This window comes from Rhizobacter koreensis, assembly GCF_013366375.1.
GTDB lineage: Bacteria > Pseudomonadota > Gammaproteobacteria > Burkholderiales > Burkholderiaceae_C > Schlegelella_A > Schlegelella_A koreensis.
The window spans coordinates 113,984-218,534 of sequence record NZ_JABWMJ010000010.1 but is presented as its reverse complement, the minus strand read 5'-3'; the positions used below and the strand labels follow the sequence as shown (position 1 = coordinate 218,534).

At 69.8% G+C, this 104,551-nt stretch carries 90 protein-coding genes and 1 tRNA gene (1 of these 91 only partly in view); 44 read left to right on the top strand and 47 right to left on the bottom strand.

Annotated elements, in window-relative coordinates; all coding sequences use genetic code 11:
- Window positions 1-530: 530 nt before the first annotated feature.
- Window positions 531-3,515 carry a KAP family P-loop NTPase fold protein gene (locus HQN59_RS20095; RefSeq protein WP_246295045.1) on the top strand — a complete coding sequence of 995 codons (2,985 nt, stop codon included), beginning with the start codon at window positions 531-533 and terminating at the stop codon, window positions 3,513-3,515.
- Between the two features lie 377 nt (window positions 3,516-3,892).
- Here HQN59_RS20095 and HQN59_RS20090 read toward each other — a convergent pair whose 3' ends face one another.
- Window positions 3,893-5,095, bottom strand: a complete 1,203-nt coding sequence (locus HQN59_RS20090; RefSeq protein ID WP_176070905.1) for a tyrosine-type recombinase/integrase — start codon at window positions 5,093-5,095, stop codon at window positions 3,893-3,895.
- 165 nt (window positions 5,096-5,260) lie between these two features.
- A tRNA-Ser gene (locus tag HQN59_RS20085) sits at window positions 5,261-5,351 on the bottom strand.
- 133 nt (window positions 5,352-5,484) lie between these two features.
- On the opposite strand from HQN59_RS20085, the gene HQN59_RS20080 reads away from it, so the two are divergent.
- Window positions 5,485-6,828 carry an EAL and HDOD domain-containing protein gene (locus HQN59_RS20080; RefSeq protein WP_176070904.1) on the top strand — a complete coding sequence of 448 codons (1,344 nt, stop codon included), beginning with the start codon at window positions 5,485-5,487 and terminating at the stop codon, window positions 6,826-6,828.
- Between the two features lie 108 nt (window positions 6,829-6,936).
- The gene (locus tag HQN59_RS20075) at window positions 6,937-9,462 is read left to right on the top strand and encodes an arginine/lysine/ornithine decarboxylase (RefSeq protein WP_246295044.1); all 2,526 of its coding nucleotides are present in this window, start codon (window positions 6,937-6,939) and stop codon (window positions 9,460-9,462) included.
- Window positions 9,463-9,659: 197 nt separating this feature from the next.
- On the opposite strand, the gene fabI is transcribed toward HQN59_RS20075, so the two are convergent.
- Window positions 9,660-10,445: an enoyl-ACP reductase FabI gene (fabI, locus tag HQN59_RS20070; RefSeq protein WP_176070903.1), complete on the bottom strand. Its 786-nt coding sequence runs from the start codon at window positions 10,443-10,445 to the stop codon at window positions 9,660-9,662.
- 358 nt (window positions 10,446-10,803) lie between these two features.
- Here fabI and rimP point away from each other — a divergent pair, with 358 nt between their 5' ends.
- From rimP to typA, 6 genes are all read left to right on the top strand, one after another.
- Complete coding sequence (rimP, locus tag HQN59_RS20065; protein ID WP_342451260.1) at window positions 10,804-11,388, top strand: ribosome maturation factor RimP; 585 nt, start codon at window positions 10,804-10,806, stop codon at window positions 11,386-11,388.
- On the top strand, window positions 11,385-12,944 hold the full coding sequence (nusA, locus tag HQN59_RS20060) for a transcription termination factor NusA (protein WP_176070902.1): 1,560 nt from the start codon (window positions 11,385-11,387) through the stop codon (window positions 12,942-12,944). The genes rimP and nusA overlap by 4 nt, the downstream gene beginning before the upstream one ends.
- 8 nt (window positions 12,945-12,952) lie before the next feature.
- Window positions 12,953-15,826 (top strand): translation initiation factor IF-2, encoded by a 2,874-nt coding sequence (gene infB / locus HQN59_RS20055; protein WP_176070901.1) that lies wholly within the window; start codon window positions 12,953-12,955, stop codon window positions 15,824-15,826.
- A gap of 72 nt (window positions 15,827-15,898) precedes the next feature.
- Window positions 15,899-16,264, top strand: a complete 366-nt coding sequence (gene rbfA, locus HQN59_RS20050) for a 30S ribosome-binding factor RbfA (protein ID WP_176070900.1) — start codon at window positions 15,899-15,901, stop codon at window positions 16,262-16,264.
- Between the two features lie 82 nt (window positions 16,265-16,346).
- Window positions 16,347-17,303 (top strand): tRNA pseudouridine(55) synthase TruB, encoded by a 957-nt coding sequence (gene truB / locus HQN59_RS20045; RefSeq protein ID WP_176070899.1) that lies wholly within the window; start codon window positions 16,347-16,349, stop codon window positions 17,301-17,303.
- Window positions 17,304-17,315: 12 nt separating this feature from the next.
- Entirely contained in the window at window positions 17,316-19,142 is a 1,827-nt protein-coding gene (typA, locus tag HQN59_RS20040) for a translational GTPase TypA (protein WP_176070898.1), read from the top strand.
- Between the two features lie 176 nt (window positions 19,143-19,318).
- Here typA and HQN59_RS20035 read toward each other — a convergent pair whose 3' ends face one another.
- The 4 genes from HQN59_RS20035 to HQN59_RS20020 all read right to left on the bottom strand — a co-directional run bounded on the left by HQN59_RS20035 (window position 19,319) and on the right by HQN59_RS20020 (window position 23,228).
- Entirely contained in the window at window positions 19,319-19,768 is a 450-nt protein-coding gene (locus HQN59_RS20035; RefSeq protein WP_176070897.1) for a hypothetical protein, read from the bottom strand.
- 172 nt (window positions 19,769-19,940) lie between these two features.
- The gene (locus HQN59_RS20030; RefSeq protein ID WP_176070896.1) at window positions 19,941-20,963 is read right to left on the bottom strand and encodes a ThuA domain-containing protein; all 1,023 of its coding nucleotides are present in this window, start codon (window positions 20,961-20,963) and stop codon (window positions 19,941-19,943) included.
- A 236-nt stretch (window positions 20,964-21,199) separates the two neighbouring features.
- Entirely contained in the window at window positions 21,200-21,949 is a 750-nt protein-coding gene (locus HQN59_RS26880; protein WP_176070895.1) for a PEP-CTERM sorting domain-containing protein, read from the bottom strand.
- 478 nt (window positions 21,950-22,427) lie between these two features.
- Window positions 22,428-23,228, bottom strand: coding sequence for an IclR family transcriptional regulator (locus HQN59_RS20020; RefSeq protein WP_176070894.1), 801 nt, complete (start codon window positions 23,226-23,228; stop codon window positions 22,428-22,430).
- 184 nt (window positions 23,229-23,412) lie between these two features.
- Here HQN59_RS20020 and HQN59_RS20015 point away from each other — a divergent pair, with 184 nt between their 5' ends.
- From HQN59_RS20015 to HQN59_RS20000, 4 genes are all read left to right on the top strand, one after another.
- Entirely contained in the window at window positions 23,413-24,903 is a 1,491-nt protein-coding gene (locus HQN59_RS20015) for an aldehyde dehydrogenase (RefSeq protein ID WP_176070893.1), read from the top strand.
- Window positions 24,904-24,930: 27 nt separating this feature from the next.
- Entirely contained in the window at window positions 24,931-26,133 is a 1,203-nt protein-coding gene (locus tag HQN59_RS20010) for a CaiB/BaiF CoA transferase family protein (protein WP_176070892.1), read from the top strand.
- On the top strand, window positions 26,130-27,017 hold the full coding sequence (locus HQN59_RS20005; protein ID WP_176070891.1) for a citryl-CoA lyase: 888 nt from the start codon (window positions 26,130-26,132) through the stop codon (window positions 27,015-27,017). The genes HQN59_RS20010 and HQN59_RS20005 overlap by 4 nt, the downstream gene beginning before the upstream one ends.
- A 75-nt stretch (window positions 27,018-27,092) precedes the next feature.
- Window positions 27,093-28,853, top strand: a complete 1,761-nt coding sequence (locus tag HQN59_RS20000; protein WP_176070890.1) for a thiamine pyrophosphate-dependent enzyme — start codon at window positions 27,093-27,095, stop codon at window positions 28,851-28,853.
- 213 nt (window positions 28,854-29,066) lie between these two features.
- Here the strand turns inward: HQN59_RS20000 and HQN59_RS19995 are convergent, their stop codons facing one another.
- The 4 genes from HQN59_RS19995 to HQN59_RS19980 form a co-directional block, all read right to left on the bottom strand.
- The gene (locus HQN59_RS19995) at window positions 29,067-29,522 is read right to left on the bottom strand and encodes a type II 3-dehydroquinate dehydratase (RefSeq protein WP_176070889.1); all 456 of its coding nucleotides are present in this window, start codon (window positions 29,520-29,522) and stop codon (window positions 29,067-29,069) included.
- Window positions 29,523-29,534: 12 nt separating this feature from the next.
- On the bottom strand, window positions 29,535-30,815 hold the full coding sequence (locus HQN59_RS19990; protein ID WP_176070888.1) for a TRAP transporter large permease: 1,281 nt from the start codon (window positions 30,813-30,815) through the stop codon (window positions 29,535-29,537).
- A gap of 47 nt (window positions 30,816-30,862) precedes the next feature.
- The gene (locus HQN59_RS19985) at window positions 30,863-31,417 is read right to left on the bottom strand and encodes a TRAP transporter small permease subunit (protein ID WP_176070887.1); all 555 of its coding nucleotides are present in this window, start codon (window positions 31,415-31,417) and stop codon (window positions 30,863-30,865) included.
- Between the two features lie 131 nt (window positions 31,418-31,548).
- Window positions 31,549-32,565 carry a TRAP transporter substrate-binding protein gene (locus HQN59_RS19980; RefSeq protein WP_176070886.1) on the bottom strand — a complete coding sequence of 339 codons (1,017 nt, stop codon included), beginning with the start codon at window positions 32,563-32,565 and terminating at the stop codon, window positions 31,549-31,551.
- 466 nt (window positions 32,566-33,031) lie between these two features.
- On the opposite strand from HQN59_RS19980, the gene HQN59_RS19975 reads away from it, so the two are divergent.
- Window positions 33,032-35,140 (top strand): TonB-dependent receptor family protein, encoded by a 2,109-nt coding sequence (locus HQN59_RS19975; protein ID WP_425342754.1) that lies wholly within the window; start codon window positions 33,032-33,034, stop codon window positions 35,138-35,140.
- A 138-nt stretch (window positions 35,141-35,278) separates the two neighbouring features.
- Here HQN59_RS19975 and HQN59_RS19970 read toward each other — a convergent pair whose 3' ends face one another.
- Entirely contained in the window at window positions 35,279-36,388 is a 1,110-nt protein-coding gene (locus tag HQN59_RS19970) for a CaiB/BaiF CoA transferase family protein (protein ID WP_176070884.1), read from the bottom strand.
- A gap of 89 nt (window positions 36,389-36,477) precedes the next feature.
- A complete protein-coding gene (locus tag HQN59_RS19965) occupies window positions 36,478-36,684 on the bottom strand; it encodes a dodecin (RefSeq protein WP_176070883.1) in 207 nt (68 codons plus the stop codon).
- Between the two features lie 199 nt (window positions 36,685-36,883).
- Here HQN59_RS19965 and HQN59_RS19960 point away from each other — a divergent pair, with 199 nt between their 5' ends.
- Entirely contained in the window at window positions 36,884-37,990 is a 1,107-nt protein-coding gene (locus tag HQN59_RS19960) for an alkene reductase (protein WP_176070882.1), read from the top strand.
- Between the two features lie 157 nt (window positions 37,991-38,147).
- Window positions 38,148-39,770, top strand: a complete 1,623-nt coding sequence (locus HQN59_RS19955; protein WP_176070881.1) for an MFS transporter — start codon at window positions 38,148-38,150, stop codon at window positions 39,768-39,770.
- A gap of 124 nt (window positions 39,771-39,894) precedes the next feature.
- Here HQN59_RS19955 and HQN59_RS19950 read toward each other — a convergent pair whose 3' ends face one another.
- Window positions 39,895-42,684, bottom strand: a complete 2,790-nt coding sequence (locus tag HQN59_RS19950) for a M16 family metallopeptidase (RefSeq protein WP_176070880.1) — start codon at window positions 42,682-42,684, stop codon at window positions 39,895-39,897.
- Window positions 42,685-42,944: 260 nt separating this feature from the next.
- On the bottom strand, window positions 42,945-43,355 hold the full coding sequence (locus tag HQN59_RS19945) for a heme-binding protein (RefSeq protein ID WP_176070879.1): 411 nt from the start codon (window positions 43,353-43,355) through the stop codon (window positions 42,945-42,947).
- A gap of 179 nt (window positions 43,356-43,534) precedes the next feature.
- Here HQN59_RS19945 and HQN59_RS19940 point away from each other — a divergent pair, with 179 nt between their 5' ends.
- The 3 genes from HQN59_RS19940 to HQN59_RS19930 all read left to right on the top strand — a co-directional run bounded on the left by HQN59_RS19940 (window position 43,535) and on the right by HQN59_RS19930 (window position 47,224).
- Complete coding sequence (locus HQN59_RS19940) at window positions 43,535-44,623, top strand: NUDIX domain-containing protein (protein ID WP_176070878.1); 1,089 nt, start codon at window positions 43,535-43,537, stop codon at window positions 44,621-44,623.
- Between the two features lie 172 nt (window positions 44,624-44,795).
- On the top strand, window positions 44,796-46,040 hold the full coding sequence (locus HQN59_RS19935; protein WP_176070877.1) for a hypothetical protein: 1,245 nt from the start codon (window positions 44,796-44,798) through the stop codon (window positions 46,038-46,040).
- A 284-nt stretch (window positions 46,041-46,324) separates the two neighbouring features.
- The gene (locus HQN59_RS19930; RefSeq protein ID WP_176070876.1) at window positions 46,325-47,224 is read left to right on the top strand and encodes a LysR substrate-binding domain-containing protein; all 900 of its coding nucleotides are present in this window, start codon (window positions 46,325-46,327) and stop codon (window positions 47,222-47,224) included.
- Window positions 47,225-47,624: 400 nt separating this feature from the next.
- On the opposite strand, the gene HQN59_RS19925 is transcribed toward HQN59_RS19930, so the two are convergent.
- From HQN59_RS19925 to mltG, 6 genes are all read right to left on the bottom strand, one after another.
- Window positions 47,625-47,828, bottom strand: coding sequence for a hypothetical protein (locus tag HQN59_RS19925; protein WP_176070875.1), 204 nt, complete (start codon window positions 47,826-47,828; stop codon window positions 47,625-47,627).
- Between the two features lie 585 nt (window positions 47,829-48,413).
- A complete protein-coding gene (locus tag HQN59_RS19920; RefSeq protein WP_176070874.1) occupies window positions 48,414-49,205 on the bottom strand; it encodes a TatD family hydrolase in 792 nt (263 codons plus the stop codon).
- 39 nt (window positions 49,206-49,244) lie between these two features.
- The gene (locus tag HQN59_RS19915) at window positions 49,245-49,640 is read right to left on the bottom strand and encodes a PilZ domain-containing protein (RefSeq protein ID WP_176070873.1); all 396 of its coding nucleotides are present in this window, start codon (window positions 49,638-49,640) and stop codon (window positions 49,245-49,247) included.
- Entirely contained in the window at window positions 49,637-50,701 is a 1,065-nt protein-coding gene (gene holB / locus HQN59_RS19910; protein ID WP_342451259.1) for a DNA polymerase III subunit delta', read from the bottom strand. Before holB ends, HQN59_RS19915 begins: the two co-directional genes overlap by 4 nt.
- Window positions 50,698-51,309, bottom strand: a complete 612-nt coding sequence (tmk, locus tag HQN59_RS19905; protein WP_176070871.1) for a dTMP kinase — start codon at window positions 51,307-51,309, stop codon at window positions 50,698-50,700. The genes holB and tmk overlap by 4 nt, the downstream gene beginning before the upstream one ends.
- Window positions 51,306-52,319, bottom strand: a complete 1,014-nt coding sequence (mltG, locus tag HQN59_RS19900) for an endolytic transglycosylase MltG (RefSeq protein WP_176070870.1) — start codon at window positions 52,317-52,319, stop codon at window positions 51,306-51,308. Before mltG ends, tmk begins: the two co-directional genes overlap by 4 nt.
- 71 nt (window positions 52,320-52,390) lie before the next feature.
- On the opposite strand from mltG, the gene ygfZ reads away from it, so the two are divergent.
- A complete protein-coding gene (ygfZ, locus tag HQN59_RS19895; protein ID WP_176070869.1) occupies window positions 52,391-53,317 on the top strand; it encodes a CAF17-like 4Fe-4S cluster assembly/insertion protein YgfZ in 927 nt (308 codons plus the stop codon).
- 4 nt (window positions 53,318-53,321) lie between these two features.
- On the top strand, window positions 53,322-53,648 hold the full coding sequence (locus HQN59_RS19890; protein ID WP_176070868.1) for a DUF4936 family protein: 327 nt from the start codon (window positions 53,322-53,324) through the stop codon (window positions 53,646-53,648).
- A 103-nt stretch (window positions 53,649-53,751) separates the two neighbouring features.
- On the opposite strand, the gene HQN59_RS19885 is transcribed toward HQN59_RS19890, so the two are convergent.
- Window positions 53,752-54,609, bottom strand: coding sequence for a YbgC/FadM family acyl-CoA thioesterase (locus HQN59_RS19885; RefSeq protein WP_176070867.1), 858 nt, complete (start codon window positions 54,607-54,609; stop codon window positions 53,752-53,754).
- Window positions 54,610-54,681: 72 nt separating this feature from the next.
- Between HQN59_RS19885 and HQN59_RS19880 the strand changes: the two genes are divergently transcribed.
- Window positions 54,682-55,830, top strand: coding sequence for an iron-containing alcohol dehydrogenase (locus tag HQN59_RS19880; RefSeq protein WP_176070866.1), 1,149 nt, complete (start codon window positions 54,682-54,684; stop codon window positions 55,828-55,830).
- Between the two features lie 22 nt (window positions 55,831-55,852).
- Here HQN59_RS19880 and HQN59_RS19875 read toward each other — a convergent pair whose 3' ends face one another.
- The 4 genes from HQN59_RS19875 to surE are packed head-to-tail and all read right to left on the bottom strand — an operon-like array spanning window position 55,853 to window position 59,312.
- Window positions 55,853-56,653: a 3'-5' exonuclease gene (locus HQN59_RS19875; RefSeq protein WP_176070865.1), complete on the bottom strand. Its 801-nt coding sequence runs from the start codon at window positions 56,651-56,653 to the stop codon at window positions 55,853-55,855.
- Between the two features lie 25 nt (window positions 56,654-56,678).
- Window positions 56,679-57,644 (bottom strand): peptidoglycan DD-metalloendopeptidase family protein, encoded by a 966-nt coding sequence (locus tag HQN59_RS19870; protein ID WP_176070864.1) that lies wholly within the window; start codon window positions 57,642-57,644, stop codon window positions 56,679-56,681.
- Between the two features lie 58 nt (window positions 57,645-57,702).
- Complete coding sequence (locus HQN59_RS19865) at window positions 57,703-58,560, bottom strand: protein-L-isoaspartate(D-aspartate) O-methyltransferase (RefSeq protein WP_425342750.1); 858 nt, start codon at window positions 58,558-58,560, stop codon at window positions 57,703-57,705.
- Entirely contained in the window at window positions 58,557-59,312 is a 756-nt protein-coding gene (surE, locus tag HQN59_RS19860) for a 5'/3'-nucleotidase SurE (protein WP_176070863.1), read from the bottom strand. The genes HQN59_RS19865 and surE overlap by 4 nt, the downstream gene beginning before the upstream one ends.
- 89 nt (window positions 59,313-59,401) lie before the next feature.
- Here surE and HQN59_RS19855 point away from each other — a divergent pair, with 89 nt between their 5' ends.
- Window positions 59,402-60,376 carry an NADPH:quinone oxidoreductase family protein gene (locus HQN59_RS19855; RefSeq protein ID WP_176070862.1) on the top strand — a complete coding sequence of 325 codons (975 nt, stop codon included), beginning with the start codon at window positions 59,402-59,404 and terminating at the stop codon, window positions 60,374-60,376.
- Between the two features lie 121 nt (window positions 60,377-60,497).
- Here the strand turns inward: HQN59_RS19855 and HQN59_RS19850 are convergent, their stop codons facing one another.
- A complete protein-coding gene (locus HQN59_RS19850; protein WP_259372754.1) occupies window positions 60,498-61,538 on the bottom strand; it encodes a MerR family transcriptional regulator in 1,041 nt (346 codons plus the stop codon).
- 164 nt (window positions 61,539-61,702) lie between these two features.
- On the opposite strand from HQN59_RS19850, the gene HQN59_RS19845 reads away from it, so the two are divergent.
- The 5 genes from HQN59_RS19845 (at window position 61,703) to HQN59_RS19825 (ending at window position 65,529) form a co-directional block, all read left to right on the top strand.
- A complete protein-coding gene (locus tag HQN59_RS19845) occupies window positions 61,703-61,963 on the top strand; it encodes a DUF378 domain-containing protein (RefSeq protein ID WP_176070860.1) in 261 nt (86 codons plus the stop codon).
- Window positions 61,964-62,057: 94 nt separating this feature from the next.
- A complete protein-coding gene (locus tag HQN59_RS19840) occupies window positions 62,058-62,387 on the top strand; it encodes a hypothetical protein (RefSeq protein WP_176070859.1) in 330 nt (109 codons plus the stop codon).
- Between the two features lie 70 nt (window positions 62,388-62,457).
- Window positions 62,458-62,994 (top strand): pyridoxamine 5'-phosphate oxidase family protein, encoded by a 537-nt coding sequence (locus tag HQN59_RS19835; RefSeq protein ID WP_176070858.1) that lies wholly within the window; start codon window positions 62,458-62,460, stop codon window positions 62,992-62,994.
- 167 nt (window positions 62,995-63,161) lie between these two features.
- Entirely contained in the window at window positions 63,162-64,925 is a 1,764-nt protein-coding gene (locus tag HQN59_RS19830) for a tannase/feruloyl esterase family alpha/beta hydrolase (RefSeq protein WP_176070857.1), read from the top strand.
- A 133-nt stretch (window positions 64,926-65,058) separates the two neighbouring features.
- Entirely contained in the window at window positions 65,059-65,529 is a 471-nt protein-coding gene (locus tag HQN59_RS19825) for an AAC(3)-I family aminoglycoside N-acetyltransferase (protein WP_176070856.1), read from the top strand.
- Between the two features lie 237 nt (window positions 65,530-65,766).
- Here HQN59_RS19825 and HQN59_RS19820 read toward each other — a convergent pair whose 3' ends face one another.
- The gene (locus HQN59_RS19820) at window positions 65,767-66,789 is read right to left on the bottom strand and encodes a LysR family transcriptional regulator (RefSeq protein ID WP_176070855.1); all 1,023 of its coding nucleotides are present in this window, start codon (window positions 66,787-66,789) and stop codon (window positions 65,767-65,769) included.
- 33 nt (window positions 66,790-66,822) lie between these two features.
- On the opposite strand from HQN59_RS19820, the gene HQN59_RS19815 reads away from it, so the two are divergent.
- From HQN59_RS19815 to HQN59_RS19805, 3 genes are read left to right on the top strand one after another with little or no spacing between them, the layout of a single operon-like run.
- Window positions 66,823-67,890 carry a tripartite tricarboxylate transporter substrate-binding protein gene (locus tag HQN59_RS19815; RefSeq protein ID WP_246295042.1) on the top strand — a complete coding sequence of 356 codons (1,068 nt, stop codon included), beginning with the start codon at window positions 66,823-66,825 and terminating at the stop codon, window positions 67,888-67,890.
- A 22-nt stretch (window positions 67,891-67,912) separates the two neighbouring features.
- A complete protein-coding gene (locus HQN59_RS19810; protein WP_176070854.1) occupies window positions 67,913-68,446 on the top strand; it encodes a 4-hydroxylaminobenzoate lyase in 534 nt (177 codons plus the stop codon).
- A 9-nt stretch (window positions 68,447-68,455) separates the two neighbouring features.
- Window positions 68,456-69,136, top strand: coding sequence for a nitroreductase (locus HQN59_RS19805; RefSeq protein WP_176070853.1), 681 nt, complete (start codon window positions 68,456-68,458; stop codon window positions 69,134-69,136).
- A 147-nt stretch (window positions 69,137-69,283) separates the two neighbouring features.
- Here HQN59_RS19805 and HQN59_RS19800 read toward each other — a convergent pair whose 3' ends face one another.
- Window positions 69,284-70,246, bottom strand: a complete 963-nt coding sequence (locus HQN59_RS19800; RefSeq protein ID WP_176070852.1) for a LysR family transcriptional regulator — start codon at window positions 70,244-70,246, stop codon at window positions 69,284-69,286.
- A 94-nt stretch (window positions 70,247-70,340) separates the two neighbouring features.
- On the opposite strand from HQN59_RS19800, the gene HQN59_RS19795 reads away from it, so the two are divergent.
- The 6 genes from HQN59_RS19795 (at window position 70,341) to HQN59_RS19770 (ending at window position 76,335) form a co-directional block, all read left to right on the top strand.
- A complete protein-coding gene (locus HQN59_RS19795) occupies window positions 70,341-71,561 on the top strand; it encodes a CaiB/BaiF CoA transferase family protein (protein WP_176070851.1) in 1,221 nt (406 codons plus the stop codon).
- A gap of 5 nt (window positions 71,562-71,566) precedes the next feature.
- Window positions 71,567-72,847 carry a DUF1254 domain-containing protein gene (locus HQN59_RS19790; RefSeq protein WP_176070850.1) on the top strand — a complete coding sequence of 427 codons (1,281 nt, stop codon included), beginning with the start codon at window positions 71,567-71,569 and terminating at the stop codon, window positions 72,845-72,847.
- A 32-nt stretch (window positions 72,848-72,879) separates the two neighbouring features.
- A complete protein-coding gene (locus HQN59_RS19785; protein WP_176070849.1) occupies window positions 72,880-73,854 on the top strand; it encodes a Bug family tripartite tricarboxylate transporter substrate binding protein in 975 nt (324 codons plus the stop codon).
- Between the two features lie 134 nt (window positions 73,855-73,988).
- Window positions 73,989-74,399: a hypothetical protein gene (locus HQN59_RS19780; protein WP_176070748.1), complete on the top strand. Its 411-nt coding sequence runs from the start codon at window positions 73,989-73,991 to the stop codon at window positions 74,397-74,399.
- A complete protein-coding gene (locus HQN59_RS19775; protein WP_176070848.1) occupies window positions 74,396-75,193 on the top strand; it encodes a hydroxypyruvate isomerase family protein in 798 nt (265 codons plus the stop codon). Before HQN59_RS19780 ends, HQN59_RS19775 begins: the two co-directional genes overlap by 4 nt.
- A 152-nt stretch (window positions 75,194-75,345) precedes the next feature.
- On the top strand, window positions 75,346-76,335 hold the full coding sequence (locus HQN59_RS19770) for a Bug family tripartite tricarboxylate transporter substrate binding protein (protein ID WP_176070847.1): 990 nt from the start codon (window positions 75,346-75,348) through the stop codon (window positions 76,333-76,335).
- Between the two features lie 131 nt (window positions 76,336-76,466).
- Here the strand turns inward: HQN59_RS19770 and HQN59_RS19765 are convergent, their stop codons facing one another.
- Window positions 76,467-77,261, bottom strand: coding sequence for a cyclic nucleotide-binding domain-containing protein (locus HQN59_RS19765; protein ID WP_176070846.1), 795 nt, complete (start codon window positions 77,259-77,261; stop codon window positions 76,467-76,469).
- A gap of 119 nt (window positions 77,262-77,380) precedes the next feature.
- On the opposite strand from HQN59_RS19765, the gene HQN59_RS19760 reads away from it, so the two are divergent.
- From HQN59_RS19760 to HQN59_RS19735, 6 genes are read left to right on the top strand one after another with little or no spacing between them, the layout of a single operon-like run.
- The gene (locus HQN59_RS19760; RefSeq protein ID WP_176070845.1) at window positions 77,381-78,193 is read left to right on the top strand and encodes an SDR family NAD(P)-dependent oxidoreductase; all 813 of its coding nucleotides are present in this window, start codon (window positions 77,381-77,383) and stop codon (window positions 78,191-78,193) included.
- Window positions 78,194-78,240: 47 nt separating this feature from the next.
- Window positions 78,241-78,873 (top strand): RraA family protein, encoded by a 633-nt coding sequence (locus tag HQN59_RS19755; RefSeq protein ID WP_176070844.1) that lies wholly within the window; start codon window positions 78,241-78,243, stop codon window positions 78,871-78,873.
- A 57-nt stretch (window positions 78,874-78,930) separates the two neighbouring features.
- Window positions 78,931-79,914, top strand: a complete 984-nt coding sequence (locus HQN59_RS19750; RefSeq protein WP_176070843.1) for a tripartite tricarboxylate transporter substrate-binding protein — start codon at window positions 78,931-78,933, stop codon at window positions 79,912-79,914.
- Window positions 79,915-79,916: 2 nt separating this feature from the next.
- The gene (locus HQN59_RS19745; protein WP_425342747.1) at window positions 79,917-81,950 is read left to right on the top strand and encodes an acetoacetate--CoA ligase; all 2,034 of its coding nucleotides are present in this window, start codon (window positions 79,917-79,919) and stop codon (window positions 81,948-81,950) included.
- A gap of 1 nt (window position 81,951) precedes the next feature.
- Window positions 81,952-82,770 carry an SDR family NAD(P)-dependent oxidoreductase gene (locus HQN59_RS19740; protein WP_176070841.1) on the top strand — a complete coding sequence of 273 codons (819 nt, stop codon included), beginning with the start codon at window positions 81,952-81,954 and terminating at the stop codon, window positions 82,768-82,770.
- A gap of 26 nt (window positions 82,771-82,796) precedes the next feature.
- Window positions 82,797-83,234, top strand: coding sequence for a cupin domain-containing protein (locus tag HQN59_RS19735; RefSeq protein WP_176070840.1), 438 nt, complete (start codon window positions 82,797-82,799; stop codon window positions 83,232-83,234).
- Here HQN59_RS19735 and HQN59_RS19730 read toward each other — a convergent pair.
- From HQN59_RS19730 to HQN59_RS19695, 8 genes are all read right to left on the bottom strand, one after another.
- Window positions 83,210-84,166, bottom strand: a complete 957-nt coding sequence (locus HQN59_RS19730; protein WP_176070839.1) for an ABC transporter substrate-binding protein — start codon at window positions 84,164-84,166, stop codon at window positions 83,210-83,212. The genes HQN59_RS19735 and HQN59_RS19730 overlap by 25 nt on opposite strands.
- Window positions 84,167-84,258: 92 nt before the next feature.
- The gene (locus HQN59_RS19725; protein ID WP_176070838.1) at window positions 84,259-85,308 is read right to left on the bottom strand and encodes an ABC transporter permease; all 1,050 of its coding nucleotides are present in this window, start codon (window positions 85,306-85,308) and stop codon (window positions 84,259-84,261) included.
- On the bottom strand, window positions 85,289-86,773 hold the full coding sequence (locus HQN59_RS19720; protein WP_176070837.1) for a sugar ABC transporter ATP-binding protein: 1,485 nt from the start codon (window positions 86,771-86,773) through the stop codon (window positions 85,289-85,291). Before HQN59_RS19720 ends, HQN59_RS19725 begins: the two co-directional genes overlap by 20 nt.
- Window positions 86,770-87,939, bottom strand: coding sequence for a Gfo/Idh/MocA family protein (locus tag HQN59_RS19715; RefSeq protein WP_176070836.1), 1,170 nt, complete (start codon window positions 87,937-87,939; stop codon window positions 86,770-86,772). Before HQN59_RS19715 ends, HQN59_RS19720 begins: the two co-directional genes overlap by 4 nt.
- Complete coding sequence (locus HQN59_RS19710; protein ID WP_176070835.1) at window positions 87,936-89,006, bottom strand: sugar phosphate isomerase/epimerase family protein; 1,071 nt, start codon at window positions 89,004-89,006, stop codon at window positions 87,936-87,938. The genes HQN59_RS19715 and HQN59_RS19710 overlap by 4 nt, the downstream gene beginning before the upstream one ends.
- A gap of 31 nt (window positions 89,007-89,037) precedes the next feature.
- Window positions 89,038-90,390: a xylose isomerase gene (xylA, locus tag HQN59_RS19705; RefSeq protein ID WP_176070834.1), complete on the bottom strand. Its 1,353-nt coding sequence runs from the start codon at window positions 90,388-90,390 to the stop codon at window positions 89,038-89,040.
- Complete coding sequence (xylB, locus tag HQN59_RS19700; protein WP_342451258.1) at window positions 90,387-91,889, bottom strand: xylulokinase; 1,503 nt, start codon at window positions 91,887-91,889, stop codon at window positions 90,387-90,389. The genes xylA and xylB overlap by 4 nt, the downstream gene beginning before the upstream one ends.
- A complete protein-coding gene (locus HQN59_RS19695; RefSeq protein WP_176070833.1) occupies window positions 91,886-92,920 on the bottom strand; it encodes a LacI family DNA-binding transcriptional regulator in 1,035 nt (344 codons plus the stop codon). The genes xylB and HQN59_RS19695 overlap by 4 nt, the downstream gene beginning before the upstream one ends.
- Before the next feature lie 234 nt (window positions 92,921-93,154).
- Here HQN59_RS19695 and HQN59_RS19690 point away from each other — a divergent pair, with 234 nt between their 5' ends.
- Window positions 93,155-94,357, top strand: a complete 1,203-nt coding sequence (locus HQN59_RS19690) for a cytochrome P450 (protein ID WP_176070911.1) — start codon at window positions 93,155-93,157, stop codon at window positions 94,355-94,357.
- A 135-nt stretch (window positions 94,358-94,492) separates the two neighbouring features.
- On the opposite strand, the gene HQN59_RS19685 is transcribed toward HQN59_RS19690, so the two are convergent.
- The 9 genes from HQN59_RS19685 to HQN59_RS19645 all read right to left on the bottom strand — a co-directional run.
- Window positions 94,493-96,718, bottom strand: coding sequence for an alpha/beta hydrolase family protein (locus HQN59_RS19685; protein ID WP_176070832.1), 2,226 nt, complete (start codon window positions 96,716-96,718; stop codon window positions 94,493-94,495).
- Between the two features lie 407 nt (window positions 96,719-97,125).
- Window positions 97,126-98,193, bottom strand: a complete 1,068-nt coding sequence (locus tag HQN59_RS19680; protein ID WP_176070831.1) for a maleylacetate reductase — start codon at window positions 98,191-98,193, stop codon at window positions 97,126-97,128.
- Window positions 98,194-98,251: 58 nt separating this feature from the next.
- The gene (locus HQN59_RS19675) at window positions 98,252-98,548 is read right to left on the bottom strand and encodes a YciI family protein (protein WP_176070830.1); all 297 of its coding nucleotides are present in this window, start codon (window positions 98,546-98,548) and stop codon (window positions 98,252-98,254) included.
- 10 nt (window positions 98,549-98,558) lie between these two features.
- Window positions 98,559-99,587 carry a uroporphyrinogen decarboxylase family protein gene (locus HQN59_RS19670; RefSeq protein ID WP_176070829.1) on the bottom strand — a complete coding sequence of 343 codons (1,029 nt, stop codon included), beginning with the start codon at window positions 99,585-99,587 and terminating at the stop codon, window positions 98,559-98,561.
- A gap of 57 nt (window positions 99,588-99,644) precedes the next feature.
- On the bottom strand, window positions 99,645-100,349 hold the full coding sequence (locus HQN59_RS19665; protein WP_176070828.1) for an ABC transporter ATP-binding protein: 705 nt from the start codon (window positions 100,347-100,349) through the stop codon (window positions 99,645-99,647).
- On the bottom strand, window positions 100,342-102,294 hold the full coding sequence (locus HQN59_RS19660) for a branched-chain amino acid ABC transporter ATP-binding protein/permease (protein ID WP_176070827.1): 1,953 nt from the start codon (window positions 102,292-102,294) through the stop codon (window positions 100,342-100,344). Before HQN59_RS19660 ends, HQN59_RS19665 begins: the two co-directional genes overlap by 8 nt.
- Window positions 102,295-102,346: 52 nt before the next feature.
- A complete protein-coding gene (locus HQN59_RS19655) occupies window positions 102,347-103,213 on the bottom strand; it encodes a branched-chain amino acid ABC transporter permease (protein WP_176070826.1) in 867 nt (288 codons plus the stop codon).
- A gap of 6 nt (window positions 103,214-103,219) precedes the next feature.
- Window positions 103,220-104,425 (bottom strand): amino acid ABC transporter substrate-binding protein, encoded by a 1,206-nt coding sequence (locus HQN59_RS19650; RefSeq protein WP_176070825.1) that lies wholly within the window; start codon window positions 104,423-104,425, stop codon window positions 103,220-103,222.
- 79 nt (window positions 104,426-104,504) lie between these two features.
- Window positions 104,505-104,551, bottom strand: the 3' portion of a protein-coding gene (locus tag HQN59_RS19645) for a Bug family tripartite tricarboxylate transporter substrate binding protein (RefSeq protein ID WP_176070824.1). It continues 916 nt past the right edge of the window; the window shows 47 of its 963 coding nt (coding positions 917-963); the start codon falls outside the window, past its right edge; its stop codon occupies window positions 104,505-104,507.

Genomic DNA, 104,551 nt, shown 5'->3' with positions numbered 1-104,551 from the left:
AGCCTGCTTGAGGAACCCGATGATCTGTTCCTCGCTGTACTTGCTCTTCCTCATGCCCGCCATTCTCCTGATGAGCGGACTTCCCTTCTATTACCTTGGTACGGCTGGAGGGGGGCAGGTCAGCCCGTGCTTGCTACTGGCTCGTCCTACGATGCGCATCGTCAGGAGATGCAGATGGCACCTAAGCGAGACACCCGGAACCACGGGCTAGAAGCGAAGTGGATCGGGGTCGGGCTACTGCTCGGCGTGTTCCCGCTCTTCCTCAAGTCGAACCCTGTCACGGCGAGCTCGCGGGCACTTGCCTCATTGGGATGGCTGCTCTTTGTAAGCGGCGATGCGCTGCTCTGGTGGAGGACGCGTCGTCAAGCTAATGCAGGAGGTGGTAAAGCTCGCCAAAGTAACTGCCCTCGCCAGTCGCGGGAGCGCGCCTGCTCGCAGCGTGTCGGCGCGCCAAGCCTGAGGCGCGAGATAGTGCGACGCTCGCTGAGTACCTGCTAGCCTCGATCCTCTTGCGAACAAGCCTCCGATCCATGCAGCCGAGCGAGAACAAAAAGGTCGCCGCACCGATGCCGATGCCGGAGCTGCTCGTCTACGGGCGAGCGGCGTTGCTGGGCTTCACCATCGCCGAAGTGTTCCGCCTCGCCTTCTATCTCGGAGAGCGTGTCTCTCCCGCGGTAGAGGCAATGGGAGCGCAGCTCATCGGTCCCGTGGTGATCGCCTCTCTCGCGCTCGTCTTGCTGTACGGATGGAAGCGGGGCGCCTTCAGGTCGACTCGCTTCATCGCTCGAAGCCTGAGAGCCGACCTGCTCGCCGTCCTGACGCTTGGAGGGGTGGCGAATATCGCGGCGGCCCCGGCCGCCGGCCGGCTGCATGCGGCCTTCCAGCGCGCGGACCCGCTGTGGGCCCCGGCCATTTTGGCTGCACTGCTGGCCGTTATGGCCGCGTCGCTCGTCAGGGACCGCCGCGCCCGCGCGACTTCGCCGCACGCTGAGCTGCCGCTCATCGCGGATGACGAGATCGAGGCGGAGGGTGAGGATACGCTGGGCGTGGCTGATCGCGCGCGCGTTTTCGCCGAGAGCGTCGTGGCGTGCTCCGCTATCCCAGGGATGGTCTTCGGCGTTGACGGCCCTTGGGGAGCTGGCAAGACAAGCTTTATGAACCTCGCTCAGCGGCACTGGAACGACACCGACCCCGGCTCGATCATCACGCACCGCTTCGACCCTCTGCGAGTCGCGGGCGACCCGGATCTCGCCGGACGCCTCATCTCGGAGCTGGCGACCACGATACGGCGCGAGGTCTTCGCCCCGGAGTTCCGCCCGGCGGCGTCGCGCTACTCGCGCATGCTCAAAGGGCGGGCTGAGCTCTCGTTCCTTGGTTTCAAGCTCACGCTGGATCCGGCAAGCGAGACGCTCGACGAGTCGCTCGATGCGATCGACGCGATCTTGGCCGTTCTCGACAAGCGGGTGATCATCGTCATCGACGATCTCGATCGGCTCGAGCCGTCGGCCGTCAACAGCGTTCTCTTTGCCGTGCGGCGCACGCTGCGGCTGTCGCGGGCGACCTATGTGCTCTGCTATGACACCGAGGTTCTCGCGCGGTCGGAGTCCGGATCCGAGCTCTCGCGACAGTTTCTTGAAAAGTTCGTTACCACGAAGGTGAACCTGCTGGTCGAGAGCGCTGCGCTCGTGGCGTTCCTGCGAGGAGGCTGGAAGCAAAGCGACGCCCGCCTCGTCTCGGTCCCATCGGGCGCGATGCTCAGGCTCTCCGGCATCCTCGACGAACTCGCCAACATTCTCGATGCCGAGGACGCGGCGCCCTACCTGCCTGTGATCGGGAACATGCGCCAGGTCAAGCGCTTTATCAACGAGTTGCTGATGGCGCGCTTCGACAAGGCGGACGTCGCGCGCACGGACTTCTATCGGCGCGACCTCGTGAACCTGATGCTGATCCACCAGAACTATCCGGGGCTCTTCCGGCGCATTCACGGGCACGAGTCGGGCAAGCGCTCCGGCGACTATTCGGTCAAGCCCGATGAGGGCGGAGCGGGATTCATAAACGCGGACAAGTTCGCGGAGGCGGTCGGTGGATTCGGGAGGACGGCGGAGCATCTGGCTCGACAGCTCTTCGATGTTGCCGCGCTCGCGCTGGGCGACCGGCGGGAGGTTGAGCAGGCGATGTTCCGTTCCCGGGCCTGCTTCAACCAGCCGGGCGCGAGAAACCTCGAGACGTATCTCACCTTTATCACGCGATTCGTCGCGCCCGAGCCCACGGAGACCTTCGCGCTGTACCAAGGCGCCGTGAGTCGCGTGCGAGGCGGCGCCGCGGTCTCAGAGGTGCTCGCAGAGCCGGATTTCGACTTGGCGCGCAGCGAGCGCCCGCACAACGAGTTCTGGCGCTTGCTCGTGAACGGCTCGCACGACTTTACGCGCGACGTCGCTGAGGGCGCCATCGACGCGCTCGTCTCCTGGATGCCCCGCTACTCCACCGTCGAGACGGAGGAGATTGGGCTGCGGCAGACCTGCGTTTATTCGCTCGCGCGCTTGCTGGACAGCGCCGGGTGGGGCCGCACGACGGGGCGCCGTCTGCCCAATAGCGGGCAGAACGTCGTCGAGATCGCGGAGCGCATCTTCGGCTCGGGGCGCCACAAGGGCAAGAGCCTCATCGATCAGCTTGCCGCGCCTGACCGCGGGGTCTTGGGCTGGCACGACTTGGCACTGTTCCGGCTCACCTGCTCCGCCGATCGGCAGGGGCAACTGCACAACCTCACCTCTGCGCTGCTGCTGCATGAAGACCCGGAGGCGCAGACGGCAGGGCTGCTCAACGAGCTCGCGCGCAACGGCATGCGCCGGCTCTCCCAAGAAGTGTTCCGACGCTTCGATGCCGCTTGGATCGCGCCCCGGCGCAACTTCCTGGCCGAGGTCGACCGCGCGGATGACCGAGCTTTCTTGGGTGAAGTCGGACTGTCGCTGCTTGGATCGGAGCCGAGCGGCAGCGCGGCGCGCCCCCTCGCCGATCTGCTACCCGCCGCACGCTCAAGCGTCAAGAGCTTCTTCCTCTATCAGCTCTGCAACGCCCGCCCGGCGACCGGCGTCGGCGTCGGCTGCGGGTACTACGACGAGTCCGGTTCTGAAGACCGTGGAGGGATCGCCGAGCGCATGAACGCCTACGCCTTCGGGGTCTGCTTCAACGCGGAGCTCGAACCGTCCAACCGTCTACTCTTCGCCGACTACTGTCTGTGCCAGCTGAGCCGAGGGTCGTGGCCCACGGACCCAGACACGGAGTTCGCGCCCTCGCCTGAGGCGCTGCGGGCGGGCTTCGATCCTGTCGCGCTGCGCGAGTACTGGAAGGAGAACCGCGAACGCTACCGAGATCTGCCTGCGCTGGATCGCCGCGTGGTGACGCACAACTATGTGGCGTGCTATCGGGAGGATCTGCCTCGCGTCTTCGAAGTCTTGGACGCGATGGTTTCGGACCGCTATACGGATCCCGAAGCCCTGCCGGCGGGTTCCGCCTGAGCGGGCCGGACCATAGAGTCCCACCCAGCGGCCTGCGCGGAGGCATGCGTGGCGACCGCCGGGCAAGCGAAGATCAAGCGCATGAAGATGTCGAAGCGGGCGCGCATTAGATGGATCTGCACTTCCGCGGCCTCCAGCTCGCTGGCTACGGCGGCGAAAGATCTACGAGGGCTATACGACACTCCTGCGCACCCTGCCGATCGATCGTCACCCTAGTGTGGCGGTCGAACGTCTGCATCACCCGGCAAAGCCGCCGTCGAGCTAACTTGAGCCAAGGACCGCAACCGCTGCTTCAGCGACGCTCAGCAACGCGAGGGTACGACAGGGGACAAGAGCGGCCTTGTTTATCCCACCGCGTCTTAGCCGCCCAGAATTGATCAACCGGAAAGGACCTCAGCACCTAATCTGAGCTCGTCTAGATAGTCCGCCCATGCCTGCATCATCTTCGTTCGTTGCGCAATATAGGTCGCATGGTTGTAAGCGGCGCTGACAGCGTTTCGCTCTTGATGGGCGAGCTGAAGCTCGATCAAGTGATGTTCGTGACCGTGCTCGTGCAGCACTGTGGAGGCGATGCCGCGGAACCCGTGTCCTGTCATACGAGAGTGATAGCCCATTCGGTAGAGCGCAAACAGGATCGTGTTATTGCTCATCGGCTTCTCGTGGTCGCGCTCTCCAGGAAAGACAAGGGGACAGGCCGTTCGGAAGCCCTTTAGCTCTGCGAGCACCTCAAGCGCCTGGCGGGACAGCGGCACGATATGCGGCGTCTGCATCTTCATGCGCGTAGCTGGAATGCGCCACTGCGCGACGCTGAGGTCGAACTCTTCCCAACGAGAGGCAATGAGCTCCGACGTGCGTACGAACGTCAAAGTCATCAGCTTCAGCGCGGAGCGGGTATAGGGGGAGCCATCGTAGCTGTCGATCTTTCGAAGCAACTCAGGCAGCTCCTTCGCGTCCAACCGAGCGTAGTTCCCCTTCCGAGTCGGCTTCAACGCGTCGCTCGGCCGTACATCCGCGGCTGGGTTTCGCTGCAGGATTCCGTGGGCGACAGCAAAGCGACAGATCTGACCGGCCGTTTGATAGGCGCGTTTCGCGAGATCGTGGGCGCCGCGCCTTTCGATCTTCAGAGACACCGCCAGCAACTGGGCGGCAGTTATAGAGGAGATCGGGAGCGGTCCCAGGTCCGGGAACGTGTCGCGTTCCAAACGTCTAAGAACTTCGTCTTGGTGCTTGGCGCTCTTCGTCGCCTTCCACTGATTCCACCAAGCGCGGGCAACTGTCTCGAAGGAGTTCTCAGCCGCAGCTCGCTGGGTCAGCTTTTCGACCTTGCGTAGGAGAGACGGGTCTTGCCCGTTGCGAAGCTGCTCGCGCGCCTCGTCCCGCTTCTGGCGCGCTTCGCGCAACGTCACATCGCCATACGAGCCGAGCGCGAGCAGCCTCTCCTTGCCTGCAAACCTGTACTTCAGCCTCCACAGTTTGCCGCCGGTAGGCTGCACGAGAAGGTACAGCCCCTGGCCGTCAAAAAGCTTGACCGGCTTGGGTCCAGGCTTCGCGCTCCGGACCGATGCGTCGGTAAGCGCCATGGGGGTACGCGGTCTCGAGATAGGGGGTATAGCTACCGAAATCTACCCCCACTCACGCGTAGCTGTCAACGGACGGCTTTGGACCGCCTCACAACAAGTTCTCCTCCGAGGAGACTGCTGCAGGGCGCTTCTGAAGACGTCTCTGGACGCCAATGGATCCAGTACTGGCGGAGAGGGCGGGATTCGAACCCGCGGAGGGCTGTTAACCCTCACACGCTTTCCAGGCGTGCGACTTAAACCGCTCATCCACCTCTCCGGTGGGCCGCGATCTTAGCCGACGCGAAGGCGGCATCACCGGGGGCACACGGGCTGCGGAGAGGCCGAAACCCTACACTAGCGGCGGCGCCGGTACGGTCCAACTCCTCGACACCTGCCCAGTCGTTCACCGCATGCTCCGCGCGCTCCTGCAATGGCTCAAGAACCGGCGCCAGCCGGCGGGTGCCCCCGCCGTGCCGGCGGCCGGGCGGGCGCCTGCGCCGGCCGTCGCGGCGCCCCAGCCGCGGCCCGCGGCGGCGGCGGTGACGGAGCCGGACGCGATCACCGCCATCGGTGCGCGACGGCCGCTGGTCGACGTCGGCGGCCGGGTCGCCGGCTTCGAGTTCCGCATGCCCGAGTCGACACTGCGCCGTCTGCGCAGCCGCGACAACGCGGTGGCCGCCGCCGCGCACACGCGCGCGCTGTTCGCGACGATGCGGCTCACCACCGACGCCGGGCGCATCGCCTACACCGAGCTGCCGCCCGGCTGGCTGCAGCGGCCGCAGCTCGCCGCCGAGGTGACGCGCGGCTGCATGATCGCGGTCCCGCTGGTCGAGGCGGCCGACGCTTTCGGAACCGAAGCCTGCACCGCCATCCGTGCCTTGCGCGCGGCCGGTGCGCGCGTCGGCTGGGCCGGCCCCCGGGTGCAGCCGGTGACGCCCGACTTCGTGGTCGTCCGGCCCGGTCTCGACGACGTCGCGAGCGCGCGCCAGCGTGGCGTGCCGCTGCTCGCGAGCGACGTCGAGACGCTCGAGCAGCTCGAAGCGATGCTGCAGGCGGGCGTGCGCTACGCCTGCTGCTCGATCGCCAGCCGCACCGAGCCGAAGGAGGCGCAGCCGCTCGCGCCGCAGGTGCAGCGCGTCTGTCTGCTGCTCAATCGCCTGGTGCAGGACGCCGACACGCGCTCGATCGTCAGCGACATCAAGGAGGACGTGGCGCTCGCCTACCGGCTGCTGCACCACATCAACATGGCGGGCGTCGGCCAAGCGCACGAGGTCGACTCGATCGAGCAGGCGGTGCTGATGCTCGGCCGCAACGAGCTCTACCGCTGGCTCTCGATGCTGCTCGTCACCTTCTCGGCGGGAAGGCCCGCCTCGGGCGCGCTGCAGGAAATCGCGCTCGCGCGGGCGCGTCTCTTCGAACTGCTCGCCATCGATCGCGCGGAGCCCGAGCCCGGGTCGCTGTTCACGCTCGGGCTCGCGTCGATGCTGGGGCTGCTGCTGCAGGTCAAGCTCGCCGACGCGATCGAGCCGCTGAATCTGCACGAGTTCGCGCGGCGCGCGCTGCTCGAGGCGAGCGGCCCCTGGTATGCGTACCTCGCGGTCGCCGCCGAGCTCGAGAACCCGAAATCGACGCAGCTCGAGACGCTCGCCGAGCCGTTCGGCGGCGCCGCGAGGGTCGCCGCGCGCGCGGCCGAAGCGTGGCAGTGGGCTGCCAAGGCCGGCAGCGGCGCTCCGGCGACTGCCGGCACATCCTGACCCGCCTGCCTCGGGCAGCCCGCTTGCCATGCGGGTGAACCCACGCCGACAGGCCACTGGCACCAGCGCCTAAACTCCGCGCTCCCTTTTCTGCCCCCGAGATCCGCGATGCTTCGCTTCCAGTTCCCGATCGTCATCATCGACGAGGATTTCCGCTCGGAGAACGCCTCGGGCATCGGCATCCGCGCGCTCGCCGCGGCGATCGAGAAGGAAGGCTTCGAGGTGCTGGGCGCCACCAGCTACGGCGACCTCAGCCTGTTCGCACAGCAGCAGAGCCGCGCCAGCGCGTTCATCCTGTCGATCGACGACGAGGAGTTCACCACCACCGGCCCGGAGCTCGACCCGGCGGTGCTGAACCTGCGCAAGTTCATCGAGGAGATCCGCTTCAAGAACTCGGAGATCCCGATCTACCTGTACGGCGAGACACGCACGTCGCAGCACCTGCCGAACGACATCCTGCGCGAGCTGCACGGCTTCATCCACATGTTCGAGGACACGCCCGAGTTCGTGGCGCGTCACATCATCCGCGAGGCAAAGGCCTACCTCGACGGCGTCGCGCCGCCGTTCTTCAAGGCGCTGGTCGACTATGCGCAGGACGGCTCGTACTCGTGGCACTGCCCGGGGCACTCGGGGGGCGTCGCGTTCCTCAAGAGCCCGGTCGGCCGCATGTTCCACCAGTTCTTCGGCGAGAACATGCTGCGCGCCGACATCTGCAACTCGGTCGACGAGCTCGGCCAGCTGCTCGATCACACCGGTCCGGTGGCGCAGAGCGAGCGCAACGCGGCGCGCATCTTCAACGCGGACCACTGCTTCTTCGTCACCAACGGCACCTCGACCTCGAACAAGATGGTCTGGCACCACACGGTGGCGTCCGGCGACGTGGTGGTGGTCGACCGCAACTGCCACAAGTCGATCCTGCACGCGATCATCATGACCGGCGCGGTGCCGGTGTTCCTGCGGCCGACGCGCAACCACTTCGGGATCATCGGGCCGATCCCGCAGTCGGAGTTCGAGATCGGGTCGATCCAGCGCAAGATCGCCGCCAACCCGCTGATCAAGGACATCGACGCGAAGGCGGTCAAGCCGCGCATCCTGACGCTCACGCAGAGCACCTACGACGGCGTGCTCTACAACACCGAGACGATCAAGCACGCGCTCGACGGCTACATCGACACCCTGCATTTCGACGAGGCCTGGCTGCCGCACGCGGCGTTCCACAAGTTCTACGGCGTGTTCCATGCAATGGGCAAGAACCGCCAGCGGCCCCAGAGCCAGCTCGTGTTCGCGACGCAGTCGACGCACAAGCTGCTCGCCGGCATCAGCCAGGCGTCGCAGGTGCTGGTGCAGGACTCGCAGACGCGCAAGCTCGACCGCCACCTCTTCAACGAGGCCTACCTGATGCACAGCTCGACGAGCCCGCAGTACGCGATCATCGCGTCGTGCGACGTCTCGGCGGCCATGATGGAGGCGCCGGGCGGACGCGCCCTGGTCGAGGAGAGCATCGCCGAGTCGCTCGACTTCCGGCGCGCGATGCGCAAGGTCGACGCCGAGTATGGCAAGGACTGGTGGTTCAAGGTCTGGGGCCCCGACAAGCTCGCACCCGAGGGGATCGGCAGCAGCGCCGACTGGACGCTCAAGGCCAACGCCAAGTGGCACGGCTTCGGCAAGCTCGCCGACGGCTTCAACCTGCTCGACCCGATCAAGTGCACGATCATCACGCCGGGTCTCGACGTGTCGGGCGAGTTCGCGGCGACCGGCATTCCGGCGGCAGTGGTCACCAAGTTCCTGGTCGAGCACGGCGTGGTGGTCGAGAAGACCGGGCTCTACTCGTTCTTCATCATGTTCACCATCGGCATCACGAAGGGCCGCTGGAACACGCTGCTCACCGCGCTGCAGCAGTTCAAGGACGACTTCGACAAGAACCAGCCGATGTGGCGGATCCTGCCGGAGTTCTGCGCGCAGCACCCGCGCTACGAGCGCATGGGCCTCAAGGACCTGTCGCACCGCATGCACGCGATGTACGCCAAGCACGACATCGCGCGCCTCACGACCGACATGTACCTGTCCGACATCCAGCCGGCGATGAAGCCGAGCGACGCCTTCGCGTGCATCGCGCACGGCAAGACCGAACGCGTCGAGATCGACCAGCTCGAGGGCCGCGTCGCGACCTCGCTGCTGACGCCGTACCCGCCGGGCATTCCGCTGCTGATTCCGGGCGAGCGCTTCAACCGCAAGATCGTCGACTACCTGAAGTTCACCCGCGCGTTCAACGCCGCGTTCCCGGGCTTCGACACCGACGTGCACGGTCTCGTCGCCGTGGGCGAGAGCGTCGACGGCGTGGTCTACGAGGACGGGCGCTACTTCGTCGACTGCGTCGCCTCGCAAAGCGTTGCCGACGCACTGCCGCGGCCGACCGACACCACGCTCGGCGGCGTCAAGGTGACGACGCCGTCGCGCCGGCGCCGGGCTCCTGACGCCGGCGATGTGGCACCGCGCGCGAACGGCCAGAACGCCGGCGGCGTCGCCAGCGGCACCGGGCCGAGCCTCGAGGACGCGGTCCCGGCCGACGCCGACCCGCCGCGCAACATGCAGGGAGGCACCGGCGGCAACCGGCGCCCGCGCAGCGGCGCCTGAGCGGTGCGCGCGGCGGAGCAGCCGCGCTTGGTTCCGCAGCGACGCCGGCGGCGTTGGCCGGTGAACGGGTCAGCCGGTCACCCGCCGGCTGGCAGGTTCGACCACTGGCCCGGTTGCTCGATGAGCCAACGCGGCGACCGGTGGCAGCCGGCCCGGCTCGGCCGATCGGCGCTCGGCGCCCGCCGCCGGGGTCAGCCTCAGAGCGCGGCCGCGCCGCCCATCGCGTGACTGAAGCCGCCGTCGACGTAGACGATCTCCGACGTCACGCCTGCGGCCAGGTCCGACAGCAGGAACGCGGCGACGTTGCCCACGTCCTCGATCGTGACGTTGCGGCGCAGCGGCGCGTTCTGCTCGACGACGTCGAGGATCTTGCCGAAGCCCTTGATGCCCGATGCCGCGAGCGTCTTGATCGGCCCGGCCGAGATGCCGTTGACGCGGACGCCCGCGGGGCCGAGGCTGCCGGCGAGGTAGCGCACACCGGCCTCGAGCGATGCCTTGGCAAGGCCCATGGTGTTGTAGTTGGGCACGTTGCGCACCGCGCCGAGGTACGACAGGGTGAGCAGCGCGCTGCCGGGGCGCAGGTTCGCCGCCGCGGCCTTGGCCATCGCCGGGAAGCTGTAGCTCGAGATGTCGTGGGCGATCCGGAACGCCTCGCGCGACATGCCCTCCAGGAAGTCGCCCGCGATCGCCTCCTTGGGCGCGAAGCCGATCGAGTGCACGAAGCCGTCGAACTGGGGCCAGGCTTCGGCCAGGCCGGCGAACAGCGCGTCGATCTGGGCGTCGTCGGCGACGTCGCAGTCGAACACGAGGTCGGAGCCGAATTCGGCGGCGAACTCGCCGACCCGGCTCTTGAAGCGCTCGCCCTGGTAGCTGAACGCGAGCTCGGCGCCTTCACGGTGGCACGCGCGCGCGATGCCGTAGGCGATCGAGCGGTTGGACAGCACACCGGTGATCAACAAGCGCTTGCCGGTCAGAAACCCCATGGGTGGCTCCTTGGTTGGAAGGGCGCAGATTCTGGCACGCGAGGCTTGGCAGGCCCGGCTTGACACCTCTCAACCTTGCAGGTAACCAACCCCCGCAGTACAATCCTTGATTCTCTGGAAAGCCTGAAGCAGCGGGCGAAGTCCCGCCACGCGGAGCCTTCGGCCGAGGTTTTCGGGTTAGCTCGAAAGCTCACAGTCATCTGATGGGGCGGGTTTTCCGGCCCATTTTTTTTTGGGCGCTCGATTCGCGCGGTTCCCCGCGTGGCAGTCGGGGCGCCGGGGCCGGTGGTTCGGCTCCGTAGGTGGCGGCAGGCAGGGGCTCCGGAGGCGAGGAACGAGAGCAGGAACAAGAATCAGCGTGGAGCGAGAAGGTCAGAACTTGCCGGCCCGGCCGAACGTCATCGAGAGCACGGTGACGATGCTCGGCTACGACCTCGTCGATGTCGAGAAAAGCGCCGGCGGTCTGCTGCGCGTCTACATCGATCACCCGGCGCCGGGCGAGGGCGGCGAGGAGAAGTTCATCACCGTCGACGACTGCGAGCGCGTCACGCGCCAGCTCCAGCACGTGCTCGAGGTCGAGGGCGTGCCCTACGAGCGCCTCGAGGTGTCGTCGCCGGGGCTCGACCGGCTGCTGAAGAAGGCGGCCGATTTCGCCCGCTTCGTCGGTCAGCAGGTCGAGCTCACGCTGAAGGCGCCGCTCGCTGGTCGCAAGCGCTTTCGCGGCGAGCTGCGCGCCGAAGGCGACGGCTGGCGCCTGGTGCTGTCGCCCGACCACGGCGGCAGCCCGGAAGGCGATCGCGTGCTCGACTTCGCGATCGACGAAGTCCGCGAGGCACGCCTCGTTCCGACCATCGATTTCAAGGGACGCCGCAGCGCGCCGGCGCCTGCCGCACAAGAAGAAGGGGGCGCCCCGGGCGCCGCCCATGGAGGTCAACGCACATGAATCGCGAACTGTTGATGCTGGTGGACGCGATCGCGCGTGAGAAGAGTGTCGACCTCGAAGTGGTGTTCGGGGCCGTCGAGGCCGCGCTCGCCTCGGCGTCGAAGAAGCTGCATGGTGGCGAGGTCGACATGCGGGTCTCGATCGACCGCGAGACCGGCGAATACGAGACGTTCCGGCGCTGGCACGTGGTGCCCAACGACGCCGGTCTGCAGAACCCCGATTCCGAGATCCTCCATTTCGAGGCGGTCGAGCAGATCCCCGATATCGAGGTCGACGACTACATCGAGGAGCAGGTCGAGTCGGTCTCGATCGGCCGCATCGGCGCGCAGGCCGCCAAGCAGGTCATCCTGCAGAAGATCCGCGATGCCGAGCGCGAGCAGCTGCTCAACGACTTCCTGGCGCGCGGCGAGAAGATCTTCGTCGGCACCGTCAAGCGCCTCGACAAGGGCGACGTGATCGTCGAGTCGGGCCGCATCGAGGGGCGCCTGCGCCGCTCGGAAATGATCCCGAAGGAGAACCTGCGCACCGGCGACCGGGTCCGCGCCTACATCGCCGAGGTCGACCCGACCCTGCGCGGCCCGCAGATCCTGCTCTCGCGCAGTTCGCCGCAGTTCATGATGGAGCTGTTCGCGCAGGAAGTGCCCGAGATCGAGCAGGGTCTCCTCGAGATCAAGTCGTGCGCCCGCGACCCGGGCTCGCGCGCCAAGATCGCCGTTAAGTCGAACGACAAGCGCGTCGACCCGATCGGCACCTGCGTCGGCGTGCGCGGCTCGCGCGTCAACGCGGTGACCAACGAGCTCGCCGGCGAGCGCGTCGACATCGTCTTGTGGTCCGAGGATCCGGCCCAATTTGTGATCGGTGCCCTGGCGCCGGCGAACGTGCAGTCGATCGTCGTCGACGAGGAGCGTCACGCGATGGACGTCGTCGTCGACGAGGAGAACCTCGCGATCGCGATCGGCCGGGGCGGTCAGAACGTGCGCCTCGCCTCCGAGATGACCGGCTGGCGCATCAACATCATGACCGCCGAGGAGTCGAGCGCGAAGCAGGCCGAGGAGAGCGACAGCATCCGCAAGCTCTTCGTCGAGAAGCTCGACGTCGACTCCGAGGTCGCCGACATCCTGATCGCCGAGGGCTTCTCGAGCCTCGAGGAAGTTGCCTACGTTCCGATGCAGGAGATGCTCGAGATCGAGAGCTTCGACGAGGACACGGTGACCGAGCTTCGTCAGCGCGCCAAGGATGCGCTGCTGACGATGGAGATCGCGAAGGAAGAGAACGCGGGCGCCGTGTCGCAGGACCTGCGCGATCTCGAGGGGCTCACGCCCGAGCTCATCGGCAAGCTCGCCGAGGGTGGGGTGCACAGCCGCGACGATCTCGGCGACCTCGCGGTCGACGAGCTTGTCGAGATGACCGGCCTCGACGACGACACGGCCCGGGGATTGATCATGAAGGCGCGCGAGCATTGGTTCGACACCGGTAGCGATACCGATGGCGACGCCGCTCCGCTGCCCGACCATGCCGACGCTGCCATCTCGGCTGCGCCAGGCCAGACCAGCTAAGGATATACATGGCATCGACCACGGTCGCCCAACTCGCCGCCGAGCTGAACCGCTCGGCCGCGGTATTGCTCGAGCAGCTGCAGTCGGCTGGCGTCAGCAAGTCGTCGACCAACGATTCGGTCACCGAAGGCGACAAGGCACGCCTGCTCGACCATCTTCGCTCCGCGCACGGCACGGCCGCGAGCGGTGAACGCAAGAAGATCACCCTGACGCGCAAGTCGACCAGCGAGATCAAGCAGGCCGACTCGAGCGGCAAGGCGCGCACGATCCAGGTCGAGGTGCGCAAGAAGCGCACCTTCGTCAAGCGGGACGACGTCGCCCCGGCGGTCGACGAGGCCGCGCTGGCCGCTGCCCAGGAGGCCGAGCTCAAGCGCCGCGAGGAAGAGGCGCATGCGCAGGCCGAGGCCCTGCGTCGCCAGGAAGAGGAGCTCGCCGCTCAGCGTCAGCGTCGCGAGGAGCAGGAGCGCCGCGAGCAGGCCGAGCGCGAAGCCGCCGAGGCGCGCGCGCGCGAGGCCGCTGCGGCGGCTGCCGCTGCGCAGGCCGCCGCCGCTGCGGAAGCTGCCAAGGCATCGGCCGCGAAGCCCGCGCCGGCCGCATCGACGCCGGCTGCGGCTGCACCGGCACCGGCGGCCGAGGCGCCGCGCGCGCCGGAAGCGGTCAAGCCCGCGATCCGCATGATCAAGGCCGCCGTCGTCGCCGACGAGGAGAAGCAGCGCGCCGCCGACCTGGCCAAGCGCCGCAAGGCCGCGGAGGACGAAGCGGCCGCCATCCGCATGATGATGAACGCACCGAAGAAGGTGCTCGTCGCCAAGAAGCCGGAAGAGGTCAAGCCGCCGGCAGCGCCCGAAGCCGCCAAGGAAGCGATCAAGGGCACGATCCACAAGAAGGCCGGCACCGCGGCACCGGCCGCTCCCGGCGTGGCCAAGCCGGGCGACAAGAAGTCGATCAAGTCGGAGAAGCTCTCGTCGAGCTGGGCCGACGATGCGGCCAAGCGCGCCGCCAAGCCGGGCCTGCGCGGGCCCGCGGGCGGTGGCGCTCGTCCGGGCTGGCGCGCGCCGCGTGCCGGCCGTCGCGGTGACCGCAACGACTCCGCGCCGTCGTCCTTCGTCGCGCCGGCCGAGCAGCAGGTGCAGGAAGTGCACGTGCCCGAGACGATCAGCGTGGCCGATCTGGCGCACAAGATGTCCGTCAAGGCGTCCGAAGTCATCAAGCAGCTGATGAAGCTCGGTCAGATGGTCACCATCAACCAGCAGCTCGACCAGGAGACGGCGATGATCGTCGTCGAGGAGATGGGCCACACCGCGCTGCCGGCCAAGCTCGACGATCCGGACGCGTTCCTGCAGGAGGAAGCCGAGGCCGACGCGGGCGACGCGGTGCCGCGTGCGCCGGTGGTCACCGTGATGGGTCACGTCGACCACGGCAAGACCTCGCTGCTCGACAGCATCCGCCGCTCGCGCGTGGCGGCTGGCGAAGCCGGCGGCATCACCCAGCACATCGGCGCCTATCACGTCGACACGCCGGGCGGGATGATCACCTTCCTCGACACTCCGGGCCACGCCGCGTTCACGGCGATGCGGGCGCGCGGTGCGCAGGCGACCGACATCGTGATCCTGGTCGTCGCGGCCGACGACGGCGTGATGCCGCAGACCAAGGAAGCCATCTCGCACGCGAAGGCGGCCGGGGTGCCGATCGTGGTCGCGATGAACAAGATCGACAAGCCGGAAGCCAACACCGAGCGCCTGAAGTCGGAGCTCGTCGCCGAGCAGGTCGTGCCGGAAGAGTTCGGCGGCGATTCGCCGTTCGTGCCGGTCTCGGCGCGCACCGGGCAGGGCATCGACACGCTGCTCGAGCAGGTGCTGCTGCAGGCCGAGGTGCTCGAGCTGAAGGCGCCGGTCGCGTCGATGGCCAAGGGCCTGGTCATCGAAGCGCAGCTCGACAAGGGCCGCGGCCCGGTCGCGACCGTGCTGGTGCAGAGCGGTACCTTGAAGCGCGGCGACGTCGTGCTGGCGGGTTCGAGCTACGGCCGGGTGCGCGCGATGCTCGACGAGGACGGCAAGCCGATCAACGAAGCGGGCCCGTCGATCCCGGTCGAGATCCAGGGCCTGACCGAGGTGCCGCAAGCCGGCGACGAGTTCATGGTGCTTGGCGACGAGCGTCGTGCTCGCGAGATCGCGACCTTCCGCCAGGGCAAGTACCGCGACGTGAAGCTGGCCAAGCGCCAGGCTGCGAACCTCGAAAGCATGATGGACCAGATGGGTCAGGGCGCGAAGCAGACGCTCGCACTGATCGTCAAGGCCGACGTGCAGGGTTCGCAGGAAGCGCTCGCGCAGTCGCTGCTCAAGCTGTCGACGGACGAGGTGAAGGTGCAGATCGTCCACGCGGCGGTCGGCGGCATCACCGAGAGCGACATCAACCTCGCGATCGCGTCCAAGGCGGTGATCGTCGGCTTCAACGTGCGCGCCGACGCGGGCGCCCGCAAGCTGGCCGAGGGCAACGGCGTCGACCTGCGCTACTACAACATCATCTACGACGCGGTCGACGACGTGAAGGCGGCGATGACCGGGATGCTCGCCCCCGAGCAGCGCGAGGAAGTCATCGGCAACGCCGAGATCCGGCAGGTGTTCGTCGCCTCGAAGATCGGCACGGTCGCGGGTTCGATGGTCACGGCGGGCGTGGTGCGGCGCGGTGCGCGGTTCCGCCTGCTGCGCGAGAACGTGGTGGTCTACACCGGCGAGGTCGAGTCGGTGCGCCGCATCAAGGACGACGTCCGCGAAGTCGCTGCCGGGTTCGAGTGCGGTATCAAGCTCAAGAACTACAACGACATCAAGGAAGGCGACCAGCTCGAGTTCTTCGAAGTCCGCGAAGTGGCGCGAACGCTCTGACGCGGAACGGGTCTCACCCAAAGCCCGCCCTCGTCAACCAGGGCGGGCTTTGTTTTTGAGAAAGGCATGACGATGCGACACAAACGATCGATACCGAACCGGAGCTTCCGCGTCGCCGACCAGATCCAGCGCGACGTGGCGGAGCTGATCCGCGACCTCAAGGATCCGCGCATCGGCATGGTCACGATCCACGCGGTCGAGGTCACGCCCGACTACGCGCATGCGACGGTGTTCTTCTCGGTGCTGGTCGGCGACGCCGAGCAGTGCGAGCAGGCGCTCAACGAGGCCGCCGGCTTCATCCGCAACGGCCTTTTCAAGCGGCTGCAGATCCACACCGTGCCGACGCTGCACTTCAAGTTCGACCGCACCACCGAGCGTGCGGCCGACCTGAGCGCGCTGATCGCGCAGGCCAACGCCACGCGCGCGAAGGACGACTGACGATGCTGGTCGCGTGGGCTGTCGGTGGGGGTGCGTGCGCGCGTCGCGCGTGCGCTGGCGTGCGTGCCGCGGGAGGTGCGCGATGAGCGCAGCGCCGCGCGTGCGCGTGCCGCGCCGACCGGTGCACGGCGTGCTGCTGCTCGACAAGCCGCTGGGGCTGACGAGCAACGACGCGCTGCAGAAGGTCAAGCGCCTCTACCGCGCCGAAAAGGCCGGGCACACCGGCACGCTCGACCCGCTCGCGACCGGCCTGCTGCCGCTCTGCTTCGGCGCCGCCACCAAGTTCGCGCAGGTCTGCCTCGACGCCGACAAGCGCTATCGCGCGACGCTCGCGCTCGGTACGACCACGTCGACCGGCGACGCCGAAGGGACGGTGCTGCGCGAGCGCCCGGTGGACGTCGACGACGCGCGTGTCGCGGCCGCGTGCGCCGCCTTCGTCGGAACGATCGAGCAGGTGCCGCCGATGCACTCGGCGCTCAAGCACGAAGGGCGGCCGCTCTACGACTACGCGCGCGCCGGCGTCGACGTCGCGCGCGAGGCGCGCCGCGTGACCATCCACTCGATCGACGTCGTCGCGCGCGCCGACCGGACGGTCACCCTCGACGTCGCCTGCAGCAAGGGGACCTACATCCGCACGCTGGCCGAAGAGATCGGCGAGCGCCTCGGCTGTGGCGCGCACCTGGCGGCGCTGCGCCGCACCACGAGCGGGCCGCTCTCGCTGGAGCACGCCGTCACGCTCGAGCAGCTCGAGCGCATGGACGAAGCCGAGCGCGACGCCTGCCTGCTGAGCCCCGACGCGCCGGTCGCGCACTGGCCTGCGGTGCGCCTCGCCGACGCCGACGCCGGCCGATTCCTCTCGGGCGTGCGGCGGCGCCTCGCCCACCCCGACGCGCCCAACGTGCGCGTGTACGGCCCCGACCCGAATGCCTTTCTCGGCGGCGGTCGCATCGTCGCCGGCGAACTGATTTCAACCCGATTGCTGAGCCCGCTGGAAGTGGCGGCACTGCCGAGTGCCACGTCCGCGGCATCGATTCGATAGACCGGTAACACCATGACCCGACAGATCAGAAACATCGCCATCATCGCCCACGTCGACCACGGCAAGACCACCATGGTCGATCAGCTGCTGCGGCAGAGCGGCACTTTCGCCGACCACGAGAAGGTGATCGACACGGTGATGGACAACAACGCCATCGAACGCGAACGCGGCATCACCATCCTGGCGAAGAACTGCGCGGTCAGCTGGAACGACACGCACATCAACATCGTCGACACGCCCGGCCACGCCGACTTCGGCGGCGAGGTCGAGCGGGCGCTCTCGATGGTCGACGGCGTGGTGCTGCTGATCGACGCCCAGGAAGGCCCGATGCCGCAGACCCGCTTCGTCACCAAGAAGGCGCTCGCGCTCGGCCTCAAGCCCATCGTCGTCGTCAACAAGGTCGACAAGCCCGGGGCGAACCCGAGCATGGTGGTCAATGCCGCGTTCGACCTGTTCGACAAGCTCGGCGCGAGCGACGAGCAGCTCGACTTCCCGGTCGTCTACGCGTCGGGCATCAACGGCTGGACCTCGCTCACCGAAGGTGCTCCGGGCGAGCAGTGGGGCCCCGACATGTCGGCGCTGTTCGACACCATCCTGCGTTACGTCCCGCCGAACAGTGGCGACCCGGCCGCCTCGCTGCAGCTGCAAATTTCGGCGCTCGACTTCTCGACCTTCGTCGGCCGCATCGGCATCGGCCGCATCAGCCAGGGCACGCTCAAGCCCGGCATGGACGTGCTCGTGATGGAAGGGCCGGACGGCAAGTCGACCAAGGGCCGCGTCAACCAGGTGCTGACGTTCCAGGGGCTCAACCGCGTGCAGGTCACCGAGGCGCTGCCGGGTGACATCGTGCTGATCAACGGCCTCGACGACATCGGCATCGGCGTCACCATCACCAGCCCGATCGATCCGGCGCCGCTGCCGATGCTCAAGGTGGACGAGCCGACGCTGACGATGAACTTCTGCGTCAACACGAGCCCGCTCGCCGGCCGTGAGGGCAAGTACGTCACCAGCCGCCAGATCTGGGATCGACTGCAGCGCGAGCTGCAGAGCAACGTCGCGCTGCGCGTCTCGGAGACCGACGAGGACGGCGTCTTCGAGGTGATGGGGCGCGGCGAACTGCACCTGACCATCCTCCTCGAGAACATGCGCCGCGAGGGCTACGAGCTCGCGGTCAGCAAGCCTCGGGTGGTGTTCCACGACGTGAACGGCGAGCGCCACGAGCCGATCGAGCTCGTCACCGTCGACATCGAGGAAGGCCACCAGGGCGGGGTGATGCAGGCGCTCGGCGAGCGAAAGGGTGAACTCGTCAACATGGAGCCGGACGGCCGCGGGCGCGTGCGCCTCGAGTACCGGATCCCGGCGCGCGGCCTGATCGGCTTTACCAACGAGTTCATGAACCTGACGCGCGGGTCGGGCCTCATCAGCAACATCTTCGACGGCTACGAGCCGCACCGCGGCGAGATTCCGGGACGCAAGAACGGCGTGCTGATCTCGATGGACGATGGCGAGATCTTCACCTACGCGCTCGGCAAGCTCGACGAGCGCGGCCGCATGTTCGTCAAGCCGAACGATCCGGTGTACGAGGGCATGATCGTCGGCATCCACAGCCGCGACAACGACCTGGTGGTGAACGCCACCCGCACCAAGCAGCTGACCAACTTCCGCGTCAGCGGGAAGGAAGACGCGATCAAGATCACGCCGCCGATCGACCTCACGCTCGAATACGGCGTCGAGTTCATCGACGACGACGAGCTGGTCGAGATCACGCCGAAGTCGATCCGGGTCCGCAAGCGCCACCTCAAGGAGCACGAGCGCAAGAGGGCGTCGCGCGAGGCCTGATCGCAGCCGCGCTCGTCAGGCGCGGGCACCGGCGCCCATGATGAAAGCCCCGCATGCGGGGCTTTCGTTCGTCGGCGCTGGCATCCTCGATGCGCCTCGATGCGCCTCGATGACGCGACAAAGCCGCTTCGCGCGGGCAGTCGGGGCTGGCGACCCGCCAGGGCGGCGGGTACCGTTCAACGCTTGCGGGAAGCCTGCGCCACTCGCACGAGTCGTATCTTCTTCTCGCCTTCGGTAAGGGAGCTCTCGACAGTTCCCTCGAGCGTGTTCTCGCCGGTTCGGTTCAGCGAGACCGTCAAGTTGGGGCATTGCGGCGCAACCGACACACCGAAGACGGTGAAGCCGAACTGCTCCTTCTGGCTCATCTGTATCGTCACCGGCATCGGCTTTCCGCCGCAGGCGGTGCCTTTGAGACGATTGGCCGCACCGACATCGGACCAGGTGCCCGCGAAGTCTTTAAGCACGAGCTTGGCAGTGCCCGTGGCACCCAGACCCGGCTCGAACGTCGCGGTCCAGGTTCCGTCGTAGGTCTCGGTTACGACGTCGCTGAACTCGTGTCGGTGAGAGTCGGCGGCGCCGGCGGCGCCGCACAGGACGAAGCCAAGGCAGGCGACCAGTGCAGGCACGCTGGCGCGTCGACGTGTTCTGCGCAAGGCGGCACCCGGGTGCGATGAAGCGATCGATTGAAGAGTCATGGTCCAGCGTCGGCAAAGCGCGAAACGGTAACGCCAAAGAAAAAGCCCCCTGGCCACCGTAGCGACTCAGGGGACTTGCGAGAGGACTAAGTCGCGGAGCGAATCAGTTGCAGAACGGCGTCAGGCCCATCGCCGACTTGATGCCCTGCACGACGAGTCGCTTGAATTCCTGCTGGCCGGGGAAGCCCGAACCATCCTGGAACGCCTTCGAATCGTGGCCCATGGTCGTGACCCAAGAGCGGCCGCCGTCGTAGTACTGGCACCACGCATTGGGGTGGAAGTTGCCGTGGCCCGGGTGCGTGGTGCGACGCACCGCCAGCGTGTTCTCGTCGACGCGCGTCAGGAACTTGACCTTGGTCGGATACGGCATCAGGTTGTAGAACTCGTCCTGATGCGGCCACGTCGCCGGCAGGCCTTGCGTCGACGGATCGTTCTGGACCGTCACGACCGTGCCGGGCTGGTTGGCACCGTGGTCGTAGAAGTTCGCGTTGCCGAGCAGACCTTCGTACCACGGCCAGTTGTATTCGGTGCCGAACGCGTTGTGGATGCCCACGAAGCCGCCGCCCGAGCGGATGTACTGGCGCAGGTTGGTCTTCGGCGCGTCGATCGACGCGTTGACCGACGTGTTGACCGTGATCGTCGACTGCTTGCCATGCAGCGTCATCGTGTCGCGCGTCGGGCTCATGAAGATCACGGCCTTGTAATTGCTGCCGAGGCCCGGCATCTGGCTCGCGTCTTCGGTGATGTCGGCCTGGATGCCTTCGGCAGCCAGCCATTCCCGCAGCGCCAGCTGCGCGACGTTGGCGGCGGTCAGCTGCGGGCCGGCGGTGGGGTTCGAAGCTCGGTTGATGCCGGCGGCCAGCGCGGGGCCGAGGTTGGCGTGGCGGGGACCAGCGGTGCGGCTATAGATCAGCACCGTGTTCCCGGTGCGCTGGATCATGTCGTTGTAGCACTGCGGATAGACGCCGCGGCAGACGTTGTACGTCGTGTCGAAGGCGGCCGCCGGCGCGCCATTGGGCAGATTGCTGTTGATCGGGCCCTGCGTGCCGGCTGCCTGCGCGAAAGCGCCACCTGCGAGTGCGGCGAGCGCGCCCGCGGCGAGCGTCTTGACGGTTGTCGTTGTCATCTCGTTGCTCCTGCTGTTGTCGTGAAAAGAACCGAATCGATCGGCTGAAAAGCTGCGTTGCTCACAGGGGGCTGGGAGGCGTTGCAGACGGGCTAACTGTCTGTTCTGTTTGATAGAACCGCGTTTCGTTAGACGGTCGCGGCAGTATAGGAAGCGACCCTCGGGTGTCAATCGGAACTATCGATGTCGAGGGTTTCCACTGCGGAGCGGCTTCGTGAGCCGCTCCGCAGCGCAGCTCAGACGCCGGCTTGATCGCGGCGGCGGCGGGCGAAGGCAAGGCCGAAGAGGCCGACGCCGACGAGGGCCAGAGCGCCCGGCTCGGGGATCAGCGAGATCCCGATGGCGCTGGCCGTCATGCTCAGGAAGCCGAAGTCGTTGGCTCCCAGATCCATGTGGTACGTGAACGTGCCGCTGCGCTGACCCGATGCCAGGAGCTGCTCGAACAGGGTGCCGGGCAGGGCCACATCGAACGGGTTGTCGATGGTCAGGAGCACCATCGCTTCGGGGCTGTCGCCGAGCTTGGTCGGACCGGTGGTCGCCTGGAGCGACCAGTTGAAGCTGAAGTCGACGCTGCCGGCCACCGGGGTCAGCGCGCCGTTCAGGATGAAGTCAGCCTCGTCCACGAGGTTGAACAGCTGGACTTCCTTGAAGGCAGTCGCCGATGCCCGGTTGACCGGGCCGAAGCCGGCTTGCGGGGTCGTCGAGGTGTTGACCTGCGCCGACACGCCGGTCGAGTCCAGCGGCAGCGTCGGGTCCGAAAAGCCCCCGACGCCGTTCAGGTTGCCCGCCGACGCGCTGTTGTTGCCGCCGGCCTGCGACGTCATCGAGAAGCTGTTCCAGTCAAAAGAGAACTGCGACTGCGATTGGGTCGTGACGCCGTTGCTGGCGCTGGTGTCGTACGCCTGGAAGGTGTCGACGAAGTTCAGGATCGCGCCGCTGCTCGTCACGGCCGAAGCCTTGCCGTTGCCACCGACCGAGGAGACCACGACCGCAGCCGAGCTCGCGTGGCTCGCGCAGGCCAGCGCAAGTGCAACACCGGCTGCCTTCAGGGAAGGCAGGACAGTTCCAGACGTTCTTTCAGTTTTCATTGATTCCCCCACTGTTGCGTTCACGCAGCGGCTTTGTCGCACCGCTCCCCGCGCCAGCCGTTCTGCTGTACGAAATGGCGTTGCGAAATGCTACGCCGCGTCCGACGCGTCAACACTAGGGTGATCACTCATACGACGCCGCCGGAGGCGCGTAACAAGCCGTTCATCCGCACTTTCCGACGAACGGCAACGCATCCGTGGGGCGCGTCCGGCGCGCTGCATCGGCCGTCGCGGCAGGAGCGACCGCTGGCTCAAGGCTGCGGCGTTCGTGCGGCGTGGGGGAAAACCGCTCCGCCCGCCAGGGCCGAATTGTCGGAGCGCAACGGCGCCCGACGAGCCTGATGCCGCCCGGCGTCCGACGAGCGGCCGGCGACGGTCAGCGAATCTCGCCGTCGAGCAGGGCGCGCGACGCGCTGCGGGCCGGACCGCGTGCCGCTCCGGCTGAACTGCTGCGCGGTGCGTCCTTGAGGTTCCAGCCCATGAGCGTGGTGTCGTCGACATTGCCGCCGAACATGCGGGTGAGTTCCTTGGCGTACTTGAAGAGCACCGGAACGATCGCCGCCTCGCCGGCGGCCTCGAGCCGGTAGCGCGGGCCGGAGACGCTGAGCGCGCCGACCAGCACGTTGCCCGACCCGAACACCGGCGCCGCGAACGCCGCGGTCTCGGAATCGCGCTCGCCGAACGAGGCGACGAACATGTTGCGGCGGATCGAGTCGTACTGCTCGCCGCGCGCACCGCTGAACGCGCGCAACAGGTGGCCGGCGGCGCCGACCGTGAGCGGCAGGTGGTCGCCGACCTGGATCGAGTCGCGCACGGCGCGCGTCGTCTCGACCCGGTGCAGGCAGACGCGCGAGTCGCCTTCGGCGACGTAGAACGAGGCGCCCTCGTGCAGTTCGGCGGCCATCTTCTGCAGCACCGGCGGCACGATGTCCGAGGTCTTGAAGTGGCGCTGGTAGAGCGAGCCGAGCAGCAGCACGCGCGAGCCGAGGCGATACATGCCGTCCGCGCTGCGAACCACGTAGCCGAAGCGCTCGAGCGACTTCAGGAGGCGCAGCACGGTGCTCTTGTAGAGACCGGTGCGCTTGGACAGCTCGGCGAGCGCCACCTTGTCCTCGGTGAGCGCATCCAGGATCGACAGCGCGCGCTCGACGGCAGCGACGCCACCTTCTTCAGTCATGTTGGCACCAGACGGGAATTTTGCATACAAAGCGAGGTTATCCGAATTGCGAGCCATTCCAGCGCGGAACGGCATGCAACTGGGGCGTCTACCTAGATGTGGCGAACACGCCTAAAGTAGAATCATGTTTTGCTGAACGGAACGCTCGACGCGTCCGGAACAGCGTTCCTGCCCCGTGACGGCCATGACGAGCTCCCAAGAACTTCCCCGCTACGCCCACTACATCGACGGCAAGGAGGTACCGCCGTCGTCCGGCGAATACCTGCCGACCGAAGACCCCTTCACCGGCGCCGCCTGGGCGCAGGTGCCGCGCGGCAACCGCGCGGACGCCGAGGCCGCCGTCGAGGCCGCCCAGCGTGCGTTTGCCGCCGGCGCGTGGCCCGAGATGACGCCGTCCGAGCGCGGCCGCCTGCTCTGGCGCCTCGGCGACCTCATCGTCGAGAACGCCGCGCGCCTGGCGGAGATCGAGCGGCGCGACAACGGCAAGCTCGCGGTCGAGGTGGTCGCGCAGGTGCGTTACATGGGCGACTACTTCCGCTATTACGCGGGGCTGGCCGACAAGGTGCAGAGCTCGGTCATCCCGACCGACAAGAAGGGCGTGTTCGCCTACACGCGCTACGAGGCCAAGGGCGTGATCGCGATCATCACCCCGTGGAACTCGCCGCTCACGCTGACGAGCTGGAAGCTGGCGCCGGCGCTCGCCGCGGGCTGCACCGCCGTCATCAAGCCGAGCGAGTTCACGTCGGCCTCGATGCTCGAGCTGGCCCGGCTGTTCGACCAGGCGGGCTTCCCGAGGGGCGTCGTCAACGTCGTCACCGGCCTCGGGCCGGAAGTCGGCGAAGCGCTCGTCACGCACCCGCACGTGGCGCACATCGGCTTCACCGGCGGCTCGCTCGCCGGCCGCAAGATCTACGAGCTCGCCGCTCGCAACTTCAAGACGGTGACGCTCGAGCTCGGCGGCAAGTCGCCGAACATCGTGTTCGACGACGCCGACCTCGAGCAGGCGGTCAAGGGCGCGGTGTCGGGCATCTTCGCCGCCGCCGGCCAGAGCTGCCAGGCCGGCTCGCGCCTGCTCCTGCAGCGCTCGATCCACGACCGCTTCGTCGGCATGCTGGTCGACTTCATGAAGGACGTGCGACTCGGCGACCCCGCCGACAGCGCGACCCAGATCGGCCCGATCGCGACCCGCCCGCAGTTCGAGAAGGTGCTGTCGTACATCGACATCGCCAAAAGAGAAGGCGCGACCTGCGTGCTCGGCGGCAGGGCGCGCCCCGATCTCGGATCGGGCATGTTCGTCGAGCCGACCATCTTCACCGGCGTGCGCAACGACATGCGGATCGCGCAGGAAGAAGTGTTCGGACCGGTGCTCTCGGTGATCGCGTTCGACGACGAAGCCGAGGCGATCCGCATCGGCAACGACGTGGCGTACGGCCTGGCGGCGGCGGTCTGGACGCGTGACTTGCGTCGCGCGATGCTCATGACCGAGAAGTTGCAGGCGGGAACGGTCTGGGTCAACAATTACCGCGCAACCAGCTTCACCTCGCCGTTCGGCGGGTACAAGGAATCCGGCATCGGCAGGGAGTCCGGCGTCGAGGCGATCAAGGAATACCTGCACACCAAGTGCGTCTGGATCTCGTCCGACCTGGAGGTGCCCAACCCGTTCGTGCGCCGCTGAGCCACGCCGCCCAAAGAAAGACTTGCCATGAGCAACGCCTTGGACGGTATCCGCGTCCTCGACCTCACGAACGTCCTCGCGGGGCCGTTCTGCGCCTATCAGCTGGCGCTCCTCGGTGCCGACGTCATCAAGATCGAGGTGCCCGACGGCGGTGACCTCGCCCGTCAGCTCGGCGCCGACGCCGAACTGAACGCGCGCCACATGGGCGCATCGTTCCTGGCCCAGAACGCCGGCAAGAAGTCCGTCACGCTGAACCTCAAGACGTCCGAGTCGCGTGACGTGTTCCGGCGGCTGGTGAAATCGGCCGATGTGCTGGTCGAGAACTTCCGGCCTGGCGTGCTGGCGCGCCTGGGCTTCTCGTACGCCGAGCTTGCCGACATCAACCCGCGCCTCGTGTACTGCGCGATCTCCGGGTTCGGGCAGGAAGGCCCGATGAAGGCGGCGCCCGCCTACGACCAGATCATCCAGGGCCTGTCGGGGATCATGAGCATCACCGGGTCGCCCGAGTGCGCGCCGCTGCGCGTGGGCTATCCGGTTGCCGACACGCTCGCCGGCATGACCGCGGCATTCGCGATCAGCAGCGCGCTGGTGCGTCGCCATGCGACGGGCGAGGGCGCCTGCATCGATGTCTCGATGCTCGACACCGCGCTCACCGCGATGGGCTGGGTGGTGTCGAACTACCTCACGGCCGGCGTCGAACCGAGCCCGCAGGGCAACGACAACTTCACCGCAGCGCCCTCGGGCGCGTTCAAGGCCAAGGACGGCCTGCTCAACATCGCGGCCAACAAGCAGGAGCAGTTCGTGGCGCTCGTGGGCGCGATGGGACGCGAGGACCTGGCCACCGACCCGCGCTTCGCCAAGCGCGAGGACCGCAAGCGCAACCGCGCGGCGCTCACGGCCGAGCTCGAGGAGACCCTCCGCACGCGGCCCTGCGCCGAGTGGGAGCGCATCTTCAACCGCATCGGCGTTCCCGCCGGCGCGGTGCTCACGGTGCCGCAGGCACTGGCACTGCCGCAGATCGCGCACCGCCAGCTGCTCAAGACCTTCGACGACCCCGAGACGATCGGTCGTCCGCTCACGGTCACGCGCGCCGGGTTCAAGCTGTCGGGTGGCGAGCCTGACGTCGAGGCGCCGCCGCCGCGGCTCGGGCAGCACACCGACGCGATCCTCACGGAGCTCGGCTACACGCCCGACGAGATCGAGCGCCTGCGCGCCGCGGGGGCCCTATGAACGACCGGGCGATCGACAAGACCGGCGACAAGCGGCCCGTCAAGACCGCCGAGCAGCGCGTGCAGGAGGCCACCGACTGGTGGTCGACCTCGATCATCGACATCAAGCCGGGCCGCATCGGCATCCGCGGCTACCCGATCGAGGAGCTGATCGGCACCTTGAGCTTTCCGCAGATGGTCTGGCTGATGCTGCGCGGCGACCTGCCGAGCGCCGAGCAGGGCGCACTGCTCGAGGCCGCCATGGTCGCCGGCGTCGACCACGGTCCCCACGCGCCGTCGATCGCGATCGCGCGCATGGGCGTCACCTGCGGGCTGCCGCTCAACGGCGCCATGGCGTCGGCGATCAACGTGCTCGACGACGTGCACGGCGGCGCTGGCCAGCAGTGCATGGAACTGCTGCAGGCGATCAGCGATGCGTCGCCCGATGCGGAGCCGGGCCCCGACGTGATCGCGGCGGTCGTCGACGACTTCATCGCGAAGAACGGCAAGATCATCCCGGGCTTCGGCCATCGCTGGCACAAAGTCGACCCGCGTTCGGGGCGACTCCTGCAGATGGTGCGCGACGCCGAGGCCGCCGGCATCGTCGACGGGCGCTTCGGGCGCATCGCGCTCGGCATCGAGGCCTTGCTCGAAAGCCGCAAGGGTGCGCCGATCCCGATGAACATCGACGGCGCCACCGCGGTGATCTACCTGGCGCTCGGTTTCGCGCCGCCGCTCGGCCGCGGCATCTTTATCCTCTCGCGCTCGGTCGGCATCCTCGCGCACGCCTGGGAACAGACGCAGCAGGGCGGCCGCATCAAGGGCCCGATGGCGCCGAGCATTCCCTACCGCTACACCGGACCGGCGGCGCGCTCGCTCGCTCCCGATCCCGCGACCTCGGCCTGAGCCGAAGGTCCCCAACCACGACCGCCACGGGGCGGTCGTGGCGCTTTCTTCCCTGCATCGAAAGTGAGTTCCACCGTGAAGCAATCCATCTCCAAGCAGCTCGTCAAGTACCTCGAGGACCGCGGCGTCGAATACCTGTTCGGCCTCTGCGGGCACACCAACATCGCGGTGCTGGCCGCGCTCGAGGGCTCGAAGGTGACGTTCGTCAACACGCGCCACGAGCAGATCGCCGCCCACATGGCCGACGGCTACGCGCGCGCCAAGAAGAAGACCGCGGTGCTGCTGTCACACCTCGGCCCCGGGCTCACGAACGCGTCGACGGGGGTTGCCAACGCGGCGCTCGACTCGATCCCGATGGTCGTGATCGCCGGCGACATTCCGAGCCACTACTACGGCAAGCATCCGCACCAGGAAGTCAACCTCCACTACGACGCGTCGCAGTCGGAGATCTACCGTCCGTTCGTCAAGCGCGTCTGGCGCGTCGAACGGCCCGACCTTTTCCCCGAGATCCTCGAGAAGGCGTTCCAGCTCGCCGAGAGCGGCCGTCCGGGCCCGGTGCTGGTGTCGGTGCCGATGGACATCTTCTCGATGGAGGTCGACACCAAGTTGTTCGAGCGCCTGGCGCTGCACACCAAGACGCTGCAGAAGCCCTCGATGGACGACGTGACGGCCGAGCGCATCGTGCGCACGCTCGTCGAGGCCAGGAACCCGCTCATCTATGCGGGCGGCGGCGTGCTGCTGGCCGACGCGGCCGACGAGCTGCGCGAGTTCGCGACGCATCTCTCGATCCCGGTCGCGCACACGCTGATGGGCAAGGGCGCACTGCCCGACGACCATCCGCTGACGCTCGGCATGACGGGCTTTTGGGGCACCAAGTTCGTCAACGACAAGTGCCTCGGAGCCGACTGGGTGATCGGCCTCGGCACCAGCTTCAAGGAAGCCGACTGCAGCTCGTGGGAGCCCGAGTACACGTTCAGCTTCCCGCCGTCGAAGCTGATCCACATCGACATCGACTCGAACGAGATCGGTCGCAACTTCCCGGTCGAGATCGGCGTGGTCACCGATCTGAAGGAAGCGCTCAAGGTGCTGAACCGCGTCGCGCGCCGCCTGCTGCCGGAAGGCCGCAAGAACGAAGCGCTGCTGAACGCGATCCAGGACTACCGCGCCGAGTTCATCGCCGGCAACCGGGAGCACGTCAAGAACGCGGCCTACCCGATGCGCCCCGAGCGCATCCTCTCGGTGGTTCGCGAGGTGCTGCCGCGCGACGGCATCGTCACCACCGACGTGGGCTGGAACAAGAACGGCGTCGGCCAGCAGTTCCCGATCTACACGCCGGGCAGCATCCTCACGCCGGGCGGCTACGCGACCATGGGCTTCGGCGCCCCGGCCGCGCTCGGCGCCAAGCTGGCGTGCCCCGACCGCCTCGTCGTCGCGCTGGTCGGCGACGGCGGCTTCGGCCAGAACCCGTCGGTGCTCGCGACCGCCGTCGAGATGAACATTCCGGTGGTCTGGGTCGTGATGAACAACTACGCCTACGGCACGATCGCCGGCCTGCAGAAGGCGCACTACGGCACGACGATGGGCACCTTGTTCCGCAAGGACGGCGAGCCGTACTCGCCCGACTTCGGCGCGGTCGCACGTGCCTACGGCGCCGAGGGCGTGCGCATCGAATCGGCCGAGCAGTTCAAGACGGTGCTCGCCCAAGCGGTGGCATCCGGGAAGCCCTTCGTCATCGATGTGTCGATGCTGAACGAGCCGGTGCCGACTGCCGGCCACTGGAACATCAACCACATCTACTCGCCGGGCCTCGCGGTCTCGCACGTCGCGATCCCCTGACCGAGCGCCGCCTTCGGGCGGCAGGGCTCGGCAAGAGCCCGCCCGCAGCAACCACGCCGGCACCCGCCGGCGTCGTCGTCTGGGCAGACCGTCGATCGATCCGTCGACGGGACTTGCGACCTCGCAGCACCGGCGTCGGCGAGGCGCGGCACCATGCAGAAGCGAAAACGCCGGCTCGCGGCCGGCGTTCCCATGCGAGGCGAGGGCCCCGGGTCAGGCCGGCGCGGGCTCGTCGAGGATCTCGGCGATGTGCCGGAGCGCGAGCAGGTAGCCCGAAGCGCCGAGGCCGGCGATCACGCCGGTCGCGATCAGCGACACGAGCGAGTGCTGGTACTGCTCGCCGCGCGCGTGGATGTTGGTGATGTGCACCTCCACGAGCGGCGGCCGGATCAGCTTGAGCGCGTCGAGGATCGGAATGCAGTCGAACGAGAAGCCGGCCGGATTGATGATCACGGCGGCGTCGCGCTCGAACGCCTCCTGGATCCAGTCGATCATCACCCCTTCGTGGTTGGTCTGGCGAAACTCGAGCGTGATGCCGAGCTCGCTCGCCAACGCCTCGACACGGTCCTTGATCTGCGCCAGCGTGGTGCCGCCATACAGGTGCGGCTCGCGCCGCCCCAGCATGTTGAGGTTGGTCCCGTTGAGGACGTAGACAGGGCGGCGGACCATCGCGCGTCGCGATCAGCCGTGGAGCAGGCGCGCCGGACCCGTCACCAGCCAGGGGAAGAGCACCATCGCGAACATGATGGCGAACTGCGACACCATGAACGGCATCACGCCCCTCGTGACGCTGTCCATCGACATTCGCCCGACGCCCGCCACGACGTTGAGGACGACGCCCACCGGTGGCGTGATCAGCCCGATCGCGTTGTTCATGATGAACAGCACGCCGAAGTAGACCGGGTCGATGCCGGCCGCCTTGATCACCGGCATCAGCACCGGCGTCAGGATCAGGATGGTCGGCGTCATGTCCATCGCCGTGCCGACGATCATCACGAGGATCATGATCGCGAACATCAGCAGCGTGGGGCTGCCGAGCATCGGCTCGAGCAGGCCGACGACCTTGCCGGGCAGGTCGGCGACCGTGATCAGCCACGACGACACCATGGCGGCCGCGATCAGGAACATCACGATCGAGGTGGTGCGCGCCGCGATGTTGAAGATGCCCCAGAGCTGCGACAGGCGCAGTTCGCGATAGACCACGGCCGAGACGAACAACGCGTACACCGCCGCGATCACGCCGGCCTCGGTCGGCGTGAAGACGCCCATTCGCAGGCCGACCAGGATGATCACCGGCAGGATCAGCGCCCACACGCAGCGACGGAACGTGCCCCAGAGCTCGCCGAGCGACTTGCGCGGCGGCGGCACGATGTTCTCGTGGCGGGCGACGATGGCCCAGGTGATCCACAGGGCCAGGCCCACCAGCAGGCCGGGAAAGATGCCGGCGAGGAAGAGCTTGGAAATCGACACGTTGGCCGTCACGCCGAAGATGATCAGGCCGATCGACGGCGGCAGCACCGGCGCGATCACGCTCGACGCCGAGATGAGGCCGGCGGCGCGCTCGGGCTTGTGGCCGGCCGCGATCATCATCGGCAGCAGGATCGCAGACAGCGCGGCGGCGTCCGCGACCGCGCTGCCGGACAGCGCACCGAGCAGCACCGAGGCGACGATCGCCACGTAGCCGAGGCCACCGCGAATGTGACCGACCAGCGCCATCGCGAACTCGACGATCCGCTTCGACAGGCCACCGACGTTCATGATCTCGCCGGCAAGCAGGAAGAACGGGATGGCCAGCAGCGGGTAGTTGTCGGCGCCGCCGACCACGTTCTGCGCCAGGATCTGTGCGTCGAAGATGTCGAGGTGCGCCATCAGCGCGACGCCGCTGACGAGAAGGGCGAATGCGATCGGGATGCCGATCGCCATGGCCAGCAGCAGGGAGCCGATAAAGATCGCGATGGTCATGGGAAGGATTCGCTAGAAAGGTGGGCGGTGCGGTCGACGAGCGGCAATCAGTGCGACTTCGCGTGGGCGTCGCCGCCGGCCGGCGCGACGGGCACGTTGTCCTCGGACTCCTTGATCATCACCAGGTCCTCGTCGGCGACCCGACCGCTCAGGACGAGCCAGAGGTCCAGGAGGAGCAGGGGAGCGGCCGACACCGCGAACACGATCCCCGAGGCGTAGACGATCGCGACCGGCAGCTGGGTCGACGGCGCGAGAGACTGCATGTTGATCTTGGTCTGCTCGAGGCTGCCCTGGAACAGCAGCCAGCACACCCACAGCATCAACCCGTGCCCGAGAACGAGACAGACCTTCTTGCCCAGCGGCGGCAGGCGGCCCACCAGGAAGTCGGTGCCCAGGTGAGCGTGGTTGCGGATCGCGACCACCGCGCCGAGGAACGTGATCCACACGAATATCCAGCGCGAGAGCTCCTCGGACACCGTGATGCCCGAGTTGAAGAGGTAGCGCAGCACGGCGTTGCCGAACACCAGCGCGACCATGATCATCAGCCCGACCGCGATGAGCGCGCCCAGAAACTTGCAGTAGAGGTCGGCGATACGTTCCACGAGCGTCCTTCACGATCAGGACCGGAAGCTGGCTCGAGCACTCCCGGCAACAAATTGGCCGCCGCCCGGGTCGCGAGAACGACCCGGGCGCGGCCCGGCAAGACAAAGCGGGCCCCAACGGGCCCGCGCGATCACTGCAGCTTCTGCACGCGTTCGAGTTCGCTGCGGAAGGTCGAAACGACGGCCGGGTCGTACTCGGCCGAGAACTTGTCGTAAATCGGGCGCACGGCCGCGCGCATGCGGCCGAGCTCGGCGGGCGAGAGCTCGTTGATCTGCATGCCCTTGGTCTTGAGCTCGTTGAGCGCCTTCGCACCGGCTTCGCGGCTCACGGTGCGCTGGTAGTCACGCGACTCGTTGGCGGCTTCCTGGAGGATGCGCTGCTCGGTCGGCGAGAGGCGGTCCCAGAAGCGCTTGCTGATCAGGACGATGTTCGCGGCGTAGACGTGGTTGGTCTGGCTGAGGTACTTGTTGACCTCGTAGAACTTGTTCGAAAGGATCACCGAGAACGGGTTCTCCTGACCGTCCACCGCGCGGCTCTCGAGCGCGTTGTAGAGCTCCGCGAACGGCAGCGGCACCGGGTTGGCCTTGAACGCGCGGAAGGTGTCGAGGAACACCGGGTTCGGGATCACGCGCAGCTTGATGCCTTCGAGGTCCTCGCCCTTGGTGATCGGGCGCTTGCTGTTGGTGACGTTGCGGAAACCCAGGTCCCAGAACGTGAGCGCCACGAGGCCCCGCTCAGGTAGGCGCGCCGTGAGCTGGCGGCCGAGCGGACCATCGAGCAGCGCATCGGCCTGACGGAAGTTCGAGACGATGAACGGGAAGTCGACGAGGCCGAACTCCTTGACGATGCCGACCAGCGACGTCGTCGCCGGCGCGGTCATCTCCTGCACGCCGCCCTGCAGCGCCGATTGCTGCTGCATCTCGTTGCCGAGCTGGTTCGACGGGAACTCCTTGACCGTGATCTTGCCGCCGCTCTTCTTGGCGACCAGTTCGGTGAAGCGCTTGACGCCCATGCTCACCGGGTGATCGGTGTTGTTGAGGTGGCCGAAGCGGATCGTGCGCTCCTGGATGTCCTGTGCCTGCGCGCCGAAGGTCGCCGCAAGGCCCGTGACGAGCACGGCCGCCAACTTCGTGAATGGGAACTTCATCATCTCTCCTGGGTTTGAACCTGTGCCAGCGCATGCCCGTGGCGGCGGGCTGGAAACACGGCGCTCGCAGGCTGGATCGCCTGCCACACCGTTCTATGCAGTAGAACTAAGTTTCAAATTTTAGATGCGCCAAGGCACAGGTGAACCCAGGGTTGCCCCTGATGGACGAAAAAGGCCCGGGCCGTTTCATTAGCGGCCCTTTGCTGGTTGTCCGTTTCGTCGCGAGGCGGATGTTGCCATCGAAGGTCCCAAGCGGTTCGAGCTTTCGGCTTTGGTGTGCGGGCCGTAGGCTCGGCTGTCGTGCCGGCGAGGGCCCGCTGCCGGTTTCCCCATTCAACTCCCCGTTCCCATGAGCCATTTCCGAAGCGCCACGCCGGCGTTCCTCGCCGCCGCAGCGAGGCGCCCGTCCGCGAGCGCACGCCACTTCCGCCTTGCACCGCTCGCCCTCGCGGCGAGCGCCTGCGCGATCGGCAGCCTCGCCCATGCGCAGACGCCCGCCGGCCCGACCGGCGGGGCGCCGGCGAGCCCCACGACCCAGCTCGCGCCGGTCGTCGTCACCGCCACGCGCACCGAAGTCGCGCCGTTCGACGTGCCGGCATCGATCGACCTCATCTCGGGCGAGCTCATCCGCGACGCGCGCCCGCAGGTCAACATCTCCGAGACGCTCGGCAGCGTGCCGGGCCTCCTGGCACGCGACCGCCAGAACTACGCGCAGGACGTGCAGATCTCGGTACGCGGCTTCGGCGCACGCTCGACGTTCGGCATCCGCGGCGTGCGCGTGTACGTCGACGGCGTGCCGGCGACGCTGCCCGACGGCCAGGGCCAGCTTTCTCACATCGACCTCGGCTCGGCGGACCGCATCGAGGTGCTGCGGGGCCCGTTCTCGTCCCTCTACGGCAACTCGTCGGGCGGCGTGATCCAGGTCTTCACGGAAGAGGGCGAGGGCGCGCCGACGGTCAGCACCAGCGTCGCCGCAGGCAGCGACTCGACCTACCGCGTGGGCCTCAAGGCGAGCGGGTCGAACGGCCCGTTCGGCTACGTGGTGAGCGCGAGCGAGTTCTCGACCGACGGCTACCGCGACCACAGCAAGTCCGAGCGCCGTCTCGTCAACGCCAAGCTGACGCTGAAGCCGACCGATGACGGCAAGTTCACGCTGGTCGCCAACCACTTCGCGCTGCCCAAGGCGCAGGACCCGCTCGGCCTCACGCGCGCGCAGTTCGAGGCCGACCCGCGCGGCGTCGACCCGTCGGCACTGAGCTTCGACACCCGCAAGACGGTCGAGCAGACGCAGCTCGGGGCGACCTACGAGCACCGCATCGACGCCAACCACTCGCTGCGCGCGCTGGTCTACGCCGGCACGCGCGCGACCGAGCAGTTCCAGGCGATCCCGACCGGCCCGCAGGCGAGCCCGCTACACCCCGGTGGCGTGATCGACCTCGACCGCAACTACAGCGGCACCGACCTGCGCTGGACCGGCCGCTGGCGGCTCGGGGGCGCGCCGCTTTCGGTGGTCGCAGGGATCGCCTACGACCTGCTCCGTGAGCATCGGCGCGGCTACCAGAACTTCGTCGGCACCGAGACCGGCGTGCTGGGCGCGCTGCGCCGCGACGAGAACAACCGGGTCTCGAACTTCGACCAGTACCTGCAGGGCTCGTTCGAGTTCGCGCCGCGCTGGACGCTCAACGCGGGCCTGCGCCACAGCAAGGTGCGCTTCTCCTCGCGCGACCACTACGTCGCCGGCACCAACCCCGACGACAGCGGCGGCGTCAACTACTCCGCGACCTTGCCGGTGCTCGGCCTGATGTTCAAGGCCACCGACAACGTGCACCTCTACGCGACCGCCGGGCGCGGCTTCGAGACGCCGACGCTCAACGAGCTGGCGTACCGCGCGAATGGTCAGACCGGGCTCAACCTCGACCTCGACCCGGCACGCAGCAACAACCTCGAAGTGGGCGTGAAGACGCGCGCCGCGGCGTGGGGCCAGTTCGGCCTGGCGCTGTTCCAGACCCGCACCAAGGACGAGATCGTCACGCTGAGCAATGTCGGCGGCCGCTCGACGTTCCAGAACGCGGGGTCGACGCGACGCCGCGGCATCGAGGCCGCCTGGAGCCAGGACTTCGCGAACGACCTGCGTGCGCAGGTCGCCTACACCTGGCTCGACGCGCGCTACCGTGACGCGTTTGCGACCTGCACCGGAAGCCCGTGCAACACGCCGAACCTCACCATTCCCTCGGGCAACCGGATCCCGGGCGTGGCGCGGCAGTCGCTCTATGCCGCGCTCGGCTGGGCGCCGGTGCAGGGCTGGCGCGCCGGCATCGAGGCGCGCGCGCTCGGCGGCGTGTTCGTCAACGACGCCAACAGCGACGCCGCGCGGCGCTACGTCACCGCGAACGTGAACGTCGGCTACGTCGCCAAGCTCGGACCCTGGGATCTCGCCGCGTTCGGCCGCGTCGACAACGTGTTCGACAAGCGCTACATCGGCTCGGTGATCGTGAACGAGGGCAACGCGCGCTACTTCGAGCCGGCGCCGGGCCGCATCTGGACCGCCGGGCTGACCGGGTCGCTGCGCTTCTGACGCCGGCGCCGGCAGCGGGGCGCGCTTGCGGCGCTGCGTCTGCCTGGTGCCACGTGTCGCCCGAAGCGTCGCAAACGGTATTGCGCCGACGCTGGCAGCGGCGTGACCATGCACCACGCGGCGCCGGCGCCGCGCCGCTCATCGAAGCGGCCAGCTCGCCATCAGCTCGTCGACGTTCGACGCTTCCTCGGGTGGCGCACCCTGGATGCGCGAGGGCGTTCGCGAGAAGCGGGGTGCCGGCGCCGGATGACGGACGCCGTCGACGTCGACGAAGGCCTCGCGCGCCGCGTTGTGCGGGTGCGCCGGGGCTTCGCTCAGCGCGAGCACCGGCGCCACGCAGGCATCGGTGGACCCGAGCAGATGCACCCATTCGTCACGGGTCCGGCTGCGGAAGATGCGTGCGAGCTCGGCGCGCAGCTCGGGCCAGCGCGCGCGTTCGTTCTGCAACGCGCGCCACGAATCGGCCAGGCCGATGCGCTCGCACAGCTCGGCAAAGAACGGCGGCTCGATCGGTCCGACCGCAAGGTGCTTCGCGTCGGCGGTCTCGTAGACGCTGTAGAACGGCGCGCCGCCGTCGAGCAGATTGCTGCCGCGCTCCTCGCGCAACACGCCGCGCAGGCGCTGCGAGATCGCGTAGCTCATCAGCGAGATCACGCCGTCGCTGATCGCGGCGTCGACCACCTGCCCCTGGCCCGAGGTGCGCGCCTCGAGCAGGGCGGCGAGGATGCCGGTAACCAGATAAAGGCTGCCGCCGCCGTAGTCGCCGAGCAGGTTGAGCGGCGGCACCGGCGCGCCGCCCGCGGGGCCGATCGCATGGAGCGCGCCGGTGATCGCGATGTAGTCGATGTCGTGGCCCGCCGCATGCGCGAGCGGGCCGTGCTGGCCCCAACCCGTCATGCGGCCGTAGACCAGGCGCGGGTTGCGCGCGCGCACCGCGTCGGGTCCGAGTCCGAGGCGCTCCATCACGCCGGGGCGGAAGCCCTCGACCAGCACGTCGGCGCGCTCGAGCAAGGCGAGCACGGCCTCGCGGTCGCGCGGGCTCTTGAGATCGGCGCGCAGCACGCGGCGCCCGCGTCCGGCGATGTGGGTGCGGTCGCCCACGTGCGCGTTCGGGCGCTCGATCGTCACCACGTCGGCGCCCATGTCGGACAGCAACATGCAGGCGAACGGGCCCGGGCCGATGCCGGCGAACTCGACGACGCGCACACCGACCAGCGGTCCGCTCGGCGATGGGTGGGGAGCAGGCATCGGCAGCGTCCTCTCGGGCTCGGTTTCGCGCCGCCCGTGCGCCACGGGCGGTCGCGGCGCAGTCTACCGATGACCCGCGGACGGGCGCGCTATTCGAGCGTGAAGCCGACCTTGATCGTGACCTGCCAGTGCTCGACCCTGCCTTCGACGACGTGGCCGCGCGTCTCGCAGACCTTGAACCAGCGGATGTTGCGCACGGTCTCGTGTGCTTTCGAGATCGCGGTCTGCACCGCGTCCTCGATGCTGGTGTTCGACGATCCGGTCAGCTCGAGCATCTTGTAGACGTGGTCGGTCATCGTGGGCTCCTGAGGTGGAAAGACGCCCGAGCATGCGGGCTGATCGCGCGACGCGCAACCGGGGCGGCTCGGCACGTGCCGCGAGCTCACCGACGCCGCGGCGGGCACGTCATCTGCCGTCGCCCGGGGTCGCGCGCCGGGCCGCCACCCATGGCCCCCGGGCGCTGCATCCCGATCCTCCAGAAACTCTCACGCATCCATGCCGACTCTCTTCGACCCCATCCGGGTTGGCGACATCGAAGCCGCCAACCGCATCGCCATGGCCCCGCTGACGCGCGACCGCGCCGGTCCGCGCCAGACCCCGACCGAGCTGATGGCGACCTACTACGCCCAGCGCGCGAGCGCCGGGCTCATCATTGCCGAGGCCACCCAGATCTCGCCGACCGGACAGGGCTATCTCGACACGCCGGGCATTCATTCGGCCGAGCAGGTCGCCGGCTGGCGCCGCGTCACCGACGCGGTGCACGCCGCCGGGGGGCGCATCGCGCTGCAGCTGTGGCACGTCGGCCGCATCTCGCACACCTCGCTGCTGCCCGACAGCGAGGTGCCGGTGTCGAGCACGAGCCGGCGCGCGGCCGCCAAGACCTTCACCGCCAAGGGTTTCGAGGAAGTGTCGGCGCCGCGCGCGCTGCGTACCGACGAGCTGCCCGGCATCGTCGACGACTACCGGCGGGCGGCGCGCAACGCCATCGACGCCGGCTTCGACGGTGTCGAGGTGCACGGCGCCAACGGCTACCTGCTCGAACAGTTCCTGCGCGACAGCATCAACGACCGGACCGACGACTACGGCGGCTCGCGTGCCAACCGCATGCGCCTGCTGCTCGAGGTGATGCGCGCCGTGGTCGGCGAGATCGGCGCCGGCCGCACCGGGCTCCGGCTGTCGCCGGTGACGCCCGCCAACGACGCCGGCCTCGACAGCGACTCGCAAGGGCTCTTCAACGAGGTGGTCGAGCAGCTCGCGCCGCTGCGCCTCGCGTTCATTCACGTCATCGAAGGGGCGACCGGCGGCCCGCGCGACGTCGCGCCGTTCGACTTCGGCGCGCTGCGCGAGCGCTACAAGGCCGGCCACCCGAACGGTGCCTGGATCGCCAACAACGGCTACACCCGCGCGATGGCGATCGACGCGGTCGCGAGCGGGCGTGCCGACCTGGTGGCGTTCGGTCGCCCGTTCATCGCCAACCCTGACCTGGTCGAGCGCCTGCGTCGCGACGCGCCGCTCGCCCAGCCGGTGCGCGAGACGCTGTACGGGCGCGGTGCGGAGGGCTACACCGACTACCCGGCGCTGGAGGAGGCGACGGCGGGCTGAGTTCGACGAGCCGCGAGGCGCGGCGACACGCCAGTTGCGGGGAGAGCGTTCGCCGGCGCCGCCTGGTGCCGCAGCTCGCCCACCTGCGTCTTCGCCGACAGCGATGCCGCACCGCGGTGCCCGCCGGCACGCGCGCGCGACGGGTTAACGTTGCGTCATGAGCCAGCCGTCCATCACCGACCTCTCACCGGTGACGCCGCCGCCTGCCGGGCCCTGGGCGCCGCTGCGCCAGCCGGTGTTCCGCATGCTGTGGGGCGTCTGGGCGACCGCCAACGCCTGCATGTGGATGAACGACGTCGCGGCGGCGTGGCTGATGACGTCGCTGACCTCGTCGCCGGTGATGGTGGCACTGGTGCAGTCGGCGTCGACCTTGCCGGTGTTCCTGCTCGGCCTGCCGAGCGGCGCGCTCGCCGACATCCTCGACCGCCGGCGCTATTTCATGGTCACGCAGATCTGGGTCGCGGTGGTCGCCCTGCTGGTCTGCTTCGTGGTCAGCATCGGCGCGATGAGCGCCCCGGTGCTGCTGGCTCTGACGTTCGCCAACGGCGTGGGCCTCGCGATGCGCTGGCCGGTGTTCGCGGCGATCATCCCCGAGCTGGTGCCGCGCCATCAGCTCTCGTCGGCGCTCGCGCTCAACGGCGTCGCCATGAACGCGTCGCGCATCGTCGGGCCGATCCTCGCCGGCGCGATCATCGCGAGCCTGGGCAGTGCCTACGTGTTCGCGCTCAACGCCACGCTCTCGGTGCTCGCCGCGTTCGTGATCAGCCGCTGGCGACGCGAGCAGAAGGTGAGCGCGCTGCCCGGCGAGCGCTTCGTCGGCGCCATGCGGGTCGGCGCGCAGTACGTCTGGCAGTCGCGGCCGATGCATTCGATCATCATTCGCGTCGCGCTGTTCTTCCTGCAATCGACGGCGCTGCTCGGTCTCCTGCCGCTGGTCGCGCGGGGCCTGCGCGGCGGCGACGCCGGCACGTTCACGCTGCTGCTGGCATCGATGGGGTTCGGCGCGATCACCGCGGCGCTGTTCCTGCCGCGCCTGCGACGCCGACTCGATTCGGACCGGCTGGTCGCCTACGGCACCGGGGTGCACGCGCTGGCGACACTGGTCGTGAGCGTCGCGCCGAACATCGTCGTCGCGACGCCGTCGATGATGGTCGCCGGGGCGGCCTGGATCACCGTCGCCAACTCACTGACGGTGTCGGCGCAGATGTCGCTGCCCGACTGGGTGCGGGCGCGCGGCATGTCGATCTTCCAGATGGCGCTGATGGGGTCGAGCGCGGCCGGCGCGGCGCTCTGGGGCCAGATCGCGACCTGGACCGACGTGCGCACCAGCCTGGTCGCCGCGGCGCTCTGCGCGATCACCGCGGCGGTGCTGACCAAGCGGCTGCTGCCCCCCACCGGCACCGAGGAGGACCTCACGCCGACCGAATTCGCGCGTCCCGCCGGCACCGAGATCGACCTCGACCTGCGCGAAGGTCCGGTGCTGGTGACCATCGAGTACGTGATCGACCCGGCGCGGACCGACGAATTCCTGCAGGTGATGCAGGACAGCCGACGCAACCGCCTGCGCCACGGAATGCTGTCGTGGAGCCTGTTCCGCGATGCCGCGCAGCCGAACCGCTTCGTCGAGCACTTCGTCGACGAGTCGTGGGTCGAGCACCTGCGCCACTTCGAGCGCATGACGGCATTCGACATCGCACTGCGCGAACGCCGCTTCTCGTTCCACGTCGGCGGCGCGACCCCGCGCGTCACGCGCTACATCGCGCAGTCGGTACGGCAGTAGGGCGGCTCGCGCCTTGAAGGCGCTCGCCCCGCGACGAGGCTCGCAAGCTTCGCCGCCCCTTCGGTGCCCAGACGCGGACGGACGTCCCGCGCGCCATGCGGGGGCACCGAAGCCGCCGCGCCGCTCAGCGCGCGGCCGCCGCCTTGGTCGCGGCCGTCGCGCCGGCAAAGTCGCCGGCGACGCCGAACACCATCTTCTCGGGGACCATGTACTTGCGGAATGCCGCGTTCACCTCGTCGAGCGTGATCGAGGCGCGCAGGGCGTCGATCTCGGCGAAGTAGCGCGGCGTCTTGTCTCGCTCGACGAACGACACGAAGGTGCGCGCGAGCGTCGCGTCCTGCGCGCGCGCGAGCCGGCTCGCCGAGGCGATCGCTTCCTTGGCGCGCGTGAGCTCGTTCTCGGTGAAGCCTTCGCGGCGCGCGCGCAGTGCCTCCTCGTCGAACGCGGCGTGCACCCGGTCGGCGTTCTGCGGCGCGGTGATGGCATAGAAACCCCAGTCGGCGTTCGGCTCGAAGAGTCCGCCTGCGATGTAGGCGCCGACGCCGTACGAGAGCCCGTCCTTCTCGCGCACGCGGTCCCAGAGCCGCCCGCTCGCGCCGCCGAAGATGTGCGTGGCGAGGCGCAGCGCCTGGAACTCGCGGTCCGACTCGCGCAGCGCGAACTGCAGGCGACCGGCGGCCTCGGCGTTCTGCTTGTCCTTGACCTCGATGCGGAACTGCAGCGGCGGAATGTCGTAGGCGGGCTGCGCGACACGCGTGTACGCGGTGCGGCTGGTCCAGCCGCCGATTTCGCGCGTGAGCTGCGCGCCGAGCGCGCCGGGGTCGAAGTCCCCGACCGCGCTCACGATCGCTCGCGAGGCACCGTAGAACTCGCGGTGGAACGCGCGCACGTCGTCGAGCTTGAGCGCAGCGATTGCCTTCAGCGTCTCGTCGAACGTCATCGCGTAGCGCACGTCGCCCTTCGGGTACGGGTTGCCGTGCCGGTCGAGGCGCTCGCGCAGCAGCGCGCGCGGCTCGGAGCGCGACTCCTCGATGCTGCTCACCCAGCCCGCCTTCATCTGCTCGAACTCGCCCGCGTCGAAGCGCGGCGTCTTCAGCACCTCGCTCGCGAGAGCCACCGATGCCGCAAGGTTCTGCTTCGTGGTCTCGAGCCGGATCGACGCACCGGTCGGGCCGCCGCCGACGTCCCACGAGGTGCGCAGCTTCTCGAACTCGGCCGCGAGCTGTTCACGGCTGAGCCGCTCGGTGCCGCGCGCGAGCATGCTCGCGGTCGCGCTGCCGATCACGTCCTTGCCGAACAGCGTCTTCTCGTCACCCAGGCGCAGCGTGACGATCGCGACCACCTTGGCGCCGCGCGTCGCCTTCGGCAGGAACGCGGTGCGAACGCCGGCCGGGCCGTGGAGGGTGCCGAACGTGGTGCGCTTGTCGATGTTCTCGGGCGAGACGTCGAAGCTCTCGCCGCGCGCGACCGCCTCGCCGCCCTTGAAGTCCTTCATCACCGCGGCCACGTCGACCTTCTGCGGCGCCGGCGCGCGCACCGGCGCGGCGCTCGGGATGAAGGTGCCGAGCGTGCGGTTGCTGGTCACGAAGTAGGCCGCCGCGACGCGGTTCACGTCCTCGAGGGTCACCGCCTTGATGCGGTCGCGGCGGTCGAAGCCGAGCCGCCAGTCGCCGAGCGCGACGTATTCGGAAAGCGCGATGCCGACCCGCTGCGGGTCGTCGAGAGTCTGCGCGAAGCCGCGCAGCCAGATGTTCTTGGCGCGCTCGAGTTCGGCCGGGGTGAACGGCGTGCGGGCGCTCCCTTCGACCGCTGCAAGCAGCGCGTCGCGCGCCGCATCGACGGGCTGATCCGACTTCAGCTGCGCGCCGAAGTAGGCGTAGCCGGGCTCGGCCATCGGGCGCGCGCTGCCGAACGCCGACGCGGCGAGGTTCTTCTCGACGAGCGCCTTGTGCAGGCGGAACTCGGGGCCGCCGAGCATCACGCTCGCGAGCAGCGCGGCCGGGAAGTCCGGCGACGCGCCGGCCGGCACGTGGTACATCGCCAGCACGATCGGGGTGTCGCCGACGCGGCGCAGCATCACGCTGCGTTCGCCGTCCTGCGCCGGGTCGAGCGTGTAGGTCGGCTCGAGCACGCGCGTCGGCTTGGGGATCCGCCCGAAACTCGACGCAACCGTCGCGAGCGTGCGCGCCTCGTCGAACTTGCCGGCGACGATCAGCACCGCGTTGTCGGGCTGGTAGTACTTCCGGTAGAAGGCCTGCAGCCGCGCGACGTCGACGTTCTCGACATCGGCGCGCGCGCCGATCGTGCTCTTGCCGTAGTTGTGCCAGCGGAACGCGCTCGAGCGCACGTTCTGGAACAGCACGTTGCCGGGATCGTTCTCGCCCGACTCCATCTCGTTGCGGACCACGGTCATCTCGGAGTCGAGATCCTTCTTCGCGATGAACGACTGGGTCAGCGCCTCGCCGAGCCAGCCGAGATAGAAGTCGAGGTTGGCCGGGTTCTCGGCCATGCTCGCGAAGTAGTTGGTGCGGTCGTCCGACGTGGTGCCGTTCCACGAGAGGCCCCGGTCGCTCATCTCCCGCTTGGGGTCCGGGTGGCGGGGCGTGCCCTTGAACAGCAGGTGTTCCAGCAGGTGCGCCATGCCGGTCTCGCCGTAGTTCTCCATCCGCGAGCCGACGCGCAGCGTCAGGTTGACGGTCGTCACCGGCTTGGACGGATCGGGAAGCAGAAGGACGTGCAGGCCGTTCGCGAGCGCGTACTCGGTGATCCCTTCGACCTCGGTGACGCGGGTGACGCCCGCGGGCAGCGGCGGCTGCGCCTGCGCGAACGCGGCACTGCCGAAGGTGGCGAGTACGAGCCAGCAGAGCAGCGCGGACACGCTGCCGAACATCCGAACGGGCCGTGAACGGCGCATCGACAAACTCCTTCCGGGATGGGATGCCGCCTGCCCGCGTCACGCGGTGGCGGCCAACGAATTCGTGCGGCCGGCTCTGCCGGCGCGCGCGGATTGTCGGGCAGGGTGCACTGGCGGGCGCGCAGCGGGGGCTTGCGGGCCGCTCGGGAAGGAGAGGGCGGCGCGGGTCCCAGTCTCGAACATGGCGAGGCGGGCACCGCCGCGAGTGCCGACGGCGCGGGACGCAGGAGGGCGAACCGACCCCAGTCGGCGCCGACCGATCAGCCGGCGGTTGCGGCGGCCGCGCCGGCGCGTGCCACCTGGGCATCCTGGTCCGACTTGACACCCGACACGCCGACCGCGCCGACGACGTGGCCGTCGACGAGCACCGGAATGCCGCCCTCGAGCATGCCGTGCAGCACCGGTGCCGAGAGGAACGAGACCCGGCCGCCGTTGATCATCTCCTCGTAGAGGCGCGACTCGCGACGGCCGAGGGCGGCGCTGCGCGCCTTCTCGACCGCGATGTACGCGCTCACCGGTGCGCAGCCGTCGAGGCGCTCGAGCGCGAGCGCGTGGCCGCCGTCGTCGACGATCGCGATCGTCACGGCCCAGCCGTTCTTCTGCGCCTCGTCGCGCGCGGCGCTCAGCATGCGGGCGACCTCGGCGCTGGCGAGGTAGGGCTTGATCTGCATCGTTGTCTCCGGTGGTTCTCGAAAATGCACGGGCCGCCGGTTCGGACGGCGCGACCTGGACGTGGCGCGTCGTCGGCACCGGCTCGGCACCGAGCGCGAGCCGGCGGTCGCCGGCGCCGCAGCATAGCGGGCGCGCCTCGTGCTGCGCCTCGTGACAACGACTCGCCGCGCCGAACGCCATGCCTGAACTACCGGAACCACCCGCCGACGCGGCCCCGCACCATGCCGCCTCGGTGATCATCGGCCGCTTCCAGCCGTTTCACGTCGGCCATGCGGCCGCGCTGCGGCGCGCGCTCGAGGTCGCGCCGCTCTGCGTGGTGGTGCTCGGCTCGGCGTACCAGGCGCGGACGCCGAAGAACCCGTTCACATGGCTCGAGCGCGCCGAGATGATCCGTCTCGGCCTGCCCGAGGCCGATCGTGCCCGCGTGCGTTTCCTCCCGATGCGCGACTACTACGACGAGGCGCGCTGGATCGGTGCGGTGCGACGCGGCGTCGCGGCGCTGCTGGCCGCCGAGCAGGTCGACACCGCGGAGGGCGTGGCCCTCGTCGGGTCGATGCAGGACCCGACCCACGCGTACCTGAGCGGCTTTCATGGCTGGACCCTGCTGCGCTTCAGCCACGGCAGCCGCGCCGACGCGGCGGCGCTGCGCGATGCGTACTTCGGCGGCGCCGCCCGCGACCTCGACGCCACGCTGGCGGCGCTGGTCGACCATGCACCCGCAGCGACGCTCGGCTTCCTGCGCGCATGGGCCGCGCTGCCGGAGTTCGCCGCGCTCGCGGACGAGTGGCGGATGCTCAAGGCCGATCGCGACGCCTGGCGCGCGGCACCCTATCCGCCGGTGTTCGTGACCGTCGACGCGGTGGTCCGCTGCGCCGGACACGTCCTGCTGGTGCGGCGCGGCCGCGCGCCCGGAAGGGGCCTGTGGGCCGTGCCGGGCGGCTTCATCGAGCAACGCGAAACCGTGTACCAGTCGGCAGTGCGCGAACTCGTCGAGGAGACCCAACTCGCGCTGCTGGAGCTGACGCTCAGGCGCTGCCTGCGGGCCGTGGCGGTGTTCGACCACCCGGACCGCAGCACGCGCGGCCGCACCATCACGCACGCGCATTTCTTCGACCTCGGCGACCTCGACCTGCCCGAGGTGCACGGCGGTGACGACGCTGCCGCGGCCGAGTGGGTGCCGATCGAGCGCCTCGGCGAGCTCGAGGATCGCTTCCTCGACGATCACTTCCACATGCTCGATCACTTCTTCGGGCTCACGGGGCCGTGAGTGACGCCGACGATGGCAGGGTGATGATCCCGACGACGCCGCCCTCGCGATTGCCGGGCATCAACGCCGGTGCGGTCGCCGCGTGGTGCCGCGCCCCCGCGGCGCGTCGGCAACGTGGCGGAGGCCTCACCGCGGCGGCACGCGCACAGTCGCACGGAGGAGGGCATACGCCATGACCAACCGCTTCCCCCGTCGCCCTGGGGCCGCCGCCATCGTCCTCGCCACCACGATGGCCGTGCTCGCGGCCGGCTGCGCGACGCCGTACCGCGAGCCGGTGAGCGACCCGCCCGACGCGCACTACGACGGCATCGTGCAGATCGCCGCGCGCGAACCGGTCGCGCCGGGCGAGCGACAGGCGGCGCTCGACGTCTTCATCGTCCACGGCATGTGCCACCACGATGCCGACTGGGCGCTCGGCTGGATCGACCGCCTGGCCCACGCGCTCGGCGCCCCCGCGAACCACCTGCGGCCGCCGGACCCGCAGCCGCCGAACGAGATCAAGGCCTATCGCGCCGAGATCGCTCTTGGCGACCGCATGCTGCGCGTTCACGCCCTGGTCTGGTCGGGGCTCACGCGGCCGCTCAAGGAGCAGCTGTGCTACGACGAACGCAAGAAGACCGAGTCCTGCGACCCGCAGACGATGACGCTCGCGCCGCTCGAGTACCCGTACTCGCGCGCGCGGCTCAACTCGCGGTTCAAGGACGAGTTGATGAACGAGTGCGTCAGCGACGCGCTGATCTACCAGGGCCAGGCGCGGGGCGACATGCTGCGCGCCATGCAGGGCGCATTGCTGGAGTCGCGGGCGATCGCCGCGCCGGCGGCGTTGCGGCAAGGTCTGAGTGCCGCCCGCGCTTCGCTCGCGAACGAGGCGGGGCTGGTGGTCATCGCGTCGAGCCTGGGCAGCAAGATGGTGTTCGACGCCATTATCGACCTCGAAAGCCGCAGGGGCGATGACGGCGACGCGGGCAGGCGCCTGCATGCACGCACGCGACAGATCTTCCTGGCTGCGAACCAGATTCCGCTGCTCGGCCTCGCCGACCAGCGGCTGCCGGGTCTTGCGGGCAGCGACGCCCCACGGGCCACCAGCGACGCTGCCGACACGCCGTTCCCCGCCGATCCGCTGGAGTTCCTGTTCGGCCAGCGGAGTCGCGCATTGTTCGAGCGCGCCGCGAACGACAACCCCGGCGTCGTCGCCTTCAGCGACCCCAACGACGTGCTGTCGTACCCGCTGCGTGGCTACTACCGCGCGCGAAAGGTCGAACCGAGCTATCCGCTGGTCGACGTCATCGTGTCCAACGCGCCGACGGTGCTCGGGCTGTTCGAGAACCCGGCGCGCGCGCACGGCGGGTATCCGTCGAACGACGACGTGCTGGCGCGGATCGCGTGCGGGGATCGAGGGTGGGGCGGCTGTCGCTGATCCGCTGTCGGTGGAAGGCGATCTCGACGCGCGTGAGGCGCCCGGCGCGCCATTCCTGCCACGCGCGATCGACGTGACCGTCAGCGGCTGCACCCGCCACCAGCGCGCGCGTCGCTCCGGGCCGCGGTGCGTCATCGGGCGCACGCGCAACGGCACGCCTGATCGCGGACTCGCTCGACGGGCGACCAGCCGCTGCGACTGCCGCCGCGCGCAGAATGCCGATCCCCGCGCAATCGGCGGGCTGGTCAGACCAAACGACGAACAAGCTCCCTCCGCTGAACGCCGTGCGCGCCTTCGAGGTCGTCGCGCGCCACGTCAGCTACACCAAGGCGGCCGACGAGCTGTGCGTGACGCACGGCGCGGTGCGCCGTCACATCGGGCTGCTCGAGGATTGGCTCGGCACACCGTTGTTCCGCGGCTCGGCCGCGCAGCTCACGCTTACCGAGGCGGGTCAGCGCTACCTTGCCGAAGTGGGCCCGTCGCTCGCGCGCATCGCCAACGCGTCGGCGCACCTCAACGCCGCGCGTGCGCAGACCGTGCGGGTGAATGCGCCGCCGACGTTCTCGATGCGCTGGTTCATCCCGCGGATGTCGTCGTTCCAGCGCCGCTACGGGGACGTCGAGATCGAGCTCACCGCGTCGACGGCGCCGGTCGACCTCGAGTGGCAGGCGTACGACGTGGCGGTGCGCGGCACCCCGCAGCCCGGCGTCGGCGACGACTCGATCCGTTTCATGACGATCGACCTGGCGCCGGTCTGCCACGTGAGGCTGCTCGAGCAAGGCGGGCTCGTCAACCCGGAACAGCTGACGCGTCAGACCTGGATCACGTACCAGCGCGAGCCGGTGTCATGGACCGACTGGCTCGCGCGTGCCGGCCTCGGGCACCTGCGCCCGGCGAACGTGCTGCCGTTCGAGCAGATGTCGTTCGCGCTGCAGGCAGCGGCCGACGGGCTCGGCCTCGTGCTGGTGCCGCTGTCGCTGGTCGCGGACGAGATCGTCGCAGGTCGCATGTGCGCGCCGTTCGGCCGGCTCGGCGCGATCGAATGGGCGTACCACGCGCACCTTCCGGCGCACCGCCGGGAGGATCCGCTGATCACCCGCTTCGGCGAGTGGCTGGTGCGCGAGGGGCGCGAGACGGAGCGGCTGCTCGAGGGCGGCGCCGAAAGGCGGGCGCCCGGCCGTTGAAGGGCCGGAGACGTCGACGCCTCGCCCAAGCGTCGACCTGCCGCGCGATCAGGTGCGCGCGAAAAAGCGCAGTGCGCTCAGGTTGCGACGGTGCCAGGCGGGTTCGCGCTGCTCGAGCTCGGCGCCGGTTTGCGCCTTGCCGACATACGCGTCGAAGGCGCGCTGGTCGGGTTTGCGGTCAGGAAGCGGACGACGTGGGTTCGAAGGTAGGCCACGACGCCAGTGATCGGGGGAGACTCGACGTCACACGGAGGCACCATGAAAGTACCTGCCCAACATCCGCACACGTGAGTTTACATAATATACATTGTGGCGGCTATCACCGAGCTTGGTGAACGCCACAGCTCGGGCGGATCCCGCCGCGCCGAAACGGCAGCCGGATCTGCCGGGTCTCAGGCCATCACTGTTCGCCGAAGCCCTCGATCTCGTCGCTCGCCTCGGCAACGTCGGTCGGTTCCGCCGGCTGGCCCGGGCGCGGCTTGTCGAGCGGACGGCAGATGCGGCTTTGCAGCTGCGCGAGGTGCTCGGACCGATCGATGGCAGCGAAGACGGCTTCCGGGCACATCATCAGGGCGAACGGGTTGGAGACGGATTCGACTTGCATTTCGGGGTTCCAGCATCGGTGGTGCGATGAACGGAACTCTAGGGATCGCTCATTGGCGCCGATGCCGGGATGGCGCCGTTTGTCGTGTCGGGAGCACCCTGACAGACGGCGTCAGGCGAATACCGTTCGTCGGAAACCGGCGTCGGACACGCGTGTCCACGCGAGGCGGGTTTTCGACGACTTGGCCGGCCAGCCGCAGCCACTGGCGGAGGCAGTCCTGGTGTGGCTTGGCGCCGGCGGCCGCGTTCGCGCGGCGACGGTCGGCAGAGCTTTCGAAACATCAGTCCCACCGCTGCACGGGCAGCAGAGCATGAGCGCTTCAGCGGGCCGCTCCTGCTTCTCCGTGGACAGGTGCCGGCGTGACGTCCGGGAAATGTGGATGCCGGTCCGACGCTTCGAGACCTGCGCGGGTCCGGTCAAATATGAATCTCCACAGTGGGTTGGAAACCTTTGCTCAAGCAATGCTTGAACCTTGCTGCTCCTGCGGCCCGCTTCGTTGCGCTCCCGGTTGTGCGTCGATTCCGACCGGATTCGACGACGGCGTCAACCCCGCCACTCCGCGAGCTTCCGCCGCGTCCGCGCTCCTCAGCCGGCGTTCGCTGCGACCCTGCCGAACAGCGTCTCGAAGTTCCGGCTCGTCGTTTCGCCGATCGCCTCGGGGCTCGATCCCTTCAGCTCGGCGATCTGACGCGCGACGTAAGGCACCCAGGCCGGCGAGTTGGGCTTGCCGCGGAACGGAACCGGCGCGAGGTAGGGGCTGTCGGTTTCGATGAGGCACCGGTCGAGCGGTACGAAACGCGCCACCTCGCGAAGCTCGGCGGCGTTCTTGAACGTCAGAATCCCGGAGAACGAGATGTAAAAGCCCAGGTCGAGCGCGGCGCGCGCCACTTCGGCGGTCTCGGTGAAGCAGTGGAAGACGCCGGTGGCGCGCGAGCCGCCCTCCTCGCGCAGCACGTCGAGCGTGTCGGCCGACGCGCTGCGGGTGTGAATCACGAGCGGCAGACCGGTCGCGAGCGACGCCCGGATGTGGACGCGGAAACGCTCGCGCTGCCACGCCATCTCGTCGACGCCGCGGCCGTCGAGCCGGTAGTAGTCGAGGCCGGTCTCGCCGATCGCGACCACGCGCGGACGAGCAGCGCGACTCACCAGGTCGTCGACCGTGGGCTCCTGCACGTCCTCGTTGTCGGGGTGCACGCCCACGCTGCACCAGAAGTTGTCGTACGCGAGCGCGAGCGCGTGCACGGCTTCGAACTCCTCGAGCGTGGTGCAGATGCAGAGCGCCCGGTCGACGTCGGCCGCGGCCATGTCGGCGCGCACCGCGTCGATGCGGTCGGCGAGCCCGGGGTAGCTCAGGTGGCAGTGCGAATCGACGTACATCTTTTCGGAGCACGACCGGCGAACGGCCGGTCTTCGACGTCAGATTGTCTGCGTCGGCTTGGTCGACGACAGCGTCGTGCCCAGCAGCTCCTCGATGCGCACGCGCAAGGCGCGCGTCTTCTCGTCGGCCGGAAAGCGCACGCCGACGCCCTGGGTGCGGCCGCCGGACGCGTTGGCGGGCGTCAGCCAGCCGACCTTGCCGGCCACCGGGTAGCGCTGCGGGTCGTCGGGCAGCGACAGCAGCAGGTAGATGTCGTCGCCGAGCCGGTACTCGCGCGTGGTCGGAACGAAGAGACCCCCTTCCGAGAAGATCGGCATATAGGCGGCGTAGAGCGCGCCCTTCTCGCGGAACACGAGTTGGATCACGCTCGGCCGCGACGTCGCGGGCGGCGTTCCGAGCGCAGGCGCGCCGGGGCGCGGCGGGGGTTCGATCATCGCGACGAGTTTAGCGACGCCGTCCGTCGGGCGGCGCCGGCGATGCGCGGCGGATTCAACGCTTCGCGGCCCTGCTGGACCGCCGCCTGCACCGCCAGGTCGACATTCCACGGGTGTTCGGCGTCACGTGCCAGGTCGGCGAGCGCACGCGACCAGGCGACGAGGCGAGCGACGTCGCCGCGGCTGCGCAGCGCCGGCGCCGGAAAGTAGCGGGGTGCCGCGCCGGTCGCGACGCAGAGCGCATCGTGGCAGAGCTTGTGCAGCGCCTCGACAGCCAGCGGCAGCGGCCAGCCGTGCAGCACGCTGGCGTCACCCGCCGTCACCGCGCCAGGAAGGCGGCTCCAGAGCGCCGCATCGATGCCGAACTCGGCCCACGCGAGCACCTCTTGCGGCTGCCCGCCGGCCGCAGCGAGCATCAGCGCCGGCTCGGGGACGCCGCGCGCGGCGAGCCATGCGCTCGCCTCCGCCGGCTCGGGCGCGGCGAGCGCCACGCGCTGGCAGCGGCTGCGGATCGTCGGCAGCAGAGCGGCCGGGTCGCCGCTGCAGAGCACGAAACGGGCGAGCCCGGGCGGCTCTTCGAGCGTCTTCAACAGCGCGTTGGCGGCGATCGCGTTCATGCGCTCGGCCGGATGCAGCACCAGCACCTTGGCGCGGCCGCGCGCCGCGGTGGTCTGCACGAATCCGACGGCGGCGCGCACCGCCTCGACCTTGATGTCCTTGCTGGGCTTGGCCTTGCTCGCCTTCTCGGCACCGCCCTCTTCCGCGTCGCCGCCAGACCAGCCGAGGCGCTGGCGCAGCGCGTCGGGCAGCAGCACCATCAGGTCGGGGTGCGAGCGCGCGTCGACGAGGTGGCACGACGCGCAGCGGCGGCACGGCCGTGCCGCCAACGGCACGTCGGCGGCTTCGCACAGCCACCCCTGCGCGAGCAGCAGAGCGAGCTCGAACTCGCCGACGCCGCGCGGGCCGTGCAGCAGCAGCGCGTGCGCGCGCTGCGTTGCGAGGATGCGCTGCAGCGGCGCCGTCAGCCAGGGCAGCGCGGCGGCTCCGGACGCGTCGGTCACCACCCGCGCGCCTCGAGCGCGGCGTCGACCTGGCGCTCGACCTCGTCGCGCGGGCCCGACGAATCGATGCGGGCGAAGCGCGCCGGCGCCGCTGCCATGCGCGCCAGGTAGCCAGTGCGCACGCGCGCGAAGAAGGCGGTGTCCTCGCTCTCGAAGCGGTCGGCGGCGCGAGCGGCGGCGCGACGGGCGGCGGCCGCTGCCGGGTCGAGGTCGAACCACAGCGTGAGGTCCGGCTGCAGCGCGCCCTGCACCCAACCTTCGAGGGTGCCGAGCACGTCGAGCGGAAAGCCGCGCCCGCCGCCTTGATACGCGAAGGTGGCGTCGGTGAAGCGGTCGCAGAGCACGGTATCGCCGCGCGCGAGCGCCGGCTCGATCACGCGCTGCAGGTGGTCGCGGCGCGCCGCGAAGACGAGCAGCGTTTCGGTGAGGGGGTCCATCGAACGGTGCAGCACGAGCTCGCGCAGCTGCTCGGCAAGCTCGGTGCCGCCCGGCTCGCGCGTCACGACGACGTTGGCGCCGCGCCCGCGCAGGCGTTCGGCCAGACGCCCGATGTGGGTCGACTTGCCGGCTCCGTCGATGCCTTCGAACGTGATGAAGCGGCGCGTCATGGCCGGGAGGCGGCGGCCGCCGGGCGGCGCTGAAAGCGGTCGACCGCGCGGTTGTGGTCGGCAAGACTGGCGCTGAACTCGCTGCTGCCGTCGCCGCGGGCGACGAAGTAGAGCGCCTCGGTACGCGTCGGATTCACCGCAGCGAGCAGCGAGGCCTTGCTCGGCATCGCGATCGGCGTCGGTGGCAGGCCGACGCGCAGGTAGGTGTTGTAGGGCGAGTCGGTCTGCAGGTCGCGCTTTCTCAGGTTGCCGTCGAACGCGCTGCCGAGCCCGTAGATCACCGTGGGGTCGGTCTGCAGCGGCATCCCGATGCGCAGGCGGTTCATGAAGACGCCGGCCACCAGCCCGCGGTCGGCGGCGACGCCGGTCTCCTTCTCGACGATCGACGCCAACGTGAGCGCCTCGTCCGCGCTCTTCAGCGGCAGGTCGGCCGCGCGCTGCTGCCAGGCGTCGGCGAGGCGCCGCTGCATCGCGCGATAGGCGCGCCGCAGCACCTCGACGTCGCTGCTGCCCTTGCTGTACGAATAGGTGTCGGGGTGGAAGCGCCCTTCCGGGTGCACGCCGGGAGCGCCGATCGCCTGCATGAGGTCGGGGTCGCTGAGGCCCGCCAAGGTCGGGCGCAGCGCCTCGGCCTTGGCGAGCTCGGCCCTCACCTGCCGGAACGTCGCGCCTTCGGGGATGCGAACGAAGGCGACGCTCTCGTCGCCGCGCACCATCTTCTCCAGGAGGCTCCGCGGCGTGACGCCGGCGGTCACCTCGTAGCTGCCGGCGCGGATCTGGCGCGCCTGACCCGACCACTTGAACCACTGGTAGAGCAGCTCGGGCGAGGTGCGCACGCCGGCGGCGACCCAGCCTTCGGCCACCTTCGCCGGCGTGGTGCCGGGTTCGATCGCGAGCTCGACCGTCGGTGCGGCGAGCCGGAGCGGCTGACCCAGCCACCAGAACGCCGCCGCGCCGGCGCCGACGAGCGCCAGGAACAACAGAACGGCGAGGGCGCGCGCGGCCTTCATCGGGCCGGAGCCCACGCCGTCGGCAGAGCCCGCAAGGTGGGACGCGTCATCGGCGCCGATGATAATGGCCCATGCCCAGCCTCCCTGCCCTCCATGGTGCGGCCCGGCTCGACGACTGGGGCGTGATCCGCGCCGAAGGCGCCGACGCGGCCACCTTCCTGCACGGCCAGCTCACCAACGACGTCACCGGGCTTGCCTCGACCCGCGCGCGCCTGGCCGGCTTCTGCTCGGCCAAGGGGCGGCTGCAGGCGAGCTTCGTCGTGTGGCGCCCTGCCCCGGAGACCGTTTTCCTGGCCTGCGCCCGCGACCTGCTGGCACCGACGCTCAAGCGCCTGTCGATGTTCGTGCTGCGCGCCAAGTGCAAGCTGACCGATGCGAGCGCCGAGATGCCGCTGGTCGGGCTCGCCGGCGACGCGGCGGACGCGGCAGCGGCCGAGCTGGACGTCTGGGGCGTGCGCGCCGACGCCACCGGCGCGGCGATCCGCCTGCCCGACGCGCTCGGATCGCGCCGCGTGCTCGTCGCCGGCCAGGTCGAGGGAACCGACGCCGCGCCGCTCGCGCTCGCGCACTGGCGCTGGCTCGACCTGCAGAGCGGCATCGTCACGATCGAGGCCGCCACGGTCGACCGCTTCGTGCCGCAGATGGTCAATCACGAGCTGGTCGGCGCAGTCGACTTCCAAAAGGGCTGCTACCCCGGTCAGGAGGTCGTCGCGCGCAGCCAGTACCGCGGCACGATCAAACGCCGCACGCTGCTGTTCGATTCCGCGCAGCTGCCGACGCCGGGACAGGACGTGTTCGCGGGGGGCGACGCGAGCGAGCCGATCGGCACCGTCGCGAGTGCGGCGCCGCGCCCGGATGGCGCCGGTGCCAGTGCGCTGGTCGAAGTGCGGCTCGCGTCGCTCGACGCGGGTGCCCTGCATCTCGGGTCTGCTGAAGGACCGCGCCTCGAGCCGCGCGAGTTGCCGTACGCGCTGCCGCTCGAGGCCGCGGACGCCTGATCCGGTGCGCGAGCTCTTCGTCTACTACCGGGTCTCGCCCGGCAACGCAGACGCCGCGTACGCCGCGGTCGACCGCCTGCAGACCGGCCTCGTCGCCGAGTTCCCGGGGCTGCAGGCGCGGGTGCTCCGGCGTCCGATCCCGCCGAATGCGCCGGCGACCGCGCTGCAGACGTGGATGGAGGTCTACGCGATGGACGCGCAAGCCGGCGGTGCCGGCGTCGACGAGTCGGTTCAACAGGCGATCGAGACGCGCGCCGAACGGGTGAGGCCGTTCATCGAGGGCCCGCGACACGTCGAGGCGTTCGAGACGATCACGCCGGCGACGCCCTGAGCGCCGGGCCGGTCGGCGAACGCGCCCGACGATTCGACGCGCGCCCAGCCGCTTCTCGGGCGCGCAGCGGCCTGCGACGAGCACCGGCGCTCGCCGCGCACCATCACAACCCGCGCCGCATCTCCACGTGGTCGATTCCGGCTTCGACGAAGCCGGGGCCGTGCGCCACGAAGCCGGCGCGCGTGTAGAAGCCGGCCGCCGCGGTCTGCGCGTGCAGCACCGCCTCGCGCGCGCCGCGCGCGGCGGCGGCGGCGAGCACCGCGTCCAGCACCGTGCGACCGACGCCGCTCGCGCGCAGCGTGCGGCGCACCGCCATGCGGCCGACCTTCACGGCCGCGGCGCCGAGGTCGAGCACGCGCGCGGTCGCGACCGCGGCGCCGAGCCGGTTGTAGGCGACCGCATGCAATGCCTCGGCGTCGGCCTCGTCGTGCTCGAGTTCGGCGGGCACCTTCTGCTCGTCGACGAAGACCTCGCTGCGGATCCGCATCGCATCGGTGCCGAGCTCGTCCCAGCTGCCGAGCCGTACCTCGACCGGCGGCTCGCCGCGCTCGTAGGCGTCGAGCAGGTCGCGCAGCGCCGCCGGCAGCGGCCTCGGGCGCTGCACCGCCGGGTCGGCGAACACGTAGACGAGTTCGCCGATCACGAGACGCCGGCCATCGCGAAAGACCACCGCCTCGAATGTCAGCGACGTGTTGCCGATGCGCGCACAGCGCACGCCGACGTCGATCACGTCGTCGTACATCGCCGACGCCTCGTACTCGAGCGTGGCCTTGCGCACGTAGAGATCGCCGCCGAGCGCATGCATCGACTCCGCGTACGGCACCGCGAGGGCACGCCAGTACCCCGCGAGCGCGGTGTCGAAGTAGGTCAGGTAGTGGCCGTTGAAGACGATCTTCTGGGCGTCGATCTCGGACCAGCGCACGCGCAGGCGCTCGAGAAAGCGGAAATCGCGGGGTTCCACGGGGGCGGCGGGAGGGTTGGAGGGCGGGTCAGTGTGCCAGACTGCCCGAGGCTTCCAGGCACCGGTACGACCATGGCGCTCATCAACTACATCACCCAGATCCAGATCGATTTCGGCGCGCTCGCGCTGCTGGCGGCCGAGTGCGAACGCACCGGCATCCGCAGGCCGCTGATCGTCTCCGACCCCGGCGTGAGAGCGGCGGGCATCGTCGATCGCGCGGTCGCCGCGCTCGGCGATCTGCCGCACGCGGTGTTCGACGCGACGCCGTCGAACCCCACCGAGGCCGCCGTGCGCGCCGCGGTGGAGATGTTTCGCGCACACGATTGCGACGGCCTCGTCGGGCTCGGCGGCGGCTCGAGCATCGACCTCGCCAAGGGCGTCGCGATCGCGGCGACGCACCCGGGGCCGCTCACCACCTACGCCACCATCGAAGGCGGCAGCCCGCGCATCGGCGCGCACGTCGCGCCGCTCATCGCGGTGCCGACCACTGCCGGCACCGGCAGCGAGGTCGCACGCGGCGCCATCGTCATCGTCGACGATGGTCGCAAGCTCGGCTTCCACAGCTGGCACCTGGTGCCCAAGGCCGCGATCTGCGACCCCGAGCTCACGCTCGGGCTGCCGCCGTTCCTCACCGCGGCAACCGGCATGGACGCGATCGCGCACTGCATGGAGACCTTCATGGCGCCGGCGGTCAACCCGCCTGCCGACGGCATCGCGCTCGACGGCCTCGAGCGCGCCTGGGCGCACATCGAGCGCGCGACCCGCGACGGCAGCGACCGCGACGCGCGCTGGAACATGATGAGCGCGAGCATGCAGGGCGCGATGGCGTTCCAGAAGGGCCTCGGCTGCGTGCACAGCCTCAGCCACAGCCTCGGTGGTGTCGACCCGCGCCTGCATCACGGCACGCTGAACGCCCTCTTCCTGCCGGAGATCGTGCGCTTCAACGCGCCCGCGGAATCGATGCGGCGCGACCGCCGGCTCGCCCGCATGGCACACGCGATGGGACTCGAGCGCAGCGACGACAGCGGCGATGCGGTCGCCGAGGCGCTGCGCGATCTCAACCGGCGGCTCGGCCTGCCGTCGGGGCTTGCGCAGCTCGGCGTCACGCCGGCGCTGTTCGACCGCGTCATCGACGGCGCCATGGCCGACCACTGCCACAAGACCAACCCGCGGATCGCGAGTCGCGACGACTACGTGCGGATTCTCGAAGCGTCGATGTAGCGTGCGGTTCGGCGCCGCGCGATCAACCGATCGCGCTCCACGCCTCGAGGTATTCGCGCCAGTGCGGCTCGTCGATGCCGGCGAGCGTCGCGCGCACGAAGTCGATCTCGCGCTCGTACTCGACCTCGCTGAAGCCGCCGCGCATCTTCTGGAAGCGGCAGTACAGCAGGTACGTGTTCAGCACGTCGGTCTCGCAGTAGCGCCGGATCTCGTCGGTGCGCCCTTCAAGGTACGCCGGGTAGACCTGCGAGCCGTCCATCCCGAGCTTGCCCGGAAAGCCGCACAGGCGCGCCATCGCGTCGAGCGGCGCCGCCGCCCGCGGCTGGTACATCGCCAGCAGATCCATCAGGTCGAGATGGCGCGTGTGGTAGCGGCCGATGTAGTTGTTGTAGCGGAACTCGCGGTCGTCCTCGCCGAGGTCCCAGTACTTGCTCGCGACGACGCCGTGGCGCAGGCCGCGGTAGTGCAGCACCGGCAGGTCGAAGCCGCCGCCGTTCCAGCTCACGAGCTGCGGCGTGTGGCGCTCGAGCATGCCGAAGAACTGCTGGATCACGCGGCCCTCCTGGCTGCGCCCGTCGGTCTCGCGGTCGACCAGCGAGTGGATGCGCAGGCCCTCGGCGTTGCGGAAGACGCAGCTGATGACGAGCACGCGCTGCAGGTGCAGCGGCATGAAGTCGCTCTTGCCGCGCTCTGCGCGCTCGGCGATCTCTTCGGCGTAGACGCCCGCATCGTCGAGCGCGGGGTCCGAGCCGCGCAGCACGCGCAAGCCGGCCACGTCGGGAATCGACTCGACGTCGAAGACGAGGACGGGCCAGGACGACATGCGCGCCGCGCGGAAGCTCGCGGGCTCAGCGCGGCGGCAGCAGGCGCGACGGGTCCACCGGCTTGCCCTGCTTGCGGATCTCGAAGTGCAGCTGCACGCTGTCCGCATCGGTGGATCCCATCTCGGCGATCTTCTGGCCGCGCCGCACCATCTGGTCTTCCTTGACGAGAAGGCTGCGGTTGTGCGCGTACGCGGTGAGGTACGTCGAGTTGTGCTTGATGATCACGAGGTTGCCGTAGCCGCGCAGGCCCGAGCCCGCGTAGACCACGCGACCGTCGGCCGCGGCGAGCACCGCGTCGCCCGCCTTGCCGGGGAACACCAGGCCCTTGGCCTTGGCTTCGTTGTACGGCGCGGGCGACGACGACGTGGGCCAGCTCCAGGCGATCTCCTCGTCGTCGGCCGGCAGGGTCGGCGGCGGCGTGGCGGTCTGCGCGCCGCTGGCCGGACTGCTCGCCGCGCCGACCGGGTTCGGGGTGGCGGTGGCGGCCGACGATGCCGCCGCCGCCGGCGCCGAGCCTGCGCGACCGACCGGCGGCAGAGTCGTCGCGGTCGTGCTGCTGGTCGAAGCGGGCGCGCGTGCATCGAGCGGGCGCGTCTCGATGTTTGCCGCGGTGACGCCACGGCTCGTCGCCACACCGGGCTCGACGCCGGGCGGCACGACCCGCAGCACCTGCCCGACCTCGATGACGTTCGGGTTCTCGAGGTTGTTCCAGCGCACGAGGTCGCGCCAGTTGTTGCCGCTCTGCGTGGCGATGCGCATCAGCGTGTCGCCGGGCTTGACGCTGTAGTAGCCGGGCTTGCCGGCGTTCTCGGCGCCCGGCAGCGTCGCAGGGTCGACCGCGGGGGCTGCGACGGGCGTGCTGGGGGTCGTCGCCGCACCAGCCCGGGTGGGTCGCGGCGGCGGCGGGCGGGTTTCGACGGGGGCCGGCGTGCGTGGGGTCGAGCAGGCACTCACGAGGAGCGCCGCGATGATCGCGGCCGTGCCGCGCATGCACCTTCGGGTCGAGCAAGCCGCCATTGGGTCCTTTGCAGCCACTGAGGGCCTTCGATCAACGCGCAAGCCCGGATTTTAGGGGGACGAACTTGACGGCTTCGTGCACGGAGCGCCGATACCCTTCGGCATGACGGTCGATGACGGTGAGCACTTGACCGTCGCCGCCGCCGTCGCGCACGGGGGTGACGAGACGGCCGCCCTCGGCGAGCTGGTCGAGCCAGGCCTGCGGCACCGACGCCCCGCCGGCGGCCGCGATGATGGCGTCGTAGGGCGCGTTCGGCGCATGGCCGAGCATGCCGTCGCCGAACACCAGCCTGAGGTTCGGCGGGCGCAGCGGGGCGAGCAGTTCACGCGCCTTGTCGTGGAGGGGCTTGAGTCGCTCGATCGACGTGACCGAACGTGCCAGCGTGCCGAGCAGCGCGGCCTGGTAACCGCAGCCGGTACCGATCTCGAGCACGTTGACGAGGCGCCCGCTGGCCTGCGCGTTGGCGCCGCCGTAGAGCAACTCGATCATGCGAGCCACGACCGACGGCTTGGAAATGGTCTGACCATGCCCGATCGGCAGGCTCGTGTCCTCGTAGGCCTGGGTCACGAGCGCGGCGTCGACGAAGGCGTGACGCGGCACGCGCTCGAATGCCGCCAGCACCGCCTCGTGCCTGATGCCGCCGGCGCGCAGGCGCTGCACCATGCGCGCGCGCACGCCGGCCGAATCGAGGCCCAGGCCGGCGGGCGCGGAACGATGGCGCGCGTCGGCATGCGAATTCGCGACCTGGCGCTGCGGGCGCAGCAGCGGGCGCGCCGCGACGCTCGGACTGCCGGGGAGCTCCGGCAGGCGCGACGACGCGCCGGCGGCGCCGGCGATGCGGTCGAGCCGCAGCGGGAACTTGCGCGCCGGCGTGCCCTCGCCGCTCACCGTGCGCCCTCGGCGGCCCAGTCGCGCCAATGCGGCAGCGTGGCGTGGTCGGTGAGGTCGACGTGCAGCGGCGTGATCGAGACCTGCCCGTTCGCGGTGGCGTGGAAGTCGGTGCCCTCGCCCGCCTCGCGCGCGTTGCCGGCCGGGCCGATCCAGTACAGCAGATCGCCGCGCGGGCTGGTCTGACGGATCACCGGCTCGCTGGCGTGACGGCGGCCGAGCCGCGTGATCGTGCGCGGCAGCGTGTCGGCGTCGGGCCGGTTCGGGATGTTCACGTTCAGCAGCCACGGCGCGAAGCGCGGCGGGTCGCGCAGCACATGCTCGATGACGCTGCGAGCGACGCGGCTCGCGGCCTCGAGCTCGGCCCAGCCCTTGTCGACCTGCGAGAAGGCGATCGCCGGGATGCCGAACAGGAAGCCTTCCATCGCTGCCGCGACGGTGCCCGAGTACAACGTGTCGTCGCCCATGTTGGCGCCGTTGTTGATGCCCGAGACGACGAGGTCGGGACGCTGGTCGAGCATGCCCGAGAGCGCCAGGTGCACGCAGTCGGACGGCGTGCCGTTGATGTAGCGAAAGCCGTTGGCCGCGGTGTAGACCGACAGGCCCCGGTTCAGCGTCAGCGAGTTGGAGGTGCCGCTCGCGTTCTGCTCGGGTGCCACGACGTCGAGGTCGCCGAGTCCTTCGCATGCCTTCACCAGGGCCGCCAGGCCGGGGGCCAGATAGCCGTCGTCGTTCGCCACCAGGATCCGCATCGGACGATTGTAGGGAGCGCTCCCACGCCCTCTGCAGCCTCGGCGCCACGCTTTCGTATGATGCCGACGCTCTTCGTGGAGGTTTCATCATGCAGGCGTGGTTGTGCGAGAACCCGGTCGGTGTCGAGGCGCTGCAGTGGAAGGAACTGCCCACCCCCGAGCCGCAGGCGAACCAGGTGCGGGTGGCGATCAGGGCAGCGAGTCTCAACTTCCCCGATCTGCTAATCGTCCAGAACAAGTACCAGCACAAGCCGCCGCTGCCGTTCGTTCCGGGCAGCGAGTACGCCGGCGTGATCGATGCGGTCGGCAGCGACGTGCGCCACCTGCAGGTCGGGCAGGCGGTCGCCGCGTTCGGCGGCACCGGCGGTTTCGCGACGCACGCCTGCGTCGACGCCCATCTGGTGATGCCGCTGCCGCAGGGCTTCGCGTTCGACGACGCCGCCGCGTTCATCCTGACCTATGGCACGACCCATCACGCCCTGCTCGACCGAGCCGCGCTGAAGGCCGGCGAGACCGTGCTGGTGCTCGGCGCCGCCGGCGGAGTCGGCACCGCCGCGATCCAGATCGCCAAGGCCGCCGACGCCCGCGTGATCGCCGGCGCGTCGAGCGACGAGAAGTGTGCGCTCTGCCGCGAGATCGGTGCCGACGCCAGCATCAACTACGCGAGCGAGAACTTTCGCGAGCGCCTCAGGGAGCTCACCGGCGGCAAGGGCCCCGACGTGATCTACGACCCGGTCGGCGGCGATCTCGCGGAGCCGGCGTTCCGCTCGATCGCCTGGCGCGGCCGCTATCTCGTCGTCGGCTTCGCGCAGGGCAACATCCCCGCCCTGCCGCTCAACCTGCCGCTGCTCAAGGGCGCGTCCATCGTCGGCGTGTTCTGGGGCGACTTCGCACGCCGCGAGCCGAAAGCCAACGCCGCCGCGCTGGCCGAGCTCGCCCGCTGGTACGCCGAAGGCAAGGTCAAGCCGGTGATCGACCGCACCTTGCCGATGCCGCAGCTGCGCGAGGCGTACCAGCGCATGGGCAGTCGGCAGGTGCGCGGCAAGCTGGTGATGACGAACTGAGGCTCGTCGCAGGAAGCGCCTGCCGCGCCGTTTCGAGCGGCGCCGCGCATCGAGACGAGCTCGGCATGCGGGAGGACCGTTGCGGCCGTGCCGGTCGAGCCGTGGCCGCGCGAGCACGCGTTCAGCGTTGTGGCACCACCAACCCCTCGCGAACCGCGACATGCTCCAGTGCCGACTCGAAGATCGAGCGGGCTGTTGCCGTGATTCGGCCCAGGTAGGAGTGAAGCGCGGCATCGCTCGCGTCGAGATGCTCGCACTGCGCGCTGTACGCCTCGAAGTGCGACAGCTTCTGGATGATCTCGGCCAGATGGCGCGGGCATTCGCACGCGATGGTGGTGGAAAGCCCCGCGAAGTCGGCCAGCGCCGCATCGTCGTAGCGCCGCGGGGCCTCGGAGCCGAGGGTGATGGCGACCGGGGGAGCTGCCGGCGAGCCCGAAGCTGCCGATGCGCTTTGCCGAGAACGTGTCGCGACGACTCGGCTCAGGAAGTCTCCGAGGCTCGCGTCGTCAAGAGGCTCGCGAATAAGCGAGATTCCGCACGCCGCGAAGGCTCTCGTGACGGAGCCCGGCGCGAATGAATAGGCTATGGCCGTGTGCCGTGCCCGCAGCGCTTTCGCGGCAGCCTGGACATCCGCCAGCATCGACGCCTGCAGACCGTCGGCGAAGACCAGCAACAGGTCGTGGCGGGCCGCCGCCGCATGGCGTCGGGCGGCGCGCAGCGAGCCGAAGGCTGCCGCCACATGGACCGCCCGATCGGCACGTAGCTGCACCTCCGACCGCTCTACCCGGTGCTCGGCTCCGCGCCCGACCACGGCGAGCTTGCAAGCCGCGCCGGTGCGATGCGCACGAGCGGGCGCGTGAGTCAGCGCGGCCGCATGCGTCGACGCCACGTCCCGCAGCCGCTCGAGGTCGAGCGACGCCAGCGATCCGATCCGGTGCCCGACCAGCGTGAGTTGACGGATCAACGCGAGACGCTGGACATCGGCGGCTGAATACTGCCGGTGGCCGCTCGACGTCGTTGCCGGCGCTGCGACGTTGTATCGACGCTCCCAGATCCGCAGCGTCGCGCCGGGCATCTGGAGCATGCGGGCGACTGCGCCCGTGCGATAGGTCGCAGACGTGGTCGGCTCCGGGTTCGTAGCGCGCGATCGTGGAGCCTTCATGCCTGCAGCGTGAGTCGAATTTGAATCGGATTATCCGACTCGTCGGAGTGAGCTCGCACGCGTGCGGCGGCTCGACGCTCGCAGCGTTCCTATGCTGCGAGCGTGCATTCATCACGCGGAGGCGTCCGGCGCCCCGCTCCTTCACCTTTGCCACTGGAGTTCATATGGCCATCAACACCTCTTCGGCTTCTCTGTCTTCGCCCGCGGCGAGCGGTACCGGGCTCGGCCCCGTCGCCTGGCTGTCGCTCGTCCTGATGATCATCGGCGCGCTGAACTGGGGCCTGGTCGGCGCAGCCAACTTCGATCTCGTCGCCGCGCTGTTCGGGCAAGGCTCGGCCCTCAGCCGAATCGTTTACGCGCTGGTCGGCCTGGCCGGCATCTACGGCATCGCGCTGGCGCTGCGTCTGGGCAAGCGCACCGCGTGAGGTTTGACTAGCGAGCGCCGCACCCGGCCTCGCTTGCTGCATCCGCTGCCGGCGACGTGTCGCCGTGCGGCACGACAACCTGAAAGGAAATGCCATGCAGATCGAACAAGCGCGCGAAAGCACAGAGCGACTCGAGCAACGTGCGGACGACGCGGTGCAAGCGATGCAGCGAGCCAGCGAGGTTCCCGCCGAGCTGCGCGACGCCCTCACGCAGTTGCACCAGCAGGCGCGACAGCTGCGCGACATGGCTCGGCACTCGGGCGATCCTCAGCAGCTGATCGGCGCCGTCGATCGCCTCGAGCAGCTCGGCGACCGTGCCAAGCAGGCGTGCCTTGGCGCCGGTCGGGACACCGACGCAGCCCTGCAGTCGTCGGTCGTTCAGGCGCACGACGAGATCTCGAGCCTCAAGAAGCAGCTGCACTGACGCGGCCGCATCCGCGGGCCACGGCGCGTTCAGGCCAATGCCCGCATCTCACCCCACCCTTCGACCCGCCATGGATTCGATCAACGCGCAGCAGCCCGAGGACAACTACGAGGACGTGAGCGGCGACGCCGCCGTGCAACGGATCAAGGCGACCGTCAGGAAGAGCGATACCTGCTTCTTCTGCACGGCGGTGGGCACGGGCCGTTCGGGCGGCACGCGGCCCATGAGCGTGCAGGATGTCGACGACGAGGGCAACCTCTGGTTCCTGAGCTCGAGCGACAGTCACAAGAACCGCGAAATCGGGCAGCAGCCGGAGGTACGCCTGTTCCTGCAGGGCGCCGAGCACGCCGGGTTCCTCGTTCTCACCGGTACCGCCAGCATCAGCACCGACCGGACGAAGATCAAGCAACTCTGGGAACCCATCCTCCGCACGTGGTTCACGGGTGGTGAAGACGACCCGCGCATCACGGTGATCCGGGTGCAGCCCACGGGCGGCTACTACTGGGACAACAAGCACGGCGCGGTGGTTGCCGGCGCGAAGATGCTGGTCGGAGCCGCGATCGGCAAGACGCTCGACGACTCGATCGAAGGTCGTGTGATGCCCTGACACGGGCGCGTTCCGGCGCGCTGCCGACCCTTGGCCGAGTTCGCCGCGTCCGTGGCTGCCGCCATTCGACGGCGTTAGCAGATACCCGTGCTTCTCAGCGTGCGCGAAGTCTTCTACTCTCCAGTGGAGGTGCTCTCTCGACTGCAACCCACCACCAGGAGTTCGCAATGCTTGGACGTCGTCCGAATCCAGGCAAGCGCCCGCGCATCGCCGTCGCGGCCGCGGGGCTGTGTCTGCTGCTGGCCGCCTGCGGAGGCGGAGGCGGCGGCGATGACGACGACGATCCGCCTCAGGTGCAGCCGAAGACCTGTGCGGAGCTCAACGGCATGACCGTGCCGGCGTCGGCGATCGGCCTGGCCACGACGGGCGCCGTGGTCACGAGCACGCAAGTCGTCGCTGCCGCCGGAACGGGCGCGACGGCGGTCGGCGAGTACTGCCGCGTGCTCGGCGAGATCAACCCGGTCTCGGCCACCGCCCCGAAGATCCGCTTCCAGGTCAACCTGCCGACGACCTGGAACAACAAGGCGATGATGTTCGGCGGGGGCGGCTACAACGGCACCATCGCGACCGGCGCCGGCAACGTCCCGGCAGGCCCGACCGACAAGCCGACGCCGCTCGGGCGCGGCTATGCGACGTTCGGCAGCGACTCCGGCCACCAGGCCGGCCCGGCGGGCAGTCGCGATGGCAGCTTCGGCGCGAACGACGAGGCGCTGCGCAACTTCGGCGGGGAGGCGCTCAAGAAGACGCGCGACGTCGCCGGCGCGCTGATCGCGGCACGCTATGGCACGAAGCCCCAGCGCACCTATTTCGCAGGCGGCTCCACCGGCGGCCGCGAGGCGCTGATCGCGGTCGGCACCTGGCCGCAGGATTTCGACGGCGCGATCGTGCTCTACCCGGCTTGGAACGCGACTGCGCTCAACCTGCACCTCGGGCGTGTGACGCGCGCACTGGCTCAGCCCAATGCGTACCCGAGCCGCGCGCAGCGCAAGGTGGTGTTCGATGCCGCCGTGCAGGCCTGCGACGGTCTCGACAATGTGATGGACGGGCTGATCTCGAACCAGAGCGCCTGCGAGGCACGCTTCGATCCGAGCACCGCGACGCTGAACGGCGCGCCGATCGTCTGCCCCGCCGGGCAGAACAACAGCAACTGCCTGACGCCGCAGATGATCGACGCGCTGAAGCTGTTCGGCCAGTCGACGCTGCTGCCGTACCGACTCGCCAGCGGCGAGAACGTGTCTCCGGGTTACACCGTGTGGGGCACCGACCTCGGCATTCCGACCACCGGCATGAATGCGACCCAGAGCGCGCTGCAGCCGACGGTGCTGACGCTCACCTTCGGCGTGCAGCAGCCTGCCAACCCGATGCCGCCTGCCGTCGACGCGGCGAACACGCCACCGTACGGCAGCACGTTCTGGGATCAGTGGGTCAAGTACTTCGTGACGCGCGATCCCAACGCGAACCCCCTGGCGCTCGACCCGCTCAACCCGGGCGCGTGGCAGCAGCGCATCATCGACCTCGGCGCGATCCAGGATGCGAACCGCACCGACTTCTCGGGTCTGCGCGCCAAGGGCGGGAAGATCCTGATCGCGCACGGGATCCACGACGGCCTGGTGCCCAACCGCGAGTCGCAGCAGCTGATGAGCCGGGTGCGGCAGACGATGGGCAGCGCTGCGGTCGCCGACTTCATGCGCTACTACGAGATCCCCGGCTACAACCACGCGGTCAGCACCCAGTTCAACGCCGCGTGGGACTCGCTCACGACGCTCGAGAACTGGGTCGAGAAGCAGGTTGCTCCGCCGCCCCAGGTCGTCGCCGACACGGCCGCCGTGCCGGGACGGACCCGACCGCTGTGCGAGTACCCGGCGTGGCCGCGCTACAACGGCAGCGGCGACGTCAACTCGGCATCGAGCTTCACCTGCGTCTTGCTGTAAGCCGACGAACCGACGCACGCTGCCGACGCCCCTGCCCGAGAAGCGTGCAGAACACGCGACCGGCAAGCGCACGGAGTCGCGCTGCGCCCGAAGCTGAAGCCGGCGTGCGCGACATCGAGGCGGTGCGCACCCCATGATCCCGGCCGCCCGCGTTCGGGTGCTCGGCCATGGCCACACCGCGGCGCTGCGCGCCATGCTCACGCTGTTCGGAGAGGCGTTCGACGATCGCGAGACCTACTGCGCCCGGCAGCCGGACGATGCCTATCTCGGCCGGCTGCTTTCGAGCGAGCACTTCGTCGCCGTCGCGGCGTTCGACGATGCCGTGTGCGTGGGCGGGCTCGCCGGCTACGTGCTGCCCAAGTTCGAGCAGGCGCGCAGCGAGTTCTACATCTACGACCTTGCCGTCGCCGCGAGACATCGACGGCGCGGTCTCGCGACCGCAATGATCGAGGCGCTCAAGGCGCTCGCGGTCGAGCGGGGCTTCCATGTCATCTTCGTGCAGGCGGATTACGGCGACGATCCCGCGGTCGCGCTCTACGGCAAGCTCGGCGTGCGGGAGGACGTGATGCACTTCGACATCGCGCTCCCGGAGCGGGAACGCTGAGACAGACCAGCCATTCGGCCTCGCGCCACGCCGCTACCGAACACAACCCGCCGCGCGCGACGTCCCCTCGACGAGCACCTCTTCGGCAATCTCGCACGCAGGGTCTGGCGTGACGCCAGCCTCGCGTCGCGATTCGCGTCCCGCGGGCGTCTGTTCGAGGGAATCCGATTCAGGAGCGACCTCGCGGAACTCGACGACCCGCCGCAGGGGTGAAAAGGGCGCGGGTTCGTCGATGTTCTACGGCGTGCGCCTGCGACCGACCCTGGGCCGCGCCGCTCGCACGCTCGCACTCTGCTGAGCGCCATCGGCTGCCTCGGCGATCCTGTCCCGCAACCACTGGTGTCCCGTGTCCTGGTCATTGCGCCGATGCCACACGGCTTGGGTCACAGCCATCGGCGCCGGATAGGGACTCGCGCGCATCACGAGCTCTCTCGTGCGCGTCAGGGCGTGCGCAAGCGACATCGGGACGATGGCCAGCATGTCGCTGTCGCTCAGCAGCGCAGGTATCGCCAGCGAATGCGGCACCGTGATGCGCACGCGAGGGCGCCGGTTGCCGGTACCGATCGCCTCATCCAGCGCATGGCGGTCGAACATTTCCGATTGACGCGCCAAGCCGCGTTCCAGGATGAACCCATCGACGGCTCCCTCTTCCTGACCGCCGACCGAGATCGTCACCAGCGGGTACTTGACCAGGTCCGCGAGCGTGCACGTCCGGTCGGCAGCGGGATGACCCTGGCGCATCACGATCGCTTCCCCCTGCGTGACGAGGGTGCGCGAGCTCAGGCGCGGCGGCACCTGCGAGAAGATGCCGATGGCCAGATCGATTCGGCCGACGTCCATCTGCTCGGCGAGGTCGAGCCGCGTCGACGGCCGAATGACGAGGTCGACGCCCGGCGCTTCGGCCTGCAGCCGGCGCGCGAGCGGTGCGACGATGACCACCGTCACATGGTCGTTCGCGGCGATGACGAAGCGACGAGAGGAGCGCTCGGGCGCGAACGGCTCGATGCCGAGCGTCGACTCGATGCGGCGCAGGGCGTCGCGCAGCTCGGGTGCCATCGCGGTGGCCCGACCCGTCGGCACCATGCCCTTGCCGGTGCGAACGAAAAGCGGGTCACGTACGAGCTCGCGCAAGCGGGCGAGCGCGTGACTGACCGCCGACTGCGTGAGGTTCAGGCGGCGCCCCGCCGTCACGAGATTGCGGTCCTCGTAGACGGCGTCGAAGACCTTCAGCAGGTTGAGGTCGGTGCGGCCGATGCTCATCTCGAGCTCCCACGCTGATGAACGCGATGCATTTTGCTCTTGCAAACGCATCAGTTCCATTCAACTGGCGCGCCCTCGATGATGCCCCGACCTTCCATTGCACACGAGGCGCCCATGGACCCACTGACTCGCCGCGCGTTCACGCGCCTTGCTCTTGCTATTCCTTCTGCCGGATCGATGTCGCTCGCCGCGGCGCAGGGCGCCAGCGGCCCTTCGCGGGTTCTGGTCGGCTACCCCGCCGGCGGCACGCTCGACGCGACCGCGCGCAGGCTGGCCGACGCATGGCGCAAGCAGGGGCGTTCGTACATCGTGGACAACCGGCCCGGCGCGGCCGGCCGGATGGCCAGCAGTCAGCTCAAGCGTGAACGCGCCGACGGCAGCACCCTTCTGTGTACGCACACGTCGGCTCTGACCATCTATCCGCATGTGTATTCGAAGCTCATGTACGACGCCGCGGCCGATTTCGTGCCCATCTCGCCCATCGCCGCCGTCGACTGTGCGTTTGCCGTGAGTGCGGCCGTACCTGCCTCGGTGCGCAGTCTCAAGGACTACGCCGCGTGGGTGAAACAAGCGGCGGGGAACACCTCGTTCGCATCGCCCGCAGCCGGGTCGATGGCGCACTTTCTGGGATACCAGTTCTCGGAGGCTGCCGGACTCAAGCTCCAGCACGTTCCCTATCGCGGCTCGGCGCCTGCGATGCAGGATCTGCTCGGAGGCCAGATTCCCGCGTACTTCGGCTTCGTCGCCGACTTCGTTCCGTATCTCAAGCAAGGCAAGCTGCGCATCCTCGGCGTGACCGGCAGCGGGCGCTCGCGCTTCATGCCCGATGTGCCGACGTTCGCCGAGCAGGGCTTCGCCGGAATCCGCGGCGTCGAGACCTACGGCGTGTTCGCGCCACCCGGAACGCCGGATGCGGTCGTCAAGTCCATCTACGACACCGTGCTCGTTGCAAGCAAGGACGAGGCGCTGCTGGCGGGCTTCGAACAGATCGGCTTCGCGCCGTACACGTTGCCTCCCCAGGAGTACGCACGGCTCATCCAGCGCGAGCGCGATGCCTGGAAACCCATCGTCCAGGCGTCCGGCTTCCGCTCCGAGGAATGACGGTCATATTCAGGGAGATCACATGAACGACGATCGTGAAGCGCTGATTCAGCACAGCATCCCGTTGCTCGACGAAGTGAAGGACATGACGGCAGGTCCGGAGGCGGAACGCTGGCTCAACGAGCGCTACGGCCCCGGGAGCGAGCTGTACGAGACGCTGGCCGACCTGGTGCGCAAAGGCGTGCGCGATGGCTGGGCCGCGACGGTGGAACTCGACGGACCGGCTTACCGCAGGAGCCGCATTGCCGAGCCTTCCGAACGAACCCACCACTTCAGCATCACGGCGGTGTACATGGACAGCACCGACAGCCGGCAGGGCAACCCCGAGGACAGCTATCGGGGGCAGTATCACGCCCATCCATACGGGGAGTTCAACATGGTGGTGGCGTTGCGGCCCGGCGCCGCGCTCGGCGGCCCGAACGGCTGGTGCTACGGCGGCTGGACCGCGCCCGCCCCGGGAAGTCATCACTATCCCGAGGCCAAGGGCGGGCCGGTGATCGCACTGTTCTTCCTGCCCGCCGGTCGCATCGCTTATCACGCGCCGCCGAGCGCCTGAGGACCGACCATGCAAGACACCGCGAGTTGCGTGGATGCAGTGCTGCGGTCCCGCAGGACGACCCGGGCGTTCCGTCCCGATCCACTTTCGGCCGACACCGTGCGCGAGATTCTCGAGGTCGCCTCGACAGCGCCGAGCAACTCGAACACGCAGCCTTGGAGGGTTTACGTCTTGACGGGAGCCCCGATGAAGGCGCTGGGAGAGGCGCTCGTCGAGGCTTTCCGGGAAGACACCCTCCCGCCGTCCGAGCACTTTCCCGACCCGCTCCCGCCATCGTTCGCGACGAGGCAAGGTGATTTCGGCGCGCGCTACTACGACTGCCTCGGCATCGAACGATCCGACGTCCAGGGGCGGGCACGCCAGACCCAGCGGAACTTCGCGTTCTTCGGTGCGCCGGTCGGCCTCATCTTCGGCATCGATGGCCGCCTGCGCCCTCATAGCTGGCTCGACCTCGGGCTGTTCGTCCAGAGCGTCATGATCGCAGCCCAGGCGCGGGGCATCGCCACCTGCCCGCAGGTCTCGTTCGCCCGGTTCCACGCATTGATCGCCCAGCACCTCGACATGCCGGAGCACGAAGTCACCGCGTGCGGGATGTCGATGGGCTACGGCGATGCGGCAGCCGCGGTCAACCAGCTGCAGATGCCTCGCGAGCGCGTGAACGACTTCGCCCGGTTCGTTGGCTTCGCGTAGCCGGTCCTCGAGGCGCCTCCTTCGACGATCGCGCCGGTCGCCGGGAGGGACGACCCGGCCGCGCCCAGAAGCCTCGCCCCGACGTGGGCATGGGGTCGATCGTCGTCCTCGACGCGCCGCGCACGTCACGTCGGCGCTGCGTGCATGTCACGCCTTCGCAGATCGCGCTTGCTGGCGGCCGCACCAGCGGATCGCCTGGGCGAATGCCTGCGTGAGCGGTGCGGGCGTCTCGGGGCCGTGTCGCGTGTAGAGGCCCAGCGACGGCAGCGGAATGACCGGGGACACCCGCACGCGACTCACCGCGGCGCGCGCCAGTTCGTCGCGAGCGTGCTCGAGGCGTGTCGCGCCGAGCAGGTTGCCGTCGGTACGCAGCAGGCTGCCGACGGTCACCGACGAGAGCACCTCGACGGCGGGTTCGGGCGGCTCGAGCCCCTCGTTGAGGAAGGCGGTCATGAACCCCTGGCGGACGAGCGTGTCCTTGGGCGGCACCACCCATGGCAGTGCGTGCAGATCGGCCCAGCGCAGGCGGCGACTTTTCAGGATCGGGTGGCTGGCGCTGCACAGCACGCACAGCTCGTCTTCGAGCATCACCTCGGTGCGCAGCAGGCGCAGCAACTCGCTCGTCAGCAGCTCGGGCGTGATGGCACCGAACACGCAGTCGAGTTCGCCATCGAGCAACCGCTGGATCAGGTCGCGCACACGGCCCTCGTGGATGTGCACCTGCGCGCCCGGCACCTGCTGGCGCAACCTCGCGACCGCGAAGGGAACCGTCGCGGTCACCGACAGGGTGCCCAGGCGCAGCACGCCGGCGGCACCGCTGCGGAGCGCGTCGACCTCCTCCTTGCCGCGCGCCAGCTCGCCAAGGATGACGCGCGCCCGGTACACCGCCGCGAGCCCGAACGCATTGATGGCCAGCCCTTGCGGGCTGCGCTCGAAAAGGCGCGCGCCGAAGCCGACCTCGAGCTCGCCGAGCATCTTGCTGAGCGCGGGCTGGCTCAGGTGCAGGCGGGCCGCGGCGGCCCGCATGGTGCCGGCGTCGGCCAGCGCCACCAGCAGCTCGAGGTGACGCAGGCGCAGCCGGCGCACGAGGTAGTCGGGGCTTCGGTCCATGCTCGGCAGGCCACAGGTCGTGATCGCCCAGCGTGATCACGCCATCAGGATTATCGACTGTTCAGGAATGTCGCCGATGCCTATCGTGCGCGCCATGGCAGTCCTTCCGTCTCATCCGGGCGCCGCCGCTCCCGCACCCGCAGCCCCGCTGGCCGGTGTGAGCGTGCTCGACTTCGGGCAATACATCGCCGGTCCGGGCGCCGCCATGGCGCTCGCCGACCTGGGGGCCAGCGTGATCAAGGTCGAGTCGCTCGGCGGCGACCAGGCGCGCCACATCGGCCGCTATGGCGAGTCGATGATCAGGGCCTACAACCGTGGCAAGCGCTCGATCGCGCTCGACCTCAAGAGCCAGGCCGGACGCGAGATCGCGTGGCGACTGATCGCACGCAGCGACGTCGTGATCCAGAACCTGCGCCCCGGCGTCGTCGAGAAGCTCGGCCTCGGACCGGCCGACGTGCGAGCCCGCCACCCGCGGGTGATCTATCTCTCGATCTCGGGGTTCGGGAGCGCCGGCCCGTCGCGCGATCGGCCGGGCTACGACATCGCCGCGCAGGCCGAGAGCGGGCTGATGACGGTCACCGGCGAGCCCGACCGGCTGCCCCAGAAGGTCGGCGTACCCGTCGTGGACGCGGCCGCCGCACAGCTCGGCGCGCAGGCGGTGCTTGCCGCGCTCTACGGGCGCGAGCGCAGCGGCGTCGGCGAAACGCTCGAGGTCTCGCTGCTGGAGACCGCGCTCAACCTGCAGGCCGCCACGTTCTGCGAGTACCTGGGCGGCGGTCCCGAGCCGACGCGCATCGGCGCGGGGCAGCCGCACAACGCACCGGCGGCGGAAGTGGTGCCGACGAGCGACGGCCACATCGTGCTGTCGGCCTACGCCGAGGATCACTGGCAACGCTTCTGCCGCGTGGTCGGGCGCGAGGAGCTGATCGACGACCCGCGCTTCAGCAGCAACCAGCAGCGGGTGGCCCACCGCGCCGAATTGCGCGAGGTACTCGGCGAATGCTTGTCGAAGTACACCAGCGAGCAGTGTGTGACCCTGCTCGGCAGGAACCAGATCGTGGTCGGCGCGGTGCGGCGCTACCGCGACGTGCTGGCGAGCCCCGACGTCATCGCCAGCGGGATCGTGGTCGACGCGCAGGGGCCCGACGGCGCGCACTACCGTGCCCTGGGCCTGCCTTATCGCATGGGCGATGCGCCGCGGCCGGCTCCCGCGGCGGCGCCGGCCTGCGGCGCCGATGGCGCGGCCGTGCTCGCCGAAGCCGGCTATTCCGATGAAGAAATCGCCGCGCTGCGGCAACGCGGCGTGATCGCCTGAACACCATGACCGATCCGACTACCTCGACCGACACGCCGCGCGACATGGCCGCAGGCGCCATCGTGCAGACGCTGCCCCTGTTCGAGATGATGCGCATGCGCGCCGCGACGACGGCACGGCGCCACCGCACGCTCGGCTTCGCGGCGGCCGACCCCGGGTCGCGGATGCGCTGGGTGAACCAGTTCACCCACACGCACCGCAGACTCGGCCCCGACGACCGCGAGGTGGTGAGCCCCAACAACGACACCGTGTACAGCAACGCCTGGCTCGACCTTTCCGCGGGGCCGGTCGTGATCGACACCCCCGACATGGGCGAGCGCTACTGGACGCTCGGCCTGCTCGACGCCTGGACGAATCCGTTCGCTTACGTGGGCCGCAGAACCACCGGCAACCGCCCACAGCGAACGCTGGTCCACGGGCCCGACTGGCACGGCGACGTCCCGCCCGACGTGTCGCAGGTGATTGCGTCGCCCGGTGACGACGTGTGGATCATCGGCCGCATCCTGGTCGACGAGTCGCCCGGCGACGTCGACGAGGTCCGTGCGCTGCAGGCGCAGATCGCAGCGCGCCGGCTCGACGGCAGCGACGCCGCGATGAGAGTGGACACGCTGCTCGACGGGCGCTCCGCGTCTGCGCCGGAGCCTGCGCTGTACCGCACGATCGTCGATGCGGCCCTCGCCCGCAACCCGGTCCAGGGCGGCGAGCGCTTGCACTGGCCGGTCGACGACGATGTGCTCGCCTCCGAGCTGCCGCGCGTGTTCGAGCAGCTGCGCGAGAGCGAGCAGGCGCACGGGCGCGATCTCGGCAATGGCTGGACCCTTGCGGTCGAGGTGCGCACCCACTGGGGCGACGACGTGCTCACGCGGGCCCGCGTCGCGCGCAACTTCATCGGCGCTCTCGGCATCGACGAGGCGATGTACCCGACGGCCGAGGTCGATGCAGACGGGCAGCCGCTGCACGGCTCGCACGCGTACGAGTTGCGTTTCCCGCCCGGCGGCGGGCCGCGCGTGGGCGCCTTCTGGTCGCTCACGATGTACCGGCGCAGCGACTGCCTGTTCGTCGCGAATCCGCTCGCCCGCTATTCCATCGGCGACCGCACGCCTGGCCTGCGGGCCGAGCCCGACGGCAGCCTGGCGATCCGGCTGCAGGCGCGCGACCCCGGCCCCGGCTCGAACTGGCTGCCGGCGCCGCCCGACGAGCCGTTCTACGTCGTGCTGCGCCTCTACCAGCCGCAAGCCGATCACCTCGAGTTCCGCTACGCCTACCCCGCCCTGCGCCGCGCGTGAGGCGCACCCGAACAGAACCACTGGAGACAGCCATGAATCTCACCCGTCGCCACCTGATCGCTGCCGCCGCCCTGGCGCTTGCGCCACTGTCCGTGCCGGTGGCCGCGCAGTCGTGGCCGGCCCGGCCGATCCGTTTGATCTCGCCGTACAACGCGGGCGGGTCTAGCGACATCCTGACCCGCGTGTTGGCCGAGTTCCTCGCGCCGCGGCTCGGACAGTCCGTCATCGTCGAGAACAAGGCCGGCGCGGGCACGCGCATCGCGAACGACTATGTCGCCAAGGCGCCGCCCGACGGCTACACGGTGCTGCATGCGGCCGCGCCGATCGCGATCGGCGAGGCGCTCTATCCGAACCTGCCGTATGACGTGCGCAAGAACTTCGAGCCCGTCATCAGCACGGCCATTGCACCGCTCTTCCTGGTGGTGAACGCCGACGCCCCTTACAAGACGCTCGCCGAGTTCGTGCAATGGGGCAAGGCCAACCCGAACGGCTTCACGTTCGGCTCGCCGGGCGCGGGGTCGGCGCCGCACCTCACCGCCGAACTGTTCATGCGCGCGGCCGGCGCCAAGGGCCTGGTGGTCCAGTTCAAGGGCGATGCCCCGGCCTACACCGAACTGCTGGCCGGCCGCATCGACGCGACGCTGACCGCCATCTCGACCGCGGTGCCGTTCGTGAAGAGCGGCAAGTTGCGCGTGCTCGCGGTGGCCAACGAGAAGCGTTCGCCGCTCAACCCCGACACGCCGACCTTCGTCGAGTCGGGCCTGCCCAGCGTCGTCGGCTACGGCTGGTACGGCCTCATGGTCCCGGCGGGCACTCCCGGCGCGGTCGTCGACCGGCTGAACGCGGAAGTCAACGCCGCGATCCGCGACCCGGGCGTGCGCCAGAAGGCCGAGGCCGCCGGCTTGCAGCTGCGCGGCGGCTCGGCCGCCGAGTTCCGCGCCTTCATCGACGCCGAAGCGAAGAAGTGGTCGCAGATCATCAAGGCGGCGAACATCCAGGCCGAGTAGCGCCGGCGTCATCCGAGCCCACGCGGCGGCCCCGCCCGACGCTGGCACTACACCGGGCGTTCCCTGCGCGCGAGCGGCGAGTTCGGGACCGTGAGATCGGCTAGGCTCGGGGCCCTTCTCGAAAGGAGCCTCCGATGCGGGGCGGCAGCGCACAAAGACCTTCGCTTCACAAGCATCGTTCGGGCGTTGTCACCGAGGGCACCACGCGCGCGCCGCATTGCGCCTTTCTGCGCGGGACCGGGTACGACGAGGCCGATTTCGACCGGTCGCTGCAGTTCGCGGGGCCGGCGCGCGTGTTCGAGAACCAGGAGGCGTGCATGCCGGCCGTAGCCGCCCGCCGCTTGCAACCCAGCGACGCGCAGCGGGCTGCAGCTGGGCAGTCGCTGCAGGCGAACTCCGCAGGGCGCGTGGCGGTGCGCCGCGGCGCCTGGACGTCGAAGGCACGCGCGGCGGTCGGGCCGCGTCGGCGCGGCAAGCTCGCCCCAGGCGTCGAGAAGATCGGCGCGTGGCGAAGTCCCGAGGCCCTGACGGCGGCGATCGCTTGAAGCTCGCAGCCAACATCTCGCTCCTCTATCGGGAACTGCCGATGCTCGAACGCATCGGTGCCGCCGCACGCGACGGCTTCGATGGGGTCGAGATCCTGTTCCCCTACGACCTCGACCCGGCCGCGCTGCGCAGGGCCCTTTCCGACGCGGCGCTGCCGCTGGTGCTGATCAACACGCCGCTCGGGGCTGCCGGCGAGCCCGGGCTCGCCGCGGTTCCCGACCAGCGCGCCGCGTTCCGCGACGGCCTGCAGCGCGCGCTCGACATCGCCGTTGCGACCGGCTGCCCGACGCTCCACACCATGGCTGGCCGGCCCCCTGCCGATGCCGACCCGACCCGGCGCCTGGCGGTGCTCGTCGACAATCTGCGCTGGGCCGCGCCGTTGGCGCGCGCGGCCGGGGTGGTGCTCACGCTGGAGGCGCTGAACCGGCACGACGTGCCGGGGTACGCCTACCACCAGCCGTCCGAGGCCGTGGACGTGCTGCGACAGCTGGGCGGTGACGATGTGCGCCTGCAGTTCGACCTCTACCACGTTGCGCGCGAAGGCCTCGACCTGACGCGCGAGCTCGAGGCCGCGCGGCCCTGGATCCGTCACGTGCAGGTCGCCGATGCGCCCGCGCGCTCGGCGCCGGACCTCTCGAAACCCGCCGTGCGTCAGGCGTTCGAGGCATTGCTCGCGTGGCCCTACCGCTCGTGGGTCGGTTTCGAGTACAACCCGGGCGGCGGCACGGCCGCGAGCCTCGGCTGGCGCGAACCGCTGCGCCAGCTCATCGCCTCACGATCCGCGACGGCATGACCGCCCGACGAGACCGACCGCGCGCGACGGCGGACGCGTGGCGTCATGGCTCACGCGGCAGGCGCCGCCGCCATCGCATGAGCGAGCCGCACGGTCGAACGAGCTGCAAGGCGGCCCGTCCCGAGTTCCACACCACTCACCAGGAGACTCCCATGTCCAACCGTCGCCAGTTCGTGCAACGCAGCGCCGCGGCCCTCGCGCTGCCCGCCCTGTTCGCGGGGCGAGCCGCCGAAGCGCAGAGCGTCGACGTCCTGAAGATCGTCACCGGCTTCGCGGCCGGCGGCACCTCCGACACGGTGTGCCGTCGCCTCGCCGACGCCCTGCGGGGCACGTACGCGAAGACCGCGCTGGTCGAGAACAAGACCGGGGCCGGCGGCCAGATCGCGATCCAGTCCATGAAGACCGTACCGGCCGACGGCACGACGCTGCTGCAGACCCCGGCTTCGATGCTGACCACCTATCCGTTCATCTACAACAAGCTGCAGTACGACCCGGTCAAGGACCTGACGCCGGTCTCGCTGGCGTGCGTGTTCGAGTTCGGGCTCGCCGTCGGCCCGCTGGTGCCGACGACGGTGACGACGGTCCCCGAGTTCCTCGCGTGGGCCAAGGCGCACCCGGAGCACGCGAGCTTCGGGTCGCCGGCGGCCGGCTCGACGCCGCACTTCACCGGCGAGATGCTCAGCCGCGCCGGCGGCGCGAACCTGCGTCACGTGCCGTATCGCGGCACCCAGCCAGCGATGCTCGAGCTGAGCGGCGGCCAGATCGCGGCCGTCTCGGGGCCGATCGGCGACCTGCTGCCGCATACCGGCAGCAACGGCAAGGCCCGTCTGCTCGGCGTCTCGGGCGCGAAGCGGAGCCGCTTCGCGCCGCAGGTGCCGACGTACGACGAGCAGGGCCTGAAGGACATCGTCACCGACGAGTGGTTCGCGCTCTACCTGCCGGGCGGCGCGACGCCCGAGGTCGTGCAGCGCATGAACGCCGCGGTGCGCGTCGCCCTGGCCAAGCGCGAGGTCGTCGACGGCCTCGCCGTGATGGGACTCGAAGCGCGCTCCTCGAGCGCCGCCGAGCTGGCCGCCCTGCAGCAGCGCGACACCGCGCGCTGGGGACCGATCGTCAAGGCGGTCGGCTTCAAGGCCGAGTGAGGCGACGCCTCGGCGAGGGGCGACCGCGGTTCGTGTCGGCGTGGCGATGAGCCGATGGCCGTTGGTTCGAACGCGACGGGCGGCGCGGACCTCGCTGGCACGGCGCGGTTCGGGGCCTCGACGCCGGGCGGTCACGCGCGGCGCTGGCCGCGTGCGGCGTGCTCGGCAGAACCCGCGTGCGCGCTGTGGCGGGTGCCTGCGCGCTGCCGATGCGCGCCGGGCGCCGGCGATTCCACCAGCCGCCGCAGCCGACCGGCGTCGAGCAAACGCATGATCCCGTAGTCGACGGCCAGCAGCCTGGCCTCGCGCAGCTCCCTCAAGGCACGGTTGCAGCTCTGACGCGAGACGCCAGCGATGTAGGCGAGCTCCTCCTGCGAGATTCGCAGTTCGGTCAGCCGGCACATGCAGGCGGCGGGCTGGAACAGCCCGACGAGAGCGCGGGCCACGCGCGCGTGCGAATCGTGGGTGCGATTGGCGTAGCAGTGGCCCATGAACCAGTGCAGGCGCTCGCTCAGGAGCGTCATGATGAAGCGGCTGAACGCGAAGTCGGCCTGCAGCAGCTGGAAGAAGACGTCGGCGGGCAGCATGACGATGCGGCTCGCCCGCAGCGCGACGGCATCCACGGAGAACGGCGCCTCGCGCAACAGCGTCGCCTCGCCGAACCACCCGCCCGGCGCGAGACCCGTGAACGTCACGCCGCGCCCCTCGGTGTCGACCGACGCCAGCTTGATCAGCCCGTCGAGCACGCCGCACCAGCCGTGGGGAACCTCGCCCTGGTGAGACACGGCCTCGCCGGTCGCCACCGAGAACTCGCGCAGCGCGTTGCGCACCGCCTGCCGGCTGTCCGGCGCCAGGATCGGGAACCAGCCGGAGCCCTCCAGCAGTTCGCCAAGGGAGAGGCCTGGATCGTGCGGGGAACTCGGCACCGTGGAATCTCCGGGCTCGATTGTCCCGAGCGGGCGGGGGCCGCCCGGTCTGGAAAACCCTGCGGCCGATTGTCTCGGCTTCGACAGTCTCGGTGCGCGCTGCCGCGGATCATCGCCCCATGCATCGACGCACGAGCCGATTCGAGGGAGAGGTCGCCGTCGTGACCGGTGCCGCCAGCGGCATCGGCCAGGCGACCGCGGTGCTGCTCGCAAGCGAAGGCGCCGACCTCGTGCTGGTCGACGTGGCCGATACCGAGCAGACGCAGGCGCTGGTGGCGGAGGCCGGCACGCGGGCGGTCTCGTGCCTCGGCGATGTCGCCGACCCGGGCACTGCCGAACGTGCGCGCGAGAGCGCCCGCAGCCACTTCGGCGTCGCGACTGTCCTCGTGAACGTCGCCGGCCTGCCCGACATCGCTCCCGAGGCCGGCATCGAGTGCGTGGATCTCGAACGCTGGCAGCGCGTGCTCGCGGTCAACCTGACCGGCCCGTTCCTCATGGCCCGGGCGCTGCTGCCCGGCATGCGGCAGGCGGGCCGGGGCGCGATCGTCAACGTGTCGTCCATGGCGGGAAGGCTCTACAGCCTGAACGCGACGCCTGCGTACACCAGCAGCAAGGCCGGCCTGCTCGGGCTGACCCGCCATCTGGCATCCGACTACGGCATGCACGGCATTCGCGTCAACGCGATCTGTCCCGGCAGCGTCGACACGCCGATGCTGCGCGGCAGCCTGGGCGGCCCCGCGGACGGGGTCGCCGGCGACGCCGCGACCTCCCGGCGCCGCGACCGCGTCGCGGCGGTCCGCTCCATGACCGCGCTCGGCCGCATGGCGACCGCGCGCGAGCAGGCCCTCGCGATCGCCTTCCTTGCGTCGTCGGACGCCGCTTTCGTCACCGGCGTCGCCCTCGACACGAACGGCGGCTTCTACATGGCCTGAGACCGCCGACCGACGTCCGGTCCAGTCGCCCCTCCAGGAGCCTTCGCATGAATCCCGTCCAGCCCGCCGACTTCGCCGAATACGCCGCCGCGACCGTCTACGAGGCCGCCGGCAAGGCGGGCGAGATGGCGCCGCACATCCGTCCGGTCGGCGACGCCCACCGGCTGCTCGGCCGCGCCTTCACGGTGCGCTGCTGGCCGAGCGACGGGCTCGCCTTCATGCGCGCGGTCGAGATGGCGGCACCCGGCGACGTCCTGGTGATCGACGGCGGCGGCACCGACCGCAGCACGGTGTGGGGCGGCAGTGCGACCATCCGCGCCAAGTACCGCGGTCTCGCGGGCGTGGTCACCAACGGCGCCGTGCGCGACGTCGCGACGATCCGGGAACTGGGCTTTCCGGTCTGGGCGGCCGGCATCTGCGTGCGCGGCGGCGTCGCGAACCACCCGGGCTGGCACAACGGCGTGGTCTCGGTGGGGGACGTCGCGGTCGCTGCCGGCGACATCGTCGTCGCCGACATCGATGGCGTGGTCGTCGTCCCTGCGGGGGCAGCCGCCGAGGTGCTCGAGAAGACGCGTGCGCAGCACGCCAAGGAGCGCGGCGCCGACGAGCGCCTGCGCAACGGCGGCTCCTACGACGACGTGCTGCGCTGGTACCAGGCGCTGTCGAAGCCGGACTCCTGACCGACACCGGCCGCCTTCGGCGCTCACGTTCCCGCCCACCATCGACAAGGAGACAGGATGAACCGCAGAGAATGCCTGGCCACGGTGCTCGGCACCCTGGCCCTGCCCGCCGTCGCGCCCGGCGCACGGGCCCAGCCGGCGCCGATCGACAAGACGCTTCGCATCGTGGTGGGTTTCCCCGCCGGAGGGGCCGGCGACACGATCGCCCGGCTGCTGGCGCCGCATCTGCGCACGACCTATGCGAGCACCGTGCTGGTCGACAACCGCGCGGGAGCCGGTGGGCGGATCGGCACGACGTACGTGAAGAACGCGGAGCCCGACGGCATGACGATGCTGCTGTCGGCGGCGCCGATCCTGACGATCTACCCGCACATCTACAAGAAGCTGCCGTACGACACGCTGCGCGACTTCGTGCCGGTCACCTCGGTGAGCACGTTCAACTACGCGTTCACGGTGGGCCCGGCGGTCCCGGCGAGCGTGAAGACGCTGGCCGACTTCGCCGCCTGGGTCAAGGGCGGCGCCGACCGCCAGGTGTTCGGCTCGCCGGCCGCGGGAGCGTCGCCGCACTTCCTCGGCCTCATGTACTCGCGCGCCATCGGCGTCGACCTGAACCACATCGCGTACAAGGGCGGTGCCCCGCTCACGCAGGACCTGCTCGGGGGACAGATCCCGTTCGCCGTCGACGTCGCGGCAAGCCACATCCCGTACCTTGCCGACGGACGGCTGCGCATCCTGGCGACCAGCGGCCGCCAGCGTACGGTGCCGAACGTGCCGACCGTCGCCGAGGCCGGCTTGCCGACGCTCGAGCTCGACGAGTACTTCGGCCTCTTCATGCCGAGGAAGACGCCGCCCGAGCTGGTGGCGCGGATGGTCGGCGCGGTCCAGAACGCGATCCGGCAACCAGACGTCGTCGCCGGCCTGACGAAGCTCTCGCTGCCGCCGAGTGGCCCCGCACAGCGCGAATTCGAGAAGCAGGTCGAAGCCGACCTCCAGCGCTGGGGCCCGATCGTGAAGTCGTCCGGATTCGTCGCGGAGGAATGAGGGTGCAGGAACGCGCCGACCCGATGCCGATCTGGACGCCGGCGCCCGACCGCATCGAGCGCGCACGCATCACCGCGTTCCGGCACTGGCTGGCGCGGGAGCGCGGGCGCGAGTTCGCGCGCTACGAGGACTTGTGGCAGTGGTCGGTCGCGCAACCCGAGGCGTTCTGGCGCAGCGTGGTCGACCACTTCGAGCTGAAGCTCGAGGGGTCGACCGACGTGGTGCTCGCGCTTCCGCCCGAGGCGATGCCCGGCGCGCGCTGGTTTCCCGGCGCGACCCTCAACTTCGCCGCGCACCTGCTCGGCGACGGCCGCACCGGCACCGCGCTGACCTTCGACAGCGAGGCCGCCGGCAGCGGCGAGGTGTCATGGGCCGAACTGCAGCGCCAGGCCGGCGCGCTTGCGGCCACCTTGCGCCAGCGCGGCGTGCGCCCCGGCGACCGCGTCGCGGCCTATCTGCCGAACATTCCCCAAGCGGTGGTCGCGTTCATCGCGGTGGCGTCGCTCGGCGCGGTGTGGTCGATCTGCGCACCCGACGTCGGACCGCTCGGCGCGGCAGACCGCTTCGCCCAGATCGAGCCGGCGGTGCTGATCGCCTGCGACGGCTACCGCTTCGCCGGCAAGCCGTTCGACCGGCGCGCGACGGTCGAGCAGCTGCTCGAGCGCCTGCCGCGCGTCCATACGGTGATCTGGGTGCCGCATCTGGACGGGGCCGCACGCGCGCCGACCGAGCGGCCGCACGTCGACTGGGCGACGGCCGTGGCCGGCGACGCGGCCCTCGAGCTGTCGCCGGTCCCTTTCGACCACCCGCTGTGGATCCTGTTCTCGTCGGGCACCACCGGGTTGCCGAAGGCGATCGTGCATGGCCACGGCGGCATGCTGCTCTCGGGCACGGTGCTGTCCGCGCTGCACACCGACCTTGGCACTGGCGACCGCATGATGTGGCTCGGCAGTACGTCGTGGATGGTCTGGAACGTCCAGGTCATGGGCCTGCTGACCGGCTCGACGGTGTGCCTGCAGGACGGTTGCCTCACCGGCCCCGGTGCGCCCGACTGGAGCTTCGCCTGGCGTCTCGTGGCACGGCGCGGCGTCACGGTGTTCGGAGCCGGCGCGGCGTTCCATACGTCGTGCATGAAGGCCGGCATCGAACCCTCGAAGATTGCCGATCTCGGTGCGCTGCGGACGGTCGGCTCGACCGGATCGCCGCTGCCGCCGGAAGGCTACGCGTGGATCTACCGCGCGGTGGCGCCCGATGTCTGGCTCAACGCCGTGTCGGGCGGCACCGACCTGTGCGGCGCCTTCCTCGCGGGAACCCCGACCCTGCCGGTCTTCACCGGAGAGATGCAATGCCGGGCTCTGGGTGCGGCGGTCGCGTCATTCGACGAGCAGGGAGAAGCGGTGCTGGACCAGGTCGGCGAGCTCGTCTGCACCCGGCCGCTGCCGTCGATGCCGCTCTTCTTCTGGGGCGACGCGGACGGCAGCCGCTACCGCGAGAGCTACTTCGGCACCTTCTCGGACGCGGACGGCCGCAACATCTGGCGCCACGGCGACTGGCTGCGCCTGGTCCCGCGGCCCGACGCGACGGGCGGCGTGATCTACGGCCGCTCCGATGCAACCATCAACCGCGGCGGCATCCGGATGGGAACCTCCGAGCTGTACCGCGTGGTCGACGCCGACCCTGCGATCGCCGACAGCGTGGTGGTCGACCTCGAATACCTCGGGCGCGAGTCGGCACTGCTGCTGTTCGTGGTGCTGCAGCCGGACGCCGAACTCGACGCTGCGCTGGTCGAGCGTCTGCGCGCGGCGATCCGCAGCGCGCTCTCGGCGCGGCACGTTCCGGACCGGATCATCGAGGCGCCGGCGCTGCCGCGCACCCTCACCGGCAAGAAGCTCGAGCTGCCGCTGAAGCGGTTGCTGCTCGGCATGAGCATCGACAAGGCGGTGCAGAAGGACGCCGTGTCGAATGCGCACGCGCTCGACTGGTTCGTCGCGTTCGCCGCGCGCGAGCGGCCTTCCGCCACCGCTGCAAGGAGCTGAGATGTACCCCGACCTCGAAGGAAGGCGCGCCATCGTCACCGGAGCCGCCGGCGGCATCGGCGCCGGCGTGGCGCGCGCTTTCGCCGCGCAGCGCATCGCGCTCGCCTTGTGGGACGTCCAGCACGAACCGCTCGAGGCGCTTGCTGCCGAGCTGCGCACCGCTGGCGCCACCGTGGCGTCCGAGGTCGTCGACGTCGCCGACAGTGCCGCCGTCGCCGCCGCTGCCGCGGCCGCCGAACGGGCGCTCGGCGGAATCGATCTGCTGGTCAACGTGGCCGGCGGCAATGCCGGGACGCGGCCGGCACTGGTTCAAGACATCCCGGGCGAGGACTGGGATCGCGTGGTCGGCGCGAACCTTTCTTCGGCGTTTCACTGCATCCGCGCCTGCAGCGACCCGATGCGCCGCGCCGGCGGCGGAGCAGTCGTGAACGTCGCCTCGCTCGCCTCGATCACGATGTCGCTGCACTTCGGCGCGAGCTACACCGCGGCCAAGGCCGGGCTGCTGGGACTGACCCGACATGCGGCGATGGATCTCTCGCGGGACGGCATTCGTGTCAACGCGGTGCTTCCCGGCCCCGTGATCACCGAAGTGATGCGCCTGCACGCCTCGAAATCGACACTGATCGACTCGATCCCGAAGCAGGTGCCGCTCGGCCGCTGGGTCGAGGTCGACGACGTCGCGAACGCGATCCTGTTCCTGTGCTCGCGGGCGTCGTCGGCATGCACCGGTACCCACCTGATCGTCGACTGCGGGCTGCACATCGGCTGCCCGTCGCCGCCGGACGTCTACTTCGCCCAGCGACCCTCCGGGAGCGCCTGATCACCCTCGACCGCATGAAAGCGACGATGCCCGTTCCTCACATCTCCCGAGCGCCGGATGCGGCCGACTACAAGAGCGAAGGCGCGCGGCCCTTCTTCGCCTATGCCGACAGCGGCCTTGCGGCGAGCACCGACGGACGCTTCGGTGCGACGTTCGTGCGCACCGTGCGCGCGGTGCGCCCGGGCGACGGCACCGGCTGGCACTTCCACGAGGCCGAGCTGCAGCTGATCTACATCATCCACGGCAGCGCGGTGCTCGACTACGAAGGCATCGGCCGCCAGACGCTGAAAGCCGGCGACCTGGTGTTCCAGCCGAAGGGCGTGCGGCACGACGTGGTCGAGGTGTCGGCCGACTACCAGCACCTCGAGATCGACATGCCGGCGGCGTTCGGGACCCATCCGGTGGACGCGCCGCCGACGGGTCTCGTGGCCGCGACCCCTCAGAACGGCGAGTCGGGGAAGTAGTACTTCGACGCGTTGTCCTTGGTGATCAGCACCGACGGGATGATCGTCGTCGGCGGCATCGCCGAGCCCTTGGCACGCGACGCGGCGGTGAGCTTCATCGCATCGGCGATCATGCTCGGCGAGTAGGTCACGTCGGCGGTGACGATCTTGTCGCCGTCCATGACCTTCTTGATGTAGTCCTTCGAGCCGGCGCCGCCGATCACCATCCTGACGTCGCTGCGCTTGGCCTGTTCGATCGCCTTCTGCACGCCGACCGCCATGTCGTCGTCCGAGGCCCAGACGGCGTCGATCTTCGGGAAGCGCGTCAGGTAGTCCTGCATCACCTTGAACGCGTCGTCACGGTTCCAGTTGCCGTGCTTCGCGTCCAGCACCTTGATGCCCGGGTGGTTCTTCATCACCGCGTTGAACGCATCGACGCGCTGGTTGTCGATCACGGTCGGGATGCCGCGCAGGATGACGATGTTGCCGTTGCCGCCGAGCGCCTTGGCCATGTACTCGGCCGCCACCTTGCCGAAGCCCGGGTTGTCGCCGGCGACGTAGGCGTCCTGCGCGCTCGCGTCGGTGAGGCCGCGATCGACCACGGTCACGAACACGCCCTTCTTCTTGACCTGCGCGACCGGCTGCGTCAGCGGTGCCGACTCGAACGGCAGGATGACCAGCGTGTTGATCTTGTTCACGGTCTGCAGGTCCTGCACCTGGTTGGCCTGCTCGGCCGCGGACCCCGCGGTCTTCACGATGATCTGCATGCCAGGGTACTGCTTCTCGAGCTCGCCCTTGGTGCGGTTGGCCCAGTAGACGACGCCGCCGGCCCAGCCGTGGGTCGCCGCCGGGATGGCCACGCCCATCACGGTCTTGTTCTGGGCGAGCGCGCTGCCGCCGGCAGCGAGCGTCGCGACGGCGAGGGCGACGTGGGCGAAGAGTCTGCGATTCATGGTGTCTCCGTTCGTGGGTCGAGGTTGAAATCGCCGTCCCGCGTGTCGAGGGTTGCGGCCTAGAGAAAGCGATGCGGTGGAAGCCCCTGGCGTCAGCGCCGGCCGCGCTGCAGGAAGGCGACAATGATGATCACGACCCCCTGCACCGCCGCGTTCAGGTAGACGCTGATGATGCTGGTGAGGTTGAGGATGTTGCTGATCACCGAGAGCAGGATCGCGCCGACCACGGTGCCGGCGATCCGGCCGTCGCCGCCTTTCAGCGCGGTACCGCCGACGATCACGGCGGCGATCGCCTCGAGCTCCCACAGCAGGCCGGTCGTCGGCGAGGCAGAGCCGAGGCGCGGGATGTAGAGCAGCGTCGCGACGCCGACGCAGACGCCGAGCAGCACGTAGCTGAGGATCTTCACGCGGTCGACGTCGACCGCCGCGTAGCGCGCCACCTGCTCGTTGGACCCGATCGCCTTCACGTAGCGCCCGTATCGGGTGCGGTTCAGCACCAGGCCGCCGATCAGCGCGACCGCGGCGAAGACCCAGATCGGCACCGGCACCGCCAGCCAGCTGCCGTAGTAGACGGGGCTGTAGACCTCGGTCACCTTGTCGCCGAGGGTGATTGCGCCGCCGTTGGCCAGGTAGGTGAGATAGGCGCGGAAGATGCCCAGCGTGCCGAGGGTGACGATGAACGGCTCGATGCGCCCCTTGGTGATCAGGAGGCCGTGCGCGAGCCCGAACGCCGCGCCGAGCCCCAGCGCGAACGCGGCGCCGAGCACGACCACCAGCACGGGCGACGCGACCACCGGGGCCAGCGCGTTCATCGCGAGGATCACGCTGCCGGCGATCAGCGCCGCCATCGAGCCGACCGAGAGGTCGATGCCGCCGCCGATGATGACGAAGCACATGCCGATCGCGATGATCCCGATGAACGCGGTCCGGGTCAGCACGTTCATCGCGTTGTCCCAGGTCGCGAAGCCCGGGTTCAGCAGCGCGCCGGCGATGCAGAGAACGACGAGGCCGATCAGCGGGCCGAGGCTTTGCGCGCGCTGGCGCCAGTGGCTCGCGCGCGCGGCGCGGCGGGCCGCCGCGGCCTGCGGCGTCGCGGCGCGTTCGTCGGCGGCGAGCGCCGCGTCAGTGGGTGCCGGTGGCATGGGCGATCAGCGCCTCCTCGGTAAGACCTTCGGCCGGCAACGTGGCCTGCAAATGGCCGCCGCGCATCACGACGACGCGGTGACACAGGCCGATGAGCTCCATCAGCTCGGACGACACGACGATGACCGCGCGGCCGCCCGCCGCCAGACGCTGGATCAGGAAGTAGATGTCGCGCTTGGCGCCGACGTCGACGCCCCGCGTCGGCTCGTCGAGCACGACCACGCGCGGGCCCGGCTGCAGCACCTTGGCGATCGCGAGCTTCTGCTGGTTGCCGCCCGAGAGCTGGGTCGCGCTGACCTCGGGGTCGCGGGTGCGGATGCCGAACTCGTCGATGGCCCGGCGCAGCGCACGGCGTTCCGAGCGCGGGTCGAGCAGCGGCCGCGCGTGTCGCTCGAGATCCATCAGGGTCAGGTTCTCGAGCAGCGAGAAGCGGACGTGCAGACCCTTGCCCTTGCGATCTTCGCTCAGGTAGGTAACGCCGTGCCGGGCGGCATCGCGCGGGCTGCGGAACGACACCGCCCGGCCGTCGAGCTCGACCGCGCCGCCGGCGCGCGGGCGCAGTCCGAGCAGACCTTCGAACAGCTCGGTGCGGCCGGCGCCGACGAGGCCGGCGAAGCCGACGATCTCGCCCGGCCTGACGTCGAAGCTCACCTCGCTGGCCCAGCCCGGCACCGAGAGCTCGCGCACGCGCAGCACCGGCTGGGCATCGGGCACGGGGGCACGCGGCGGAAACATGTCCGACAGCTCGCGACCGACCATCAGGTTGGCCATCTGGTGGCGGCTCACCTCGGCGGTCGGCGCGCGCGTCGCGAAGCGGCCGTCGCGCATCACGACGATCTCGTCGGTGATGCGCTCGACCTCCTCGAGCTTGTGCGAGATGTAGACGATGGTGGTGCCGGCCGCCTTCAGGCGCGCGATCAGCTCGAACAGGCGCTCGGTCTCGCTCGGCGTGAGCGTGGCGGTGGGCTCGTCCATCACCAGCAGGCGGGCGCGCCGCGACAACGCCTTGGCGATCTCGACCAGCTGCTTCTCGGCCACGATCAGCTCGCGCGCCCGGGTATCGGGATCGATCTCGAGGCCGACCTCGCGCAGCACCTCGCGCGCCGCCGCGCGCATTGCCACGTCGTCGAGCAGCCAGCCGCGCCTCAGCTCATGGCCGAGGAAGATGTTCTCGGCGACCGTCAGGTCGTCGGCGAGGTTGAACTCCTGGTGGATCAGCACGATGCCGGCAGTTTCGGCCTCGCGCGAATTGCCGAAGCGCTGCACGACGCCGTCGATCGTCAGCTCGCCGGCGCTCGCGGTCTCGTAGCCCGACAGGATCTTCATCAGCGTCGACTTGCCGGCGCCGTTCTCGCCGAGCAGGCCATAGACGCGGCCCGGCTCGAGCTCGAAGTGGACGTCGTGCAGCACGCGCACCGCGCCGAAATCCTTGCTGATGCCGCTGAAGCCGACATGCAGGCTCATCGGAGCGCAACCCAGGTGCCGCCGGCGCCCGAGGACGCGACCGCGGCCTCGATGAACGCCAGCCCGGCGATGCCGTCTTCGATGGTCGGGAAGTCGACCGCCGCATCGACCGGCGTTCCGCTGCGCGCCGCCCGGATCGCCTGCGCGATCTCGCTGTAGACCGTGGCGAAACCCTCGAGATAGCCCTCGGGGTGGCCCGACGGAATGCGCGAGACGCGCGCCGCGTCGGCGTTCGCCGCCGCGGTGCCGCGCCCGATGATCTGCGTCGGCTGGCCGAACGGCGTCCAGCGCAGGTGGTTCGGCTCTTCCTGCTGCCACTCGATCCCGCCGAGGCTGCCGTAGACGCGCAGGCGCAGCCCGTTCTCGTTGCCCGGCGCGACCTGGCTCGCCCACAGCAGGCCACGCGCGCCGTTCGCGTAGCGCAGCATCACCTGCACGTCGTCGTCGAGGCGTCGCCCGGTGACGAAGGTGCTCAGCTCCGCGCACAGCGCGTCCGGGAGGGCGCCGGTGACGTAATGCGCCAGGTGGTACGCATGGGTGCCGATGTCGCCGATGCAGCCGCCGGCACCGGCACGCGCCGGGTCGGTGCGCCAGTCGGCCTGCTTCTGGCCGGTCTGCTCGAGCGGCTCGGTCAGCCAGTCCTGCGCGTACTCGACCTGAACCACGCGCAGCATGCCGAGCGCGCCGTCGGCAATCATGCGGCGCGCGTGCCGCACCATCGGGTAGCCGCTGTAGTTGTGCGTGACCGCGAAGATGCGCTGCTTGCGCGCGGCCAGCGCCTGCAGCCGCTCGGCATCGCTGCGACGTGTCGCGACCGGCTTGTCGCAGATGACGTGGATGCCGGCCTCGAGGAACGCCTCGGCGATCGCGGCGTGCGAGTCGTTCGGCGTGACGATCGCGACGGCCTCGATGGCGTCGCCGCGCGCCGCTTCGCCGATCGCCATCGCGCGGTAATCCGGGTAGATGCGGTCGAGGCCGAGCGCGGCGCCCGAGCGCATCGACTTCTCGGGCGTCGACGACAGCGCACCGGCGATCAGCTCGTAGTGATCGTCGAGGCGCGCCGCCATGCGGTGCACCGCGCCGATGAAGGCGCCCTCCCCGCCGCCGACCATGCCGAGGCGGATCCGCGCCTGGCGCAGCTCCGCGCCGCCCGCTTCGATGGTCATCGGCCTGCCTCGGCGATGCCGAGCATGCGGCGCAGCTGCTGCGGGTCGGTGGCACCGCCGGCGAAATCGTCGAACGCCTTCTCGGTGACGCGGATGATGTGGCGCCTGATGAACTCGGCACCCTCGGCGGCGCCCTGCTCCGGGTGCTTGAGGCAGCACTCCCATTCGAGGACGGCCCAGCCGTCGTAACCGTACTGCGCCATCTTCGAGAAGATCGCGCCGAAGTCGACCTGGCCGTCGCCGAGCGAGCGGAAGCGGCCGGCGCGGTCGATCCACGGCTGGTAGCCCGAGTAAACGCCCTGGCGGCCGGTCGGCCGGAACTCGGCGTCCTTGATGTGCAGCGCCTTGATGCGCTCGTGGTAGATGTCGATGAACTCGAGGTAGTCGAGCTGCTGCAGCACGAAGTGCGACGGGTCGTAGTTGATCGCGCAGCGCGGGTGCTGATCAACGCGGTCGAGGAACATCTCGAAGGTGGTGCCGTCGAACAGGTCCTCGCCCGGGTGCAGCTCGAAGCACACGTCGCAGTCGGCGTCGTCGAAGGCGTCGAAGATCGGGCGCCAGCGCCGCGCCAGCTCGTCGAACGCAGTGTCGATCAGGCCGGCCGGGCGCTGCGGCCACGGGTAGAGGAACGGCCAGGCCAGCGCGCCCGGAAAGCTGACGTTGCTCTTGAGGCCGAGGTTGCGGCAGGCGCGCGCCGACAGCAGCATCTGCTCGACCGCCCAGGCCTGGCGCGCCTTCGGGTTGTTGCGCACCGCTTCCGGCGCGAAGCCGTCGAAGGCCTCGTCGTAGGCCGGGTGCACCGCGACCAGCTGGCCCTGCAGGTGGGTGCCAAGCTCGGTGATCGCGACCCCGTTCTCGCGCGCCACCCCGGCGATCTCGTCGCAGTAGGTCTTCGACTCGGCGGCGCGCGCCAGGTCGAAGATGCGGGCGTCCCATGACGGGATCTGCACGCCCTCGAAGCCGTGGCCGGCGGCCCACTTCGTGATCGAAGCCCACGAGTCGAACGGCGCGCTGTCGCCCGCGAACTGCGCCAGGTAGATGCCGGGGCCCTTGAGGTTGCTTGCCATGGTCGTGTCTTTCCGCCGCGAAATCGCGCGCTCAGAAGTAGCTGTTGACGAGATGCTCGAGCCGCTCCTGGCGACCCGAGACCGGTTGCGGCTCGATGCGGTCCTGCTCGACCCGTCGCGCGAGCTCGTCGAGCGACGCGCGCCCTTCGAGGATGTCGCGGCCGAGCGGCGAATCCCAGCCGGCGTAGCGGCGCTCCACCTCGGCCTGCAGCGCGCCGTCCTGCAGCATCGCCTCGGCGATCAGCAGGCCGCGCGCGCAGAGGTCGATCGCGGCGGCGTGGCCGAACACCAGATCGTCCGGGTCGATCGACTGGCGGCGCAGCTTGGCGTCGAAGTTGAGCCCGCCGCGCCCGATGCCGCCGCCGCGCAGCACCTCGTAAAGCGCGCTCGCGACGTGCGACAGGTTGTTCGGGAACTGGTCGGTGTCCCAGCCGAGCTGCTCGTCGCCGCGGTTCATGTCGAGCGAGCCGAAGATGCCGAGCGCCTGCGCGAGCGCGATCTCGTGCTCGAACGTGTGGCCGGCGAGCAGCGCGTGGTTCTGCTCGATGTTGACCTTGACCTCGTTCTCGAGGCCGTGCGTCTTGAGAAAGCCGTAGACGCTGGCGACGTCGTAGTCGTACTGGTGTTTGGTCGGCTCGCCGGGCTTCGGCTCGAGCAGGATCATTCCCTTGAAGCCGATCTTGTGCTTGTGCTCGACCACCATCTGCAGGAAGCGGCCGAGCTGCGCCAGCTCACGTTTGAGGTCGGTGTTGAGCAGCGTCTCGTAGCCCTCGCGGCCGCCCCACAGCACGTAGTTTTCGCCGCCGAGGCGGTGCGTCAGCTCGAGCACGTTCCTGACCTGCGCGGCGGCGTACGCGAACACCTGGGGATCGGGGTTGGTCGCGGCGCCGGCCATGTAGCGCCGATGCGTGAACAGGTTGGCCGTGCCCCAGAGCAGGCGCACCCCGGTCTCGGCCATCCTGGCCTCGAACACCTCGCCGATCGCGGCGACGTTGCGGTTCGATTCGGCGAGCGTCTCGCCTTCGGGCGCGATGTCGCGGTCGTGGAAGGTGAAGAACGGCACGTCGAGCAGGCGGAACAGCTCGAACGCGACGTCGGCCTTGTGCCGTGCCTGCGCCATCGGGTCGCCGCCGACGGCGTGCCAGGGCCGCAGGAAGGTCTCGCCGCCGAACGGGTCGCCGCCCGACCACGCGAAGCTGTGCCAGTAGCAGACCGCGAAGCGCAGCTGATCCTCCATGCGCTTGCCCAGGACGAGCCGATCCTTGTCGTAGAAGCGGTAGCCGAACGGCTCGGCGTCGCTTGGGCGGAAGCTCGGGCCCCGGTAAGCGATCGGGCGCCCGAGCGTGAAGTAGGGAGGGCTTGCGCCGGGGAGACGATCGTTCATGCCAGGGCTCCGGTGGATTCGGCGGATGTCGGGGTGGCGAGTGGCGGCGCCGGCGGGACCTGGCGCAGCACGCCGTAGAGCGCCTGCCAGCGCGCGTAGGCCTCGGTGTATTGCGCGGCCAGCGCCGGTCGCGGCTCGAAGCTGCGCAGGCGCCGCGGCCTGGCCGCGTGCAGCGTGCCGCCGTCGGCGGCCATGCGCGCGAGCCGCGCCGCGCCGAGCGCGGCGCCGACCTCGCTGCCTTCGAGCTGATGCAGCGGCACGCCGAGCACGTTGGCGAGCACGTCGGCCCAGTACGCCGAGCGCGAGCCGCCGCCGATCAGATCGGCCTCGTCGATGCGGGTGCCGGCCGACGCCAGCGCGTCGCGCGCGTCGCGGAACGCATAGGCGACGCCTTCGAGCACGGCCTGCGTCATCGCTGCCGCGTCGGTGGCACTGTCGAGCGCGAGAAAACCGCCGCGCACGTCGGCGTCGTTGTGCGGCGTGCGCTCGCCGGCCAGGTACGGCGCGAACCAGCACGCCGCAGGTCGCTCGGGGCGCGCACCGAGACCCGCGAGCAGCGCGGCCTCGCCCTGGCCGCTGACGCGCGACCAGAACGCGAGGCTCGCCGCCGCCGAGAGCAGCACGCCCATCTGATGCCAGGTGTCGGGCACCGCGTGGCAGAACGCGTGCACGCCGCGTTCCGGTCGCGGTGCGAAGCCGGCGGTGGTCGCCCACAGCACCCCCGAGGTGCCGAGCGAGACGAACGCGTCGCCGGGCCGCACCGCGCCGACGCCGACCGCGCCCGCGGCGTTGTCGCCGGCGCCGCCGGCGAGCAGCGGGGCGCGCTGGAAGCCCCAGCGCCGCACCCACTCGGGTCGCAGCGCTCCGGCCGCCGCGTTGCCCTCGACAAGGCGCGGCATCTGCGCGGCCGTCAGGCCGCAGGCGGCGAGCAGCTCGTCGGACCAGCGCCGCCGCCCGACGTCGAGCCAGAGCGTCCCCGAGGCGTCGGACATCTCGTCGACGAACTCGCCGCACAGCTTCCAGCGCAGCCACGCTTTCGGCAGCAGCACCCGGTCGATGCGGTCGAACAGCGCCGGCTCGTGCTCGCGCACCCACAGCAGCTTGGGCGCCGTGAAGCCCGGCATCGCCGGATTGCCGGCGACGCCGCGCAGGGTCGGCGCGCGGGCCTCGAGCTCGGCGCACTGCGCCGCGCTGCGGCCGTCGTTCCAGAGGATGCACGGCCGCAGGACGGCGCCGTGGCGGTCGAGCAGCGTGGCGCCGTGCATCTGCCCCGAAAGGCCGATCGCCGCCACCGCCGCCAGGGCCGCCCGATGGTCGGCCTGCAGACGGTCGAGGCAGTCGCAGGTTGCCCGCCACCAGTCGTCGGGGTCCTGCTCGCTCCAGCCCGGCTGCGGCCGTGCGACCACGAGCGCCGCCTCGGCGACGCCGACGATGCGTTCATCGTCGAGCAGCAGCGCCTTCACCGCCGAGGTGCCGAGATCGATGCCGAGCGTGATCACGGCAGGTTGTCCCGCAGGTAGATGTCGATGCGGATGCGCTCCTGGTCGGCCATCACCGGCTCGCTGGTCCGGCGCGCCAGCGCCATGCGCAGCGCCGAGCGGATCTCGTGGCCCGGGTCCTGGTGCAGCACCGCGTCGAGGGTGCCGTCGAGCAGGAAGCGGCGGGCCGGCGGCGTGAGCTCGTGCGCGACGAAGACGACGCGGTCGGCGCGTCCGGCGGCCTGCAGCGCCGCCGCGATGCCGCGGTTGCCGGCGCCGCCGCTGTAGATGCCGACCAGTCCCGGCTCGCGCTGCAGCAGCTCGCCCGCGAGTCGCTCGGTCAGCCGCGAGTCGTCCTTGCCTTCAAGCGGCGGCAGCACGCGCAGCCCCGGGTACTCGGCGGTCATCACCTGGTTGAAGCCGAAGTGGCGCTCGGCATGGTCGCGCAGCGACATGCTGCCGAGCACGATGCCGACCGGGCCGCTGCGCGCGCCCGCGAAGCGGCCGAGCAGCGTCGCCGCCGTGCGCCCCGCCGCGACGTTGTCGATGCCGACGAAGTGGTGCCGCCTGGACGTCGGTACGTCGGACACGAGGGTGACGACCCCGGTGCCGGCGTCCTCGAGCTCGTCAATCGCGGCGCGAACCAGCGGGTGGTCGAGCGCCATCACGACCACGGTCTCGCAGTGGCCGGCGGCCGCGCGCAGCTGCGCGGCGAGGCGCTCGGGCTCGAACACGTCGACCTCGACCGTCTCGGCGGCGACCCGGTGGTCGGCCATCCACGGCGCGTTGGCGCCGATCTGCTCCTTCAGCATCGCGACGAAGGCGTTGCTGCCCGACGGCAGGATGAAGCGCACCCGATGCGCGCGCGAACGCGAGAGGCGCGCCGCCGCCGGGTCGGGCCGGTAGTGCAGGGTGCGAACGGCCGCGGCGACCCGTTCGGCGGTGCGCGCGTGCACGCCGGCGCGCTTGTTCAGGACCCGGTCGACCGTGGCAAGGCTGACGCCGGCCACGCGGGCAACGTCGAGCAGGGTGGCGCGGGCATCGTTGGTCATGCGGCTTCCGGGACAGGAATATGAGGTACGTTCCTCATGACCGAGCTCCGGACAAACCCCGGGCCGCTACAGTCGTCGGCGAGCCCGCCTAGGGCGCGGACGGACCGCCGATGAAGGCCGGACCTCAAGGTCGCACGGCGCGCGCCCGGCTTCCATCGCGCCTCGCCGTGGCGATACTCGCGGCGCGACGCTGCAGGAGCTTGCGATGAAGGCGTCCCCACCCGCCGACGCCGGATCGGGCCCGATCCGCGACTACCGAACCCTGCCGGGTCCGCCGGCCTTGCCGCTGCTCGGCAGTGCCCTGCGGGCCTCTTCTTCGTCAACGACGAGGAGTGGCGGCGCCAGCGCCGGCTCGTGATGGCGGCGCTGGACCCCGCCCACGTGCACGCCTACTTCCCGTCGTTGCAGAAGGTGGTGCAGCGCCTGCGCGGGCGCTGGCGGCAGGCCGCCGCGGAGGGCCGCGCGATCGACGTGCAGGCCGACCTCATGCGCTACACGGTGGACGTGGTCGCGGGGCTGGCGTTCGGCTCCGACGTCAACACGCTGGAAGGAGACGATCCGATCCAGACCGATCTCAACCGCGTGTTGCCGGCGCTGGGGCGGCGGCTCGCCGCCAGGCTGCCGTACTGGCGCCGGATCAGGACCCGCGCCGATCGCGAGCTCGAGCAGAGCGTGGTCGTGATCCGCTCGGCGATCGACGGCTTCATCCGGGCTGCCCGCGCGCAGCTGGCGCGCGACCCCGCGCGCCGGCTCGCACCGACCAACCTGCTCGAGGCGATGCTGGTCGCCGCCGAGGCCGACGCCGGCATCAGCGATGCCGACGTCGCCGGCAACGTGCTGGTCATGCTGGTCGCCGGTGAGGACACGACCGCCAACACGATCACCTGGCTGATCCACTTCCTGTTCGACCACCCGCACGCGCTCGGCGCGGCGCGCGACGAGGTGCGCCGCGTTGGCGCGCAGGACCCTTCGCTCTCGCTGGACACGATCGGACGCCTCGTCTACCTCGAAGCCTGCCTGCACGAAACCATGCGCCTCAAGCCAGTGGCGCCGGTGCAGACGGCACAGGCGAATCGCGACGTCGTGGTCGGCGACGTTGCCGTGCCCGCAGGCGCGATCGTGGTGGGGCTGGTGCGGGCCGATGCCACCAGCGCCCGCCACTTCGCCGATCCGCAGCGCTTCGATCCGGCGCGCTGGCTGGCGACCGATGAACGCACCCGCGCCTCGCCGGACCGCGTGTCGATGCCGTTCGGCGCCGGGCCGCGGCTGTGTCCGGGCCGCTATCTCGCGCTGCTCGAGATGAAGGTCGCCGCGGCGATGCTGCTCGACGGCTTCGATCTCGAGAGGGTCGGCACGCGGCACGGTGGCCCGCCCGAAGAGCTGTTCTCGTTCGCGATGGCGCCTCGCGAGCTCGGCATGCGCTTGCGGCTGCGCTGAGACAGCCCGCCGGCTGGGCGCGGACCGGGCCGCCGTTGCAGCCCGCCCCGGTCGTGATCCGCCCGCCGTCGGACCGCCGCCTCCAGCGAGAACCGCTCGACCGCGGCGTTCAGGCCCGCGGCACGCAGTGCCCCCCTACTTCATGACCTTGACGGCCGCCGCGGCGCTCAGCGGCCACTGGAAGCCGTCGCGGTTGAACTGGCCGCTGATCGTGAACGGCACGTTGTCGCCGGCCGGCAGGCTGCTCAACTGGGCCTTGTTGAACGTCACGACCATCGAGCGACCATCGCTGGCGTAGGCGGTCGACACGGCGGGTGCGCCGGCCATCGTGAGGCCGCTGATGCTCCATTGACGCAGGTCGACGCCCGCGGGCACGGTGATCACCGAGGTGACGAGACCGGCGGTCGAGCGCAGGTTCAGCACACCCGGCACGACCTGCAGCGAAACGGAGGCCGGTGGCGTCGCGGCCGCGTAGATGCGGTTGCCGGCTGAATCGCGCGACCAATGGTTGTACCACTCGAGCCAGGTGCGGCGGAAGCTGGAAACGGTGTTGTTGTGCTCTTTGCCGTAGGCCAGCGTCTCGGCGAACATCGGCATGCCGCTCGCGTTGTACCAAGTGGTCGTCTCGTACTGGTCTCCCGGGTACTGCGGGGTGTCGGGATAGATGAGGTACTGGACCGGGTTGTTGAAGCGCGCCGGCAGATCGAACGGGTCGGTGGTGACGCCGTCCGCGACGTTGAGACCGTTGCGTGCGAACCAGCCGGTCCGGCCGCTGAGGATGTTCGCGGAGTCGTATTCACCGTAGATGCCGTACATCGGCGCCGGTGGAGTGCCGGCCGGGAAGTTCCGGCCGCCACCGGCGTTGACGGAGTACGCCGTGAACAGGTTGGGGTCGCGCTCGGAAAGGAAGTTGGTCAGCGCGCCGCCCTGCGAGTGCCCGAACGCGTAAATGCGTTTCTGGTCGAAGTACTGGCCGTACTTGCCGTTCATGTCCTGCATCACGGCCAATATGAACTGATAGTCGTTCTCGTTGATGCTCCACGTGGTGGTCACACCGTCGTTGCCGGTGTGCTCGCCGGGCATCACGACGCTGAAACCGTAGGTGTCGGCGAGTTCGATGTACTGGCTCGACTCGAAGTACTGGAACACCGCGTTGCCGTTGCCGCCGAAGGCGTAGATCACCGGCGCGCCGTTCGGGAAGAGCCGCTTGTCCTGTACCTTCGCGGGCACGTACGACCAGTATTGCCGCTTGACGTTTCGGCCGTTCTCCGGCCGGATCATGTCGACGATCTGGAAACCCGGCATGTTGCGGTTGACCTTCCATCCCAGCGCGTTGCTCCACGCCGAGGAGTTGGTGTAACGCGTGTAGGTCAGGAGGCTGTCGTACACCTGCTTCGTGACGCGCGGGTCGACGTATTCGACGTGCGCGTTCAGCACCGAGACGCGCGACACGACGCTGCTGTAGCCGGTGGCGAGCGCCTTCGAGTTCACCTTGTTCTGCCAGCAAACGTCGCTGCCGAGCGCGCCGGCACCCGCCATGACGGTGGAACCGCACTCGTTCGAGTATTTCCAGTAGGCAATGGCACCTGCCGGCGTGCTGCTGCCGAACAGATCGGTCGGCACCGGAACGTCTTTCTTCTTGACGCATTCGAAGGTGACGCCGCAGGGCACGCCCGCCCCGGGCGCGGTGACCGCCGGCCCCGGAGAGGTGAGCGCCGTCTGGCCGCTCGGGACGTAGTAGTACTCGCCCGCCGCAGCGAGCGCTGCCGCGTCGACGTTCGAGTCGAAGTAGGCCTGGCTGATCACGAACAGCGGGTTCTCGCCGGCCCACTGCTGCAGCCTGTCGCCACCGTCTCCGTAGCCTGCCAGATAGAACTCGCCATAAATCGAATACCACCGCCGGCCCGACTGGTAGCCGTTCAGCACCCGCCCGATATAGGCCTGCTCCTGCGCATAGGGGCCCCACTGGCCGTTCTCCGGCAGCAGGATCATCAGCGGCAACGTGTTCGCGTCCGCCGTATCAATCCACCCGCTGTTGACCAGGAATGTCTCCACGTCGGTTCCGCTCGGCAGCGCGATCGCGAGGAAGTAGTTGCGGACGAAGCTGCCCTGCGGGATATAGAACCTCGCCTTGCGTCCGGCACCGGCGCCGGTGGTATAGGTCTCCTCGAAATAGCCGGTGTAAGGAAGGTAGTTGCCTCGGGCTGCTCTCTCGTCCACGTTCGTGGGTGACGGCAGTTGATTGGCGTCCCGCATCGACGCCCGAAGCTCGGGTGCGGTGATGGCGAACGTCAAGGAGCTGCTCATCAGAAGGATCGCGAGCATCACGACTGGCAACATGCGGTGTAGCACTCGGTGCATGGGGGTCTCCTCTTGGTGGAATCGCGAAGCCGCCACAGCCGTGGCGCCCGCACCGCTTGCAGCGGCGGGACCGGTGGACGACGTTCAAGATGCGCCCGCAGCACTCGGGTGCGTGACGTATGGGGCAATGTATACGTTGTCCGCGCGTGCGACACAGGGATTCCCCCTAGGCGACCGGTCGGCGCGGCCGCCGTGTCTCTGGGCTCGCGTGCAGCGCACGCAGTGGTCCGGCGCGGCCGTCAGGTTCCTGCCTCGGCCTGGCGCCTCTTCACAGGCGCAGGCCGCCACGCGAGCGCCCGCCGTCTCGTCAGGCGTGAGGCTGGAACGCCGCCGCTGAAGTCGTCCGCGTGATCGCGTCGGCCCGCAGCGAATCGGCGCGCGTTCGCGGCGACGTCGCGCGCGCCTGCCTACTCCGGGCGCCGACCCTCGAACGCGAACTCGAGCAGTTCGCGGACCTTGTCGCGCTCGAGCGGTCGCGGGTTCGGGTACGGCATCTTCACCGCGAGGTCGGCGGCGCGGTCGAGGTCGGGTGCCTGCATCCCGATGCTCTTCAACGCGAGCGGCGCGCCGTGCCGCGCCGCCAGGTCGAAGAGGCCCCCCGGCGCCGTGGGGGTGCCGAGCGCACGCGCGATGCGCGTCATCGCCTGCGGCGCGGCCGGCGCGTTGTACGCGAGCGCATGCGGCAGCACGACGCTGTGCACCTCGGCGTGCGGCAGCCCGAAGGTGCCGCCGAGCGTGTGGCAGAGCTTGTGGTGCAGGCCGACGGTGATGCTGCCCATGACGGTGCCGCAGAGCCACGCGCCGATCAGCGCGTCGCCACGCGCGTCGAGGTCGCGCGCGTCGTGCCGAAGGCGCGGCAGCGCGCTCGCGGTGGTGCGGATCCCCTCCTCGGCCAGCAGGTCGACCACCGGGTTGGCGTCGGGCGCGTAGAGCCCCTCGGCCGCATGGGCGATCGCGTTCATCGCGCTGACGACGGTGGTCGCGAACGGCAGGCCCGCCGACAGCTCGGGGTCGTAGATCACGCAGCGCGGCAGCACGCGCGGGTCGCGGCCCGTGGTCTTGCTGCCGGCATCGGTCAGACCGTACATCGTGGTCATCTCGCTGCCGGCGTAGGTGGTCGGGATCGCGATCACCGGCAACGCCGTCTGCAGCGCGATCGCCTTGCCAAGGCCGGTGGTCGAGCCGCCGCCGATCGCCACCGCGCAGTCGGCGCCGAGCGCGAGCGCCGCTTCGCGGGCCGCGTTCGCCACCTCGACCGGCACGTGCATCTCGGCACGTGCGAAGAGCCCGGCCGCGCGGCCGCCGAGCAAGGCCGCGACGCGCTCGCCGAGCGCCCGCTGCCCCGGGGTCGAGAGCACCAGCACGCGAGACGCGCCGAGGGCATCGACCTCGCGCGCGACGTGCTGCAGCGCGCCCGCGCCGAACACGACCCGCGGCATGGCCACCTGAAACACGAAGTCGCGCACGCCGCTCATCGGGACTCCGGGCGCGCCGGGCGCGCCGGGACAAGCGCTCGGGAGCGGCCCGCCGCGTTCATGCCTCGGGGAACCCAACCTTCTGCGGCCACAGGTTGGCAAAGCCGTGCACCGCCGCGCTCGCGTACACGCCGGCACGCGTGAACGGCTCGTCCGAGAGCCACGCGTCGGCCGCCGCCCGGCCGGGAAAGTCGATCACGAGCAGGCTGCCGACCATCGCGTCGCCGTCCAGCAGCGGGCCGGCAAACGCGATCCGATCGGCGACCTCCGCCAAGTAGGCCTTGTGCGCCGGCCGAACTTGCAGCCGCAGCTCGGCGCTTTGCGGCGTGTCCATCAGATGGAACGCGAACAGCATCGCAACGACGTCAGGCGCTGCCGTGACGCCCGCGCAGCACCTTGGCCGCCTCGACCATCGCGCGCAGCTTGCCGAACGCGGTCTCGCGCGGCAGGTACTTCATGCCGCAATCGGGAGCGAGGATCACGTTCTCGGGCTTCACATACGGCAGCGCGCGCTCGATGCGCTCGACGATGGTCTCGACCGACTCGACGTTCGGGTCCGACAGGTCGATGCAGCCGACCATCAGCCGCTTGCCGTCGAGCGACTGCAGCACCGAGCAGTCGAGATGCGACTGCGCGGTCTCGAGCGAGACCTGCCGGCAGCTGCATTGCGCGAGCTCGGGCAGGAACGAGTAGCCGCTCGGCCGCTCGTGGATGATCGCCGCGTAGCCGAAGCAGATGTGCACCGCGGTCGTTCCGGTGATTCCGTCGAGCGCGCGATTGAGTGCCTTCAGGCCGTACTGGCGCGCCTTCTCGGGCCGCGCCTGCATGTACGGCTCGTCGATCTGCACCACGTCGGCACCCGCGGCGAAGAGGTCGCGGATCTCCTCGTTGACGGCCGCGGCGTAGTCCATCGCCGCCTCCTCTTCGCTCGCGTAGAAGTCGTTCTGCGCCTGCTGCAGCATCGTGAACGGCCCCGGCACGGTGATCTTCACCATGCGGTCGGTGTTGGCGCGCAGGAAGCGCAGGTCGTCGACCTCGACCGCGTGCATGCGGCGGATCCTGCCGACGATGCGAGGCACCGGGTTCGGGTGCCCCGAGCGGTCGAGCGCCGTGCCGGGGTTGTCGAGATCGACGCCTTCGAGCGCGGTGGCGAAGCGGTTCGAGTAGCTCTCGCGGCGGATCTCGCCATCGCTCACGATGTCGAGACCGGCGTCTTCCTGCGCACGGATCGCGATCAGCGTCGCGTCGTCCTGCGCCTCGGCGAGGTACGGCGGCGGGATGCGCCAGAGCTCCTGGGCGCGAACGCGCGGTGGGAAGCGTCCCGCCAGCTTGGCGCGGTCGATCAGCCACTCGGGTTGCGGGAAGCTGCCGACGATGGTGGTGGGAAAGAGCATGGGGTTCTCCGTTGCGGTGGATCGGTCTCGCAGCAGGCGTGGAGCCCGTCGAAGGCTCTACACGCCGAGATAGGCGCGCTGGATTTCGGGGCGCTCGAGCAGTTCGCCCGGCAGGCCTTCGGCGACGATGCTGCCTTCCTCGAGCACGTAGGCACGGCTCGAGACCTGCATCGCCATGGCGACGTTCTGCTCGACCATCAGCACCGACACGCCCGCCGCGTTGATGCGGCGAATCGCCGCGAACATGTCGTGCACGATGCGCGGCGAGAGGCCGAGCGACGGCTCGTCGAGCAGCAGCAGCTTGGGCCGTGCCATCAGCGCACGTGCGATCGCGACCATCTGCTGCTGGCCGCCCGAGAGCTCGCCGGCCGGGCTGGCGAGCTTCTCCTGCAACGCGGGAAACAGCTCGAGCACCGAGGCGAGCGATTCCTTGCGCTGCGACTTGGCGAGCGGCAGATAGCTGCCGAGCTCGAGATTCTCGAGCACGCTCATGCCGGTGAAGAGGCGCCGGCCTTCAGGAACGATCGCGATCCCGGCCGTGCAGAAGCGATGCGCCGCCAGTGCCGTGATGTCCTGGCCGTCGAACACGATGCGACCGGCGCGCGCGCGCAGGATGCCGGCCAGCGTGTTGATCAACGTCGTCTTGCCGGCGCCGTTGGGCCCGACCACGCACAGCAGCTCGCCGGGGCGCAGCTCGAGCGTCACGCCCCAGAGCGCCGGCGCCGCGCCGTAGGCCACCTGCAGGTCGCGGACCTCAAGCATGGGCCGCCTCGATGGTCGACTTGCCGAGGTACGCGGTCATCACGTCGGGCCGCTGCATGACCTCGGACGCGTGGCCCTCGGCGAGCAGCTCGCCGTGGTTGAACACGACGACGCGATCGGTGAGCGCCATCACCGCGCGCATGACGTGCTCGACGAAGACGATCGTCGAGCCCTGCTCGCGGATGCGCCGGATCAGCGCGACCGCGGCGTCGATCTCGCTCGGCGTGAGGCCGCACAGCACCTCGTCGAGCAGCACCAGGCGCGGCCGCGAGGCGAGCGCGCGCGCCAGCTCGAGGAACTTGCGCTGGTGCAGGTTCAGGTCGTCGGGCAGCGCCTTCGCCTTCTCGTGCAGGCCGGTGAACTCCAGCCACGTCATGGCCTGATGGCGCGCCGCGGCGACGCTGTCGACGCCGCCGCCGAACATCGTCGCGAGCGCCACGTTGTCGAGCACGTCGAGGTGGCCGAACGGCCGCGGAATCTGGTACGTGCGCGAGATGCCCGCGGCGGCGATCCGATGCGCGGCAAAGCCGGTGAGGTCGCGGCCCTCGAACACGATCTGCCCGCCGGTCGGTTCGTAGTGGCCGCTGACGACGTTGATGAAGGTCGACTTGCCGGAGCCGTTGGGCCCGAGCAGGCCGAGGATCTCGCCTTCGCGCACGTCGACGTCGACGCCCGCGAGCGCGCGCACGCCCTTGAACGACTTCTGCAGCCCGCGCACGCGGAGCAGCGGCTCGCCGGCAGCGACCGTCGCGGTGCGCACGGCTGCGGGCGCGACCGGTGCCGGCGCAGTGGACCCCATCGCGTGAGCCGGCGTCGGCTCGGCCGCTGGCCGCGCCGCCGCCGATGGCGGATGTGCCGTCCCCGCAGTCACTGCGGCAGCACGTCGACCGAACAGCTTCTGCAGCCGCAGCAGGATGCCGTCGGGCATGAACAGGATCGCGACGATCAGGATGGCGCCGATCAGCGCCTTGCCGGCGACCGCGTGATCGGCCGCGGTGAAGCTGTAGAGCAGCGCGGTGATCGCGATCGCGCCGAGCGCCGGGCCGGCCCAGTGGCGGGTGCCGCCGAGCACGCTCATCAGCACGACGGTGAGCGGCACCGTGATCGTGAAGACCTCGCCCGCCGTCACGTACGAAAGAAACAGCGCCTGGATGCCGCCCGCGACGCCCGCCAGCGCACACGAGATTGCCAGCGCGATCAGCTTGTAGCGGTAGGTGGGCACGCCCATCACCTCGGCCGCGTCCTCGTCGTCATGGATCGCGAACAGCCCGGCGCCGAACTTCGACACGTAGATGCCCCAGGCGATCAGCAGCGTCGCGGTCGCCGCGATCAGCGCCAGCAGGTAGAAGGTCGACGACGGCGTCGGGCCGAGCTTGGGCACCGGCACCGCGCTCAGCGAGACGCCGTTGCCGCCGTCGAGCGGCGTGTTGACAACGATGGTGCCGATGACGAAGGTCACCGCCAGCGTGAGCAGCGCGAACAACTCGCCGCGCACGCCCTTCACGCGGAACACCACCGCGCCGAGCGCGACGCCGAGGAGCGCCGCGACCAGCGCCGCCATCGGCAGGGTCCAGAGGAACGGCCATTCGTAGCGCGCGAGCAGCGTGCTGGTCGTGTACATGCCGGCGCCGAAGAACGCACCATGGCCGAACGAGAAGTAGCCGGTGTAGCCCGAGAGGATGTTCCACGAGGTCGCGAGCACGATCCAGCTCAGCATCAGGTAGAGCAGCGAGTCGTAGAACGCCGGGAGGCCGAGCTGCGGCACCAGGGCCAGCAGCACCGCGCCGCCGACGATCGCGAGCGGCGTCTTGCGGATGCCCGAGCGTTGGGTCGGACCGCCGTCCGTCCGCGTCGGAGCCGCCCCGTCGCCGCTCGGTGCGAGGGCGGACACGCCCTGCCCCAGCGTCGAGGCGCCGCCGGCGTGCGGCCGTGGGGTCGCGCTCATCGGGCAGCCCTCGCGAAGCGGTACCGGGCACCCGCGCGCGCAGCGGCGCGCCTCACGTCGCCACCTTCCCCGGCCGCAGCACGAGGATCAGGATCAGCAGCGTGAACGACACGATCGGCGCCCAGGACGGAGCGGTCACCGCCATCGTGACGGCTTCGCTGACGCCGATCAGGCTGCCGGCGATCAGCGGGCCGAGCGCGCGGCCGAGGCCACCGAGCATCACCGCCGCGAACACCACGCCGATCCATGCGTACATCTGCGACGGCGCGAGCGTGAAGCTGAGCGCGAGGCAGACGCCCGCAATGCTGGCCAGCGCCGAGCAGGTGCCGGCGAGCAGCAGCGCGTTGCGCTGCTGGTTGACGCCGAACGCCTGCGCGATGCGCGGGTCTTCGGCGGCGGCGCGCAGCGCGCGCCCGAGGTCGGTGTAGCGCAGCACCGCCCAGACCGCGAACGAGATCGCCACCGCGAGACCGAAGGTGATCAGCTCGGGCACCGGCACGAACAGGGTGCCGAGCTTGAACTTCTGCGCCTCGTAGACCGATTCCATCTTGCGGAAGTCGGCGGTCCAGATGGTCTGGATGAAGGCCTCGACGATGCCCATCAGCCCGAACGTGACGAGCAGCGAGTTGAACGGCGTGACCTTGAAGTAGCCCATCAACCCGTGCAGCGCGGCACCCAGCACGAAGAACGCCGGCACGATGACCAGCAGCGTGAGCAGCGGGTCGACGTGCATCTGCGCGAGCTGGTAGCAGATGTACGCGGCGAGGAAGGCGAACGCGAAGTGCGCGAGGTTGATCAGGCGCAGCAAGCCCCAGCTGAGGCTCACGCCGAGCCCCAGCAGGCCGTAGAGCGCACCGACGAAGACGCCCGACAGGATGCTTTGCGACAGCAGCGAGACGCTGGGCAGCGTGAATCCCATCGGCCGTCAGTTCGCCTGCAGCCTGGCGCCGCCGGTGGTGACTTCCTTCGGCCAGACCACCACCCACTTGCCGTTCTGGATCTGCTTGACGCGCATCAGGTCGTCGCCAAAGTTGCCGACGCCGTTGAAGCGCAGCTTGCCCTGCAGTGTGTCGACCCGATTGGCCTTCAGGAACGCGGCGATCGCCTTGTCGTCGAGGCTCTTGGTGCCGACGACGCCCGCCTCGAGGATCTGCCACGCGGTGTACGAGGCCGCCGCCTGCGTCTCGACCGACGGGTCGGCGAGGCCCGCCTTGGTCGCACGCTCGCGGAACAGCTTCACGAACTCGGCCGCGCCGGTGTTCGACGTGAACGGCGGCTGGTCCTCGAAGATCGTCACCGAGAGCGCGTTCTTGGCTTCGGGCAGCGAGACCAGCGGGCCGGGAGCCGGGTACATGTAGAAGTGCTGCGGCGGCACGTAGTCGATCTTCTTCATCGCGTCGAGCAGCAGGTTGCCCTCGAGGCCGATGGCGCCGACCCAGACGAAGTCGGGCTTGGCGTCCTTCACGCGGTTGGCGATCGGCCCGAAGTCGCGGTTGCCGAAGTCCCACTCGAGGAACAGCACCTCGGTGAGGCCGCGCTTCTTCAGCACCTCGCGCGCGCCGGCCGACATGAACTGGATCGACGGGAACTTGCTGGTGACGACCGCCACCGTCTTCGGCGGCTTCGGTCCGGCGGCGAGGGCGTCGAACACGGTGTTCGGGACCGTGGTCTGCGGCTCCGAGCCGATCGACCACGCCGGGAACGTCATGTCGTACTTGGCGAGCGACGGGATGCCGAGCGTGTGCTGGACCAGCACCTTGTTGTAGCGCTGGGCGACGCCGATCGCCGAGAGGATCGCGCCGGTCGCGTACGGGCCCATCAGCAGGTCGACCTTGTCGGCGGTCACGAGCTGCTCGTACAGCGTGCGCGCGAGGTCGGCCTTCGACTGGTCGTCCTTGACGATCCACTCGACCGGCCGCCCGAGCCAGCCGCCACGCTTGTTGACCTGCTCGATGTAGATGTCGCCGGCGAGCTTGTGGATCTGCGCGGTGGCCGAGAGCGGACCGGTCAGCGCGAGCGTGCCGCCGACCCGGATCGGCTGGCCTGTGGGCGCCTGCGCGAGCGCCATGCCGCTCGCGCCGAGCAGCGCGGCCGCGACGAGCGTGCGGCGGGTGATGAGGGTACCGTTCATGTGCGTTGTCTCCCTGTTGCCGAGTTCTGGATGGGGGCGCTGGCCCCCCAGTCGCGTCGCTTCCCTCGCGTCGAAGCCCCTAGTCGACCTGCGCGCCCGAGCGCTTGACGAGTTCGGCCCACTTGA

Excerpts from the sequence above, each read along its gene's own strand:
- HQN59_RS19730 (WP_176070839.1), bottom strand. The coding sequence starts at position 84,166 with ATGAATCGCAGACTCTTCGCCCACGTCGCCCTCGCCGTCGCGACGCTC.
- HQN59_RS19870 (WP_176070864.1), bottom strand. The coding sequence starts at position 57,644 with ATGCGCGGCACGGCCGCGATCATCGCGGCGCTCCTCGTGAGTGCCTGC.
- HQN59_RS19820 (WP_176070855.1), bottom strand. The coding sequence starts at position 66,789 with ATGAGCATCGGCCGCACCGACCTCAACCTGCTGAAGGTCTTCGACGCC.
- HQN59_RS19835 (WP_176070858.1), top strand. The coding sequence starts at position 62,458 with ATGGATTCGATCAACGCGCAGCAGCCCGAGGACAACTACGAGGACGTG.
- HQN59_RS19965 (WP_176070883.1), bottom strand. The coding sequence starts at position 36,684 with ATGACCGACCACGTCTACAAGATGCTCGAGCTGACCGGATCGTCGAAC.
- truB (WP_176070899.1), top strand. The coding sequence starts at position 16,347 with ATGAGCGCAGCGCCGCGCGTGCGCGTGCCGCGCCGACCGGTGCACGGC.
- HQN59_RS19720 (WP_176070837.1), bottom strand. The coding sequence starts at position 86,773 with ATGAGCCTGCATGTCGGCTTCAGCGGCATCAGCAAGGATTTCGGCGCG.
- HQN59_RS19650 (WP_176070825.1), bottom strand. The coding sequence starts at position 104,425 with ATGAACGGTACCCTCATCACCCGCCGCACGCTCGTCGCGGCCGCGCTG.
- HQN59_RS19950 (WP_176070880.1), bottom strand. The coding sequence starts at position 42,684 with ATGCGCCGTTCACGGCCCGTTCGGATGTTCGGCAGCGTGTCCGCGCTG.
- HQN59_RS19925 (WP_176070875.1), bottom strand. The coding sequence starts at position 47,828 with ATGCAAGTCGAATCCGTCTCCAACCCGTTCGCCCTGATGATGTGCCCG.
- HQN59_RS19715 (WP_176070836.1), bottom strand. The coding sequence starts at position 87,939 with ATGACCATCGAAGCGGGCGGCGCGGAGCTGCGCCAGGCGCGGATCCGC.
- HQN59_RS19670 (WP_176070829.1), bottom strand. The coding sequence starts at position 99,587 with ATGCTCTTTCCCACCACCATCGTCGGCAGCTTCCCGCAACCCGAGTGG.
- mltG (WP_176070870.1), bottom strand. The coding sequence starts at position 52,319 with ATGAAGGCCGCGCGCGCCCTCGCCGTTCTGTTGTTCCTGGCGCTCGTC.
- HQN59_RS19685 (WP_176070832.1), bottom strand. The coding sequence starts at position 96,718 with ATGCACCGAGTGCTACACCGCATGTTGCCAGTCGTGATGCTCGCGATC.
- HQN59_RS20030 (WP_176070896.1), bottom strand. The coding sequence starts at position 20,963 with ATGACAACGACAACCGTCAAGACGCTCGCCGCGGGCGCGCTCGCCGCA.
- HQN59_RS19770 (WP_176070847.1), top strand. The coding sequence starts at position 75,346 with ATGTCCAACCGTCGCCAGTTCGTGCAACGCAGCGCCGCGGCCCTCGCG.
- HQN59_RS19995 (WP_176070889.1), bottom strand. The coding sequence starts at position 29,522 with ATGGTCCGCCGCCCTGTCTACGTCCTCAACGGGACCAACCTCAACATG.
- HQN59_RS19795 (WP_176070851.1), top strand. The coding sequence starts at position 70,341 with ATGGCAGTCCTTCCGTCTCATCCGGGCGCCGCCGCTCCCGCACCCGCA.
- HQN59_RS19740 (WP_176070841.1), top strand. The coding sequence starts at position 81,952 with ATGTACCCCGACCTCGAAGGAAGGCGCGCCATCGTCACCGGAGCCGCC.
- HQN59_RS19755 (WP_176070844.1), top strand. The coding sequence starts at position 78,241 with ATGAATCCCGTCCAGCCCGCCGACTTCGCCGAATACGCCGCCGCGACC.
- HQN59_RS19695 (WP_176070833.1), bottom strand. The coding sequence starts at position 92,920 with ATGACCAACGATGCCCGCGCCACCCTGCTCGACGTTGCCCGCGTGGCC.
- HQN59_RS19940 (WP_176070878.1), top strand. The coding sequence starts at position 43,535 with ATGCCTGAACTACCGGAACCACCCGCCGACGCGGCCCCGCACCATGCC.
- ygfZ (WP_176070869.1), top strand. The coding sequence starts at position 52,391 with ATGCCCAGCCTCCCTGCCCTCCATGGTGCGGCCCGGCTCGACGACTGG.
- HQN59_RS19980 (WP_176070886.1), bottom strand. The coding sequence starts at position 32,565 with ATGAAGTTCCCATTCACGAAGTTGGCGGCCGTGCTCGTCACGGGCCTT.
- HQN59_RS19800 (WP_176070852.1), bottom strand. The coding sequence starts at position 70,246 with ATGGACCGAAGCCCCGACTACCTCGTGCGCCGGCTGCGCCTGCGTCAC.
- HQN59_RS20005 (WP_176070891.1), top strand. The coding sequence starts at position 26,130 with ATGAACGACCGGGCGATCGACAAGACCGGCGACAAGCGGCCCGTCAAG.
- HQN59_RS19915 (WP_176070873.1), bottom strand. The coding sequence starts at position 49,640 with ATGATCGAACCCCCGCCGCGCCCCGGCGCGCCTGCGCTCGGAACGCCG.
- HQN59_RS19855 (WP_176070862.1), top strand. The coding sequence starts at position 59,402 with ATGCAGGCGTGGTTGTGCGAGAACCCGGTCGGTGTCGAGGCGCTGCAG.
- HQN59_RS19710 (WP_176070835.1), bottom strand. The coding sequence starts at position 89,006 with ATGGCAAGCAACCTCAAGGGCCCCGGCATCTACCTGGCGCAGTTCGCG.
- HQN59_RS19970 (WP_176070884.1), bottom strand. The coding sequence starts at position 36,388 with ATGCCTGCTCCCCACCCATCGCCGAGCGGACCGCTGGTCGGTGTGCGC.
- HQN59_RS20075 (WP_246295044.1), top strand. The coding sequence starts at position 6,937 with ATGCTTCGCTTCCAGTTCCCGATCGTCATCATCGACGAGGATTTCCGC.
- HQN59_RS19725 (WP_176070838.1), bottom strand. The coding sequence starts at position 85,308 with ATGCCACCGGCACCCACTGACGCGGCGCTCGCCGCCGACGAACGCGCC.
- HQN59_RS19880 (WP_176070866.1), top strand. The coding sequence starts at position 54,682 with ATGGCGCTCATCAACTACATCACCCAGATCCAGATCGATTTCGGCGCG.
- tmk (WP_176070871.1), bottom strand. The coding sequence starts at position 51,309 with ATGACGCGCCGCTTCATCACGTTCGAAGGCATCGACGGAGCCGGCAAG.
- HQN59_RS20090 (WP_176070905.1), bottom strand. The coding sequence starts at position 5,095 with ATGGCGCTTACCGACGCATCGGTCCGGAGCGCGAAGCCTGGACCCAAG.
- HQN59_RS19785 (WP_176070849.1), top strand. The coding sequence starts at position 72,880 with ATGAATCTCACCCGTCGCCACCTGATCGCTGCCGCCGCCCTGGCGCTT.
- fabI (WP_176070903.1), bottom strand. The coding sequence starts at position 10,445 with ATGGGGTTTCTGACCGGCAAGCGCTTGTTGATCACCGGTGTGCTGTCC.
- HQN59_RS19665 (WP_176070828.1), bottom strand. The coding sequence starts at position 100,349 with ATGCTTGAGGTCCGCGACCTGCAGGTGGCCTACGGCGCGGCGCCGGCG.
- HQN59_RS19830 (WP_176070857.1), top strand. The coding sequence starts at position 63,162 with ATGCTTGGACGTCGTCCGAATCCAGGCAAGCGCCCGCGCATCGCCGTC.
- HQN59_RS19760 (WP_176070845.1), top strand. The coding sequence starts at position 77,381 with ATGCATCGACGCACGAGCCGATTCGAGGGAGAGGTCGCCGTCGTGACC.
- HQN59_RS20015 (WP_176070893.1), top strand. The coding sequence starts at position 23,413 with ATGACGAGCTCCCAAGAACTTCCCCGCTACGCCCACTACATCGACGGC.
- rbfA (WP_176070900.1), top strand. The coding sequence starts at position 15,899 with ATGCGACACAAACGATCGATACCGAACCGGAGCTTCCGCGTCGCCGAC.
- HQN59_RS19825 (WP_176070856.1), top strand. The coding sequence starts at position 65,059 with ATGATCCCGGCCGCCCGCGTTCGGGTGCTCGGCCATGGCCACACCGCG.
- HQN59_RS19875 (WP_176070865.1), bottom strand. The coding sequence starts at position 56,653 with ATGTCGTCCTGGCCCGTCCTCGTCTTCGACGTCGAGTCGATTCCCGAC.
- HQN59_RS19945 (WP_176070879.1), bottom strand. The coding sequence starts at position 43,355 with ATGCAGATCAAGCCCTACCTCGCCAGCGCCGAGGTCGCCCGCATGCTG.
- HQN59_RS19960 (WP_176070882.1), top strand. The coding sequence starts at position 36,884 with ATGCCGACTCTCTTCGACCCCATCCGGGTTGGCGACATCGAAGCCGCC.
- HQN59_RS20010 (WP_176070892.1), top strand. The coding sequence starts at position 24,931 with ATGAGCAACGCCTTGGACGGTATCCGCGTCCTCGACCTCACGAACGTC.
- HQN59_RS19845 (WP_176070860.1), top strand. The coding sequence starts at position 61,703 with ATGGCCATCAACACCTCTTCGGCTTCTCTGTCTTCGCCCGCGGCGAGC.
- HQN59_RS20080 (WP_176070904.1), top strand. The coding sequence starts at position 5,485 with ATGCTCCGCGCGCTCCTGCAATGGCTCAAGAACCGGCGCCAGCCGGCG.
- HQN59_RS19955 (WP_176070881.1), top strand. The coding sequence starts at position 38,148 with ATGAGCCAGCCGTCCATCACCGACCTCTCACCGGTGACGCCGCCGCCT.
- HQN59_RS19735 (WP_176070840.1), top strand. The coding sequence starts at position 82,797 with ATGCCCGTTCCTCACATCTCCCGAGCGCCGGATGCGGCCGACTACAAG.
- HQN59_RS19840 (WP_176070859.1), top strand. The coding sequence starts at position 62,058 with ATGCAGATCGAACAAGCGCGCGAAAGCACAGAGCGACTCGAGCAACGT.
- HQN59_RS19920 (WP_176070874.1), bottom strand. The coding sequence starts at position 49,205 with ATGTACGTCGATTCGCACTGCCACCTGAGCTACCCCGGGCTCGCCGAC.
- HQN59_RS19750 (WP_176070843.1), top strand. The coding sequence starts at position 78,931 with ATGAACCGCAGAGAATGCCTGGCCACGGTGCTCGGCACCCTGGCCCTG.
- HQN59_RS19850 (WP_259372754.1), bottom strand. The coding sequence starts at position 61,538 with ATGAAGGCTCCACGATCGCGCGCTACGAACCCGGAGCCGACCACGTCT.
- xylA (WP_176070834.1), bottom strand. The coding sequence starts at position 90,390 with ATGAACGATCGTCTCCCCGGCGCAAGCCCTCCCTACTTCACGCTCGGG.
- infB (WP_176070901.1), top strand. The coding sequence starts at position 12,953 with ATGGCATCGACCACGGTCGCCCAACTCGCCGCCGAGCTGAACCGCTCG.
- HQN59_RS19790 (WP_176070850.1), top strand. The coding sequence starts at position 71,567 with ATGACCGATCCGACTACCTCGACCGACACGCCGCGCGACATGGCCGCA.
- typA (WP_176070898.1), top strand. The coding sequence starts at position 17,316 with ATGACCCGACAGATCAGAAACATCGCCATCATCGCCCACGTCGACCAC.
- HQN59_RS20020 (WP_176070894.1), bottom strand. The coding sequence starts at position 23,228 with ATGACTGAAGAAGGTGGCGTCGCTGCCGTCGAGCGCGCGCTGTCGATC.
- HQN59_RS19935 (WP_176070877.1), top strand. The coding sequence starts at position 44,796 with ATGACCAACCGCTTCCCCCGTCGCCCTGGGGCCGCCGCCATCGTCCTC.
- HQN59_RS19655 (WP_176070826.1), bottom strand. The coding sequence starts at position 103,213 with ATGGGATTCACGCTGCCCAGCGTCTCGCTGCTGTCGCAAAGCATCCTG.
- HQN59_RS19810 (WP_176070854.1), top strand. The coding sequence starts at position 67,913 with ATGAACGACGATCGTGAAGCGCTGATTCAGCACAGCATCCCGTTGCTC.
- HQN59_RS19660 (WP_176070827.1), bottom strand. The coding sequence starts at position 102,294 with ATGAGCGCGACCCCACGGCCGCACGCCGGCGGCGCCTCGACGCTGGGG.
- HQN59_RS20095 (WP_246295045.1), top strand. The coding sequence starts at position 531 with ATGCAGCCGAGCGAGAACAAAAAGGTCGCCGCACCGATGCCGATGCCG.
- HQN59_RS19805 (WP_176070853.1), top strand. The coding sequence starts at position 68,456 with ATGCAAGACACCGCGAGTTGCGTGGATGCAGTGCTGCGGTCCCGCAGG.
- HQN59_RS19680 (WP_176070831.1), bottom strand. The coding sequence starts at position 98,193 with ATGAGCGGCGTGCGCGACTTCGTGTTTCAGGTGGCCATGCCGCGGGTC.
- HQN59_RS19780 (WP_176070748.1), top strand. The coding sequence starts at position 73,989 with ATGCGGGGCGGCAGCGCACAAAGACCTTCGCTTCACAAGCATCGTTCG.
- HQN59_RS19675 (WP_176070830.1), bottom strand. The coding sequence starts at position 98,548 with ATGCTGTTCGCGTTCCATCTGATGGACACGCCGCAAAGCGCCGAGCTG.
- nusA (WP_176070902.1), top strand. The coding sequence starts at position 11,385 with ATGAATCGCGAACTGTTGATGCTGGTGGACGCGATCGCGCGTGAGAAG.
- HQN59_RS19990 (WP_176070888.1), bottom strand. The coding sequence starts at position 30,815 with ATGACCATCGCGATCTTTATCGGCTCCCTGCTGCTGGCCATGGCGATC.
- surE (WP_176070863.1), bottom strand. The coding sequence starts at position 59,312 with ATGCGGATCCTGGTGGCGAACGACGACGGCTATCTGGCCCCCGGCCTG.